115 protein-coding genes and 2 pseudogenes (2 of these 117 cut by a window edge) are annotated in these 112,078 nt (G+C 60.3%); 71 read left to right on the forward strand and 46 right to left on the reverse strand.

What is annotated here, in order from left to right; all coding sequences use genetic code 11:
• On the reverse strand, positions 1–639 hold the 5' portion of the coding sequence (locus U5G49_RS34610; protein WP_193445098.1) for an SfnB family sulfur acquisition oxidoreductase. 579 nt of this gene lie to the left of the window's left edge; only the first 639 of its 1,218 coding nucleotides appear in the window; the start codon lies at positions 637–639; its stop codon lies beyond the left edge, outside the window.
• Positions 640–961: 322 nt separating this feature from the next.
• Here U5G49_RS34610 and U5G49_RS34615 point away from each other — a divergent pair, with 322 nt between their 5' ends.
• Complete coding sequence (locus U5G49_RS34615; protein WP_193445097.1) at positions 962–2,299, forward strand: LLM class flavin-dependent oxidoreductase; 1,338 nt, start codon at positions 962–964, stop codon at positions 2,297–2,299.
• A 41-nt stretch (positions 2,300–2,340) separates the two neighbouring features.
• Here the strand turns inward: U5G49_RS34615 and U5G49_RS34620 are convergent, their stop codons facing one another.
• Positions 2,341–3,384 (reverse strand): substrate-binding domain-containing protein, encoded by a 1,044-nt coding sequence (locus U5G49_RS34620; RefSeq protein WP_193445096.1) that lies wholly within the window; start codon positions 3,382–3,384, stop codon positions 2,341–2,343.
• Positions 3,385–3,518: 134 nt separating this feature from the next.
• On the opposite strand from U5G49_RS34620, the gene U5G49_RS34625 reads away from it, so the two are divergent.
• The 16 genes from U5G49_RS34625 to U5G49_RS34700 all read left to right on the forward strand — a co-directional run bounded on the left by U5G49_RS34625 (position 3,519) and on the right by U5G49_RS34700 (position 19,191).
• Positions 3,519–4,553 (forward strand): Gfo/Idh/MocA family protein, encoded by a 1,035-nt coding sequence (locus U5G49_RS34625; protein ID WP_193445095.1) that lies wholly within the window; start codon positions 3,519–3,521, stop codon positions 4,551–4,553.
• 11 nt (positions 4,554–4,564) lie between these two features.
• Positions 4,565–5,464, forward strand: a complete 900-nt coding sequence (locus U5G49_RS34630) for a sugar phosphate isomerase/epimerase family protein (protein ID WP_168278632.1) — start codon at positions 4,565–4,567, stop codon at positions 5,462–5,464.
• Between the two features lie 104 nt (positions 5,465–5,568).
• Positions 5,569–6,831 carry an ABC transporter substrate-binding protein gene (locus U5G49_RS34635; protein WP_130654171.1) on the forward strand — a complete coding sequence of 421 codons (1,263 nt, stop codon included), beginning with the start codon at positions 5,569–5,571 and terminating at the stop codon, positions 6,829–6,831.
• 66 nt (positions 6,832–6,897) lie between these two features.
• Positions 6,898–7,806, forward strand: coding sequence for a carbohydrate ABC transporter permease (locus U5G49_RS34640; RefSeq protein ID WP_193445094.1), 909 nt, complete (start codon positions 6,898–6,900; stop codon positions 7,804–7,806).
• 3 nt (positions 7,807–7,809) lie between these two features.
• Positions 7,810–8,697, forward strand: coding sequence for a carbohydrate ABC transporter permease (locus U5G49_RS34645; RefSeq protein WP_130654173.1), 888 nt, complete (start codon positions 7,810–7,812; stop codon positions 8,695–8,697).
• Positions 8,698–8,755: 58 nt separating this feature from the next.
• The gene (locus U5G49_RS34650) at positions 8,756–9,832 is read left to right on the forward strand and encodes an ABC transporter ATP-binding protein (RefSeq protein ID WP_131703183.1); all 1,077 of its coding nucleotides are present in this window, start codon (positions 8,756–8,758) and stop codon (positions 9,830–9,832) included.
• A 255-nt stretch (positions 9,833–10,087) separates the two neighbouring features.
• On the forward strand, positions 10,088–11,110 hold the full coding sequence (locus U5G49_RS34655) for a LacI family DNA-binding transcriptional regulator (protein WP_130654175.1): 1,023 nt from the start codon (positions 10,088–10,090) through the stop codon (positions 11,108–11,110).
• Between the two features lie 38 nt (positions 11,111–11,148).
• The gene (locus tag U5G49_RS34660; protein ID WP_130654176.1) at positions 11,149–12,102 is read left to right on the forward strand and encodes an ABC transporter substrate-binding protein; all 954 of its coding nucleotides are present in this window, start codon (positions 11,149–11,151) and stop codon (positions 12,100–12,102) included.
• Entirely contained in the window at positions 12,099–12,920 is an 822-nt protein-coding gene (locus U5G49_RS34665) for an ATP-binding cassette domain-containing protein (protein WP_193445093.1), read from the forward strand. The genes U5G49_RS34660 and U5G49_RS34665 overlap by 4 nt, the downstream gene beginning before the upstream one ends.
• The gene (locus U5G49_RS34670; protein ID WP_130654177.1) at positions 12,917–13,921 is read left to right on the forward strand and encodes an ABC transporter permease; all 1,005 of its coding nucleotides are present in this window, start codon (positions 12,917–12,919) and stop codon (positions 13,919–13,921) included. Before U5G49_RS34665 ends, U5G49_RS34670 begins: the two co-directional genes overlap by 4 nt.
• Positions 13,922–13,925: 4 nt before the next feature.
• Entirely contained in the window at positions 13,926–15,005 is a 1,080-nt protein-coding gene (locus U5G49_RS34675) for a phosphotriesterase family protein (protein WP_193445092.1), read from the forward strand.
• 36 nt (positions 15,006–15,041) lie between these two features.
• Positions 15,042–15,815, forward strand: coding sequence for a glutamine amidotransferase (locus tag U5G49_RS34680; RefSeq protein ID WP_018246971.1), 774 nt, complete (start codon positions 15,042–15,044; stop codon positions 15,813–15,815).
• A gap of 35 nt (positions 15,816–15,850) precedes the next feature.
• Positions 15,851–16,693: a BtpA/SgcQ family protein gene (locus U5G49_RS34685; RefSeq protein WP_018448981.1), complete on the forward strand. Its 843-nt coding sequence runs from the start codon at positions 15,851–15,853 to the stop codon at positions 16,691–16,693.
• 2 nt (positions 16,694–16,695) lie between these two features.
• Positions 16,696–17,343 carry a TenA family protein gene (locus U5G49_RS34690; RefSeq protein ID WP_018246969.1) on the forward strand — a complete coding sequence of 216 codons (648 nt, stop codon included), beginning with the start codon at positions 16,696–16,698 and terminating at the stop codon, positions 17,341–17,343.
• Between the two features lie 24 nt (positions 17,344–17,367).
• On the forward strand, positions 17,368–18,261 hold the full coding sequence (locus U5G49_RS34695) for a ribokinase (protein ID WP_018246968.1): 894 nt from the start codon (positions 17,368–17,370) through the stop codon (positions 18,259–18,261).
• A 96-nt stretch (positions 18,262–18,357) separates the two neighbouring features.
• Positions 18,358–19,191 (forward strand): inositol monophosphatase family protein, encoded by an 834-nt coding sequence (locus tag U5G49_RS34700; protein WP_018246967.1) that lies wholly within the window; start codon positions 18,358–18,360, stop codon positions 19,189–19,191.
• A gap of 19 nt (positions 19,192–19,210) precedes the next feature.
• Here the strand turns inward: U5G49_RS34700 and U5G49_RS34705 are convergent, their stop codons facing one another.
• From U5G49_RS34705 to U5G49_RS34720, 4 genes are read right to left on the reverse strand one after another with little or no spacing between them, the layout of a single operon-like run.
• Entirely contained in the window at positions 19,211–20,290 is a 1,080-nt protein-coding gene (locus tag U5G49_RS34705) for an ABC transporter ATP-binding protein (RefSeq protein WP_130654180.1), read from the reverse strand.
• Positions 20,291–20,324: 34 nt separating this feature from the next.
• Positions 20,325–21,152 (reverse strand): ABC transporter permease, encoded by an 828-nt coding sequence (locus U5G49_RS34710; protein WP_047622145.1) that lies wholly within the window; start codon positions 21,150–21,152, stop codon positions 20,325–20,327.
• The gene (locus U5G49_RS34715; protein WP_193445091.1) at positions 21,149–22,039 is read right to left on the reverse strand and encodes an ABC transporter permease; all 891 of its coding nucleotides are present in this window, start codon (positions 22,037–22,039) and stop codon (positions 21,149–21,151) included. Before U5G49_RS34715 ends, U5G49_RS34710 begins: the two co-directional genes overlap by 4 nt.
• Positions 22,039–23,184 (reverse strand): extracellular solute-binding protein, encoded by a 1,146-nt coding sequence (locus U5G49_RS34720; RefSeq protein WP_130654182.1) that lies wholly within the window; start codon positions 23,182–23,184, stop codon positions 22,039–22,041. Before U5G49_RS34720 ends, U5G49_RS34715 begins: the two co-directional genes overlap by 1 nt.
• A 185-nt stretch (positions 23,185–23,369) precedes the next feature.
• On the opposite strand from U5G49_RS34720, the gene msrA reads away from it, so the two are divergent.
• Positions 23,370–23,879: a peptide-methionine (S)-S-oxide reductase MsrA gene (msrA, locus tag U5G49_RS34725; RefSeq protein WP_018246963.1), complete on the forward strand. Its 510-nt coding sequence runs from the start codon at positions 23,370–23,372 to the stop codon at positions 23,877–23,879.
• A gap of 6 nt (positions 23,880–23,885) precedes the next feature.
• On the opposite strand, the gene U5G49_RS34730 is transcribed toward msrA, so the two are convergent.
• The gene (locus U5G49_RS34730) at positions 23,886–24,758 is read right to left on the reverse strand and encodes a LysR family transcriptional regulator (RefSeq protein WP_193445090.1); all 873 of its coding nucleotides are present in this window, start codon (positions 24,756–24,758) and stop codon (positions 23,886–23,888) included.
• Between the two features lie 93 nt (positions 24,759–24,851).
• Between U5G49_RS34730 and U5G49_RS34735 the strand changes: the two genes are divergently transcribed.
• Positions 24,852–25,637 carry an SDR family oxidoreductase gene (locus U5G49_RS34735; protein WP_130654184.1) on the forward strand — a complete coding sequence of 262 codons (786 nt, stop codon included), beginning with the start codon at positions 24,852–24,854 and terminating at the stop codon, positions 25,635–25,637.
• Positions 25,638–25,664: 27 nt separating this feature from the next.
• Positions 25,665–26,363, forward strand: a complete 699-nt coding sequence (locus U5G49_RS34740) for a ribonuclease activity regulator RraA (protein ID WP_130654185.1) — start codon at positions 25,665–25,667, stop codon at positions 26,361–26,363.
• Between the two features lie 63 nt (positions 26,364–26,426).
• On the opposite strand, the gene U5G49_RS34745 is transcribed toward U5G49_RS34740, so the two are convergent.
• Genes U5G49_RS34745 through U5G49_RS34770 form a run of 6 tightly spaced genes read right to left on the reverse strand, consistent with a single transcriptional unit; the run spans position 26,427 to position 33,658 of the window.
• Positions 26,427–27,716: an amidohydrolase family protein gene (locus tag U5G49_RS34745; protein ID WP_130654186.1), complete on the reverse strand. Its 1,290-nt coding sequence runs from the start codon at positions 27,714–27,716 to the stop codon at positions 26,427–26,429.
• A gap of 25 nt (positions 27,717–27,741) precedes the next feature.
• Positions 27,742–28,686, reverse strand: coding sequence for an ABC transporter permease (locus tag U5G49_RS34750; protein ID WP_028732446.1), 945 nt, complete (start codon positions 28,684–28,686; stop codon positions 27,742–27,744).
• A complete protein-coding gene (locus U5G49_RS34755; RefSeq protein WP_130654187.1) occupies positions 28,683–29,732 on the reverse strand; it encodes an ABC transporter permease in 1,050 nt (349 codons plus the stop codon). The genes U5G49_RS34750 and U5G49_RS34755 overlap by 4 nt, the downstream gene beginning before the upstream one ends.
• Positions 29,722–31,254: an ABC transporter ATP-binding protein gene (locus U5G49_RS34760; protein WP_131703904.1), complete on the reverse strand. Its 1,533-nt coding sequence runs from the start codon at positions 31,252–31,254 to the stop codon at positions 29,722–29,724. The genes U5G49_RS34755 and U5G49_RS34760 overlap by 11 nt, the downstream gene beginning before the upstream one ends.
• Complete coding sequence (locus tag U5G49_RS34765; RefSeq protein ID WP_047622138.1) at positions 31,251–32,663, reverse strand: amidase; 1,413 nt, start codon at positions 32,661–32,663, stop codon at positions 31,251–31,253. The genes U5G49_RS34760 and U5G49_RS34765 overlap by 4 nt, the downstream gene beginning before the upstream one ends.
• 8 nt (positions 32,664–32,671) lie before the next feature.
• Positions 32,672–33,658: a BMP family protein gene (locus tag U5G49_RS34770; protein WP_018448994.1), complete on the reverse strand. Its 987-nt coding sequence runs from the start codon at positions 33,656–33,658 to the stop codon at positions 32,672–32,674.
• A 208-nt stretch (positions 33,659–33,866) separates the two neighbouring features.
• On the opposite strand from U5G49_RS34770, the gene U5G49_RS34775 reads away from it, so the two are divergent.
• From U5G49_RS34775 to U5G49_RS34785, 3 genes are read left to right on the forward strand one after another with little or no spacing between them, the layout of a single operon-like run.
• Positions 33,867–34,496, forward strand: a complete 630-nt coding sequence (locus U5G49_RS34775) for a CDP-alcohol phosphatidyltransferase family protein (RefSeq protein ID WP_193445089.1) — start codon at positions 33,867–33,869, stop codon at positions 34,494–34,496.
• Complete coding sequence (locus U5G49_RS34780; RefSeq protein ID WP_193445088.1) at positions 34,493–35,113, forward strand: lysophospholipid acyltransferase family protein; 621 nt, start codon at positions 34,493–34,495, stop codon at positions 35,111–35,113. The genes U5G49_RS34775 and U5G49_RS34780 overlap by 4 nt, the downstream gene beginning before the upstream one ends.
• Positions 35,110–36,039, forward strand: coding sequence for a phosphatidate cytidylyltransferase (locus U5G49_RS34785; RefSeq protein ID WP_193445087.1), 930 nt, complete (start codon positions 35,110–35,112; stop codon positions 36,037–36,039). The genes U5G49_RS34780 and U5G49_RS34785 overlap by 4 nt, the downstream gene beginning before the upstream one ends.
• Positions 36,040–36,052: 13 nt before the next feature.
• Here U5G49_RS34785 and U5G49_RS34790 read toward each other — a convergent pair whose 3' ends face one another.
• From U5G49_RS34790 to U5G49_RS34800, 3 genes are all read right to left on the reverse strand, one after another.
• A complete protein-coding gene (locus U5G49_RS34790; protein WP_018246950.1) occupies positions 36,053–36,376 on the reverse strand; it encodes a chaperone modulator CbpM in 324 nt (107 codons plus the stop codon).
• A gap of 2 nt (positions 36,377–36,378) precedes the next feature.
• Positions 36,379–37,293 carry a DnaJ C-terminal domain-containing protein gene (locus U5G49_RS34795; RefSeq protein WP_018448997.1) on the reverse strand — a complete coding sequence of 305 codons (915 nt, stop codon included), beginning with the start codon at positions 37,291–37,293 and terminating at the stop codon, positions 36,379–36,381.
• A gap of 120 nt (positions 37,294–37,413) precedes the next feature.
• Positions 37,414–37,881 (reverse strand): universal stress protein, encoded by a 468-nt coding sequence (locus tag U5G49_RS34800; RefSeq protein WP_193445086.1) that lies wholly within the window; start codon positions 37,879–37,881, stop codon positions 37,414–37,416.
• A 160-nt stretch (positions 37,882–38,041) separates the two neighbouring features.
• Between U5G49_RS34800 and U5G49_RS34805 the strand changes: the two genes are divergently transcribed.
• Both U5G49_RS34805 and yghU read left to right on the forward strand, forming a co-directional pair.
• Positions 38,042–38,944 (forward strand): NAD(P)-dependent oxidoreductase, encoded by a 903-nt coding sequence (locus U5G49_RS34805; RefSeq protein WP_193445085.1) that lies wholly within the window; start codon positions 38,042–38,044, stop codon positions 38,942–38,944.
• Between the two features lie 192 nt (positions 38,945–39,136).
• Positions 39,137–40,012, forward strand: a complete 876-nt coding sequence (gene yghU / locus U5G49_RS34810; RefSeq protein ID WP_193445084.1) for a glutathione-dependent disulfide-bond oxidoreductase — start codon at positions 39,137–39,139, stop codon at positions 40,010–40,012.
• An 82-nt stretch (positions 40,013–40,094) separates the two neighbouring features.
• Here the strand turns inward: yghU and U5G49_RS34815 are convergent, their stop codons facing one another.
• The 5 genes from U5G49_RS34815 to U5G49_RS34835 are packed head-to-tail and all read right to left on the reverse strand — an operon-like array spanning position 40,095 to position 46,063.
• Positions 40,095–41,609: an ABC transporter substrate-binding protein gene (locus U5G49_RS34815; RefSeq protein ID WP_193445083.1), complete on the reverse strand. Its 1,515-nt coding sequence runs from the start codon at positions 41,607–41,609 to the stop codon at positions 40,095–40,097.
• Positions 41,610–41,628: 19 nt separating this feature from the next.
• Positions 41,629–43,338: a dipeptide ABC transporter ATP-binding protein gene (locus tag U5G49_RS34820; protein WP_193445082.1), complete on the reverse strand. Its 1,710-nt coding sequence runs from the start codon at positions 43,336–43,338 to the stop codon at positions 41,629–41,631.
• Positions 43,335–44,186, reverse strand: coding sequence for an ABC transporter permease (locus tag U5G49_RS34825; protein WP_018449003.1), 852 nt, complete (start codon positions 44,184–44,186; stop codon positions 43,335–43,337). Before U5G49_RS34825 ends, U5G49_RS34820 begins: the two co-directional genes overlap by 4 nt.
• A complete protein-coding gene (locus tag U5G49_RS34830) occupies positions 44,183–45,121 on the reverse strand; it encodes an ABC transporter permease (protein WP_018246941.1) in 939 nt (312 codons plus the stop codon). Before U5G49_RS34830 ends, U5G49_RS34825 begins: the two co-directional genes overlap by 4 nt.
• Before the next feature lie 51 nt (positions 45,122–45,172).
• Positions 45,173–46,063, reverse strand: a complete 891-nt coding sequence (locus tag U5G49_RS34835) for a proline iminopeptidase-family hydrolase (RefSeq protein ID WP_018449004.1) — start codon at positions 46,061–46,063, stop codon at positions 45,173–45,175.
• Positions 46,064–46,192: 129 nt separating this feature from the next.
• Between U5G49_RS34835 and U5G49_RS34840 the strand changes: the two genes are divergently transcribed.
• Both U5G49_RS34840 and U5G49_RS34845 read left to right on the forward strand, forming a co-directional pair.
• Complete coding sequence (locus U5G49_RS34840) at positions 46,193–47,005, forward strand: helix-turn-helix transcriptional regulator (RefSeq protein ID WP_018246939.1); 813 nt, start codon at positions 46,193–46,195, stop codon at positions 47,003–47,005.
• 63 nt (positions 47,006–47,068) lie between these two features.
• Positions 47,069–47,971 (forward strand): proline iminopeptidase-family hydrolase, encoded by a 903-nt coding sequence (locus U5G49_RS34845; RefSeq protein WP_115157684.1) that lies wholly within the window; start codon positions 47,069–47,071, stop codon positions 47,969–47,971.
• 220 nt (positions 47,972–48,191) lie between these two features.
• On the opposite strand, the gene U5G49_RS34850 is transcribed toward U5G49_RS34845, so the two are convergent.
• Complete coding sequence (locus tag U5G49_RS34850) at positions 48,192–48,545, reverse strand: hypothetical protein (protein WP_162804586.1); 354 nt, start codon at positions 48,543–48,545, stop codon at positions 48,192–48,194.
• 15 nt (positions 48,546–48,560) lie between these two features.
• Here U5G49_RS34850 and U5G49_RS34855 point away from each other — a divergent pair, with 15 nt between their 5' ends.
• The 7 genes from U5G49_RS34855 to U5G49_RS34885 all read left to right on the forward strand — a co-directional run bounded on the left by U5G49_RS34855 (position 48,561) and on the right by U5G49_RS34885 (position 54,516).
• Entirely contained in the window at positions 48,561–49,703 is a 1,143-nt protein-coding gene (locus tag U5G49_RS34855) for a DegT/DnrJ/EryC1/StrS family aminotransferase (protein ID WP_115157928.1), read from the forward strand.
• A 1-nt stretch (position 49,704) separates the two neighbouring features.
• Positions 49,705–50,403, forward strand: a complete 699-nt coding sequence (locus tag U5G49_RS34860; RefSeq protein ID WP_018246935.1) for a WbqC family protein — start codon at positions 49,705–49,707, stop codon at positions 50,401–50,403.
• Positions 50,404–50,464: 61 nt separating this feature from the next.
• Complete coding sequence (locus tag U5G49_RS34865; RefSeq protein ID WP_018246934.1) at positions 50,465–51,433, forward strand: glycoside hydrolase family protein; 969 nt, start codon at positions 50,465–50,467, stop codon at positions 51,431–51,433.
• Positions 51,430–52,401 (forward strand): glycoside hydrolase family protein, encoded by a 972-nt coding sequence (locus tag U5G49_RS34870; RefSeq protein WP_018246933.1) that lies wholly within the window; start codon positions 51,430–51,432, stop codon positions 52,399–52,401. The genes U5G49_RS34865 and U5G49_RS34870 overlap by 4 nt, the downstream gene beginning before the upstream one ends.
• A complete protein-coding gene (locus U5G49_RS34875) occupies positions 52,398–52,850 on the forward strand; it encodes a GNAT family N-acetyltransferase (protein ID WP_018246932.1) in 453 nt (150 codons plus the stop codon). The genes U5G49_RS34870 and U5G49_RS34875 overlap by 4 nt, the downstream gene beginning before the upstream one ends.
• Entirely contained in the window at positions 52,847–53,596 is a 750-nt protein-coding gene (locus U5G49_RS34880) for a class I SAM-dependent methyltransferase (protein ID WP_018246931.1), read from the forward strand. The genes U5G49_RS34875 and U5G49_RS34880 overlap by 4 nt, the downstream gene beginning before the upstream one ends.
• Positions 53,597–53,637: 41 nt before the next feature.
• Positions 53,638–54,516, forward strand: coding sequence for a glycosyltransferase family 2 protein (locus U5G49_RS34885; protein ID WP_115157915.1), 879 nt, complete (start codon positions 53,638–53,640; stop codon positions 54,514–54,516).
• A gap of 253 nt (positions 54,517–54,769) precedes the next feature.
• On the opposite strand, the gene U5G49_RS34890 is transcribed toward U5G49_RS34885, so the two are convergent.
• Positions 54,770–55,681, reverse strand: a complete 912-nt coding sequence (locus U5G49_RS34890; protein ID WP_193445979.1) for an acetamidase/formamidase family protein — start codon at positions 55,679–55,681, stop codon at positions 54,770–54,772.
• Between the two features lie 233 nt (positions 55,682–55,914).
• Complete coding sequence (locus U5G49_RS34895) at positions 55,915–56,532, reverse strand: outer membrane protein (protein ID WP_028732435.1); 618 nt, start codon at positions 56,530–56,532, stop codon at positions 55,915–55,917.
• A 310-nt stretch (positions 56,533–56,842) separates the two neighbouring features.
• On the opposite strand from U5G49_RS34895, the gene U5G49_RS34900 reads away from it, so the two are divergent.
• The 3 genes from U5G49_RS34900 to fhuB are packed head-to-tail and all read left to right on the forward strand — an operon-like array spanning position 56,843 to position 60,511.
• Positions 56,843–57,649, forward strand: coding sequence for an ABC transporter ATP-binding protein (locus U5G49_RS34900; protein ID WP_193445986.1), 807 nt, complete (start codon positions 56,843–56,845; stop codon positions 57,647–57,649).
• 13 nt (positions 57,650–57,662) lie between these two features.
• A complete protein-coding gene (locus tag U5G49_RS34905) occupies positions 57,663–58,541 on the forward strand; it encodes an iron-siderophore ABC transporter substrate-binding protein (RefSeq protein ID WP_115157913.1) in 879 nt (292 codons plus the stop codon).
• On the forward strand, positions 58,541–60,511 hold the full coding sequence (gene fhuB / locus U5G49_RS34910) for a Fe(3+)-hydroxamate ABC transporter permease FhuB (protein ID WP_115157926.1): 1,971 nt from the start codon (positions 58,541–58,543) through the stop codon (positions 60,509–60,511). Before U5G49_RS34905 ends, fhuB begins: the two co-directional genes overlap by 1 nt.
• A gap of 30 nt (positions 60,512–60,541) precedes the next feature.
• On the opposite strand, the gene U5G49_RS34915 is transcribed toward fhuB, so the two are convergent.
• From U5G49_RS34915 to U5G49_RS34925, 3 genes and pseudogenes are all read right to left on the reverse strand, one after another.
• Positions 60,542–61,051, reverse strand: a complete 510-nt coding sequence (locus tag U5G49_RS34915) for a hypothetical protein (protein WP_245498936.1) — start codon at positions 61,049–61,051, stop codon at positions 60,542–60,544.
• A gap of 346 nt (positions 61,052–61,397) precedes the next feature.
• A pseudogene (locus U5G49_RS34920) lies at positions 61,398–61,859 on the reverse strand (TonB-dependent siderophore receptor); the annotation flags it as partial.
• Between the two features lie 683 nt (positions 61,860–62,542).
• The gene (locus tag U5G49_RS34925; protein ID WP_130654240.1) at positions 62,543–63,628 is read right to left on the reverse strand and encodes an ROK family protein; all 1,086 of its coding nucleotides are present in this window, start codon (positions 63,626–63,628) and stop codon (positions 62,543–62,545) included.
• A 124-nt stretch (positions 63,629–63,752) separates the two neighbouring features.
• On the opposite strand from U5G49_RS34925, the gene otsB reads away from it, so the two are divergent.
• The 7 genes from otsB (at position 63,753) to U5G49_RS34960 (ending at position 70,818) form a co-directional block, all read left to right on the forward strand.
• Positions 63,753–64,532 (forward strand): trehalose-phosphatase, encoded by a 780-nt coding sequence (gene otsB / locus U5G49_RS34930; RefSeq protein ID WP_026231083.1) that lies wholly within the window; start codon positions 63,753–63,755, stop codon positions 64,530–64,532.
• Positions 64,533–64,732: 200 nt separating this feature from the next.
• Positions 64,733–65,617, forward strand: coding sequence for a helix-turn-helix domain-containing protein (locus tag U5G49_RS34935; RefSeq protein ID WP_018246919.1), 885 nt, complete (start codon positions 64,733–64,735; stop codon positions 65,615–65,617).
• A 321-nt stretch (positions 65,618–65,938) separates the two neighbouring features.
• Positions 65,939–67,012 (forward strand): ABC transporter substrate-binding protein, encoded by a 1,074-nt coding sequence (locus U5G49_RS34940; RefSeq protein WP_193445978.1) that lies wholly within the window; start codon positions 65,939–65,941, stop codon positions 67,010–67,012.
• 65 nt (positions 67,013–67,077) lie between these two features.
• Positions 67,078–67,899, forward strand: a complete 822-nt coding sequence (locus U5G49_RS34945; protein WP_193445977.1) for an ATP-binding cassette domain-containing protein — start codon at positions 67,078–67,080, stop codon at positions 67,897–67,899.
• Positions 67,896–69,155 (forward strand): sugar ABC transporter permease, encoded by a 1,260-nt coding sequence (locus U5G49_RS34950; protein ID WP_047620556.1) that lies wholly within the window; start codon positions 67,896–67,898, stop codon positions 69,153–69,155. The genes U5G49_RS34945 and U5G49_RS34950 overlap by 4 nt, the downstream gene beginning before the upstream one ends.
• Positions 69,156–69,281: 126 nt before the next feature.
• Positions 69,282–70,010, forward strand: coding sequence for an SDR family oxidoreductase (locus U5G49_RS34955; protein WP_018246914.1), 729 nt, complete (start codon positions 69,282–69,284; stop codon positions 70,008–70,010).
• A gap of 43 nt (positions 70,011–70,053) precedes the next feature.
• Positions 70,054–70,818 (forward strand): SDR family NAD(P)-dependent oxidoreductase, encoded by a 765-nt coding sequence (locus tag U5G49_RS34960; protein WP_115157908.1) that lies wholly within the window; start codon positions 70,054–70,056, stop codon positions 70,816–70,818.
• A 177-nt stretch (positions 70,819–70,995) separates the two neighbouring features.
• On the opposite strand, the gene U5G49_RS34965 is transcribed toward U5G49_RS34960, so the two are convergent.
• Positions 70,996–71,391, reverse strand: a complete 396-nt coding sequence (locus U5G49_RS34965) for a VOC family protein (protein WP_113543016.1) — start codon at positions 71,389–71,391, stop codon at positions 70,996–70,998.
• A gap of 92 nt (positions 71,392–71,483) precedes the next feature.
• Complete coding sequence (locus tag U5G49_RS34970) at positions 71,484–71,912, reverse strand: hypothetical protein (RefSeq protein ID WP_047620554.1); 429 nt, start codon at positions 71,910–71,912, stop codon at positions 71,484–71,486.
• A 119-nt stretch (positions 71,913–72,031) separates the two neighbouring features.
• Here U5G49_RS34970 and U5G49_RS34975 point away from each other — a divergent pair, with 119 nt between their 5' ends.
• Positions 72,032–72,631 carry a TetR/AcrR family transcriptional regulator gene (locus U5G49_RS34975; RefSeq protein ID WP_115157907.1) on the forward strand — a complete coding sequence of 200 codons (600 nt, stop codon included), beginning with the start codon at positions 72,032–72,034 and terminating at the stop codon, positions 72,629–72,631.
• A 68-nt stretch (positions 72,632–72,699) separates the two neighbouring features.
• Here the strand turns inward: U5G49_RS34975 and U5G49_RS34980 are convergent, their stop codons facing one another.
• The 7 genes from U5G49_RS34980 to rapA2 all read right to left on the reverse strand — a co-directional run bounded on the left by U5G49_RS34980 (position 72,700) and on the right by rapA2 (position 78,795).
• The gene (locus U5G49_RS34980; protein WP_115157906.1) at positions 72,700–73,728 is read right to left on the reverse strand and encodes a HAMP domain-containing sensor histidine kinase; all 1,029 of its coding nucleotides are present in this window, start codon (positions 73,726–73,728) and stop codon (positions 72,700–72,702) included.
• Positions 73,728–74,432: a response regulator transcription factor gene (locus U5G49_RS34985; RefSeq protein ID WP_115157905.1), complete on the reverse strand. Its 705-nt coding sequence runs from the start codon at positions 74,430–74,432 to the stop codon at positions 73,728–73,730. The genes U5G49_RS34980 and U5G49_RS34985 overlap by 1 nt, the downstream gene beginning before the upstream one ends.
• Positions 74,433–74,479: 47 nt before the next feature.
• Positions 74,480–75,976, reverse strand: a complete 1,497-nt coding sequence (locus tag U5G49_RS34990; protein WP_193445976.1) for a DUF4153 domain-containing protein — start codon at positions 75,974–75,976, stop codon at positions 74,480–74,482.
• Entirely contained in the window at positions 75,955–76,140 is a 186-nt protein-coding gene (locus tag U5G49_RS34995; protein WP_115157903.1) for a hypothetical protein, read from the reverse strand. Before U5G49_RS34995 ends, U5G49_RS34990 begins: the two co-directional genes overlap by 22 nt.
• Positions 76,141–76,273: 133 nt before the next feature.
• Positions 76,274–77,461 carry a helix-turn-helix transcriptional regulator gene (locus tag U5G49_RS35000; protein ID WP_246289336.1) on the reverse strand — a complete coding sequence of 396 codons (1,188 nt, stop codon included), beginning with the start codon at positions 77,459–77,461 and terminating at the stop codon, positions 76,274–76,276.
• Positions 77,462–77,694: 233 nt separating this feature from the next.
• Positions 77,695–77,883, reverse strand: coding sequence for a hypothetical protein (locus U5G49_RS35005; protein ID WP_112908322.1), 189 nt, complete (start codon positions 77,881–77,883; stop codon positions 77,695–77,697).
• Between the two features lie 198 nt (positions 77,884–78,081).
• Entirely contained in the window at positions 78,082–78,795 is a 714-nt protein-coding gene (gene rapA2, locus U5G49_RS35010; protein ID WP_018246908.1) for a calcium-binding lectin RapA2, read from the reverse strand.
• A 453-nt stretch (positions 78,796–79,248) separates the two neighbouring features.
• Here rapA2 and U5G49_RS35015 point away from each other — a divergent pair, with 453 nt between their 5' ends.
• The 4 genes and pseudogenes from U5G49_RS35015 to U5G49_RS35030 form a co-directional block, all read left to right on the forward strand.
• Positions 79,249–79,401, forward strand: a complete 153-nt coding sequence (locus U5G49_RS35015) for a hypothetical protein (RefSeq protein ID WP_164903068.1) — start codon at positions 79,249–79,251, stop codon at positions 79,399–79,401.
• A 40-nt stretch (positions 79,402–79,441) separates the two neighbouring features.
• The gene (rpsU, locus tag U5G49_RS35020) at positions 79,442–79,678 is read left to right on the forward strand and encodes a 30S ribosomal protein S21 (protein WP_018246906.1); all 237 of its coding nucleotides are present in this window, start codon (positions 79,442–79,444) and stop codon (positions 79,676–79,678) included.
• 57 nt (positions 79,679–79,735) lie between these two features.
• Positions 79,736–79,930, forward strand: coding sequence for a hypothetical protein (locus U5G49_RS35025; protein WP_003538349.1), 195 nt, complete (start codon positions 79,736–79,738; stop codon positions 79,928–79,930).
• 13 nt (positions 79,931–79,943) lie between these two features.
• Positions 79,944–80,045, forward strand: a pseudogene (locus tag U5G49_RS35030) (pyridoxamine 5'-phosphate oxidase family protein); the annotation flags it as partial.
• A 51-nt stretch (positions 80,046–80,096) separates the two neighbouring features.
• Here the strand turns inward: U5G49_RS35030 and U5G49_RS35035 are convergent.
• A complete protein-coding gene (locus U5G49_RS35035) occupies positions 80,097–81,008 on the reverse strand; it encodes a LysR family transcriptional regulator (RefSeq protein WP_115157901.1) in 912 nt (303 codons plus the stop codon).
• A 96-nt stretch (positions 81,009–81,104) separates the two neighbouring features.
• On the opposite strand from U5G49_RS35035, the gene U5G49_RS35040 reads away from it, so the two are divergent.
• Positions 81,105–81,980, forward strand: a complete 876-nt coding sequence (locus U5G49_RS35040; protein WP_193445974.1) for an aldo/keto reductase family oxidoreductase — start codon at positions 81,105–81,107, stop codon at positions 81,978–81,980.
• 116 nt (positions 81,981–82,096) lie between these two features.
• Here U5G49_RS35040 and ppk2 read toward each other — a convergent pair whose 3' ends face one another.
• The 7 genes from ppk2 to U5G49_RS35075 form a co-directional block, all read right to left on the reverse strand.
• Positions 82,097–83,011, reverse strand: coding sequence for a polyphosphate kinase 2 (ppk2, locus tag U5G49_RS35045; protein ID WP_018449041.1), 915 nt, complete (start codon positions 83,009–83,011; stop codon positions 82,097–82,099).
• Between the two features lie 147 nt (positions 83,012–83,158).
• Positions 83,159–84,811, reverse strand: coding sequence for a GMC oxidoreductase (locus tag U5G49_RS35050; RefSeq protein ID WP_193445973.1), 1,653 nt, complete (start codon positions 84,809–84,811; stop codon positions 83,159–83,161).
• 83 nt (positions 84,812–84,894) lie between these two features.
• On the reverse strand, positions 84,895–85,977 hold the full coding sequence (locus tag U5G49_RS35055) for an ABC transporter ATP-binding protein (RefSeq protein WP_113542804.1): 1,083 nt from the start codon (positions 85,975–85,977) through the stop codon (positions 84,895–84,897).
• A gap of 7 nt (positions 85,978–85,984) precedes the next feature.
• Positions 85,985–86,869: a carbohydrate ABC transporter permease gene (locus U5G49_RS35060; protein ID WP_113542805.1), complete on the reverse strand. Its 885-nt coding sequence runs from the start codon at positions 86,867–86,869 to the stop codon at positions 85,985–85,987.
• On the reverse strand, positions 86,869–87,756 hold the full coding sequence (locus U5G49_RS35065; RefSeq protein WP_130654215.1) for a carbohydrate ABC transporter permease: 888 nt from the start codon (positions 87,754–87,756) through the stop codon (positions 86,869–86,871). Before U5G49_RS35065 ends, U5G49_RS35060 begins: the two co-directional genes overlap by 1 nt.
• A 102-nt stretch (positions 87,757–87,858) precedes the next feature.
• Positions 87,859–89,091 (reverse strand): ABC transporter substrate-binding protein, encoded by a 1,233-nt coding sequence (locus U5G49_RS35070; RefSeq protein WP_130654216.1) that lies wholly within the window; start codon positions 89,089–89,091, stop codon positions 87,859–87,861.
• A gap of 58 nt (positions 89,092–89,149) precedes the next feature.
• Positions 89,150–90,103 carry a sugar phosphate isomerase/epimerase family protein gene (locus U5G49_RS35075; protein WP_018246896.1) on the reverse strand — a complete coding sequence of 318 codons (954 nt, stop codon included), beginning with the start codon at positions 90,101–90,103 and terminating at the stop codon, positions 89,150–89,152.
• Positions 90,104–90,325: 222 nt separating this feature from the next.
• On the opposite strand from U5G49_RS35075, the gene U5G49_RS35080 reads away from it, so the two are divergent.
• From U5G49_RS35080 to U5G49_RS35135, 12 genes are all read left to right on the forward strand, one after another.
• Positions 90,326–91,396, forward strand: coding sequence for a LacI family DNA-binding transcriptional regulator (locus tag U5G49_RS35080; RefSeq protein WP_193445972.1), 1,071 nt, complete (start codon positions 90,326–90,328; stop codon positions 91,394–91,396).
• A 236-nt stretch (positions 91,397–91,632) separates the two neighbouring features.
• Entirely contained in the window at positions 91,633–93,507 is a 1,875-nt protein-coding gene (locus U5G49_RS35085) for an adenylate/guanylate cyclase domain-containing protein (RefSeq protein WP_131647215.1), read from the forward strand.
• 115 nt (positions 93,508–93,622) lie between these two features.
• On the forward strand, positions 93,623–94,945 hold the full coding sequence (locus U5G49_RS35090) for a gluzincin family metallopeptidase (protein WP_193445971.1): 1,323 nt from the start codon (positions 93,623–93,625) through the stop codon (positions 94,943–94,945).
• 16 nt (positions 94,946–94,961) lie between these two features.
• Positions 94,962–95,564 (forward strand): hypothetical protein, encoded by a 603-nt coding sequence (locus U5G49_RS35095; RefSeq protein ID WP_131647217.1) that lies wholly within the window; start codon positions 94,962–94,964, stop codon positions 95,562–95,564.
• A 33-nt stretch (positions 95,565–95,597) separates the two neighbouring features.
• Entirely contained in the window at positions 95,598–95,936 is a 339-nt protein-coding gene (locus U5G49_RS35100; protein WP_131647218.1) for a hypothetical protein, read from the forward strand.
• A 382-nt stretch (positions 95,937–96,318) separates the two neighbouring features.
• Positions 96,319–96,762 carry an acetyl-CoA carboxylase biotin carboxyl carrier protein gene (locus U5G49_RS35105; protein ID WP_018246891.1) on the forward strand — a complete coding sequence of 148 codons (444 nt, stop codon included), beginning with the start codon at positions 96,319–96,321 and terminating at the stop codon, positions 96,760–96,762.
• Positions 96,762–98,147: an acetyl-CoA carboxylase biotin carboxylase subunit gene (gene accC, locus U5G49_RS35110; RefSeq protein ID WP_193445970.1), complete on the forward strand. Its 1,386-nt coding sequence runs from the start codon at positions 96,762–96,764 to the stop codon at positions 98,145–98,147. The genes U5G49_RS35105 and accC overlap by 1 nt, the downstream gene beginning before the upstream one ends.
• Positions 98,144–98,578, forward strand: coding sequence for an acetyl-CoA carboxylase biotin carboxyl carrier protein (locus U5G49_RS35115; RefSeq protein ID WP_168300163.1), 435 nt, complete (start codon positions 98,144–98,146; stop codon positions 98,576–98,578). The genes accC and U5G49_RS35115 overlap by 4 nt, the downstream gene beginning before the upstream one ends.
• Positions 98,575–99,282, forward strand: coding sequence for a 5-oxoprolinase subunit PxpB (gene pxpB / locus U5G49_RS35120; protein ID WP_018246888.1), 708 nt, complete (start codon positions 98,575–98,577; stop codon positions 99,280–99,282). The genes U5G49_RS35115 and pxpB overlap by 4 nt, the downstream gene beginning before the upstream one ends.
• A complete protein-coding gene (locus U5G49_RS35125) occupies positions 99,279–100,274 on the forward strand; it encodes a 5-oxoprolinase subunit C family protein (protein ID WP_168279130.1) in 996 nt (331 codons plus the stop codon). The genes pxpB and U5G49_RS35125 overlap by 4 nt, the downstream gene beginning before the upstream one ends.
• A gap of 37 nt (positions 100,275–100,311) precedes the next feature.
• Positions 100,312–101,079, forward strand: a complete 768-nt coding sequence (locus U5G49_RS35130) for a 5-oxoprolinase subunit PxpA (RefSeq protein ID WP_193445969.1) — start codon at positions 100,312–100,314, stop codon at positions 101,077–101,079.
• Positions 101,080–101,140: 61 nt separating this feature from the next.
• Entirely contained in the window at positions 101,141–102,343 is a 1,203-nt protein-coding gene (locus tag U5G49_RS35135; RefSeq protein WP_193445968.1) for a pyridoxal phosphate-dependent aminotransferase, read from the forward strand.
• A 19-nt stretch (positions 102,344–102,362) separates the two neighbouring features.
• On the opposite strand, the gene nac is transcribed toward U5G49_RS35135, so the two are convergent.
• Entirely contained in the window at positions 102,363–103,322 is a 960-nt protein-coding gene (gene nac, locus U5G49_RS35140) for a nitrogen assimilation transcriptional regulator NAC (RefSeq protein ID WP_018246884.1), read from the reverse strand.
• 193 nt (positions 103,323–103,515) lie between these two features.
• Between nac and U5G49_RS35145 the strand changes: the two genes are divergently transcribed.
• The 6 genes from U5G49_RS35145 (at position 103,516) to U5G49_RS35170 (ending at position 108,166) form a co-directional block, all read left to right on the forward strand.
• A complete protein-coding gene (locus U5G49_RS35145) occupies positions 103,516–104,319 on the forward strand; it encodes an SDR family oxidoreductase (protein ID WP_193445967.1) in 804 nt (267 codons plus the stop codon).
• Positions 104,316–105,023 (forward strand): amino acid ABC transporter permease, encoded by a 708-nt coding sequence (locus U5G49_RS35150; RefSeq protein ID WP_193445966.1) that lies wholly within the window; start codon positions 104,316–104,318, stop codon positions 105,021–105,023. The genes U5G49_RS35145 and U5G49_RS35150 overlap by 4 nt, the downstream gene beginning before the upstream one ends.
• Complete coding sequence (locus U5G49_RS35155; RefSeq protein ID WP_018449058.1) at positions 105,020–105,778, forward strand: amino acid ABC transporter permease; 759 nt, start codon at positions 105,020–105,022, stop codon at positions 105,776–105,778. Before U5G49_RS35150 ends, U5G49_RS35155 begins: the two co-directional genes overlap by 4 nt.
• A complete protein-coding gene (locus U5G49_RS35160) occupies positions 105,775–106,539 on the forward strand; it encodes an amino acid ABC transporter ATP-binding protein (RefSeq protein WP_018246881.1) in 765 nt (254 codons plus the stop codon). Before U5G49_RS35155 ends, U5G49_RS35160 begins: the two co-directional genes overlap by 4 nt.
• Before the next feature lie 31 nt (positions 106,540–106,570).
• The gene (locus U5G49_RS35165) at positions 106,571–107,407 is read left to right on the forward strand and encodes an ABC transporter substrate-binding protein (protein WP_047620532.1); all 837 of its coding nucleotides are present in this window, start codon (positions 106,571–106,573) and stop codon (positions 107,405–107,407) included.
• Between the two features lie 84 nt (positions 107,408–107,491).
• On the forward strand, positions 107,492–108,166 hold the full coding sequence (locus tag U5G49_RS35170) for a 4-carboxy-4-hydroxy-2-oxoadipate aldolase/oxaloacetate decarboxylase (protein ID WP_193445965.1): 675 nt from the start codon (positions 107,492–107,494) through the stop codon (positions 108,164–108,166).
• Between the two features lie 84 nt (positions 108,167–108,250).
• Here U5G49_RS35170 and U5G49_RS35175 read toward each other — a convergent pair whose 3' ends face one another.
• Positions 108,251–109,288: a LacI family DNA-binding transcriptional regulator gene (locus tag U5G49_RS35175; protein WP_081295672.1), complete on the reverse strand. Its 1,038-nt coding sequence runs from the start codon at positions 109,286–109,288 to the stop codon at positions 108,251–108,253.
• A gap of 163 nt (positions 109,289–109,451) precedes the next feature.
• On the opposite strand from U5G49_RS35175, the gene U5G49_RS35180 reads away from it, so the two are divergent.
• From U5G49_RS35180 to U5G49_RS35190, 3 genes are all read left to right on the forward strand, one after another.
• Complete coding sequence (locus U5G49_RS35180; RefSeq protein WP_065277264.1) at positions 109,452–110,426, forward strand: substrate-binding domain-containing protein; 975 nt, start codon at positions 109,452–109,454, stop codon at positions 110,424–110,426.
• 112 nt (positions 110,427–110,538) lie between these two features.
• On the forward strand, positions 110,539–111,537 hold the full coding sequence (locus U5G49_RS35185; RefSeq protein WP_018449062.1) for an ABC transporter permease: 999 nt from the start codon (positions 110,539–110,541) through the stop codon (positions 111,535–111,537).
• 10 nt (positions 111,538–111,547) lie between these two features.
• Positions 111,548–112,078, forward strand: partial view of an ATP-binding cassette domain-containing protein gene (locus U5G49_RS35190; protein WP_018449063.1) — the 5' portion only. The gene runs 282 nt beyond the window's last position; only the first 531 of its 813 coding nucleotides appear in the window; it begins with the start codon at positions 111,548–111,550; its stop codon lies beyond the right edge, outside the window.

Consider the following 112,078-nt stretch of genomic DNA (forward strand, 5'->3'; position numbering starts at 1 on the left):
GCTGCCGGTGGTGCGCTGGCCGAAGCCGTCCCAGTCGTCGACGATCTCGACGCCTTCGGTGCCCTTCGGCACGAAGGCCATGGTCAGCCGATCCTCCGGATCGAGTGCGAAGATGGTGATCCAGTCGGCGAAGAGGACGCCGGTCGAATAGAATTTGCGGCCATTGATCCGGTAACCCGGCCCGTCGCGGGTGATGCGCGTATTGTAGTGGCCGACCGTCTTCGTGCCGCGCTCGGAAAGCGCATTGCCGAAACGATCGCCGGCCAGCACCCGGCCGAAGAAATAACGCTGCTGCTCCTCGCCACCGTCGGTTCTAAGCGCCTCGAGAATATAGAAATGGTTCTGCGGGATCTGGCCGATCGAACCGTCCGCCTCAGACAGGATCGCGGTGATCTCGGCAAGCACGGCGTTGGAGACGTCGAGCCCGCCATATTGCGCCGGCACGGTGATCGCCAGAAGGCCGGACTGGGCGAGAAGATCGAGTTCGCTAAACGGCAGGATCCGGTCGGCGTCGCGCTCGGCTGCGCGTGCGGCAAATTGCGCCGCCAGTCTGCGGGCGGTGGCGATCGCCTCGTCATCGCTGCCGATACGGTCGGCCACGGGCCGGATCTGGTCTGCTTGCCTCAGCACTGTGTTCATCGATGTCTCCAATTCTGACGAGCCTATCGGTGAAAGAAATTAAGCGTCGAGATAAGAGCACAAATTCTATAGATGCGATGGAAAATGAAAAGTGTTTGCTTATCAGGCTTAGACCGCGGCGATTACTGTCGCGGTCCGGCACTCGTGCGACGACGTCGCCTGGGAAGCGATAAAAATCCCGCCTGGAACTGGCGTTTCCGGTCTCGATTTGACGACGGCGACCTCCTACGTAATCGATGTCAGGTGCGTCACCGCGCCGGTTGCAGAAAGAACGCCCAATACGGGGCAGGGCGGCCGCCTTGCCCGATCCATGAGGAAAATCATGACCCGTTCACGGCAGTTGCGCCTCGGCGCCTTCATGCGTCCCGTCAGCCTGCATACCGGCGCCTGGCGCTATCCCGGTTCTTATCCCGACGCCAATTTCAATTTCGCCCATCTGAAGTCCTTCGCGCAGGCGCTGGAAAGGGCGAGATTCGACGCCTTCTTCATGGCCGATCATCTTGCCGTGCTCAACATGCCGGTCGAGGCGCTGAGGCGCAGCCACACCGTGACCTCCTTCGAGCCCTTCACATTGCTATCAGCGCTGGCAGCGGTGACGGAGCGCATCGGCCTTGTCGCCACGGCCTCCACCACCTTCGACGAGCCCTATCACATCGCAAGGCGGTTCGCCTCGCTCGACCATATCAGCGGCGGCCGCGCCGGGTGGAACATCGTCACGACCTCGAACCCCGACGCCGCGCTCAATTTCGGCCTCGACGAACATGTGGAGCATGGCGAGCGGTATCATCGCGCCCGGGAATTCTACGATGTCGTGACCGGGCTCTGGGACAGCTTCGCCGACGATGCCTTCATGCGCGACCGGGAAAGCGGCCTGTTCTTCGATCCGGCAAAGATGCATGTGCTGAACCACAAGGGTGACGAACTCAGCGTGCGTGGGCCGCTCAATATCGCCCGGCCGCCGCAGGGTTGGCCCGTCATCGTCCAGGCCGGTCAGTCGGACCCCGGCCGCCAGCTTGCCGCTGAGACCGCCGAGATGGTCTTCTGTTCGCCGCGCGATCTGGCCGCCGGCAAGGCGCTTTATGCCGATATCAAAGGCCGCATGGAAGCCATCGGCCGCAACCGCGACCATCTGAAGATCCTGCCCGCCGCCTTCGTCATCGTCGGCGACAGCATCGAGGAGGCCCGCGCCAAACGCGCCACGCTCGACAGCCTGGTGCATTACGACAGCGCCATCGCCTCGCTTTCGATCGCGCTCGGCCATGACGCTTCCGGCTTCGATCCCGACGCACCGCTACCATCAGATATTCCCGACACCAATGCCAGCAAGACCGGCCGCGCCCAGGTGCTGAAGCTTGCCGCGGAAGAAAATCTGACGGTGCGGCAGCTGGCGCAGCGTTATGGCGGTTATGCCGGCCTTGCCTTCGTCGGCACGCCGGCAAGTATCGCCGACGACATGGAGCGCTGGCTGGACGAGGAAGGCTCGGACGGATTCAACGTCGTCTTTCCCTATCTGCCGCAGGGTCTCCTCGACGTCACCGAACGGTTGGTTCCCGAGCTTCAGCGCCGCGGCCTGTTCCGCAGCGAATACGAAGGCACGACGCTGCGCGAGCATCTCGGATTGCCGCGGCCGGAGAACCGGTTCTTTGCATCAGGTACATGAAGGGGCCTCGCTTCTGCTTTCCGGAAGCAAGCCGACAGCGCTCAGGCTATGACCTCAACCCGAAACGCGTCGCTTTCGCCCGCCATCAGTTCGAGCGGCCAGATAATATTGCGCCCGTCGCCTGGATAAAACTCTCGATAGACCGGCATGTTGGCGAGAAGCATCCGGCCGAGTTCAACGCCGAGATCGTAGAGCGACATGCGGAAGCAGCTGAGCGAGGGCTGCAGGAACCGTGCGCGCGGAGCGTCGCGGAAGCCGATCACCGCAAGGTCGCGGCCGGGCATGACGCCCGATTCCATCAGGCAGCGATAAAGGCCGATCGCCATCAGCTCGTAGATCAGGATCACCGCCGTCGGCCGTTCTTTGAGCAGCAGCAACTCGTGAGCCGCCTGATAGCCGCCCTGTTCACTCGACTTGACGCGGATGACGAGCGAGGGGTCGAAGGGAATGTCGTGCCGCTCAAGCGCGCGGCGATAGCTTTCGACAAAGAGATAGCCGAGGTTGGCCTCGCTCGACGGCGCGGTGATCGCGATCCGGCGATGTCCCAGCGCGATCAACCGCTCGACGGCATGGTCGGCCACGCCCTCGAAATCGAGATCGATCCAGGGAAAATTGCTGGCCGAAAGGCTACGACCGAGCGCGATGAAGGGGATCTTCGCCCGCGACAGAAAGTCGATGCGCCGATCGACGCGCTGGGTGTCCGAGATGATCATCGCATCGACGATGCGGCGCGCCACCATCCGCTTCAGATATTCGTGCGGGTCCTCGTCGCTCGGGCAGGGCAACATGATGAGGTCGAGCTTGTGGCGGGCAAAGACGCTCTGCAGGCCGCTGGTGACGCCGAGGAAGAAGTTGTCGGCGTTCTCGACCGTTTCCTTGCTGGATTCGATCATCAGCCCGATGACCTTCGTCTCCCCCTGCCTCAGGCTCCGCCCAGACTGGTTGGCGACGTAGCCGAGTTCGTCGGCTGCGGCCAGCACCCGCCGGCGGGTTTCCTCATTGACGTCGGGCTTGCCGTTCAGCGCGCGGGACACCGTGCCGATCGAAATGTCCAGGTATTCGGCAAGCTGGCGAATCCCCTTCATCGACTGCGATTTTCCTTCAGTCTGCAATTTCGCATTTCGCCTCTATTGACACGGTAAAATGTTTCCGCATACAGTCGTAAACGTTTACGGAGTGCGTGTCATCAGGAGTTGGCGCCATTCCCTCGGAGGAAATCGTGAAATTCAGTGCCATTCTGTGCGGGTGCGGAGCTATGTCCAAAGGTTGGTTGCGAGCCATCGCTTCCAACCCTCTGCTGGCCGACTCCATCACCATCGTCGGCCTTGTCGACCTGAACCGGGAGACGGCGGAAAAGCTTGCCGCGGAGTTCGGCCTTGATGGCGCCGTCATCGGTTCGGACCTGTCCGACGTTATCACGGCCACGAAGGCCGACCTGGTCTTCGACATCGTCATTCCGGCTGCGCGCTACGACGTCGTTTCGACGGCACTCAAGGCCGGCTGCCATGTGCTCAGCGAAAAGCCGATGGCCGCCTCGCTTGCCGAGGGCGCTGCGCTGGTCAATCTTGCCGCCGAGACCGGCCGCATCCACGCCGTCATCCAGAACCGTCGCTTCATATCAGGCGTCAGGTGCCTGCGTCGTTTCGTCGACAGCGGCGCGATCGGCGACCTCACAGGCATCCATTGCGACTTCTTCCTGGCACCGCATTTCGGCGGCTTCCGCGAAGAGATGGACAACGTCCTGCTTCTCGACATGGCGATCCACACCTTCGATGCGGCGCGCTACGTTGCCGACAGGAAGCCGCTCGCCGTCTATTGTGTCGAGCGCAATCCAAAGGGTTCGTGGTACCGGCACGGCGCCTCGGCCAACGCCATTTTCGAATTTTCCGACGACATCGTGTTCACCTATCGCGGCTCCTGGTGCGCCGAGGGCGAGCGCACCAGCTGGGAGAGCCAGTGGCGTCTCGTCGGTTCGAAGGGAATGCTCACCTGGGATGGCGAAGAGAGTTTCAAGGCGACTGTTGCCGGCGAAGAGCCCGGCCTTTTGCACGGCTCTGTCGCCGTAAACGTTCCCGGTCCGGAACATGACGAGGAAACCCATGGCCACGCCAGCGTCATCGCCGACTTCATCGCGGCGATCGGCACCGGCAAACAGCCCGAGACGGTCAATTCCGACAATATCAGAAGCCTTGCCATGGTCTTCGGCGCAATCGAAAGCGCCAAGACGGGCAGGCGCGTCGAAATTTCAGCATAGGATGAAGTGACGTGAGCAACCCTGCAAAATCCATTCGTATCGGTACTATGGTCAGCGGCAACAAGGGCGATGCCGCAACCCGCATCGGCGAGATCGCCGGCATGGGCTTCGAAAGCTTCGAACCCTTCTTCTGGCAGACGACCAAAGGCCAGGATCTTGCCGAACTCGGCAAGCGCTGCCTCGATGCGATCGGCGACCGCGACATCACCATCTCGACGCTCGGCATGTTCGGCAATCCGCTGGAAGAGACCGCAATCGACCTCGAGACGTTGCAGGGCTGGAAGCACTGCATCGACAATGCCCATCACTTCGGCGCCACCTGCGTTGCCGGCTTCACCGGCCGCGTCCGCGGCAAGCCGCTGACCGACAGCCTGCCTCGCTACAAGCAGATCTGGAGCGAACTCGCCAAGCGTGCCGCCGACAAGGGCGTCAAGATCGCTTTCGAGAATTGCGCCATGGACGGCAACTGGGCGACCGGCGACTGGAACATTGCGCATAATCCCGATGCCTGGGAGCTGATCTTCAACGAGACGCCGGATGACAATATCGGGCTGGAGTGGGAGCCGTGCCATCAGATGGTCTATCTGATCGACCCTTTGCCGCAGATCCGCAAATGGGCGCACAAGTTCTTCCACGTCCACGGCAAGGACGCGACCATTCGCTGGGAGGTCATCAAGGAACACGGTATCTTCGGCAAGGAGAAGTTCGTCTTCATGCGCACGCCGGGCTTCGGCGACAGCAACTGGACCGACATCATTTCCGAGCTGCGCCTTGCCGGCTGGTCCGGCTCGATCGACATCGAAGGCTGGCACGACCCGGTCTATCGCGACGAACTCGAAATGACTGGCCAGGTCCACGGGCTCAACTATCTAAGGAAATGCCGGGGCGGAGATTTCATTGTTGATCCCTGATCAACCGCCTAAGGTGGGCGCCGCCGGGCTGGGAGGCCCGGGGGGGCGCCATGACTGACTAACTTGGTCTTTTCGCGGCGCAGCCGCTTTTTTGGGAGGAAAGCATGAAAAGAATTGCAAGACTTGCGCTAGCACTCGGCACGGCGATGCTGATGACATCGGTCGGCCATGCCGAACAGAAGACCTTCAAGATCTGGTGGTTCGAGGAGCCGACCACGGCTCAGGGCATTGTCTGGAAGAAAGCGCTCGAGGAGTTCAAGGCGAAACATCCGGACATCAACGTCAGCTTCGAGCAGAAGACCTTTCAGCAGTTGCAGGCCTCAGGCGGCATGATCCTCAATTCCGACCAGGCCCCCGACGTGCTCGAGTACAACAAGGGCAATGCGACCGCTGGCTTGGTTGCAAGCCAGGGATTACTGACCAATCTGGATGACTATGTGAAGAAGGAAGGTTGGGACAAGATCCTTAACGAAGGCGATTTTGTCCTTAGCCGTTATGACGAAAAGGGCATCTATGGCTCCGGCCCTGTTTGGGGCGTATCGGTCTTCGGCGAATATGTTTCGTGCTTCTACAATATTGACATGTTCGAAAAGGCAGGCCTCAAGCCGCCGACGACGCTCGAAGAGTGGGTCGCTGACATGGAAGCATTCAAGCAGAAGGGTCTCACGCCCCTCGCGCTCGGCGCCATCGACACCAGTGGCCAGCACTTGCTAGCCTCTCTCGCCTATACCAAGGCCGATGACGCCTGGGTCCAGAATTATCAGGGTTTGAAGGCTCCCCTCGACGGCGCGCCCTACCTCTATGCGGCGCAGACATTGCTCGACTGGGTCACAAAGGGCTATATCAACAAGGACTCCACGGGCATGAAGGACCCGGATGCGGCTCTGCTCTTCACCTCCGGCAAGGCGCCGATGTACGTCTCGGGCACTTGGAATCTCGGTACCTTCGCCTCGACCATCAAGGACTTCAAGTGGGGTCAGTTCGTCATTCCGACGCCGAAATATTCGGTCGGCTCGACAGGCAATCTCTGGGTCGTTCCCAAGGGTAGCAAGAATCCCGATCTCGCCGCCGAGTGGATCAGCCTGACCTTGTCGCCGAAATACCAAGCTGAACTCGGCAATGCCGGCGGCGTGCCGATCGCCGCTGATCTTTCCGTCATCACCAACCCCATTGGTAAGAACGCCGCAGCGGTTTTCAAGCAGATCTCTGACAAAAGCGGCCTCGGTTTCTATCCTGACTGGCCGGTTCCCGGCTACTACGACGTGCTCAACCAGAAAGACACCGGTCTTTTCCAGGGCAGTCTTACTGCGGAGCAGTTCGTCGAACAGATCAAGCAGGTTTACGACGACACGCAGGAAAATCAGTAGCGCGACCTTGAACGATGGGCTGCGCCGAAGGCGCAGCCCAGCATGGGAGGCTGAAGGAAGAATGATATGGCCATATCCAGCCAGCGATCGAGCGACAGTTCACGAGGCTATAGCCTCTATCTCATTCCGGGGACGATCGGCTTCATTCTAATCGTACTCATTCCGCAGCTTGCTAATCTCGGGCTGAGCTTCACGGCATGGAAAGGCGTCGGCACGCCACGACCGGTCGGCCTGCAGAACTATCATCGCCTGCTGACGGATGATCAATTCTGGGGATCGATGTATCACACGCTGCTGTTCATCCTTTCGATGACCGTGATACCGGTGTGCATCGGCCTAGTGCTGGCCGCTCTGCTGTTCGACTATGTCAGGGACGAATTCGGGGAATGGGTCTCGAGCTTTTTCAGGGCCGGTTTTTACTTACCGCAGATTCTTCCCGTAACGGTCGCGGGCGTCCTCTGGGGCTGGATTCTCAATCCCGTAGGTGTCATCAACATCACGCTAAAGGCCATCGGCCTTGAAAATCTCGCACAGAACTGGATCGGTGATGCGACATACGCGCTTGCTGCCGTCTCGCTCGTCATTGTCTGGATACAGGTCGGCTACTGTCTGGTGGTTTTCATGGCCGGTCTTTCGCGCATCGACCCTTCTCTCTACGAGGCTGCCGAGCTCGATGGGGCAAACTGGTGGAGCCGGCTGGTGACGATCACCATTCCACTCCTGGCGCCGGAGATTTTCGTCGTTGTGCTGACCACGCTGATCGCGGCGCTTAAAGTCTTTGCGCCAATCTTTGTCATCACCGCCGGCGGCCCCGACAATGCCACGCTCGTACCATCCTATCTGACTTACTACCACTTCTTCACCACACAGCGCGTCGGCTATGCCGCAGCCATCGCGGTCGTGCAAACGACTCTGACGATCGCTTTGGCTGTCATTTTCCTACGCTTCCAGAGCCAGCAGGAGTCGAAGGAGTAGATCATGGCTTACTCAGTTCTCAGCGATGGTACGACCAAGGCAAAGGCGACGGCGGCAGCCGATCGCGCGCGACGCGATCCGATGCGGTGGGTGGTGCTGGCTATCCTTATTCTACTCCTCGCCTTTACGCTCTTTCCCTTTTTCCTTGCTCTGCTCAACGCCGTCAAGGCGAGTGCCGAATACGCGATCGGCGGACCGCTATCGATTCCCCGGTCGATCGATCTCACGGCGATCGAGAAATTTTGGACGGTGTCTGATTTCAGCCGCAAGCTGCTCAACAGCGTGGTGATCAGTCTCGCTGTGTCGGTGTTGGGGGTACTGATAAGCCTGTTTAACGCCTATGCGATTGGGGTCGGCAAGGTGCCGGGTTCGCGCGTGATTTTGGTGGTCTTTCTTCTGGGCATTATGGTGCCGCAGGAGTCAATCATTTACCCACTATACTACATGGCGAAAGCGAGCGGTCTCTACGATACGCAGCTTTCCGTGATCATCATTTTCGCGGTCCTGCAAAGCGCTTTCGGGACTTACCTGCTCTCGACCGTGCTGAGTACCTTTCCCAAGGAAATCCTCGAAGCGGCCGAGATGGATGGTTCGACCCACTGGAAAACGCTGTGGTTCGTCGTTGTCCCAGTACTGCGGCCGACACTCATGGTCCTGGGAACCTTCTTTTTCATCTGGACTTGGAACGAATTCTTGATCCCGCTCGTCATGCTGGTGTCCAACAACAACCAGACGGTCTCGGTCGCCATGGGCCTCACCCGCGGTCAGAATATGTCGGACCCTGTGCTGCAGGCCTCGGCGGCTTTCCTGGGTATAATACCGACGGTGATCTTCTTCTTGATCTTCCAACGCACGCTAACGCGCGGCATCGCCGCCGGGGCAGTCAAATGATGATTTTAACCCTTGGCCATCCAATCGGTCCCGGTTGGGGACCAGCAAGGTTTTCGGCATGAGCCAGAACATCCAGATCGAACTCTTGGGCATCGAGAAGCACTACGGCGCCTTTCACGCGCTTAAGAATGTCAACCTTTCAATTCCCAAGGGCACGTTTGTCGCGCTGGTCGGTCCGTCCGGATGCGGCAAGTCCACGTTGCTCCGCTCGCTTGCCGGGCTGGAAAAAATTACCGGCGGCACGCTGAAGATTGCCGGCGAGGTGATGAACGACGTGCCGCCGCGGGCGCGCAATATCGCCATGGTTTTTCAGAGTTACGCCCTGTATCCGCATATGACGGTGGAACAGAACCTGACCTATTCGCTGAAGATGCACGGCGTCCCCAAAGCTGAGGCAAAGCAGAAAGCCGAGGAGGTCGCAGTCATCACCGGTCTTTCCCGGCTGCTCGACCGTTATCCGCGCCAGCTTTCGGGAGGCCAACGGCAGCGTGTAGCCATGGGCCGCGCCATTATCCGCAACCCCCAGGCCTTCTTGTTCGACGAGCCGCTTTCCAACCTTGATGCAGCGCTACGTGTCTCGATGCGCAAGGAAATCCGCGCCCTGCACGACCGGCTGGGCGCCACCTCGGTGTATGTTACCCACGACCAGATTGAAGCCATGACGATGGCCGATCACGTGGTGGTGATGCGCGACGGCATCATCGAACAGCAGGGGGCGCCGCTCGACCTCTACGACCGGCCGGCAAACCGGTTTGTTGCCGGTTTCATTGGCTCGCCGGCGATGAATTTCATTCCCGCGATTGCCGCGGAAGACGGCAAGAGCCTGATCCTGGATTTCGGCGCGGTGAAGCAGACGCTTGCGATATCACGCGCCATCGAGCCTGGGCGCAAGCTCATCGCCGGCATCCGGCCGGAGCATATCGGCGTCGTCGAGCCCGGGCATGGCAGCTTCGATGTACCGATCGCCTTCGTCGAATCAACCGGCTCCTCGACCTTCATCGTCGCGGAGACCCAGCCGGAACTGACGATCGTCGAGACGCGCCGCGACAGGGTCAAGGCAGGAGACATGATCGGACTTTCGGTCGATCCGGACCAGATCCATCTCTTCGACGCGTCGACGGACCACGTCATATAAAGGCAGCAGCCTGTCGGCTTGGAATTGTCATAAAATCGAACCGGGTAACGCCGTCGAGCCAGATCTCGAAAGCATCACCGGCGACTGGCTGCGCGACAAGCTCGACCCGACGATCGCCTGAGGGCCTGTCCGGTCGAGCTTTGATCGAATCACAAGAAAAACAAATCCCGCACGATCAACGCTGTTGACAACGGCGAGCAATCGATATTGGCTTGTAAAGCGCTTTACTAAACCGCTTTACAATAGGTCCAGCCAATGGCCAAGGGAACGACACCAAGCTTGAAGGATGTTGCGGCGGCCGCTGGCGTGTCGGTCGCCACCGTGTCGCGTTTCGTCAACGGCAGTCTCGATCTTCCCTTTCAGACCAAGAAGCGCATCGAGGATGCGATCAAGACGCTGAACTACCGGCCGAACCCGCATGCGCGACGGTTAAGCAGGGGGCGGTCGGACACGATCGGCCTCGTCGTGCCCGATATCGCCAATCCCTTCTTCGCGACCCTCGTCGCCGCCGTGGAGCAGGCGGCCGATGAAAAAAAGCTCGCGGTCTCATTGCACGCCACCCTCAACCGGCCGGGGCGCGAGATCGAATATCTGCAGTTGATCGAGCGCAATCACGTAGACGGCCTGATCTTCGTCACCAATCACCCCGATGACGGCGCGCTTGCCACGCTGATCAACGGCAGCGGCAAGGTCATTATTGTTGACGAGGACATTCCCGATTCGAAGGCGCCGAAGCTGTTCTGCGACAACGAGCAGGGCGGTTATCTCGCCGGCCGGCACCTGGCCGAGCAGGGCCATCGGCATGTCCTGTTCATCGGCGGCGACGAGCGTATGATCAGCGCCCGCAGGCGCTATGACGGCCTGCTGAAGGCGCTCAGGGAACAACATGGCGACGAGGCCCGGGCCGATCGTTATGCCGGCGAATATACCATCGAATACGGCCGTGCGGCTGCGCTCGACTATCTCTCCGGCGACCGAAAGGCGACGGCGATCTTCGCCAGCTCCGACGAGATCGCCATCGGGCTGGTCGAGGTCTTCAGAAGCCGAGGCGTCTCGATCCCCGATGACATCTCGGTTATCGGCTTCGACGATGTCGGTCCGCTTCATCTTTTTGCACCGCCGCTGACGGCCATCCGCCAGCCGGTGCGTCAGATCGGAAGGCGGTCGCTTGAGCTGCTTCTGGAAACCAATTGGCACGAGTGGAAACCATCCGCCTCGGAAGAACTCCTGCCTGTCGAAATCGTGGTGCGGAACTCCGTTGCGCCGCCTGCGAAATAATAATCAGCAACGTCAAAAAACCAAAAGAGGATGAGAACATGACACTGAATTTGACAAGACGAACGATGATCGCCGCCGCCGGCTTTACGGCATTGACCTTCATCGGCCTGTCCGGCGCCGCGGCGCAGGAAAAGAAGACTGTCGCGCTAGTCCAGATCAACCAGCAGGCGCTTTTCTTCAATCAGATGAATGAGGGCGCCCAGAAGGCGGCCGATGCCGCCGGCGTCAAACTGGTGATCTTCAACGCTAACAACGAGACGACCGCGCAGAACAGCGCGATCGAAACCTACGTCCAGGAAAAGGTCTCCGGTCTTGCCGTCGTGGCGATCGACGTCAACGGCATCATGCCGGCGGTCAAGCAGGCGGCCGATGCCGGCATTCCTGTCGTCGCCATCGACGCCATCCTGCCTGATGGCCCACAGAAGGCGCAGATCGGCGTGGACAATGCCGCGGCCGGCGCCGATATGGGCAAATACTTCCTCGACTACGTCAAGGCGAACATGGGCGGCAAGGCCAAGCTTGGCGTCGTCGGCGCGCTGAATTCGTTCATCCAGAACATCCGCCAGGAGGGCTTCGAGAAGACCCTGAAAGGCGTCGACGGCATTGAAATAGCCGGCGTCGTCGATGGCCAGAACATCCAGGACAACGCTCTTGCGGCGGCTGAAAACCTGATCACCGCCAATCCTGATCTGACCGCGATCTACGCCACCGGCGAGCCAGCCCTGATGGGGGCGATCGCCGCTGTCCAGAGCCAAGGCAAGCAGGATAAGATCAAGGTGTTCGGCTGGGATCTGACTGCCGAAGCCATTGCCGGCATCGATGCCGGCTTCGTCGTCGCCGTCGTCCAGCAGGATCCGGCTGCAATGGGCGGTGCCGCCGTCGACGCGCTCGTCAAGGCCTCGGCCGGCGAAGCCGTCACCAAGACGATCTCGGTGCCGATCACCATCGTCACCAAGGAGAATGTCGAGCCGTACCGGGCCGTCTTCAAATGATCGAAAGCGGACAGCGTGACATCGCTGCCGCCGGTTCCGGAGGGGTCGCACCCTCCGGAACCGGAACATCCGGCGGCACCCGATCCGACCCGCGCATCTCGCTGCGCGGTATCCGGAAGTCGTTCGGCTCGCACCAGGCCCTGCGCGGCGTCGATCTCGACATCTTCCCCGGCGAATGCCTGGGCCTTGTCGGCGATAACGCCGCCGGCAAATCGACGCTGACGAAAATCATCTCGGGAACCTACATTCCCGATGCCGGCACCATCACCATGGAAGGCGAAGAGGTTCGCTTCTCCGGCCCCGCGGATGCGCGTGGTAGAAACATCGAAATGGTGTTCCAGGATCTCAGCCTCTGCGACCATATCGATGTCGTCGGCAATCTCTTCCTCGGTCGCGAACTCAGCCGCGGGCCATTTCTCGACACCAGGACGATGCTGTCTGAAGCTCGCAGGATGCTGGATTCGCTTGAAATCCGCATCCCGAGACTGACCGGCAAGGTCGCCCAGCTCTCCGGCGGGCAGCGTCAGGCGATCGCCATTGCACGCGCCGCTTCCTTCAAGCCGAAGGTGCTGATCATGGACGAGCCGACGTCAGCACTTGCCGTCGCCGAGGTCGAGGCGGTTCTGGCCCTGATCAACCGCGTCAAGGCGAACGGGGTCTCGGTGATCCTCATTACCCACCGGCTGCAGGATCTCTTCCGGGTCTGCGACCGCATTGCGGTGATGTACGAGGGCACGAAAGTGGCCGAACGGCAGATCGGCAGCACCAACCTCGAGGATCTCGTCCATTTGATCGTCGGTGAAGGAGCCAGGCAATGACGGCTTATACGGAACGCGGCCATGGCTCGCGCATCGCCGATTTCCTCGGCGAACACGCGCAAGTCCTGTCGATCGCCATCTTCTTCCTGGCCTGCATGATCTTCTTCTCGATCGGCAGCGAAACCTTCTTCACGCTTGGCAATATCCTGAACATCGTCCGGCAGGCCGCTCCCATCCTGATCGTTGCCATAGCCATGACCTTCGTCATCATCACCGGCGGCATCGATCTCTCGGTCGGCTCACAGGTCGCGCTCGTCAATGCCGTCGCGGCGATCGTCATGGCGATGGGTGTTCCCTGGCCGTCCGTGGTCATCGGCATGATTGTGCTCGGCGGCTTCATGGGGCTGGTTCAGGGCTGGTTTATCGCCTATCAGGGCATTCCCGCCTTCATCGTCTCGCTTGCCGGCCTCTCGATCCTGCGCGGTCTGGCGCTCTATCTGACCCAGGGCTATTCCATCCCGATCAAGGATGCGCCGGGCTTCTTCGCGCTTGGTCGGGGCGAAATCCTCAGCTTCCCGATCCCTGCGGTCATTGCCGTCGTCATCGCCATTCTCGGTTACGTCGTCATCACCGCGACCAAATATGGCCGGCAGGTCGTGGCGGTCGGCTCCAATGCAGAGGCGGCACGGCGTGTCGGCATGCCTGCCAAATGGATTATCGCATCGGTCTATATCATCTCCGGCATCGCCTGCGCCGTCGCCGGCCTGCTGATTGCCGCTCGTCTCGGCTCCGGCTCGTCCAATGCCGCCGTCGGTTTCGAGCTGCAGGTGATTGCGGCCGTGGTGCTCGGTGGAACGTCGCTGATGGGCGGACGCGGCACCATCCTCGGCACCGTGCTCGGCACGCTGACCATCGCCGTCATCGGCAACGGCCTGATCCTGATGCACATATCGCCTTTCTTCACCCAGATCGTCACCGGTGCCATTATCCTCGTTGCCATCTGGCTGAACACGCGCATCTTCACGGCCAATTTCCATTTCCGGCTGGGCAGGAAAGGATGAAGCGATGAGCGAGCAGACAGCAGAGAGCCTGTCCGAAGCGCATATCCGATCCGGTAAGGTGATGACCGTCACCGGTCCGATTTCGGCGGATGCGCTCGGCGTGACGCTGATGCACGAGCATATCCTCAACGACTGCCGCTGCTGGTGGCATGCGCCGAAGACGCCGGAACGGCAATATCTCGCGGAAAGCTTCGTCTGCATGGAGATCCTCGGCGAACTCAGGCAGGACCCCTTCGTCAACAAGCACAATATCACGCTCGACGACGAACAGCTGGCAATCGCCGAGCTCAAGGACTTCGCCACGGCGGGCGGGCGCACCGTGGTGGAACCGACCTGTAAGGGCATCGGCCGAGATCCGCTGGCGCTCCGGCGTATCTCCGAAGCGTCAGGCCTCAACATCGTGATGGGGGCGGGTTATTACCTCGGCTCCTCACATCCGGAAAGCGTCGCCGCGATGAGCGTCGATGATATCGCACTGGAGATCGTCCGCGAGGCGAAGGAAGGCGTCGACGGCACCGGCGTCAGGATCGGCCTGATCGGCGAGATCGGTGTCTCCTCGGATTTCACCGCCGAGGAGGAGAAATCGCTGCGCGGTGCCGCACGCGCGCAGGTGCTGACCGGACTTCCACTGATGGTGCATCTGCCGGGCTGGTTCCGCCTCGGTCACCGCGTGCTCGACGTGGTGGCGGAGGAGGGGGCCGATCTCCGCCACACCGTGCTTTGCCACATGAACCCGTCGCATAACGACATCGCCTATCAAAGCGAGCTGGCCGCGCGCGGCGCCTTCATCGAATACGACATGATCGGCATGGATTTCTTCTATGCCGACCATCAGGTGCAGTGCCCGAGCGACGAGGAGGCGGCGCGCGCGATCGTGCGTCTCGTCGAGGCCGGCTATCTCGACCGGATTCTCCTGTCGCACGATGTCTTTCTGAAGATGATGCTGACGCGTTACGGCGGCAATGGCTACGCCTATATCCTTCGCCACTTCCTTCCCCGTCTTCAGCGGCACGGCCTCGACAAGACGGTTCTCGACGAAATGATGCGCAGCAATCCGCGCCGCGTCTTTCATGCCGGAGCCTAGCTCCATCCATTCAATCGATCACAGGTACGGCAGACCATGACAAAAAAAATCCTCCTTGTCGGCGAGAGCTGGGTCAGCTCCGCCACGCATTACAAAGGCTTCGACCAGTTCGGCAGCGTCACCTTCCATCTTGGCGCCGAACCGTTGGTGAAGGCGCTCGCCGGCAGCGCCTTCGAGCTCACCTATATGCCGGCGCACGAGGCGGTGGAGAAATTCCCCTTTGAGATGACCGGGCTCGACGCCTACGACGCCATCATTCTCTCCGATATCGGCGCCAATTCGCTGCTGCTGCCCCCGGATGTGTGGCTGCATTCGCGCACCGTGCCGAACCGGCTGAAGCTTCTGAAGGCGTGGGTGGAGAAGGGCGGCGGCCTGCTGATGGTCGGTGGCTACTTCTCCTTCCAGGGCATCGACGGCAAGGCCCGCTGGCGGCGCACCCCCGTCGAAGACACGCTGCCCGTCACGTGCCTGCCCTATGACGACCGCGTCGAAATTCCCGAGGGAACTGTTGCCGAAGTGGTGAAGCCGGAGCATCCGACAATGCAGGGCCTTGAAGGCGCCTGGCCGGTGCTTCTCGGCGTCAACGAGGTCGAAGTGCGAGACCGTGCCGATGTCGAGATCGTCGCGCGCCTGCCTGAGGATCAGGGCGGCCATCCGCTGCTCGTCGTCGGCACGCATGGCACTGGGCGGACGGCGGCCTGGACGTCGGATATCGGCCCGCACTGGCTGTCGCCCGCTTTCTGCGAATGGGAAGGTTATGGCCGGCTCTGGAAGAACATCCTCGGCTGGCTCACGGAAAAGCAGGCGTGATGTCAGCACGCGGCGGGAATTGGAAAGGGAATGACATGCAGGAAATTTCGGACAGGCCGTCCAACGCCATCAGGGACATCTTCGGCAGGGACAAGGTCCTGATCGGCATGATCCATTGCCCGGCCTTTCCGGGCGCGCCGCGCTACCGGGGTGCTGCGATGGATGCGATTTACGACGCGTGCATGCGCGACGCCGAAGCCTGCGTGGAAGGCGGCCTGCATGGGCTGATCATCGAAAATCATGGCGATGTACCGTTCTCGAAGCCCGAGGATATCGGCCCCGAGACGACTGGCTTCATGTCTGTTGTCACCGACCGGATCGCGCGCGCGGCCGGCATTCCGCTCGGCGTCAACGTGCTGGCCAACGCGCCGATCCCGGCCTTCGCCATCGCCACGGCCGGTGGCGCCAAATTCATCCGCGTCAATCAATGGGCCAATGCCTATGTCGCCAATGAAGGCTTCATGGAGGGCAGGGCGGCCGAAGCCATGCGCTACCGCTCGCTGCTCAGGGCCGAGCACATCAAGGTCTTCGCCGACAGCCACGTCAAGCATGGCAGCCACGCCATCGTCGCCGACCGCTCGATCCAGGAGCTGACGCGTGATCTCGCCTTCTTCGATGCCGATGGCGTCATCGCCACCGGCCAGCGGACCGGCAATTCGGCAACGATGGAGGAGATCGAGGAAATCGGCGCGGCGACACACCTGCCGCTGCTCGTCGGCTCCGGCGTCAACAAGGACAATATCGTCGATATTCTGAGCCGCACCAATGGCGTCATCGTCGCTTCCTCGCTGAAGCACGGCGGCGTCTGGTGGAACCCGGTCGACGTCGAGCGCGTGCGCACCTTCCGGGCGGCGGCCGAACCGGGACTGGAGGGTTGAGTATGGCGGCAGAGAGCCTTTCGGCCCGGATCCTGCGCGAGAACGACGCTGTCCTTGGCGCGATGCTGAACCACCGCTTCGTCGAAGATGTGAAAAACGACACGTTGAGCAAGGCGGCCTTCGAGCGTTATCTCGTCTATGAAGGCGCCTTCGTCGACAGCGCCATTTCGATCTTTGCCTATGCGGCGGCGACCGCCAGGACGATGACGCAGAAGCGCTGGCTGATCGCGGTTCTCGACGCGCTTGCCAACGAGCAGATCACCTATTTCGAGCGCACCTTCGCCAGCCGCCGCATCGATCCCTCGTCCTTCGATACCGGCATCGCCGAGGTCGAGGCCTTTCGCGCCGGTATGTTGGAGATCGCCCGCCAGGGCGGCTTCCTCGACACGGTTGCGGCGATGTTTGCTGCCGAGTGGATGTACTGGACCTGGTCGAAGGAAGCGGCTAACCGCCCGATCAGCGATCCCCTGTTGAAGGAATGGGTCGACCTGCATGTCGATCCGAATTTCGCCGCCCAGGCGCAATGGCTGAAGAATGAACTCGACATGGCAGGAGAAACGCTGGAAGAGGATGAAAAAGCGCGGCTCAGCGCGATCTTCGGCCGGGCGATGCAGCTCGAGATCGATTTTCACGATGCGCCTTACCTTTAGCTTCAGCCTTGCGAAAGCAGATGCATGCGCGCCTATATAGTCGGTAACGTCGCCATCGACGAAACCATCGCCGTTTCCGAACTTCCCGTCATCGGCGCCTCCATCCTCGGCAATGCCGGTGGCAGCGATCTCGGCGGCAAGGGCACGAACCAGGCGGTCGTCATGGCCCGCTGCGGCGTTCCGACAACGCTGGTAGCGCCTGTCGGCAGGGATGCGAGGGCCGATACCATTCGCCATTACCTCGCGGACGAACCGCTTCGGAGCGAACTGATCGAAATGGAAAATGCATCGAGCGATGTCTCGATCATCTTCCGACTGCCGGGCGGCGAAAATGCCATCGTCACGACGACGGAATCGGCGCAGAGCCTGTCCCTCTCCGATGTCAGGCGGATCCTCTCGACGGCCGGCACCGGCGATCTCATGATGCTGCAGGGCAATCTGTCCGACCAGACGACCCGCGAGATCCTGGAGCATGCAAGAGCGATCGGCATGGTCACCGCCTTCAATCCCTCGCCGGTGCGCTCCTATTTCTCTGATCTTTGGGGGTTGATCGACATCGCCTTCCTCAACAAGGGCGAGGCGCAGACCCTGACGGGAACGACGGGCAGGGAGGCTGCCGAATATCTGCTCAGCCGGGGCCTGCGAGACGTCGTCCTGACGCTGGGCGGCGATGGCGCGACGCTCGTGAACCGGCACGACAGCATCGAAGTGCCCGCCCAGGTCTGCGATGTTGTGGATACAACGGGCGCAGGCGATACCTTCATGGCCGCAGCACTAGCATCCTGCGCGCTGCGCCGGCAGCGGCTGGACCGGCTAGCCATCGAACACGCAGTCGCGGCCGCGGCTATCACCGTCTCAAGACATGGAACCAGAAAGGCGTTTCCGACCATTTCCGAGCTTGAAGCGATCCTGACATAACCGGCTCGGTGTGACGGGCGTTTCATAAAACCATCATCAGCCTCTGCGAAGGGATGGGCTTCTCGCGATTCCCTCCGTTACATCCGGACTTTCCTCATGACATCACCCTCGATTTCCGCGCGTCTTTCCCCGACCGCCTCGTCCCGCCTCGTCGTGCTTGCAGAAACGGTATTGAAGGCGGGCGAAACCGCCCGTGGCTCGCTGCGGCGACGAACGTCGGCAGAAATGCTCGCCAAGGCGCCGCGCGATTATCAGACCGAAATCGATGTCGCCGTCGAGCGGATCATCGTCGACGAGATGACGAAGGCCTTCCCGGACTATGCCATCCAGGGCGAGGAGGCCGTCGGCAACCGCACGGCCGCGCCGGAAACGCCTGTTATCTACATCGACCCGATCGATGGCACGACCAATTACGCCTGGGGCATTCCGCATTTCGGCATGACCATCTCGATCGTCGAAAGCGGCAGGCTCGTCATGGGCGTCGTCTATGACGCGATGCAGGATGAGCTGTTCAGCGCCGAGATCGGCGGCGGCGCCTATCTCAACGGCGAACGCATCCGCTGCGCCGATGTGGATGACATCGAGAATGTGCTTGTCGGCGCCGGCCTGCCGATCCCCGGCCAGGTCAAGGCGGTTGCGGAAGAGACATATTTCGAAGCCGTCAGACGGCTGATGGCCAATACGGCGGGTGTGCGCCGGCTCGGCTCGGCGGCACTGTCGATCGCCTATGTCGCCTGCGGCCGGCTGGACGGATTCTTCGAGGACGGGCTCGCGATCCATGATTTCGGCGCCTCGGCGCTGCTGGTCGAAGAGGCGGGCGGCATCGTCACCCGGTTTTCTGGGGCCGAAGTCGACGGGCGGGGCGATATCCTTGCCGCCAGCAAGGCGCTGCATCCCTGGCTGCTGGAAGGCTTCGAGAGCAAGGCGTGAATCGGCGCATTCGGAGCGTCTAAACCCGCAGGAGCTCTTCGATCTCCACATCGCCCTTTGCCGGCATCGACTGATGGACGAGTTCGTTGTCGCGGAAGACGAAAAAGCCGGCGAAGCTCGGCTCGACCCTCATCCCGGCCCGGACGCGATCGTCGGGCGCCACCATCGCCTTCAGACGGCTGCCGTCGGCAAGATCGACATCGACCATCTTGTGGGTGCCGAAATCGACGGCGCGATGGACTGTCGCGGCATCCGCCCGATCCGAGGGACGGATCGTCAGCGCTTCCGGGCGGGCGGCCAGCGTCACCGGCCCGTCCTCGACGGGAACGGCAAGCGGAAAGAGCGGATGCTCGCAGACACCGTTTCTAACGCGGCTCTGGACAAAATTCATCGAGCCGATGAAACCGGCGACGAAGGCCGTCTGCGGCTGTCGGTAGATGGTGCTTGGTGGCGCGATCTGTTCGGTGCGTCCGTCGCGCATGACGACGATGCGGTCGGCCAGCGCTAAGGCCTCGTCCTGACCGTGCGTGACGAAGAGCGTGGTGATGCCGAGGCGCTGCTGGATATCGCGCACCTCCTCCCGCAGCCTCTCGCGCAGATGCTGGTCGAGGCTGGCGAAGGGCTCGTCGAGCAGAAGGATCTTCGGCTCGAGCACGAGCGAGCGGGCAAGGGCGACACGCTGCTGCTGGCCGCCCGACAGTTGCGTCGTCATCCGGCGGCCGTAATCGGCAAGACCGACAAGCGCCAGTGCAGCCTCGACACGCTCACGGATTTCCGCTTTCGGCAGCCGGCGGAGCTTCAGGCCAAAAGCGATATTGTTGAAGACGTCCATGTGCGTCCAGAGCGCATGGTTCTGGAACACCATGCCGGTCGGGCGCCGCTCGGGCGGCATCGTCGTCACATCCTTGGCGTCGATGCGGATGGTTCCGCCGCTCGGTCGCTCGAAGCCGCCGATCATTCTGAGAAGCGTCGACTTGCCGGAACCGGATGGGCCGAGCAGACAAACGAGCTCGCCGTCGCCGACTTCGAGCGAGAAGTCGCGAACAGCAAAAGTGGTCCCGAACAGCTTCGAAACGCCTTCGATCGCCAGATGTGCCATTCTCAAACCCTTCCCTGAACTGACACGCAAAGCTTCACGCGCCGAAGCCTCTCGCAAAGGCGCCGGTGCCGATCACGCGGCGTGCAAACATCAGCGCGATGAAGGACGGCACCCACAGCATGACGGAGAGCACGGCGCCGTATTGCACGACGATCTGGTTGTTGATGAAGCTGATCATCAGCACCGGCATGGTGCGAATCTCGGGCGCGCCGATCAGCCAGGCGCCTTCGGTCTCGTAGAAGGTGCCGACGAAGGTCAAGAGCAGCGCGGCTGATATCGTCGGCGCCGCCTGCGGCAGCGTGATCGACCAGAAGACGCGCAGCGGCGTTGCACCGGCATCGCGTGCTGCCTCTTCCATGCGCCGGTCGACATTCTGGAAGGCTGCGACGGGAATCCAGATCATCAGCATCAGCGTGCCGACGAGCTGGATCAGCACGACGCCCCAGAAGGTGCTGATCAGGCCGAGCTGCAGGAAGATGCCGGCAATGGCGACGAGCAGGCCGAATTTCGGAAAGGCATGCGATGCCAGAAACGACAGGAACAGGATGTTTCTGCCGGGAAAGCGCATGCGCGCGAAAGCATAAGCGGCGGGAAGGCAGATGACGGCGGAAAGAATGGTGACCGTCGTCGTCAGCCGTAGGCTGAGGAAGAGTGCGTCCCAGACATCCCCGCGCGCCAGCGTCTGGCCCCAGAAGCGCAGGCCGAACTGCTGCGGGATCACCGAGGGGTAACGCCAGATCTCGGTGAAGGCCCATGTGCCGACGACGATAAGCGGCAGCGCGATGAACAGCGTCAGCAGGCACGCGAAGAGCAGGCCGATCCAGTCGAAGCGCAGGCCGAAGCTCGATCCGCCGGCATTCATGGCTGGGCCTCGCGGTTGCGGGCGATCGACCTGATGTAGAGGATGCCGAAGATCAGGCAGAAGCCGAATGTGATGACGGCCTGGGTCATGGCGTTCAGCGGGTCGTTCATATCGGCGAAAGTGCGCTGCATGAACGGCCCCATCATCTCCGGTGATGCCGAGCCGAGCACATAGGGTAGGGTGAAGGCGGAGAAGATGCCAAGCACCGCAAAGGATGCAGTCACCAGCAGCGAGTTACCCATGCGCGGCAGGATGATCGAGACGAAGACCCGAAGCGGCCTTGCGCCGACATCGCGCGCGGCTTCGATCGCACTGTTCGAAATGGAGGAAAGCCCTGATGTCAGCATCAGCACCGTGAGCGGAAGATTGTCCCAGACGAGACCGATGACCGGTCCCCACGGTGTCAGATAGGGCGTGCGCAGCTTGAGTAGGCCGACGGAATTCAGCAACAGGTCGACGGTGCCGTTCGGGCCGATCGTCCTGATCAGCGCATAAGCGAGGATGATCGATGGGACGAACATTGGAAAGATCGCCATGCCCTGCACATAGGCGGCAAATCGCCCCTGCGAGAACCGAAGGTAAAGCGCGATCGGAAGGCCGATCGCCAGAAGCAGGATACCGCAGACGGCGGTGGTCCAGAGCGTCAGCCACAGATTGCCGAGGCTGTAGCCGTCGGTGAAGAAGAAGCGGTAGGAGGCAAGCGAGAATTCCGTCGCTCCGTTAGGGCCTCGAACAAAGATTGTGCCGACGACCGCCGAAAGGATCGGAAAGACGACCAGCCATGCAACCAGGAAGACCGGCAGAGCAACGAGGAGGAGCCCGATAGAGCTCCCCCTTCTCATGGACCGGTGACGGCGCAGAACCGCCGGCGCAGTGTCAGTGGACATCAGGTGCGGCTGATGCCCGGAGCGACGTTGCGGTACCAGCCGTCGGCGATCGCCTTTTCCCAATCGCCTCCCGGGAAGGTCGGAATGGTTGAGGGAATAACGTCGGCATATTTCTTGCGAAGATCGTCGGAGATGTGATCCCACGAGATGGCGGGGAAGCCGCCGATCTCGGTGATGATCGCTTCCTGCATTTCCTTCGTCAGCATGAATGCGGCAAGCTTCAGCGCCGCATCCTTGTTGGCGCCGTTGGAGAAGACGGTGATGCTGGAGAAACCGCCGCAGAGGGCGAGATCGGTAAGCTGCACGAGGCCGGTCGTATCAGGCAGCACACCCTGGGAGATCGCCTGCAGCACCTGGTCCGACCAGACCGGCACCATGGTGACGACGCCCTGGGCGAGCAACTGGATCGACTGGGTGTTGCCGGCCGTATAGGCGCCCTTGTCGTAAAGCGCCGGGGCGAGGTCGTTGAGGATCTTCCAGGCCGGTGTCAGCGTCTCAGTGGCGAAGTCGGCGGTGAAATTGTCGACCTTGAACTTCTTCGGATCGCGGCCATTGGCCTCATGGATGGCGCGGCGGACGAAGTTTCCGCCCGAACCGCCCTTGTCGGGACGGTTGTAGATGAACTGGCCCGGATTGGCCTTGATCCAGGCGGTGAGCTGATCCCAGCTCTTCGGCGCATCCTTCGGATCGAGCTTGGTCGTGTCATAGGCGAGAAGGACCTGCGAACCGCGATAGGGAAGGGAGTAGGGGGTATCGAAGGCAAGCGGGTTGATATGGTCGTAGCCCTCGATGTTCTCGGCGGAGAACTTCACCCAGAGGCCGGCATCGATGCCGCCGGATGGCAGACGCGGATCGAATTGCTCGAAGAGGTCGGCTTGCGGATCGGTCTTCGTCTTCAGCGCGGCAAGCGCACGGTCGGCGATGGCGCCCAAGCCGTTATTGTCGCCGGCATCGGTCACCTTCAGGGCAACGCCGGGATGCGCCTTTTCGAAGGCCGGGCGGATGACGTTGTTCCAGAGGTCGACGATATTGGCATCCGAACCGCTGTAGAGATCGATCGTGCCGGCTGCGGCCGATGCGAAACGCGGAAGAGCCAGCAGACCGGCTGTAGCTGACGATGTGATCAGAAATTCGCGTCTATTCATAACCCGTCTCCATCAGGTGTCGAGGCTCGGCCTCCGCAGGATTGTCCGAGGCCTTGCTAGCGCCGGCGCGTAACATCGACATGACAGATCGGGCGTATCTGAGGGAAATTGCACAGCTGTGCTCTTTGCACCGTGTGGAAATCGGCGACAGGAGATACTATCTGTTGCGGAAAAGGAGATATCCAATGACCGAAGAACGTGCAGTCCTCGCCGGCGGTTGCTTCTGGGGCATGCAGGACCTCATCCGCCGATACAAGGGCGTGATTTCGACCCGCGTCGGCTATACCGGCGGCGATGTGCCGAATGCCACCTACCGCAACCACGGAACCCATGCCGAGGCGATCGAGATCATCTTCGACCCCACAAGGATCAGCTTTCGGGAAATCCTCGAATTCTTCTTCCAGATCCACGACCCGAGCACGCGCAACCGCCAGGGTAATGATGTTGGCTTGAGCTACCGCTCGGCGATCTTTTACGTCACCCCTGAGCAGGAGCGTGTCGCCAAGGATACGATCGCCGATGTCGACGCATCAGGCCTGTGGCCCGGCAAGGTCGTCACCGAAGTCGTGCCGGTTAGCGATTTCTGGGAGGCAGAACCCGAGCACCAGGATTATCTGGAGCGGATTCCGAACGGCTATACCTGCCATTTCGTTCGGCCCGGCTGGAAACTGCCGGTCCGCCAGAAGATCGCTTGAAATTGATCAGATTCCCATCGCCGCGCGGCTGGTTTCTAGAAGCGCGGCGACGAGATTTGTCCTCGGCGAGGATCGCGTCACCACGATGCCGACGGTGCGAACGGCGGACGAGCGGGGCAGGGGCAGCTTGAGAATATCAAGGCCAGCCGGCCAGGGCGGCGCCCAATCCGGCACGATCGAGATTCCGAGACCGCGGTCTACCATCACCGCGATCGCCTCCAGCGCATCGAGCTCATAGCGCTCGACCGGATGGATGCCGATCTCGCGCAGATATTCATCGGCGATGTGACCACCCCACTGGTTGCGGTCGTAGCGAATGAAGGGCAGGGCCTTCAACAGTTCGAGCGGATCCGCCCCCTCACAGTCCCGCGGAGCGATCAGCACCAGGGGTTCCTGGCGCAGCTTGTTGAAGGTCAGTGTCTTCTGCATCGGAAATCGCGGTTCGATGATGAAGGCCGCATCCAGCGCGCCGTTCAAAACCTCGGCATAGAGGTCCATCGACGCGCCCGGCTTGAGGAAGATCTCGATCAGCGGATAGTCCTGGGCGAGACGGTGGAGAATGTCGGGAACGAGGCCGGTCAGCGCCGTATTGATCGCCCCGATCCGCATCTCGCCCGAAATCGTCGCGGAACCGGCCATCGCCTTCAGGTCGCGTGTATCGCGCACCAGATCCCTGCAACGGTCGAGAATGGCAAAACCCGCCTCCGTCGGCCGCATGACGCGGCCGGAACGCACCAGCAGCCGCGCCCCGAGCTCGGCCTCCAATGCGCGGATGCGCTGGGCGACGGCCGCAGGCGTGAGGTTCAGCCGCTGGGCGGCCTCCGCCAGCGAGTGCCGCTCGGCAACGACAATGAAGGTTTCGAGAAAACGTGTGTCCATCGATAGTTTTTCTATCTCTTGAACGAAGCAGAAGCCATATTTTATTTACGATCCATTGCTCCGAAAGATGGCCCGACCATATGAGGAGATGAAATGGATTTCGGCCTGAAGGACAAGACGGCCCTGGTGCTTGGTGCCGGCGGCGGATTGGGCAGCGCGATTGCCGTCAAGCTTGCGCGCGAAGGCGCCAGAATTGCCGCGGCGGATATCGATCTCGCCGCCGCTGAGAAGACCACGGCGGCGATCGAATCCGAAGGCGGCAAGGCACTGGCTCTGCAATGGGACCTTTCCGATCTCGGTTCGATCGATGCGCATGTCGCTGCAATCGAACAGCAGTTCGGACCGGTCGATATCCTCGTCAACAATACCGGCGGCCCACCGCCGACCACCGTCTCCGGCCAGGATCCGATGCTTTGGAACCAGTATTTCCAGAGCATGGTGCTCTCCGTCATCGCCATTACCGATCGCGTGCTGCCTGAGATGCGAGCGCGCAAATGGGGTCGCATCGTCACCTCGACCTCGTCGGGCGTGGTCGCGCCGATCCCCAATCTCGGCATCTCGAATGCGTTGCGCCTGTCATTGGTCGGCTGGTCGAAAACGCTGGCGCGTGAGGTCGGGCGCGACGGCATCACCGTCAACATCGTCCTGCCGGGCCGGATCGCCACCGGCCGCATCACCTTCCTCGACGAGCAGAAGGCCAAACGCGAAAACCGCTCCGTCGATGACGTCGTCGCAGAAAGCACCGGCAGCATTCCGCTCGGCCGCTATGGCCGGCCGGAAGAATATGGCAATGTCGTCACCTTCCTGGCGAGCGAGCCTGCCTCCTATCTTACCGGATCGGTGATCCGCGTCGATGGCGGCATGATCCAGAGCATCTGACAGAAACCGAATTGGAACCGATACCCGATGGCCCTCAGCGCTGAAGCGATAGCAACCCTCAAGACCGTCTCGACGGCGACCCTGACGACCGTTCTTCTGAAGAAGGGCCTGCGCAACGTCTGGATCCGCGGCGCCGTTCCGCTGAAGCCCGACCAGCCGCGCATCGTCGGCCCGGCCTTCACCCTGCGCTTCGTTCCGGCTCGTGAAGATCTGGCGACGCCGGCATCCTGGGCCTCGCCGATCTCGACCCGCGCCGCGATCGAGGCGATGCCGGAGGGCTGTGTCGCCGTCGTCGATGCGATGGGCGTCACCGATGCCGGCATCTTCGGCGATATCCTCTGCGCCCGCATGCAGAAGCGAGGCGTTGCCGCACTCGTCACCGACGGCGTCGTGCGCGACCTTGCCGGTGTGCTCGATGCCAACCTGCCGGTCTGGTGCCGCGGCGTCGCAGCACCCCCATCGGTCGCCGGCCTCACCTTCGTCGCTTGGCAGCAACCGATCGGCTGCGGCGGCGTGGCTGTCTTCCCTGACGATATTATCGTCGTCGACCAGGACGGCGCTGTGCTGATTCCGGCCGATCTGCTGGAGGCGGTGCTTGATGAAGCGCTGGAACAGGAGCGCATGGAAGCCTGGATCATGACCAGGATCGATGAGGGAGTACCGCTGCCCGGCCTCTACCCGATGAACGCCGAAACAAAGGCGCTCTACGAGGCCTCGAAGAAATAGGCTCCAGGCCAGGCGGATTGAGGAGGGCCGCGGCTTCTCGGCCCTTTTTGCTTTCGCCCTATCTCAATAGCGAGGTACGTAATCCAGGCCGCCGTCGATCCGGGCCGGGCGCCCGTCCAGAAAAAGCTCACCGATGCGTGGCGCCGAGCGGGCGATGACCTTGCCACGGTGGATCACCGCCAGCCGGTTCGGCTTCAGCCGCAGCGCTTCCAGCGTGTCGCTGGCCTGAAGGATGACAAGGTCGGCGTTGCATCCCTTTTCCAGGCCGTAATCTGCAATCCCCATCGTCTTCGCCGAATTGACGGTCAGCGCGTCGAAGATCTTCTTCTTGTCGTCGATGCCGGCCATCTGAGCGACATGGATTGCCATATGGCCGACCTCCAGCATGTCGCCCGACCCCATCGAATACCAGGGGTCCATGACGCAGTCGTGCCCGAAGGAAACATTGAGCCCAGCATCCATCAGCTCCCGCACGCGAGTCATGCCGCGGCGTTTCGGATAGGTGTCGTGCCGGCCCTGCAGCATGATGTTAATCAGTGGATTGGGGATGACGTTGATCTCGGCCTCCGCCATCAGCGGAATGAGCTTGGAGACGTAATAATTGTCCATCGAATGCATCGAGGTCAGATGCGAGCCGGCGACGCGCCCCTGCAGGCCGAAGCGGATGGTTTCCGCAGCCAGCGTCTCGATATGGCGCGAGAGCGGATCGTCGGTTTCGTCGCAATGGATATCGACCGGCAGGCCCCGATCGGCGGCGATGCGGCAGAGCGCCTCGACCGACGCCGTACCTTCACCCATCGTCCGTTCGAAATGCGGAATGCCGCCGACGATATCGACGCCCATGTCGAGAGCGCGGTTGAGCGCGTCGATCGCGCCCGGCGAGCGGTAATAACCATCCTGGGGGAAGGCGACCAGCTGCAGATCGATATAGGGCGCGACCTTCTCGCGAACCTCGATCATCGCCTCGACGGTCACCAGTCTGGGATCACTGGTATCGACATGGCTGCGGATGAAGAGCAGGCCCTGCGTGACCGCCAGATCGCAATAACGCAGCGCGCGATCGACCAGTTCCTCCTTCGTCACGATCGGCCGCAATTCCCCCCAGAGCGCGATGCCCTCGAGCAGCGTGCCGGACACGTTCATACGCGGCAGGCCGAGCGACAGCGTAGCGTCCATATGGAAATGCGGATCGACGAAGGGCGGGGTGGCGAGCCGGCCGGTCGCGTCGATCTCTTCTCCTGCCTGCGCCTGGAGATTAGGCTCGACAGCGATGATCTTGCCGCCCTGGATACCGATATCGATCCCCTTTCGGCCATCGGGGAGATTTGCATTTCTGACGATCAGATCGAACATCGGAGCCTCATTGGACAGAAGTGATTCAGCGTTCGCCGCGCCGATAGGGCTGCATCAGCGCCTGCGGAACGCGGGCGCGGCGGGCCATGACGGCAAGGGCGGCAATGGAAAGGATATAGGGCGTCATCAGAAAGAGCTGATAGGGCACGAGCCCGCTGAGTGCGGTTTGCAGCCGAAGCTGAAAGGCGTCGAAGAAGGCAAAGAGCAGCGCGCCGAACAGCGCTCGGCCGGGCCGCCAGGAGGCGAAGACGACGAGCGCGATGCAGATCCAGCCGCGCCCCTGAACCATGGTCGGAAAGAAGCTGTTGAACGCCGACAAAGTCAGGAAAGCCCCGCCCATTCCCATTAGCGCGCTTCCGGCAATCACCGCGCCGTAACGCACCTTCATCGGATTGACGCCTTGAGCTTCCGCCGCATGCGGGTTCTCGCCGGTCATGCGGATCGCAAGGCCGACGGGCGTGCGGAAGATGATGTAGGCCATCAGCAGGGCGATTACGATCGCAAGATAGGTCGGCGCCGTCTGCGTGAAGAAGGCCGGCCCGATGAAAGGCAGCGTCGACAAGCCGGGAATAGCGATCGGCTGGAACGGCACGATGGTGGGCGGCGTATTGGCAAGCGGCACGATCAGCCGGAAGACATAATAGCTGAAGCTCGAGGCAAACAGCGTCACCCCGAGACCGGAGACATGCTGGGAGAGGCCGAGCGTCACCGTCAGCCCGGCATGCAGCAGGCCGAAGACCCCACCGGCCACGCCAGCAATCAGCAGGCCGGTCCAGAGATCGGCGCCGTGATAGACAGAAAGCCAACCGATCATCGCACCGAAGGTCATGATGCCTTCGATGCCGAGATTGAGCACACCCGCCCGTTCGCAGAGCAGTGCGCCGAGCGTGCCGAAAATCAGCGGCGTGGCGATCCGCAGGATTGCCGCCCAGAGCCCTGATGAAGCGATGATGTCGAACAGCTGCATCATCGCCGGATCCTGTATTGGGTGAAGAACAAGGCAATCAGCATCGTCAGCAGCGACAGCGCCACCGTGACATCGGCGATATATGTGGGTATGCCGAGGCCTCGGCTCATGCCATCCGCGCCCACGAACATGGTGGCGGTGAAAATGGCCGCGAAGACGACGCCGAGAGGATTGAGGTTGGCGAGCATCGCGACAACAATACCGGCATAGCCGAAACCCGGCGACAGATCGGTCGTCACATAACCCTTGACGCCCATGACCTCGATCGCTCCCGCCAACCCTGCAAGCCCGCCGGAGAGACAGGCGACCTTCACCAGCGTTCTGCCGAGCGGGACGCCGGCGAAGACCGCGCCGCCGGGATTGAGACCTGCGGCGCGCGACTGCATGCCGAACACGGTGCGCGACTGGATGAAATGGACGACGACCGCCAGGGCGATCGCGATCACAAAGCCGATATGCAGGCGCGAGCGGGCGATCAGCTTCGGCAGCATGGCGTGATCGCTGACGGATTGCGACTGCGGCCAGCCGAAGGCGAGCGGGTCCTTGAGGATGCCGTCGATCAGCATCGAGACGAAGAGCACAGCGATGAAGTTCAAGAGCAGGCTGGTGACGACTTCATCGACCGAGAAGCGCAACCTGAGCCAGAGGGGGATCAGGATCAACACCATGCCGGCAATGGCGCCGACCAGCAGCAGCAGCGGAATGAGAATGGGGGCGGGAAGATTGCCGAGCAGTTTCGAGCTCGCCGCGGCAACGGCGACAGCGCCGAGATAGAACTGGCCTTCAGCACCGATATTCCAGAGCCGCGCCCGGAAAGCGACGGCGGCGGCAAGCCCCGTCAGCATCAGCGGCGTTGCCCGCGTCAGCGTTTCGGTCGCCGACAGCCGCGAGCCGAAGGCGCCGGTCAGGATGCGCCAATAGGCATCGATAACAGGCGCGCCGGCGATAGATATCAGGATGCCGGCCAGCGCCAGCGCTGCGATGACCGCGATCACAGGGGTGACGATCAGCAGGTAAAGCGGACGGTGCTCGCGGCGCTCAAATCGCATGGCCGGCCTCTGGGGGTTCCTGCCATTCGCCGGCCATCATCAGCCCCAGCTTACGGGCGTCGGCGCTTTCGGCCTCGACGGGCGGAGACAGGCGGCCGCCGACGATTGCCTGTATGCGATCGGCAAGCGCGATCACCTCGTCGAGATCTTCCGAGATCAACAGCACGGCGGTACCTTGCCGGCGGGCTTCGAGCAGGCGCGCGTGGACAGCCGCCACGGCCCCTTCATCGAGACCGCGCGCCGGCTGCGCGGCAATCAGGATGCGCGGCCGCTGATGCAGGTTGCGGCCGAGAATGAGCTTTTGCATATTGCCGCCCGAGAGCAGCCGGGTGCGGATGGCCGGGCCGCCGCCTCGAACATCGAACCCGTCGATAATCTCCCTGGCGAAGGCCATGCCCGCCTTGCGGTTGACGAAACCACGGCGAGAAAAGGCCGGTGATGCGATGCGCTCTAGCACGGTGTTTTCCCAGATCGCCATTTCGCCGATCACGCCCTCCTCGTTGCGGTCCTCGGGAATGCGGCCGATGCCGGCGTCGACGACATCGGTAACACCAAGATTGCCGATGGCTTCGCCAAACAGCAGCAGGTCGCCAGCGCTGCGCGCCAGCATACCGGAGAGAAGATGCGCCAATGTCGCCTGGCCATTGCCCGAAACGCCGATGATGCCGAGGATCTCGCCCTGGTGCAGCCGGAAGCTGATCGACTTCAGCCGATCGATGCCGCCGGTGCGCACCGTCACATCGACCGCTTCGAGGGCAACGGCGCCGGGTGTCGACGGCTCGCGCACAGGCCGCGTCACACGGCGCCCGACCATCAGTTCGGCGAGTTCCGCCTTGCTGGTTTCCGACGCCTTGCGTTCGGCGACCATCTTGCCGCCGCGTAAGACCACGATGCGGTCGGCCGCTGCCATGACCTCGTCGAGCTTGTGCGAGATGAAGATCAGCGACAGGCCCTGGCGGGCCATTTCCTTCAGCGTTGTGAACAGCCGCTCGGCTTCGATGTTGGTCAGTACTGCTGTCGGCTCGTCGAGGATCAGGATACGGGCGTCGTTGTAAAGCGCTTTGACGATCTCGACTCTCTGCTGCTCGCCGACCGACAGGTCGCCAAGGCGGGCATCCGGATCGACCTTGAGGCCGAAGCGCTCGGAAATTGCCAGTAGCTTTGTCCGTGCCGCTGGCGTCCCCGAGCGCCAGGACCAGAGTCTTTCCGTGCCGGTCATGACATTTTCGAGAACGCTCAGATTGGGCGCAAGCGAAAAATGCTGATGGACCATGCCGACGCCAGCACGGATCGCTGCGCGCGGCTTGCCCGGCGGCACCTCCGTGCCCTCGATCAGGATTCGGCCGGCATCCGGCATGTAATGACCGAAAAGGATGCTCATCAGCGTGGTCTTGCCCGCGCCGTTCTCGCCGAGCAGGGCGACGACCTCACCCCCGGCAAGCGTCATGGAAATATCGTCATTGGCGAGATTGGCGCCGAAGCGCTTGCTGACGCCGATAATCTCCAGCACCGGCCCAGTCATGACGGCAGTCCTGCAACGGGAAAACGGTGCTGCCACCGCCCCTCGGCCTCCAGGCGTGCGGCAAGCGACAGGAGCCTCGGCTCGTGACCCATCGGCGCCATGATCTGCACCGGCAGCGGCATGGCATGCTCATCCTGTCCGAAAGGCAGAGTCAAAGCAGGAAAACCCGAAATATTGGCGAGGCAGGCAAGCGGCGCAAATGCCGTCATCCGCTCGATATGAAGATCCGTATCGGCATGATCGGACGGAAAGGAGCCGATCACAAGAGGCGCAGACGAAAGCATCGGCATGAGGATACAATCGATCCTGTCGAATAGCGCCCAGAGCTTATGGCTCACCAGGACGGCCTCGTTCAGCGTGTTCCAGAGCGATGTGACCGAAAGCGCCCGTCCGCGCGCCGCGAAAGCCTGCGTCAGAGGCTCGGCCCGGCTTTCATCAAGCGCCGCAGCCTTCATGAGCGCCGCAAGGTTGACGGAGACAATATCGGCGAAGGCGCGGCCGCTGGCGGCGACGCTCGATTCGAACTCGGCCCAGCTTAGCGGGACGATAACGTGCCCGTCACTCTCGAGGGCACGAGCCGCATCCTCGACGGCCGCGAGCCGATCACCCTCGGTCGGATAGGCCGCTCCGGTATCGATCAACAGGCCGATCCGCAGACGGCCGTTATTGATATCGACAGGGGAGGGATCCGCAAAGGGGCCTCGTGAATTGCCGCTCAGTTCGTCGAAAATCAGCGCCGTATCTCGCACCGAACGGCAAACCGCGAGTTCGCTCGCAATGCCGGCGAGGTGATTGCCGAAAGATGGTCCGCCGGGGATGGCGCCGCGCGTCGGCTTCATTCCAACAAGGCCGCAGCAGGCAGCCGGCACACGGATCGAACCGCCGGCATCGGTGGCATGCGCAATCGCGACGATCCCGGCGGCAACCGCTGCCGCCGCACCGCCGGAGGAACCACCCGCGGTCCGGGCCGGATCAAGCGGATTGCGGCAGATCGGCCCGATTGCCGGTTCGCTGGCAAGCGAAAGGCCGAATTCCGGGCTGGTTGTCAGGCCGAACAGGCAGAAACCGGCGTCGCGGAAACGGGCGGCCAGTTCGGAGTCCGCTTCGCCGCCTTTTCTTTCGAAGAGACGGGAGCCGGCCGTGACCGGCAGCCCGGCGAAGGGGCCGCCAAGATCCTTCGCCAAGATCGGCACGCCGGCAAACGGCCTGTTGGAAAAGCGTTCGGGCTCGCTCCGATTTTCCCGGTCGCGGCCGTCGGCCGAGGCGAGACCCATGGCGGCATCGAGATAGGCGATGGCGCCGAGCGGCTCCTGCCGCTGAGCTGCGGCAAGAGAAGCCTGCATCGCCTCTGCAGCGCTCAGATTGCCATTTCTGATCGCTGCCGCCAGATCCGTCGCATCGTCCTTCATGAGCCGAATTACTTCGGCTCGTCCATCATCTTCGGAACTTCGAAGGTGCCGGCCTTGATCTCAGCCCGCTTGGCTTCCATCGCAGCCTCCGCATCGGCGGGTGCCACGCCCTTGACGAAAACGATATCGCTGCCGCCTTCCTTCATCAGGCCATAGGACGTGTAGTTCCTGCCGACCGGCTTTCCGGCAGCGACATCGGCGATCGCAGCGTCCAGGATCGGCCGGAAATACCACATGGCGTTGGCAAACACCGTATCCGGATAACGTGGCGTATAGTCGATCAGCGAGCCGACCGACTTGATGCCGCGCTCCTTGGCGGCATCGGCGGTGCCGATGCGCTCGCCGAACAGGATGTCGGCGCCGGCGTCGATCTGGGCAAGACCGGCTTCGCGAGCCTTCGGCGGATCGAAGAAGGTGCCGATGAACGAGACGAGGTGCTTCGCGTCCGGATTGACCGCCTTGACGCCGGCCGCGAAGGCATTGATCAGCATGTTGACCTCGGGGATCGGAATGGCGCCGACCGAACCGACGACATTCGACTTGGTCATCTTGCCCGCCAGCATGCCGGCAAGATAGGCGCCGTCATGGTTCCAGGTACCGAAGACGCCGAAATTGTCGCCGGCCTGCTCGCCGCTCGAACCCAGGACAAAAGCGGTATCGGGGTAGTCGGCCGCGACCTGCCGGGCCTCTTTCTCCACCGCATAGGCCTCGCCGATAATCAGCTTGTTGCCCTGTTCTGCATATTCACGCATGGCGCGCGGATAATCGGTGCCGGAGACGCCTTCGGAGAAGACATATTCGATGACGCCTTCCTTGGCCGCGTCCTGCAGCGCCTTGTGCAGACAGGAGTTCCAGGCATTTTCAACCGGCGACGCATGAATGCCGGCAACCTTCAGCGGCGCGGCGGCTCTTGCCAGCGGGGCAAAGCCGCTGACCCCAAGCGCAATGCCGGACGCGATCACTGCCCGGCGTGAAATCAGGATATCTTTGGTCATTGATTGTTCCCCTTTTTTACCATTTGGTTCAAAAATCATAGTAGCGCCTAAAAATGTGTCAAGCAGCGAATGGGCTTAAAAATCAGGCTGTTCAATCTGTTGCGCCTTGTGTTCTGCAGCCGATTTTTCCGAACCTGTGTGTCGTCGCGGCTTGGCGCGACGACATTGGCAGGATATGCAGAGAGGATAGGGGTTGGGGAAAATGAAAATGGGGGAAGATGAGGACGCTTCGCGGCGACCGATCGCGAGCCGATCGTCGTCCTGGGCGATCGGCACCAGCGCATGGCTGGCGCGCGCCGGCGTCACGCCGAACGGCATTTCTCTACTGTCGATCCTATTTGCCGGTATCGGCGCAGCGCTTATCCTGCTTACATCACATCCGATTGCGATGGTCTGTGCGGCGATCTCGGTGCAACTGCGGCTCGTCTGTAATCTGCTGGACGGGATGGTCGCGATCGAAGGCGGCAAGAAAACCAAGAGCGGACCGCTCTATAATGAATTTCCCGATCGGATCGCCGACAGTCTGCTTCTTGTCGCGGCCGGCTATGCCTGCGGCTTTGCCTGGCTCGGCTGGTTAGCTGCGCTGCTTGCTGCACTCACCGCCTATATCAGGGTCTTCGGAGGAGCGGTCGGTCTTCCCCAAGACTTCAGCGGCATCATGGCCAAACAGCGCCGCATGGCGGTACTGACCGCGGGCCTCGTTGCCCAGAGTATCGAGACGCTGATATCCGCCAGCAATTGGTCGCTGATCCTCGCGTCGGCGATCATCGCGGCCGGAAGCCTCATCACCTGCATCACACGCACGATAACGCTTGCCCGTTCGCTGGAGAGACTATGATCGCGCTCGTCCGTCGCCTTCTCGTGCTGTTCGTCCGTATTCTGGTCGGCGCCCGAAGCGAATGGCGAGGCTGCACGCCCGATCCCCGCGGCCGCATCTATTTCGCCAATCACAACAGCCATGTCGATACCGTCGCCGTCATGGCTGCCCTGCCGTGGCCGGTGCGCCGGCTGACCCATCCGGTCGCCGCACGAGATTATTGGGGAACCAATGCCTTTCGCCGGTTCATAGCGGAGAAGTGCCTGCGCGCCGTCCTGATAGACCGCAAACCTCTGCCCGACAGCAATCCGCTGGAACCTCTCGAGCGCCTGCTCGAGGAAGGCCGTTCGATCCTGATTTTTCCTGAGGGAACGAGAAGCGCCACCGATGAGGTCGCCCCGTTCCGCAGCGGCATCTATCGCCTCGCCTGCCGTTTTCCGGATGTCGATCTCGTGCCGATCCATCTCGATAATCTTCAGCGCATCCTGCCGAAGGGGAGCATGCTGATCGTCCCGATCACCTGCACGGCGCGCTTCGGCAAGCCACTCCGCGTTGAACCGGGCGAGGAAAAGACCGAATTCCTGGCTCGCGCCCGTGCCGCGGTCATTGAGCTCGCAGATGGGGGGCATACCGCATGACCAGCCTGTTCTCCCTTGTGCTGGCCGCGATCCTCGGCCTGCTTGCCGTCGCCTCGGCCATCGGTTTCATCCTTCAGCGTCGCGCGACCGAACCCAGCTCCGTCGCCACCGTCCAAAATCTCAACGCCCGTATCCGCTCCTGGTGGATCATGGTCGCAGTGTTCGGCGGCGCAATCCTGCTCGGCGACACGGCGACCGTCATCCTGTTCGCATTCCTATCCTTTATGGCGCTTCGCGAATTCTGGACCCTGACACCATCGCGGCGCGGCGATCATCTGGCGCTTTTCCTGTCCTTCTTCGTCGTCTTGCCGCTGCATTACGTGCTGCTCGGAACGGAGTGGTACGGCCTCTTTGCGATCTTCATCCCGGTCTATGCCTTCCTGATCCTGCCGGCGGTGGCGACCTTGACGGGTGACGTCAACGAATTCCTCGCCCGCAGCGCCAGGGTGCAATGGGGATTGATGCTGACGGTCTATTCGATCAGCCATGCTCCCGCACTTCTCATGCTGGAGACGGGCACGCCGCCGGCGCTCCTTCTCGTCTATCTGGTCGTGGTCGTGCAGCTCAGCGACGTCTTCCAGTATGTCTGGGGCAAGCTCCTCGGAAAGCACCGTTTCTCGCCGAATATCAGCCCGTCGAAGACGATCGAAGGGCTGGTCGGAGGCGGCGCCTCGGCCATCCTTGTGGGAACGTTGCTCTATCGGCTGACGCCGTTCTCTCCGCTGCAAGCCGCAGCGATCAGCACGGTCATCGTCGTCGCCGGCTTCTTCGGCGGCTTCGTGCTCTCGGCCATCAAGCGCGATCTCAATGCCAAGGACTGGGGCTATGTGATCGAGGGCCATGGCGGCGTGCTCGACCGCTCGGATTCCATCACCTTCGCAGCGCCGCTGTTCTTCCACATCGTCCGCTATTGGTTCACCACGTAGAAGCTGGTTTTGGCTAAAGCCGGTCGATCTCCTCGAGGCTCTCGAACAGCCGGTGCTGAACATCCCGCTCCTGCTTGCTGATGGCGGTCATCAGCTTGCCCATCGTTCCCCGCAGGCCGTGCAACTCGTCGACCAGCTCCATGACGATATCGACGCCGGCTTCGTTGACACCCATGTTTCCCATGAGGTCCAGGATGAGCCGGGCGCGTGCGACATCGGCGTCGCGAAATTGCCGTTGGCCGCCTGACGTCTCCGGGATCAGCCAACCCTCTTCGACCCAGAGGTCAAGCTGGACGATGTCGATTTTCAAGTAAAGACGGAATTCGAGATCATCCATGATCAAGCCTCCATGTTCTTTCTCGGATCGTAGGAGTTTGCTGTTGCCCATTCCTTCATGAAGGCCGTCAGCCGTTCATCCGGGGCGTCGGGCAGCACAATCTTCAGCGAAATGTAGACGTCACCATGTTCGCCGCCGCGTTTTGCAACACCCTTGCCCTTGAGACGCAACACCTTGCCGCTGTTCGAATGAGGCGGCAGCGTCAGATTGACTGCTCCGGACGGCGTCGGCACACGAACCTTGCCACCGAGCACGGCCTCGCTGAGGGAGATCGGCAGTTCCAGGCGGATATCGTCACCGTCTCGCGTGAAGAAACGGTGCGGGCGGACACGGATTTCGATCAGGGCATCGCCCGCCGGTCCGCCTCCGATGCCAGGCTCGCCCTTGCCGCGCAGCCGCAAGGTCTGGCCGTCGCGCGTCCCCGGCGGGATCTGCACGTCAAGCGCCGGACCATTCGGCAGCTTGACTTCCGTCCTGGTGCCGTTGGCGGCCTCGAGAAAATCGACCTCCATGGAGAACTGGCGGTCCCGGCCACGACCATGGTTCTGGCCGCCTCCCGCCCGGCGCGAAAAGAAGTTGGCAAAGATATCGTCGGCATCGCCGAAATCGGCAAAGCCGGCACTGTTGTGATAGGGATCGCCAGGGCCGCTCTTTGAAGCATAGTCGCGGTAATAATTGCGCTGCGCCCGCTCGGCGCCTGTTATATCGATCTCGCCGCGATCGAAGCGTCCGCGTTTTTCCTCGTCGCTCAAGATCTCGTAGGCGGTTGAAATTTCCTTGAACCGTTCCTCGGCCTTTTTGTCGCCGGGGTTGAGGTCGGGGTGAAGTTTCTTGGCGAGCTTGCGGAACGCGCTTTGAATATCCTTTTGCGTCGCATCCCGCTTTACGCCCAGAAGCTCATATGGATCCTGGCTCATGCATATCTCCGGTCAGGCAGCGAATACTGCTGGTTGGCTTGGGGATGATATAGGTTGTCGGGCCGCCGCCGGGGAGGGGAGGCCGGTCGCTCTGATCGACTTCATCAATCCGCAGCGGAACTAAAACAACGCCGCGTCTTCCACTTGAGGCGCCGAGCCTTCATGCGCGGGATCGGGTCGCCGGTCGATGAGTACCGAGCACCCGGCGTGGCGCACGACCTTGTCGACGATCGAGGAGAAGACGTAGTCGGTGATATCCGTCACATGGGATGAAAGCAGGATGAGATCGGCCGATTTCTGCCTTGCGCCGGAGACGAGCATGGAGGCGGCAACGCCGATACGAACCTCGATCGTTGCCGGAACTCCCATCTCTTTACAAAGCGATGCAAGTTTCTTTTCGGCGTCGACGATCGCGGTCGTTTCGAATTCTTCGGGAAGCTCAGTCAGGTGACGGTGGGGGATACTCTCGATGACGTGCATGACGACGAGGCTTCCGCCTTCATCCACCAGCGCAGCAGCCCGGCGCAGAAGGCGGCTTGCCGTTTCCCTGGAACCCATGCCGATGCCGCAGATGATCGTTCGATACATTGAAATCCATATCCTCGAATGCGAATGATAACACCGATCATACCGGTGTCGACCATCCCGGCATTGACGAATATCAAGAAAAAGTGCCGCAACGGCAGCGCACATGAAACGACCAGCTGCTTGTGAACGAACCTCCGGCTGAATCGTCGCAGTTGACGGCATGGCCATCAGCAACATTTCTAACCCGATGTCGTCACTGATTGAGGTTCATATGCCGAATTTTGCGATTATCGGATCGGGTGCGATGGGAAGCGCTGTCGCCAAACGGCTGATCGACCACGGCGCCACGGTGCTGACTTACCTCGAGGGCAGGAGCGAGCAAACGATTGCGCGGGCAAAGGCAGCCGGCATGGTGCCGGTCGGCCGCCAGGAGCTGACGAAGGCCGAGCTGATCCTGTCGATCGTTCCGCCATCGGAGGCGATCAAGGTCGCCGACTTCGTCGCGGACATATCGTCGGGGATGCCGGCCCCGCCGCCCTTCGTCGACCTTAACGCAATTGCGCCGAAAACGATGCAGGCGTTGGCGGCACGCTTCGAAAGCAGCGGCGTCGAAGTGCTTGACGGTGCGATCATCGGTGGGCCGCCGGTCCCCGGCAAATCAGGTCCGACCATCTATATCAGCGGCGATACCGCGGAGCGAAGCCGGCTGCTCGAGGATTGCGGCCTGCGGATCCGCAGGCTCGACGGACCGCTCGGCGCCGCCTCGGCCCTGAAGATGTGTTATGCCGGCATCAACAAGGGATTTACCGGCCTCGGCACCGCCATGCTGCTTGCCGCATCGCGTTCGGGTGCTGCCGAAAGCCTGAAAGCCGAACTCTCCGAAAGCCTTCCGGACGTCGATCGCAAGCTGTCGAGATCCATTCCCGACATGTACCCGAAGGCCTATCGATGGGTCGCCGAAATGCAGGAGATTGCCGATTTCCTTGGAGACGATGATCCGGCGGGGACCATCTTCCGCGGCATGGCGGACCTCTTTGCCAGGATGGCTGGCGACGTGGAGGGCAGCCGCGTGCTCGTCGGACAGCTGGACGAGATCATCGCTTCCTCGGGAACCGAAAACTGATCGCAATGGTCAAGCAATCGTCGCAGCAACCGAATATGAGAGATGGAGCCATGGGCTTTCCAACACTCTGACGATTGTGTGAACCTTCTCCGACACCTCTGACAAAACCTCATCGCCTCTGCTATGTCAGGAAAAATGCGGCGGCCCCAACCGGCGTCGCGCTCTGTCCGATCAATGCCAGGAGTTTGAAAGATGAGCGGTTCTCCCGATTATACACCCCCGAAGGTCTGGACCTGGAACAAGGCGAATGGCGGCCAATTCGCCAGTATCAACCGCCCGATATCAGGGCCGACGCATGACAAGGAGCTTCCGGTCGGCCGCCATCCGCTGCAGCTCTATTCGCTCGGCACCCCGAACGGCCAGAAAGTCACTATCATGCTCGAGGAGTTGCTGGCGCTTGGCCATAGCGGTGCCGAATATGACGCCTGGCTGATCAAGATCGGCGATGGCGACCAGTTCGGCAGCGGCTTCGTCGCGGTCAATCCCAATTCCAAGATACCGGCGCTGATGGACCGCAGCGGGCCAAAGCCGATCCGTGTCTTCGAATCCGGCGCCATCCTGACCTATCTCGCTGAAAAGTTTGGCGCCTTCCTGCCGACTGAACCGGCCGCCCGCGCCGAATGCCTGTCATGGCTGTTCTGGCAGATGGGTAGCGCCCCCTATCTCGGCGGCGGCTTCGGCCATTTCTACGCCTATGCGCCGACGAAGATCGAATATGCGATCGACCGATTTGCCATGGAGGTGAAGCGTCAGCTCGACGTGCTCGATCGTCGCCTTGCCGAAAGCGAGTATCTGGCAGGCAGCGATTATACGATCGCCGATATTGCCGTCTGGCCCTGGTATGGTGGGTTGGTGAAAGGCTGGACCTACGGTGCAGCCGAGTTTCTGCAGGTCGAGGACTATACGAACGTGCTGCGCTGGGCCGACACCATCCACAGCCGGCCGGCCGTGCAACGCGGCCGGATGGTCAACCGCCTCTCCGGCGAGCCCTCGAGCCAATTGCACGAGCGCCACGACGCCAGCGACTTCGACACCAGGACGCAGGACAAGCTCGCTGCCGCCGAGTAAGCAAGCGGCCCCAGCCATGTGTCGCAGCACCAAATGATGCTCCGCCGCCTGGAGCGGCGGAGCATCTGCATGCTGTCAGAACTCAGTTCTTGACCGTATCTTCCAGGAAGAACCGGCCGAGCGGGTTCTGGTAGAAGTTCTCGATATTCTTGCGTGAGACGTTGATATAGGGGCTGTAATAGAGGTCGATCCAGTTGACGTCGTCCTTGGCCATCTTCTGCAGATCGACATACATCTGTTCGCGCTTCTTCGGATCGAGCTCGAGACGCGCCTTGGCAACCAGTTCCTTCACCGCCTCGCTCTTGTAATTGGTCGAGTAGTTGTTGTTGGAATCGTGGCCGAGGACGAAGGTGGTCTTCTGGTCCGGATCGAGAATGTCGTTGGTCCAGTAGTTGACCGAGACGTCGTAGTCGCCGGCAACGATCATGTCCCATTCCTGGCTTGGGTCGACCTTCTGCAGATTGGCGGTGATACCGGCCTTCTGCAACTGCTGCTGGACGAGCACAGCCGTCTGTTCGTCGACTTCGTCGCCGGCGCGGACCAGATAACTCAGCGTCAGGTCCGAGGCGCCGGCAGCCGCCAGCAGCTCCTTTGCCTTTGCGGGATCATAAGGCCGCTGCAGATTGTCGGCATAATAATAGAGGGCGCCCTTGGGAATGTAGGAGTTGGCAACCGTGCCCTGGCCGAAGGTGACGGTGTCGACGATCGCCTTCTTGTCGATCGCAAGATCCAGCGCCTGGCGGACTTCCTTTTTGCCGAGCGCGCCATGCGCATGGTTGATCAGCAGATGATCTTCGCGGGTCGAAGCGTCGATATCGACGTTGAGGTTCGGGTCCTTCTTCAACTCCTCGACGCGGGAAAAGGGCACGAAGATCGCCGTATCCAGCTCACCAGCCTGGACGTTCAGCATGCGGGTATTGTCGTCAGGCACCGAGATCCACTCGACGCCGTCGAGCTTCACCCGGTCTGCCTGCCAGAAATTCGGGTTCTTCTTGAGAATGACGCGGTCGCCGCGCCGCCATTCCTCGACCACGAAGGCGCCGGATGCGATCGGCTTTTCGCCATAGGCATCGGGACCAAGCGATTCCATGCCCTTCTTGGAGATGACGGAGGCATTCGGCAGCGCCAGCGTCGAAAGGAACGGTGCGGACGGGTTCTTGAGCTTGATCGTCAGCGTATGGGCGTCGGTTGCGACCGCCGTGTCGATCACCTTGTAGGAATCGCTCCAGAGCGAGGCCGCGTCATCGCGGATGCGCAGCAGGCTGTAGGCTGCGTCTTCCGCCGTCAGCGGCGTACCGTCGGAAAATTTCGCGTCGCGAATCTTGAACGTATAGGTCAGCCCGTCATCCGAGGTGGTCCAGCTTTCGGCAAGGCCCGGCTCCAGTTTCGTGCCTGTCTTGTCGACGCGGATCAGCACGTCGTAGACGTTGGAGAACACCCAGTTGTCGATGTTCTGCGCGGTCTTGATCGGATCGAATGTCGTCGAATCCTCGCGGCGGCCGATGGTGAGTACACCGGCGGCCTCCGCATAGCTTGCACTGAGCGTCAGGCCGGCGAACAAGGCTGCAAGCCCGATTGATTTCCACCTGTTTGTCATGAGTTCGTTCCCTTCGTTGTTATGGCATGCGTTTGATGGGTTGGATCGGCATCGAATGCGGATCGTCCTTGCCGTCGGCGTCTTGAAGCAGCCGTTTGTCAGGATCGATGTCAGGAATGGCGGCAATCAGCGCCGCCGTATAGGGATGTTTCGGCCGCGCGAAGACCTCTTCGGAGCGACCTTCCTCGACGATCTCGCCGCGATACATCACGACGACCCGTTCGCAGAGATTGCGCACGATTGCGAGATCATGGGCGATGAAGATCAGCGTGAGATTCATCTTCGCCGTGAGCTCGCGGAAGAGCTCGATGATCTGCGCCTGGATGGTGACGTCGAGGGCGGCCACGCATTCGTCGGCGATGATCATCTTCGGATCGACGGCGAGGGCTCGGGCGATGCCGGCGCGCTGGCACTGGCCGCCGCTCATGCTGCGCGGTTTGCGGCCGGCGAATTCACGTTCGAGGCCGACGAGATCGAGCAGTTCGCCGATCCGCGCCGGGATATCGGCCCTGGCGACCTTGCCCTGCACCTTCAGTACCTCGGCCAGCATCTGCCCGATCGTCAGCCGCGGATTGAGCGCATTGTAGGGGTCCTGGAAGACCATCGCCGTCTCGCGCCTGAGCTTTGCGAGGCCCGCGCTTTTCTGCAGCGCCAGATCGATACCGTCGAAAGTGACGTGACCCGAGGAAAGCGGGGTGAGGCCGAGCACGGCACGGGCAAGCGTGCTCTTGCCGCTGCCGGATTCGCCGACGATGCCGACCGTCTCGCCCAGCATGATCTGCAGGCTGACGCCGGCAACGGCGCTGACTGTCTTGGCACCCCCCCTGAGCAGGGCGCCGCCCGCTCTGAATCGTACATGGAGATCGTCGATTTCGAGCAACGGCCTCGCCGGGTTGCTGGCTCCGGCAAGCTCGGGTAACGGCGCTGATATCGCGCTCGGCAGGGAAGGGTGGCTGTTGATCAGGTTGATCGTATAGGGATGCTGCGGTCGCGCCAGGATCGTCCGCTTCGGCCCCTCTTCGAGCAGTTTGCCGCCGCGCAGCACGGCAATACGGTCGCAGGTCTGGGCGACAATACCGAGATCGTGGGTGATCAGAATGATCGACAGGCCGCGCCGGTCGCGAATGTCAATCAACAGCCGCAGGATCTGCGCCTGAATGGTCACGTCGAGCGCCGTGGTCGGCTCGTCGGCGATCAGGATCTTCGGATTGCAGGACAGCGCCACGCCGATCATCGCCCGCTGCCGCATGCCGCCGGAAAATTCGTGCGGATAGCTATCATACTGGCGCTTCGGATCGGGGAAGCCGACTTGCGCCAGGATTTCCGTCGCCGCGACGCGAGCCTCCCGGGTGTTGAGGCCCTGGTGATAGCGGATGCCCTCGGCGATCTGATCGCCGATCCGCATCACCGGGTCGAGATGGCTGGTCGGGTTCTGGAAGATCATGCCGATCTCGCCGCCGCGCACTTTCAGCATCTCGCCATCGTCGACCCGCATGAGGTCGCGCCCTTCGAGCAGCACGCTACCGCTTTCGATCTTCAGCAGCGAGGAGGGCAGCAGGCGCACCAGGGAACGGCAGAACAGGCTCTTGCCCGAGCCGCTCTCACCGACGAGACCAAGGATCTCGCCCTTGCCGAGGTCGAGCGAGACCGCATCGAGCAGCGTGCGCGGGCCGGAATCGACATGCGCCCTGACTGTGAGATCACGGACGGACAGCACGGAGCCGCTCATTCGTGCACCCCCAGCAGTTCGCCGAGCGCGTCGCCCAGCATGCTGAAACCGAAGGCGAGGCAAACGATGGAGAGGCCGGGAAACAGCGTGATCCACCATGCGGTCGTGATGAAGCTCTGTCCTTCCGCGACCATGACACCCCATTCGGCGATCGGCGGCTGGACGCCGAGGCCGAGATAGCTGACAGCAGCGCCGCTGAGCAGCACCAGCGTCGCATCCGACATCGAAAAGACAATCGAGCCGGCGATCGCGTTCGGTAGCAGGTGGCGGAACATGATGCGTGGGCGGCTAAAGCCGAGGCTGACGGCAGCAACGGCATAGTCGCTGCCCTTCAGCACCAGCATCTGCGCCCGGATCAGCCGCGCATAGGAGACCCAGCCGACCAGCGCCATGGCGATATAGAAACTGCCGAGGCCTGGGCCGAGGATCGCGATGATCGACAGCATCAGCACGAGGAAGGGGAAGGCGAGGATGATATCGACGAGGCGCATGAACAGCGCATCGACGATCCCACCGAAAAAGCCGGCGATCGTGCCAACTGTTGTGCCGATCACGAAGGGGAAGATGACGCCGATCAGCGCCATCTGCAGGTCGAGGCGCGCGCCCCAGATAACGCGGGAGAGAATATCGCGGCCGAAATTGTCAGTGCCGAAGGGGTGCAACAGTGAAGGCGCCTGCAGGCGCACCTCGGCATTCTGCATGATCGGGTCGTAGGGCGCGATGATGGGCGCACCGATCGCCAGCAGGACGAAGAACAGCAGCAAGCCGGCACCGACGGCAAGCATCAGCCGCCGGCCGAAGAACCGGCGCCAGCCGAGAGATGCGGGGGCACTCGCCTCGATGCTCATAGCTTCACCCTCGGATCGACTGCGACGGTGACGATGTCTGCGATGAAGTTGATAAGCACGGTGGCGCAGGCAAAGACCATGGCGACGCCCTGGACCACCATGTAGTCACGCGAGAATATCGCCCGGACCAGCAACTGCCCCATGCCGGGCAGCGCAAAGACGCTTTCGACCACCACCGTACCGCCGATCAGCCAGCCGATGTTGACGGCGAGCAGGTTGATCGTCGGCACCAGCGAATTCGGCAGTACATGCCGCCAGAAGACGATACCTTCGGGCATGCCGCGGGCGCGCGCCGCCGTCGCAACATCCGATTTCAGCTGGTCGATCATCGCCGCCCTCAGGCTGCGCGTCAGCACGGTCGAAAGCGACAGCGCCACCGTCAGGCTCGGCAGCACGAGATGCGACAGCTTTTCGCCGATCGTCGCACCATAGCCCGAGACCGGCAGCACACCGAGTTCGACGCTGAAGAGGATGATCAGCATCAGCCCCAGCCAGAAGGGGGGGAAACCGATGCCGAAGGTCGAGACGATGCGCACCGCATGATCCGGCGCCCGGCCGGCATTACGTGCGGCGATTGCGGCCATCGGCACCGCGATCAGGACCGAAAGCACGACGCTAGAGACGACGAGCGCGAGTGTCGGCTCGATACGGGTGACGATCAGCTTCAGCACGTCGATCTTGTAGAGGATCGACTTGCCCATCTCGCCGTTGGCGAGGTTCTTGAGGAAATAGACATATTGCAGCCACATCGGCTGGTCGAGGCCGTACTGGGCGCGAATGCTGGCCAGCGCTGCCGGCGTCGCGCGCGTCCCGAGGATATTGCGCGCCGGATCGCCGGGGATTAGCCGGACCAGAATGAAAGTGATGACGCTGATACCGAAGATGACGGGCAGGAACTGCAGCGGTCGCGTCAGAACGAATTTATAGCGATGCATGACGGCGATCGCCCCCTTGTCTTCGTCGGGTTCGGTCCGCTCCCTCTTGCATCAGCCTGCCTCGTGCCGGTCGAGAAAATCGAGAAGCGCCGGATAATAATCCTGCGGGTTCTCATAGAACGGCATATGGCTGGCATTGGCAAATACCTTGAGCTCGGCATTCGGCAGCGCAAGCTTCATCCTGAGCGCACAGGCCGGCGTCAGCTCGTCATGCTCTCCCGTCGTGATGAGCACCGGCAGCGTCAGCCGCGGCAGATCGGGGATGCGGTTCCAGTCCTTGAGGTTGCCGATATAGAGAAACTCGTTCGGCCCCTGCATCGTCTCGTAGGGCGCCATGTTCCAATCGTCGAGCGAGCGGCGCACCGGCGCCGGCCATTCCGGCAGACGGCAGACATGGCGATAGTTGAGGATGGTGACGGCAGCGAGATATTCCGGATGATTGTAGGTGCCCTGCGCCTCGTGCTTCTGCATCATCGAGACCGTTTCGGGGCCGAGCGCTGCGCGCAGCCGTTCCAGTTCCAAGATCAGATGCGGCATGTCGGCGACGGTATCTTCGAGGATCAGTGTCTTGAGGTTCTCGGGATAGGTCAGAGCGTAATCGATCGCCAGCCAGCCGCCCCAGGAATGGCCGAGCATATGGATCTTGCCGAGCCCCAGCGCTTTACGTACCGTCTCGGTCTCCTCGACATAACGGCCGATCGTCCAGAGCGAGAGATCGTCCGGCCGGTCGGAAGCGCCGGTGCCGAGTTGGTCGAAGGCGACGACACGATAGCCCTTGTCGGTGAGACAGGAATGTGCCTCGCGCAGGTAATCGCAGGGCAGACCCGGCCCGCCGTTCAGGCAGAAAACTGTCTCGCTGCCGGTCCCGAAACTATAGGCAACGACGCGATAGCCATCCACATCGATCTCGAATCGCTCGTCTGGCCGTATTTCACGCCACATTGATCGCTCCGGCAGAAGATTTCGCTTGCTCAATATTTGGGCACGGCTAAATTTTTACCTTAAACCGCATTCTGTGCCAGCTATAAGAAGTGATAGGGTGGGCCGAAATGCCGAACCCGGGAGCCGCCCATGCTTGACGACCCCATTCTTGACGACATTGGAACGATCAGACGGCAGTTCACAGCGCATGAGACGCTAGACGGCCGGATCGACCAGGCCTTCGAGGCGATGAAGCAGATCGGCTTCGAGGCGCTGATCTACGACTATACGCCGGTGCCTTACGATCTCGACGGCGCGATCATGATACCATCGCTGCTGAAGCTGCGGAATATCTCCGACGACATGCACGACTACTGGTTCAATCGCGGCTATTTCCGTATCGATCCGGTGCAGCAGGTGGCGCTGCGCACTTCCGCACCCTTCTTCTGGAACTACGACCCGGACGCCGACACGCTGATCAACCGTTTCATGAACGACGACACCGCGCCGGTGACGCGTTATTTAAGCGAACGCGATATGTCGACCGGCGTCACCGTTCCGGTTCACATGCCACGCGGCGACTATGCGACCGTCACCGGTATCCGCTTCGGCCGGAACAAAGATTTCGAACGGCACGCACTGCGCTATATCGCCGACTTTAACCTGCTTGCCCATGTTTTCCATGAGACCGCCTATTCGCTTTTCGACACGCGGGCGAAGAGCGTCGGCACGATCCGCCTGACCGAGCGGGAACGTGAATGCCTGCGCCATTCGGCGGAAGGTTACTCCGCCAAGGAAATTTCCCGCATCATCGACCGTTCCGTACCGACCGTCGTGATGCATCTGAACGCCGCGACAAAGAAACTCGGGGCTCGCAACCGCACCCAGGCCGTGGTTCGCGCCACCCATTACCGCCTGCTCGAAGACCGGCCGACCCATAATTGGCCACCCTATAACTTGTGATAGCTGCCTTCACCGTCGTCGCCGCGTTATGCTTTTTCTCATTGCTAAGAGATGGAGACGCCAGTGGGCGAAGTCACGACCAAAGAAGCCTATCTGCCCTTTCGCGACTATCACACCTGGTATCGCGTCACCGGTTCGCTGGAGAGCGGCAAGCTACCTCTCGTGGTCGCCCACGGCGGGCCCGGCTGCACCCATGATTATGTCGATTCCTTCAAGGATATCGCCACCCTCGACGGCCGTCCGGTCATCCATTACGACCAGCTCGGCAATGGCAACTCCACCCGACTTCCGGAAAAGGGCCCGGATTTCTGGACGGTCGGTCTGTTTCTCGAAGAGTTGGACGCGCTGCTTTCCCATCTCGGCATTCAGCATCGTTATGCCTTCCTCGGTCAGTCCTGGGGAGGCATGCTCGGTGCCGAACATGCGGTGCGCCGGCCACAAGGCCTGAAGGCGCTTGTCATCGCCAACTCGCCGGCCAACATGCACACCTGGGTTTCGGAGGCGAACCGGCTGAGGCAGGAACTGCCGAAAGAGGTGCAGGACACGCTGCTGAAGCATGAACTGGCGGGAAGCCTCACCGATCCGGAATATATCGCCGCCTCGCGCGTCTTCTATGACCGCCATGTCTGCAGGGTGGTGCCGTGGCCGCCTGAAGTGGCGCGGACCTTTGCGATCATGGACGAAGACAACACCGTCTACCGCAACATGAACGGCCCGACCGAATTTCACGTCATCGGCACGATGAAGGACTGGACGATCGAGAACAGGCTCGACCGAATCGAGGCCCCGACGTTGCTGATTTCGGGAAAATACGACGAGGCGACGCCCCTGGTGGTAAGGCCCTATCTCGAACGCGTTCCGGGCTGCGAATGGGTGCTCTTCGAAAATTCCAGCCACATGCCGCATGTCGAGGAAAAGCAGCTTTGCCTGGCGACCGTTTCCGGTTTCCTGTCGCGGCACGATTGAGAAAACTCGCCCGCGCCGGCTACACCGTTTCTTGCTGCGGCAGTGGCGCTTGCGATAGTCTCCTTCCCATTCAAGAGTGAATGGAACGGACCGATGAACGATCATCCGCAAACAGAAAGCGCGAACATTCTCGCAACGAGCAGGGGCCGTACCTGGCGCGGTCTGGAGGCGAGCTTCTGCGCATTCCGCGCGGCCGCACGCATATTTCAGGCACGCCCTATCATCGCCTCGGATTCAATTCGGCCGGCTGGTGCGGGCGCAATGCCGCTGTGACGGGCGGGAGCATCGCCGACTGCAGAAGCATGGCGATATCGACGTGGTGCCGGCCGGCCTTGATGGCGTCTGGGAGGACGACCACGAATGCATGATCCTGCGGCGGAAGATCAGCAAGGATCTTTTCCATCGGGCTGCGATCGACCTCGGCCGCGATCCCGTGGAGGCAATCGTGCTGCATATAATTAGAGTATGATGTCGTCCGAAAACCGCTCACACTTTTCGGCATCATGTTCTGGTCAGCCTGGGAACAGGTTAAGCCGTGATGTTCGTACCAGGCCCATTGCGCGATAATGCCCAACTCCTCGACGGCGTCATGAAAAACGAAAAGATCTATGTAACGAAGCCCAGCCTGCCGCCGCTCGAAGAATTCATTCCGTCGCTGGAAGCAATCTGGAACAATCGCGTCCTGACCAATGGCGGGCCATTCCACCAGCAGCTGGAGCAGGAGCTCTGCAACCATCTCGGCGTGAAGCACATCAGCCTTTTTTCCAACGCCACGGTCGCGCTGCTGACGGCGCTTCAGGCGCTCCGCGTCACGGGCGAAGTCATCACCACGCCTTATTCCTTCGTGGCCACTTCGCATTCGCTTCTCTGGAACGGCTTAAAGCCCGTCTTCGTCGACATCGATCCGGTGACGCTCAATGTCGATCCAGCGAAGATCGAGGCGGCGATCACCCAGCAGACGACGGCGATCATGCCAGTGCATTGCTACGGCCACCCTTGCGACGTCGATGCTATCCAGAAGATCGCCGATCTCTACAATCTGAAGGTCATCTATGACGCCGCCCATTCCTTCGGCGTGGAAGACGAGCGGGGAAGCATTCTCAATCACGGCGACCTTTCCATCCTGAGCTTCCATGCGACGAAGGTTTTCAACACATTCGAAGGCGGGGCCATCATCTGCCCGGATGTCAAGACGAAGACCCGCATCGACCAGCTGAAGAACTTCGGTTACGTCGACGAAGTGACCGTGGTGGCGCCAGGCACGAACGGCAAGATGAGCGAGTTCAACGCTGCGCTCGGCCTGTTGCAGCTGAAATACATCAAGCTCGCGCTCGAAAGGCGTGGTTTGATCGACGGTGCATACCGTGAGCGGCTCCGCGGCGTGGCCGGCATAGAATGCCTGGACCGTTCCGGCGAGACCGTCTCCAACTTCTCTTATTTCCCGATCCTCGTACGCCCTGACTATCCCATTTCACGCGATGGGCTCTATGAACGGCTGAAGGAAAACAGCATTCATCCGCGCCGCTATTTCTATCCGCTGATTTCAAGCTTCTCGATGTACCGCAGCCTGCCTTCCTCGCAGCCCTCGAATCTGCCGGTCGCAACCGAGGCCGCACAACAGGTGCTCTGCCTTCCCATCTATCCGGACATGGAGATGGAGATTGTCGACAAGGTCTGCGCGCTCATTGCTTCATTGAGCACAGGTGCTTTCACCGCTAGTAGGGATATATGAGATGAAACTGGCTATCATGCAGCCATATTTCTTCCCCTATATTGGTTACTTTCAGCTGATCCACGCGGTCGATAAATTTGTTGTCTACGACAACATAAAATATACAAAAAAGGGTTGGATTAATCGAAACCGCATACTGCGGAATGGTGAAGATTATACATTTTCTCTGCCGATTAAGGCCGCGTCGGACAGCCTAGATATATGCGACCGCACACTGTCGACAGAGTTCGACCGCAATAAGCTAGTTAATCAAATTCAAGGCGCCTATCGACGTGCACCATTTTTTTCAAATGCTTTTCCAGTGATAGAACAGGCAATCCGCTTCCAAGACAGCAACCTCTATTCCTATATATTCAATTCAATCACGAAAATTTGCGATTATCTCGGCATCAAGACAGAATTCATCGTCTCGTCCAAAATGAAAATAGATCACGGTCTTAAGGCAGAGACAAAGGTTTTGGCTCTTTGTGAAGAGGCCGGTGCAAGCGTATATATAAACGCAATCGGGGGAGTGGATCTCTATTCGCGCGAAACGTTCAATGCGCGTGACATCGACCTGAAATTCATCAAATCGAAGCCTTTAGAATATCCCCAGTTTGGAGCGGAATTCCTGCCTTGGTTATCGATCATCGACGTGATCATGTTCAACTCCGCCGAGAGCATCCAGGCGAAGATACTCAACGAATATGAGCTTATTTAACCGTAGTCGCTGCCGCACTCGGCAGTCCGGACTCCATCAAGAAATCCAGTCGGTGACGTAGATGTTTAAATGGCAAAAGCTGGGCAAGGTGTTCACGCCGCAAGATGTGACGAATCGCCCGTGGCTCAAGGAGTTTGCTCAGGCGCCAGCAACCCTGATTTTCGATGATTTTGTGCGCGTATATTTTTCCTGCCGACCACCGGCAGACGAATCCGGGCAATATGTGTCGCATTCCGCTTATATCGACGTGGACAGAGCTGATTTGTTCAAAGTCAGGCACATCAGCGAACGTCCCGTTCTGGAATTGGGTAGCCTTGGTGAATTTGACCAATTTGGTACCTATCCGATTTCCGTAGCAAGAGATGGCGATATCGTTCGGGCTTACTATGCCGGCTGGACTCGTTGCGAGTCCGTGCCTTTCAACGTCGGTATCGGCTTGGCACTAAGTACCGATGAAGGTCGAACGTTCGTGAAGGCAGGTCGTGGACCGGTGCTACCATATTCGCCCGATGAGCCGTTTGTTTTGAGCGGTCCCAAAATCCGGCGCTTTAACAATACCTGGTACCTCTTTTACATCGCTGGCTCCAAGTGGAAGATGGCCGACGGGCGCGCTGAGCCTGTCTACAAAATAAGGCTCGCTACCTCGGAAGACGGCATCCGTTGGACAAAGCTAAATAGAAACCTGATCAACAGCATTGTCGAAGATGACGAAGCACAGGCCAGCCCCGATGTGATTTTTGCCGGGGGGAAATACCACATGTTCTTCTGTTACCGGTATAGCACGAATTATAGAGGTAAAGAAAAAGGCTATCGAATCGGCTATGCATCGAGCGTTGATCTGATCAACTGGCATCGCGACGATTCCAAGGCTGGCCTAACTGTATCGGATACGGGATGGGACGATGAGATGGTCAGCTATCCGCACGTCTTTGAGATCGATGGCAAGACCTACATGGCTTATCTCGGCAATCAGGTCGGTCGCAATGGCTTCGGTCTTGCTATTCTCGACGGAAAGTTGGGTGATGTATGACGAAGATGCGCTGGAAGAAGTTAGGTAAGATCTTCGATCCCACTCGCCATCAGCTGCCGGCAGGATGTGTCGAATACGCGCAGTCACCTCAAGCACTCGTTTTCGACGACTTTATCCGAATATACTTCTCAACTCGCGCCGTTGACACGAATGGCAAGTATCTCAGCCATATCGCTTTCGTTGATATGGATAAGACAATGGATCGGATTGTTCGAGTTTCCGACCGGCCCGTTATAGAGCTTGGGAAACTAGGCTGTTTCGACGAGCACGGTATCTTCCCGATGAACGTGATACGACATGAAGGAAAGATCTACGGCTACTCATGCGGTTGGAATCGAAGGGTTGCGGTATCGGTTGATACTGCAATCGGCCTCACCGTCAGTGACGACGACGGGTTGTCGTTCAAGAGGATCGGCGATGGGCCAGTTTTGTCTGCGTCGCTCGGCGAGCCTTGCTTGGTCGGCGATGGCTTCGTACGGTTCATCAACGGCACCTTCCACATGTGGTACATTTTCGGAACTGGATGGAAAGTATATTCCTCCGAAACCGCGCCAGACCGCACCTATAAAATCGGTCACGCAACATCCCGGGATGGCATCAATTGGCAGAAGGAAGAAGCCCGACAGATTATCGCTGATCGGCTTGGTCCAGATGAAAGCCAGGCTTTACCTACGGTCATCGAGATCGAGGGGCGCCATCATATGTTCTTTTGCTACCGGCAATCGTCAGATTTTCGCACGAATAAAAGCCGTGGCTATCAAATCGGCCACGCCTGTTCGGACGACCTGATTAACTGGTCGCGCGATGACGTCGAACTAGCAATCGAAGGAACAAGTGGCGAGTGGGATTCTGACATGCTTTGCTATCCGCATGTATTTGAGTCAGACGGTGCTATTTACCTTTTGTACAACGGAAACCACTTCGGCCGGTATGGATTCGGCGCTGCGATATTGGAGCGGACCGCTTGACCCCAAATTGGAGCCGCAACTTCGCTTCGGTAGACGAAATAGCCCGACACTTAAACGAGTGTGGTGAGAGTTTTGCAACCGAGCTCAGTGCAAGAATCGACATTGGGATCTATGCGCAGAAAATTCTTCTAAATGCCGAGCGCTTCGAGGCATGGTCGAACGGCATGTTAGTCGGATTCTTGGCTATGTATTGCAACGACGACAAGCTGAAGTCGGCATTCATTACGAACGTGAGTGTGCTTGAGGATTGGCGAGGCCGTGGAATAGCGGGGACGTTGCTTGAGCAATGCATCACTCACGCAGACGAAAAAGGCTTCGGCACAATACAGCTTGAAGTAGAGGCTGGGAATATGGCGGCAGTCGCGGTCTACGGAAAATTTGGGTTTGTGCCGTTGGGTGGCGGGCAGTCAACGCTCATTATGAAGCTGGATTTGGGGGCCAAAAAGTGACCGACAAGCGTGATTATAACAATGAAATAAAAGACACCAGTGATCATCGTTATGCTTACAATTTCGATTTCGATGTCATGCATCATTATATGCTGAAGTCCTTTATTCCATTCTTTCGTCGGGGGAGTTTACTTGAGCTTGGAAGTTTTCGAGGCGATTTCACCAAACGAGTGATGCCGTATTTTGACGACATCACCTGCGTCGAAGCATCCGACGAGGCGATAGCCATAGCGAAACGCGATCTAGGCGAAGGGCTGATATTTATCAACGACGTATTTGAAGGCGTGACGTTGCCCAAGCGCTATGACAATATTCTGCTGACGCACGTTCTCGAGCATCTGGATGATCCTGTGGGAGTGCTTAGACGTGTCAACGAGGAATGGTTGTCGGAAGGCGGTAGGCTCTTCTTGGTTTGCCCAAATGCGAACGCTCCCTCACGTCAGATCGCGGTCAAAATGGGTTTGATACGTCACAATTCGGCAGTAACGCCGGCGGAGTTGGAACACGGTCATCGGATCACATACTCGTTGGACACCTTGGAGCGTGATGCTAAATTAGCGGGGCTAAATGTGGTGCATCGCTCAGGCATCTTCTTCAAAGCGTTGGCCAATTTTCAGTGGGATCGGCTGTTGGAGACCGATATTATCTCCAGCGAATATCTCGAGGGATGCTATCACCTGGGGCAAATCTATCCCGATCTTTGCGCCAGTATTTTCCTTATGTGCGAAGCTGGCGGGACGCGGTAATTGCGTCCAATTCCAATCTTTCTTAGGTCCGGAGGGTATCGATGCCGCGTGTATCGATCTGTATTCCTGCATATAATCCCGATTATTTCGAGCTGTGCCTTCGAAGTGCACTGGCCCAGAGCTTTGTCGATGCTGAAATTCTTGTGTCTGACGACTGTCCGACCGATGCAATCAAGGTAATATGTGATAAATATGTTCGGTTTGTTCAATATAGCCGCAATCCGAATCCCGGGCCCGAGAGCAACGTGCGTCGACTGGTTCAGATTGCGAACGGCGAATACATAAAATTCCTGTTCGATGATGACGTTCTTCATCCTTTTTGCGTACAATTCCTGTTGGAGGCACTCGATGCGACAAGGGATAGAAATACGCGCCTTGCGTTTTCTCCACGCCATCTGATCGATGACCGAAATCATACGACTGGTTTCGTCAACCATTTCAACGCTTCCGGAGACGGCTTAAAAATAGTTTCCGGCCGTGATTTCCTAAGGTTGACGGCCCTCAATCATGTGAATCTTGTTGGGGAGTACACAACAGCCTTATTTCGCAAGGCGGACGCATTTGACGGCGATGGACAATTCCGGCTGTATCGCATGGAAGGTGATCTCTTCCGAGGCTTGATTGACCTGTCAGCGTGGGTTGAATTGGCTCAACTCGGCGATTTCGTTATACATCCCAAGCCGCTCTCGTACTTTAGGCGTCATGAGAACGCCACGTCGAACCCGCAGATCAACTGGAAGTTCATCTATGCGATCACCTATTATGAGGATGTGCTTAATTTTGCCTTTGAAAAAGGCTATTTGCCAGCAAGCGATTTACCTGCGTCATATCGCAACCTGGTGAATACCTACCGCTATTGGCAAAATTCATTCCCGCAGCTTAATGCAAGAATTGCACAGATCGAAGATGCATTGACATAGAGCTGGAATGACACGCCCTAGGGGAGTCGAACCCCTTTTCCCCATGGTGCCCTAACCGATAGACGACGGGCGCTTCCTATCTTCCCTCCATTTTTCGGGGTGACCGCTGCGAAGTCATCAGCCGTTGCCATAAACGCGACCTTCGTTCCGTCGACGAGGCGCGCTCCATGGCAGACCTGGTGATCGTCGCGCATCATTTCAGCGTCTGGGCTGGTCCAGAGTCCTGTCGGGGACGGCAGCTCCCGAGAACCCTCTATCGACGAACCAGCCATTTCTTGGCAACACGGCAAGCCATCGTATAGGCGGGATCGAAGACGTTGCCGACATCGTAACGCACTACCTGACCGAGCAGATGGCTGGCTGCCGTCCTGTCCAGGTCATAATCTGATGCCAGCCAATTCAACATTTCGCTGGTCGCATGCTGGAGCGCCTGATCGAGGGGCCGGGCGTTGCCGATAGTGAAGATGTCTTCGGCGGTTTCCCCACGCGGCCAGACCAGTCCGGCCTTCTTTTCCACCGTCAGCCGCACCGTGACTTCGAACGTCGTCTCGACGCCGGTGCCGACGATCTCGCCATCCCCCTGCACGGCATGGCAGTCGCCGAGGAAGAACAGGGCGCCGGGAGCTGCTACCGGGAAGCGGACCGTGGTGCCGGGGCCGAACAGCCGATAATCCATATTGCCGCCATATTCGCCGCTGGTTGCGGTCGATATTGCCTGGCCGAGGCTGGGCGCCACGCCGAAACAGCCGATCATCGGGGCGAGAGGCAGAACGAGGTTTTCGAGGCCGGCGACCGGCTCGGAAAGCCGAACGGTCAATGCCTCGCGGTCGATGACCCAGATGGCCATATCGCGCGCCGGCAGGTCGCGAACCGTCTCGGGATCGACGACATTGGCGGCGACGACGCTGCGGGTAAACCCCGTGGCCCTGGTCGGGATCATGCTGATGATCTCGACCTTCAGCGCATCTCCGGGCACAGCACCTTCCACGAAGATCGGGCCGTTCATCGGATTGGGGCCGGATGTCTGGTTGACGCCGTCCTTGTCATACCCGACGGCGTCGAGCGTCTCAGTGACCACGGTGTCGCCGTCGGCGATACGCAGGGCCGGCGGAAGAGAGCCGATGACATTGTGAAAGATCGTCGGAATGAAGCGGTGAGTGGTCATGAGAATATGGCTCTCGCTCGTTTCGAATATCATGAGCCTGCGGCTGAACTGCCCGGCGGAGAGAGTTCGAGACTAGATCAGAGATTGCCTGCAATGCCAATATCCGCAGCATCGCCCGAAAATGCAGTTCGGCCGCAATGCCGGCGGCCGATAGCAGGTTGTCAAATCAGCCTATCTCCAAGCACCGGGCAGGATTCGCTGCGGATTTCTCATCCCAATAGGAGATCAGACATTCAGAATTTGAAGCTCGTGCCGACCGTCACCTTTTGCTGATTAACCTCGAAATCGCCGAGCGCCGAGCCGAAATCCTTGCGTCCGAAATCGTCATAGCGATATTCAGCGCGCATCATGATATTGTCGGTCAGGGCGCGTTCTACACCGCCACCGGCGGTCCAGCCAATCAGAATGTCGTCCTTCTTGCCAATTCCAGGCACGTCGACTTCTCCGCCCGCGGCCGCCAAACCCCCGGTTCCATAGATCAGCGTACGGTCCAAGGCATATCCCACACGTCCACGCGCCGAGCCATCCCATTTGAGGGAAACGTCACTCCCATCCTTCCAGTTGTAGTTGAAATCATTCTCGATACCGAAGACGAAAGGGCCGTGCTGGAAATTATATCCGCCGTAGATACCCGTCGAACCTCCATCAAGATTCTGCTCGGAACCGTCGAGGTAGCTCGCATGTGTCGAGGTGTATCCGCCTTGAAGCCCGAGATAAAATCCCGACCAGTCGAAGGCGGACTGGGTCTGTCCCTGTTGAACGTAAGCAGGATCCTGAACCACGGCATCGGCGGCAAAGGCCGGCACCGCCGAGAAAGCCACAGCGGCCAGCGCGATTATCTTTGTGTACATTAAAGTGCCTCGTCATTTCGATGATTGGAGAACGCTTCAGCAAACCGGCAAGTCGGCTGGGACCGATTCATTATGCTGCGGTTCGGTGTTGCGGTTTGCACTTCATTGTTGAGATATGTTGCGACCTTGGGCGTCCTTGAGACGGCGCATCGCACTTGGGAAAGTCAACCTGACCAGGTGGCCGAAAGGCCTGCCGCCCGCGTGAGGATGACGAGGCGCTAGGCAGAGATATTGGAACAACGAAAATAGTTGATTGCTAGTCTCATCTTTAGTACCGAGCTATCACCCGGTTAAAGGATGTCACGTGGCTATGCTCCCCCCGACGCACGATCCGCCTCGAACGGCTGAAACTTTTGTCGCCGAAAATATAGGTCTTTTGATAGAGGGGAACGAGATTCTCCGCGATGTAAGTCTCAAATTTCCGGCAGGAGAAGTTGTGGCACTGGTCGGCCACAACGGCTCCGGTAAATCCAGTCTTCTCAAGATGTTGGCTCGCCAGCTTGTGCCGAGCGCTGGATCGATCTCTTACGGCAACCGGGATCTTAGGACGTATGGTGAACGCGTCTTCGCTCGTTCGGTCGCATATCTGCCCCAGGATGTCACGACCGGATCGGAAATGACAGTCCGCGAGCTTGTGGGATGCGGTCGCTATCCGTGGCACGGGGCGCTTGGCCGCTTCACCAAGAACGATGAAGGGAAAGTCGAGGAAGCCCTCCGAGCAACGCATATCGAGAAGTTCGCCCACCGTATCGTCGGAACATTGTCAGGCGGTGAGCGGCAACGTGCCTGGATCGCGATGCTGATCGCTCAGGATGCTCGCTGCCTGTTGCTCGACGAACCGACTGCGGCACTCGATGTTGCGCATCAGATTGAGGTGCTCTCCCTTGTGCGACGCTTGGCGCACGAGCTTGGAAGCAGTGTCGTCATCGTTCTCCACGACATCAACATGGCCGCTCGCTTCTGCGATCGGATCCATGCATTGAAACGCGGTCGCGTTGTTGCGAGCGGAACGCCGAGCGCGATCCTTGCGCCAAACACGCTGCAAGAGATCTATGGGATCGACATGGATGTGATCTCCGCGCCCAACCTGCCTTATCCGCTCGCCTATGTTTGCTGAGGCTAGGCGTGCAATGGGTGTTACGCGGCGCTCCCTTTTGCAGTTCGCGGCGGCCTCGGTCGTTCCAGCTCCGCTGTTTGCGCAGTCGATAGGCCCAAGGATCGTCAGCCTCGACTATGGCCTTGCGTCCACTCTCTTATCCCTCGGATTGCCTCCGGCCGGGATTTCGGACCTCGCCGATTGGGACAGATGGGTTGTCGAGCCGCCGATGCCAAAATCCGTCGTCGATATTGGCAGTTCGTTCGAGGTCAATTTTGAAATTCTCGTCACGCTGAAGCCCGACATTATCTTGACCACACCTTACCTGGATGAGCTGTTGCCCAAGCTACAGTCGGTGGCGAAAGTCGTTCGGCTGGAAGTCTTTACGCCGGGCATTGGATCTATTCTTCCCGCTGCCATCGCGGCGACGCGTAAATTGGCTGGTGAGCTTGGCCGCGAGAATGAAGCAGAGCAGTTCCTCGCGCGCGCCGACGCCTTCTTCGAGCGATGCGGCAGTCGGCTGGCGGGCAAGAACCTGCCGCCAGTCGCCCTCGTGAATTTCATGGATGCCCGCCATGTCCGCATCTACTCGAGTCCTGGGCTGTTCCACAATGTGCTCGAGCGCATCGGTGTCCGCAACGCCTGGACCAGAGAGTCGAACTACTGGGGTTTTGAAACGATCGGTATTGAAGATCTCTCCAAGATCACCGATCCGGACGCGCGTCTGATCGCCTTTGATCCCGTTCCTCCGGACGTTCTTCCGAAACTCGCTCAGAGCCCGCTGTGGAACAGGCTGGCGTTTGCGCGACCGGGCCATCTGTCGATTCTGCCGCCGGCCCTGATGTTTGGCATGGTGAACGAGGCCATGCGCTTCGCGGGCCTTTTGACAGATCTTCTGGAAAAAGAAGCATGATGATATCCCGCCGCGACAATATCGGGCCAGCAATTGTCTTCCTCCTCCTGATTGGCGGTGGAGGCGTGGCATCGTGGTTTCTTGCCGCTCCGGCGCTGTCAGAAATGGCTCGACCGGATTACGATGTCACGCGAATGGTGTTCACCTATTCGACGCTTCCCCGTCTTGCGACGGCGCTGATTGCCGGAGCCGCGCTCGCCTTGTCGGGGGCGCTGTTTCAGCAAGTTTTGCGAAACCCGCTCGCCGATCCGACCACCCTCGGCGTGTCGGCCGGAGCAAACCTGGCGCTGGTGGTAACATCGCTGTTTCTCCCCGACTTGCTTGGCGCCGGCCGTGATCTTGTCGCTCTGATCGGCAGTGCGACCGCTGCCGTGATCGTCGTCAGCCTGGGCGCGCGCCGCGGTTTTTCGCCTTATTCGCTTGTTCTGTCGGGGCTGGTTCTCAGTCTATGGTGTGGTGGCCTCTCTGCCATCCTGACCTATTTGAACCAGCGCTATCTCTCGAGCCTGTTCATCTGGGGCGCCGGCTCGCTGGCACAGCAAAGCTGGGTCATTCCCTTGTCGCTTCTTTGGAAGTTCGGCGCCATCGCCATCGTCTGCGCTTTCGTGATGAGACCGCTTTCGCTGCTCGATCTTGGCGAGAGCAGTTCCACGGCACTCGGCGTCCGATTGGTCCGCCTGCGTTTCGTTGTCGTCGCCCTTGCTGTCGCGCTTGCAGCATTTGTCACGAGCGCCGTTGGGGTCATTGGTTTCATCGGACTGGTCGCGCCGACGATTGCGCGATTGTCCGGAGCACGGCGTCCCGCGCAGCTCATCTTCTGGTCCCCCCTGATCGGCGCCGGGCTGCTTCTCTTCGCCGACTCTGTTCTGCAATTGGTCGCGGGTGGGCTTGGTGATTTTTTGCCGACGGGGGCGGTAACAGCCATCTTCGGTTCGCCGCTGCTTCTCGCGCTCCTGCCGCGTCTGAAGATCCGTCATAGACTGCAGCAATCGCCGGCGTTCAAACGGTCCCGCCGGTGGGATGGAACGGCACCGGTCATCATCGCGGCTGCCGGCCTGCTTGTGCTATTGACGGTCAGCGTTTTTCTCGGACGTGACGTCAATGGCGGCTGGGCTCTCGCTTCCGGCGAGTTCTCGTACGATGTCCTTGCCATCAGGATACCTAAAATCCTCGCCGCCCTGACATCGGGCGCGATGCTTGCGGTCGCGGGCTCTATTCTTCAGCGGCTGACCGGCAACGAAATGGCAAGTCCCGAAGTTCTGGGAATCAGTGCCGGAGCGACCTTCGGAGTTGCGATTGCCCTCTTTGCCGTCGCTCCAGGGTTTTCCGGTCAATTTGCCTTTGCCGTGGCCGGTGCGATCAGTGTGCTTGTCGTCATCTTCGCTAGCTCCCGGCGATCGGCGTTCGCTCCCGAGCGAGTCGTGCTTGCGGGCATTGCCTTAAGCGCGATGGTCGATGCCGTCGTCGGCGTGTTGAGCTCGACGGGAGATCCGAGAGCTGTTCTGCTGATGCGGTGGATGAGCGGGTCCACCTATCTTATCGAGGGATCGACCGCCGCAACGGAGGTGGCGCTCGGCGCCGTGCTGATCGCCGTCTCCCTCGCCGTCCGCCGCTGGCTTGACATACTTCCCCTTGGGCCGTCTCCTTCGGCGGCGGTCGGTGTACCATTGGCGAAATCGCGATTTGCGCTTTTTGGCCTCGCAGGATTGTTGACGGCTGCCGCGACGCTGACGGTTGGCCCATTGTCATTCATTGGCCTCATGGGACCTCACCTTGCGCGGGAGGCGGGATTGGCACGCGCGCTGCCGCAAATGCTTGGTGCCGCTCTGATCGGAGGGGGGCTTATGGTTGCTGCCGATTTCGTCGGCCGCACGATCGTATCGCCCTACCAGATTCCTGCCGGTCTTGTTTCCGCTCTCATCGGCGCACCGTTCTTGATGCTGTTGATGCGGAAGCGCGTTGTCGGCTGAGGGGGTGCCCACGCAACACCATCAATGATCTCACCTTGGCGTCGTCTCATTCGCCCGCAAGTTGGCCCTGCCTCTTGCTCCGAGGCGGGCCAGTACGGGCGGGGAGAACGACCGGCCGGACCACTTCAATACGCTTTCGCGAAAGACCTGTCGCTCCTCCTCGGAGGCAAACAATCTCGCCGGCCACGGATGAGAGACCATCTTGGACATCCAAAAGTGGAAGGTTCCGGCATCCTCTTCGAGCGCATAGAGCGAATCCCAGGTACATGTGACCGTCTGACCCAGGACCGTGTAGCTGATGCCGCTCTGGTCCACGGTAGACTCGACGGGCCTGCCGATCGCTTCCGCCTTCACCAGTCGTCGGCGATACATGGAACGCAGGAATCGCCGGATCGGCCCGAGCAACAGAAAGACCCCGAGCGCGCCAGCAACGATTGTTGCGAGGACATAGATAGCGAATGTCCCGACGTCACCGGCCTGCCATTTGTCGAAATTGGTAATCAGCGCGACGAACAGCGCAACGATTCCCGCTGCCCCCACGGTTGGACCGGTTGGCAGAAGCTGCCGCGATGCATGCTGGATATCACGATGGTCGTCGAGTTCTAAAGCGAAAGTTTCGCGGAAGCCGGGCCGATTCGGGGACGGCCAAATTTTCGGGACTGAGCTCGGGGAACTCTCGGACATGTTCAACCTGCCAAATTGGAGCACGTTCGAAATGAAAACTCGCTCTTAGGTAGAGGCGGCTCCCTCTTGCGTCAATCAAAGCCTCGTCATGGGGTTATCATTTCCGGAATGGACCAAATGCAGTCCACATTGCCGAGAGGGTGATCCCTTGGCGCAGATTGCGAGCGCCGCTTTGATTGGACAAGGCGGCGTCCGCCAACCTTTACCAGGAATACTTCAGGGTGCCGACGACCTTGCGCCGATCGCCGTAATATTCTGTGCCGAAGTAGCTGCTGGCGACATATTTGCGATCGAACAGATTCGTCGCGTTGACGGCAAGCGTCACGTCAGGCGTCACCTTGTAGCTGACGGCTGCGTCGACGAGCGTATAGGCTGCGACCGATACGGTGTTCGCCTCGTCCCCATGGGTCTGGCCGATATAACGCACACCGCCGCCGAGCGTCAGGTCGCCGCGCTTTCCGTCTCCAGGGACCGTGTAGTCGAGCCAGGCCGATGCCAGATGCCGCGGCACGCGCGAGGGCCAGTTGCCGATATTGCCGCCGGTTCCGTCCTCGCGGATTTCGGCATCCCAATAAGAATAGGCAAGTGTGAGATTGACCCGGTCGTTGATGGCGGCTTTGCCTTCCAGCTCGATGCCGCGCACGCCGACCTTGCCGATCTGCTCCAAGCGCAAACAAGACCGTCGTGTTTATGTGGGCTTCTCGACGACGGCGAATGCAATGAAGGACCCGTCAGAGAGAGCGAGCGCCGTTGTGGCCGTGGCGATAGCAAAGCGTTGGTCTTGTCGAAAATCCCAGAGTTTCGTAGCGAGAGAAGAATGCCACGCGACCAGAGCGCCCGCGTCTCTTTCGGAAGTCACGGGAAATTCTTAGCTCAATTGTCAGCTGACAATGGCGGCCGTGTCCGCATCCATCAACCCGACCCTTCGTTACAGCCCATTTGCCAACTCACCGGCGAGCGACCGAGCTTAGCAATCGGTTCTCATTTATAGGCAGACGAACGGCATGAGCTTTCAGCCTCCAGCCCGCGGACGGGTTCATTGCTGGAGGGCTTGTCACTAGCGTCCTCGGTTTCGGCATCGCGGCGTGACGGGGCAAGGCCGAGCATCTGTTCGAGACGGCCGGCATTAAGCGGGGCGCTTATTCCCTTGAAATTCATAGTCCATCTTTCGTCTGCGGATCGATTGCGTGGAGTTGCAGAGATAAGCGCAATTTAAACCTGCCGAGAACCGTCTGTCGGAGTTATCACCATGTATTCCAACGTGGGCAGGAAAGGGGAGGGCTCTCATCTTGAAGCGCACCCCGAAATGCGTCATGGGGCAGCGCCGGACGTCTCGAATTGCTGAGCCTACCGCGCCTTCGTTCCCTCGCGATTGGTAAAATGCGCGTTGCCCAACCCCGTGCCGATGGTCAGCACCGCCCATCTCGACACGTCGTTCATAAAAGGGATCTGCGACAATCCCTGCACGACGGCATCGTTGTGCATCATTACGAATGTGCTGTCGTCGCCGATCTCAGGAATGGCCTTCATCAGTGCGGCAGGAAGGTTGAAGCTGTCGCTCTCCCAGTTTCCGCCGGGCAGGTTCTGTCCGCCGCGTTCGATGGAGCCATCGGCTTTGATGATGCCGGGGCATGCGATCCCGATGATGGGTGCTGGCTTGAGATTGGCCTTCTCGGCCTTGCCGATCAGATCCTGCAACATCGCGGCCAACTTCTCGACGGTCGCAGTGCGGCTTGGCTCGTCGTCGGCATGACGCCAGATGGCCGAATCCCAGACGCTCGCATCCGCAAAATTCGGCACGTCGTCCTTTCCGAATTTAACGACGCCGGCGCGAACATTGGTGCCGCCGATATCGACGGCCAGAATCGCCTCATGGCCTTTGAACATCCAGCGCGGCATCAGATGGACCGCACCGATCAGCCCGGCCTCATCGGGGTGGTGAACGATCGGCACGACCTCGACGGCGATGCCGGCCGCCTTGAGAATAACCATCGTCCTGGCGATCGCCAGTTCGCCAAAATGGCTCCGTCGGAAGCCGCCGCCAACGACGATGCGTTCCGTCTTTCCCCAGCGTTTGTCCTTCAGAAACTTGCCTATCACATCGGCAAAGTCCTGGGCAAAATCCTCCACAGCCCCCATGATCAACGCCGCCGCCGCCAAATCATCGCCCTTCAAAATAGCGTCGATTTTTTTCTTGGAGAGCTTGTCGGTCTCAATCTTGCCGATCGGGTCGTCTCCGACCTTGCGGATGCGTTTTCTCCAATCATCAAGCTTCTGTTGGAAAGTCTTCTTGTTTGCGTTGTCGCCAACGAAACCATTCTTGTCACGCAGTTCGTTGTTGTAATCGTCGATCACCACCAATGGCAGGTTTAAAGCGCCATGTGCCAGCGGGGCATTGACCTCATCACGGGGATCTGAACTGCTTTTGGCCATTAATGTACCTTCTAGGGCGCGAGTGCTCGAACGGGCGGCGAGACACAACGCGGACTAGCCTCAGGATGTTCCGGAGTGTGAAAAGCCACCTTGTCCTTGTCGGCCGGCGACCTAGCTTCAATGATTGCAGAGTTTGGAGAATGCCGTGCAGGACGACGACGCTACTCAGGAAATGCTTTCACTGGTCTTGGAAGAGCCCGACCACTGGGCGATGTTTCTCGATATCGATGGGACGCTGCTCAATCTTGCGCCCACGCCGGATGCGATCGAGGTTCCAGAGGCGCTTCCGGGACAACTTCATCGCCTGTCGAACAAACTTGGCGGTGCCTTGGCACTGGTCACCGGACGATCGCTTGCCTATGCGGACGCGCTGTTCAAACCCTTTGCATTTCCGACAGCAGGCCTGCACGGCGCCGAAATCAGGAACGCCGCGGGCATGCAGACGGTCGAGGCGACAGCTGAGTTTCAGGCGCTGAAGCATGCGCTGACGGCGGAAGCCGAGCACTATCCTGGAGTCTTGATCGAGGATAAGGGTGCGGCCGTTGCCGCCCATTACCGGCTCGCGCCAGAATATGAAAAGGTGCTCGAAGACCGCATGCACCACTATGCTGAGCTCGCCGGGCCGAACTGGGCATTGCAGCTCGGCAAGATGGTATTCGAGCTGCGTCCGGCACGGTCGAGCAAGGGCGATGCGCTGGAACGGTTTTTCCAGTCCGACCCGTTCAAGAACCGCTGCCCGATTACCATCGGCGATGATCTGACCGACGAGTCGATGTTTGCGATCGCCAATGCGCGCGGCGGCGTTTCCGTGCGTGTCGGTGCGATCGGCGCCCCTAGCTGCGCCACAAGCCGGCTGTCCTCTTCTGCGCTGGTCAGAAACGTCATTGCAGCCCTGGCCGCCTGAGGCCGGCCCTTAGACGATCTGAAATGCGGATTGCTGTCGTCTTTACGCCGGCTGCGCAGCGTCTATTGTCAAAAAAGTATCGGTTTTGACCGGGAATCGTGGTGGCGGGCGTGACATGAGCCCATTACACTCCCCTTCAACAATAAAAGCCAAAAAGAATTTGGCTGGCGGGCCTGGAACCGTCCTCGGAGGAGGAGACAATGGAACCTGACTTGGAAGTCATTCAGATCCGGCCCGGCGAATCTTTCGCAACGAAGGCGCATGGCTATCCCTACCATACTGTTCGCTGGCATTTTCACCCGGAATACGAACTTCATCTCGTCGTGGCGACAACGGGACGGTATTTCGTCGGCGACTTCATCGGCGAATTCGAGCCTGGTAATCTCGTTCTTGCTGGTCCCAATCTCCCCCACAACTGGATCAGCGATGTCCCGAAGGGCTCGAGCATTCCGCTTCGATGCCAGCTCATCCAGTTCAGCGAGGGCTTCATCAGCGACACGATGAAGGTGCTGGCCGAGCTCGGCCCGTTCGATCCGGTTCTTGAAGCCTCCCGCCGCGGCGTGCTGTTCGGCGCCGATACCAGCCGGCAGGTTGCTCCCCTGATGAACGAGGTGCAGCAGGCGCATGGTGTGCGTCGCATCGAGCTGTTCATGATGATCGTCGGCCTGCTCAGCCGGGCGCAGGATTCCCAGCTTCTCGCCAGCCCGAGCTATTTGCCCGATCCATCGGGCTACATGTCGGCCGGCATCAACAAGGCGCTCGCCTATATCAGAGAGAACCTCACGAAATCCTTCGACGAAGCTGATCTCGCGGCGATCGCCGAACAGTCGACCGGCGCCTTTTCGCGAGGCTTCCGCCGCCATACCGGCATGTCGCTGGTACAATATGTGAAACGCCTGCGCATCAATCTCGCCTGCCAGATCCTGATGAGCGATGACCATGCATCGATCACCGATATCTGCTTCGAGGTCGGCTTCAACAACCTGTCCAACTTCAACCGGCAGTTTCTCGCGGAAAAAGGCATGACGCCTTCGCGTTTCCGGCGGTTGTTGGGTGACAATATCAATGTGGCAAAGGCGGCCTAGAGCAATTCCAGCAAAAGTGCGCAGCGGTGTTGCGTCCGGAATTGCGTAAAACAAAAGACAGAGCATTTCCGTGACTCGGAGAAAAACGGAAATGCTCTGGAGGAGCCGAACGAGCACGGTCCAAGGGACGAGGGAGGACAAGGAGGAGGAGCGAAAACTGACACTGACTTTGAACGTGGGCGTGCGATGAGCGGCTCGCGATCGGAGATGCTTGTCCTCAAAAACATCAAACGCCGGGACAGGCGCGACCGTTCATTCAGCCGAACGGCCACAGCAGGCAGTGCAATCACGAACCTACACAATTTTTACCAATGGGAGGAGATGGAAATGATGAAATTCTCAACACAGGCGGCAGGCGCCGCGGTATTTGTCCTGTCCTTGCTGGGCGGTACTTCCGCCTTTGCGCAAACGGCCGTTTCGGATGCGACAGTGGCATTCCTCATGCCCGATCAGGGCTCTACCCGCTACGAAGAGCACGATCACCCGGGCTTCGTCGCGGAAATGAAGAAGCTTTGCGCGTCGTGCAAGGTTCTCTATCAGAACGCCGATGCCGATATCGCAAAACAGCAGCAGCAGTTCAATTCGGCGATCACCCAGGGCGCCAAAGTCATCGTGCTGGACCCGGTGGATTCGGCAGCGGCTGCATCGCTCGTCCAGCTCGCACAGAGCCAGGGTGTGAAGGTCATTGCCTATGACCGTCCGATTCCGAAAGGCAAGGCCGATTTCTACGTCTCCTTCGACAACAAGGCGATCGGCAAGGCAATTGCGGAATCGCTCGTCCAGCATCTGAAGGCTGAGAATGTGCCGACCGATGGAGGCGGCATCCTGCAGATCAACGGTTCGCCGACCGATGCGGCTGCCGGGCTGATCAAGGACGGCATTCATGAGGGTCTGGCGAGCGGTGGATACAAGACGCTTGCCGAATTCGATACGCCCAACTGGCAGCCCTCGAACGCCCAGCAATGGGCGGGTGGCCAGATCACCCGTTTCGGCAAACAGATCGTGGGCGTGGTCGCAGCCAATGACGGCACGGGTGGTGGCGCCATCGCAGCCTTCAAGGCCGCGGGTGTCGATCCCGTGCCGCCGGTAACCGGCAATGATGCGACGATCGCGGCACTGCAGCTGATCATCGCGGGGGATCAGTACAATACGATCTCCAAGCCGAGCGAAATCGTCGCCGCCGCCGCTGCCGACGTCGCCGTGAAGCTCCTGGCCGGAGAAACGCCGAAGGCCGAAATGACGCTCTACGACACGCCGGCGCAGCTTTTCGTCCCTGCCGTCGTCACCGCCGAAAACCTCAAGGCCGAGATCATCGACAAGAAGATCAACACCGCCGAGGAGCTGTGCACCGGCCGCTATGCCGACGGGTGCAACAAGCTTGGCATTACGAAGTAATCCGCAAGGAAAGCGCGCCCGGTCGCCGGTCGCGCTTTCCGTTGCTCTTTCCGAAAGGCCAGGCGATGTCTGAAACCTCTCACAATCTTGACCCTTCCCGTCAGCCTGTTCTCAGTCTGCGCGGAATATCGAAGAACTTCGGGGCGGTGTCGGCGCTCACCGATATCGAACTCGACGTGTATGCCGGCGAGGTCGTGGCGCTGGTGGGCGACAATGGCGCCGGCAAATCGACGCTGGTCAAGATCCTGGCCGGCGTGCATCAGCCAAGCTCGGGCACGATCCTGTTCGAAGGCAAGCCGGTAAACCTGCCGAGCCCAAGTGCGGCTCTCGGCCTCGGCATTGCAACAGTCTTCCAGGATTTGGCACTTTGCGAAAATCTCGACGTCGTCGCCAACATCTTCCTCGGCAAGGAGCTCAGCCCCTATCAGCTCGATGAGGTCGCCATGGAGATCCGCGCCTGGCAACTCTTGAATGAGCTTTCGGCCCGCATTCCAAGTGTGCGCGAGCCCGTCGCCTCACTTTCCGGCGGACAGCGCCAGACGGTAGCGATCGCCCGATCGCTGCTGCTCGAGCCGAAACTGATCATGCTCGATGAACCCACAGCAGCGCTCGGCGTTGCCCAGACCGCTGAAGTGCTTGACCTAATCGAGCGCGTGCGGGAACGCGGCCTCGCTGTCATCATGATCAGCCACAACATGGAGGATGTGCGCGCCGTCGCCGATCGCATCGTCGTCCTTCGCCTCGGTCGCAACAATGGCACCATGCTGCCCGACGCGTCCAACGAGCAGCTCGTCAGCGCCATCACCGGTGCATCCAACAATTCCGTCTCCCGCCGCGCGTCGCGCCGCCAGGCGCAAAGGCAACCGAACGAGGAGGGCAGGCCATGATGAAGACCATCGACAATGATCCGGTAGCACCGGCGTTGCTCGACCGGCGTGATGAGAGAGTGCGCCATGACGACAGTTTCGGCGGCTCGATCCAGGCCTTTTGGGATCGCATCCGCTCCGGCGATCTCGGCTCACTGCCGGTCATTGTCGGCCTGGCGATCATCTGGACGGTGTTTCAGGCGCTTAATCCGGTGTTTCTCTCCAGCAGCAACCTCGTCAACATGCTGTTCGACTGCTCGACGGTCGGCGTCATCTCGCTTGGTATCGTCTGTATCCTGATGGTGGGTGAGATCGACCTTTCCGTCGGCTCCGTCAGCGGCTTCGCCTCGGCGTTGGTCGGCGTCTTCTGGGTCAACCAGGGTTGGCCAGTGGTCCTTGCAGTCCTCGCCGCCATGATCGTCGGCGCCCTGATCGGCTCGCTCTACGCGTTTGTCTTCAACCGCTTTGGCATGCCGAGTTTCGTGTCCACCCTGTCCGGACTGCTCGCGGTTCTCGGCCTGCAGCTCTATATCCTCGGAGCGACGGGTTCGATCAATCTTCCCTATGGCTCCTGGCTCGTGAGTTTCGGCCAGATCATGGTCATGCCGGACCCGATCGCCTATCTACTGGTAGCACTTGCCGGCATTGCCTTCTTCTTCTCCAGTTACCGCACGTCGGCGCGCCGGCGGGCGGCCGGCTTGTCGGCAAAATCGGCCCGCGGACTGCTTATCCGCGCTGTCATCATCACACTCGCCCTGGAAGCAGTCGCGTTCTATCTCAACCAGTCGCGCGGCATTCCGTGGATGTTCGGTCTTTTCGTCGGGCTCGCCGTCGCCATGAACTATGCACTGACGCGCACCAAATGGGGACGCTCCATGCACGCCGTCGGCGGCAACAGGGAAGCGGCCCGTCGTTCCGGCATCAACGTCTCGCGGATCTACACGAGCGCCTTCGTCATGTGCGCCCTGCTTGCGGCAACCGGCGGCGTTCTCTCTGCCGCCCGGCTGGCGACGGCAAGTCAGCAGGCCGGCACCGGCGACGTCAATCTCAACGCCATCGCTGCGGCGGTCATCGGCGGCACGAGCCTGTTCGGCGGGCGTGGCAGTGCCTATTCAGCCCTTCTCGGCATCATCGTCATTCAGTCGATCGCCAGCGGGCTGACGCTTCTCGATCTGTCATCGTCGCTTCGATACATGATCACGGGCGCCGTCCTTGCCGTCGCCGTCATCGTCGACTCGCTGGCACGCCGATCGCGGATCTCGCACGGCCGGGCTTAGAGCAATTTCAGCAAAAGTGCGCAGCGGTTTTGCGTCCGGAATTGCGTGAAAACAAAGAGATAGAGCACTTCCGTGATTCGAAGAAAACGGAGATGCTCTAAGCAACCAGGAAACCAGAGGAAGAGAATGGGACAGGATCTGTCTGGAAAAGTTGCGGCCGTCACCGGAGCGGCGTCGGGTATCGGCCTTGAATGCGCCAAGGCTTTGCTTGCCGCGGGCGCTCGGGTCGTGCTGGTTGACCGCAATGAAGAAGCCTTGAAGGAAATCTGCTCGAAACTCGACGCAAACGCCATTCCGTTGGTCATCGATCTCACCGATCCGAAAAGCGTTGAAGGGATGATGCCGCAGATCCTGGAAAAAGCGGGCCAGCTGGATATCTTCCACGCCAATGCCGGCTCTTACATCGGCGGTGAGGTATTGGGTGGCGACCCTGATGCCTGGGACCGCATGCTCAATCTGAACATCAACGCCGCATTCCGCTCGGTGCATGCCGTTCTGCCGCATATGGTCGAGCGCAAGACCGGCGATATCATCCTGACGAGTTCCGTTGCCGGCATGATCCCGGTCGTCTGGGAACCGATCTACACCGCCTCGAAACATGCGGTCCAGGCATTCGTCCATACGCTAAGGCGGCAGGTGGCCAAGCATGGCTTGCGCGTCGGCGCCATCGCTCCCGGTCCGGTCGTCACCGCCCTTCTCAGCGATTGGCCGCAGGAGAAGCTGGATGAGGCGCTCGCCGCGGGCGGCCTGATGGAGGCGAACGAAGTGGCCGAGGCCGTGCTTTTCATGCTGACGCGCCCACGCAACATTACGATTCGCGATCTCGTTATCCTGCCGCAGAGCGCCGACATCTGACGAAAGCGCGATCGCCATCAACAATCGCCGAGAGGAAACGGACATGATCTTCGACAGATTTCGCCTGAACGGACAGGTGGCGCTGGTGACCGGCGGCACGCGCGGCATCGGGCTTGCGATCGCCGAGGCGCTCGGCGAGGCGGGCGCCAAAGTCATCATCACGGGCCGAAGCCGCAATGCAGCGGCAGAAGACCGGCTCTCCAAGGCCGGCGTCGATTGCGATTTCATCGCCGCCGACCTGATGAAGGAAAGCGCTGCCGACGAACTCGTCACTGAAAGCCTTTCACGGGCGGGACGGCTCGACATCCTTGTCAACAATGCCGGCATCGCCATTCATGGCGACAGCGGCGAGTTCTCCGATGCCATCTGGCGCGAGATCATGACCGTCAATGTCGATACCGTCTTCCGCGCCTGCCGGGCGGCACTCGCACCCATGCGGCGTCAGGGCGGCGGCGCCATCCTCAATATCGGCTCGATTTCGGGCATCGTTTCCAACATTCCGCAGAACCAGGTCGCCTATAACGCCTCCAAGGCGGCCGTCCACATGATGACGAAGAGCCTCGCCAGCGAGGTTGCCGCCGAGAATATCCGCGTCAACGCCATCGCCCCCGGCTATATTGAGACCGATCTGTCGCGTGGCGGCATCGACAATCCCGACTGGTTCCCGACCTGGCGCAGCATGACCCCGATGGGACGCGTCGGGCAGCCGGAGGAGGTGGCGGGTGCCGCATTGTTCCTCTGCTCCGCGGCGGCAAGTTATGTCACCGGCGAAGTGCTGGTTATCGACGGCGGCTATACGACGCGGTAAGACGCGGGCACCGGGTAGGGTAGGGCGTTCGCAGCCGCTTGATCGGGGGCGAGTGTCTCCCCTGCGATCCTGCCGATTGTCCTCTGCGCGCGATATTCTGAATGATTACGACACAGACGCCGACACTTAGCGGGTATCGGGGTGTTATCGGCTCACACTCGCGCATAGAGCACGTGCTCACGCCAGGCAATCGAGCATCCACTGGACACCGAAGCGATCCGTGAACTTGCCATAATAGCTTCCCCATGGCTGGACGGCGAGTGGTGTCGTGATCTCTCCGCCCTCGGCCAGCCGTGCGAATAGGCTGTCGGTACTGTCGCGGTCGTCCATGATCAGCATGTGGGCGGAGCCTCGCATCGGCTCCGCATCATGATTGTCCGAGGCGAAGAACAGAACATCAGGTCCTTCGAAACGAGCGTGCATCACCTTGCCCCGCATGGCTTTGCTGGCAACGGGCATCCCGTCCATGCCGTGGCGCTTCAATTGCGTGATCCGGCCAAGCCCGCATTCGGCATAGAAGGCGAGCGCCTCTTCGCAACCGGTGGAAAAGAACAGATAGTTAGCAAGCTGCATGGCTTGGCTCCGTCAAGGCGCCGGACCGCGACGCCTTGGTGTCGCCGGCCCGGCATTGCAAGTCTGAGATTTCCGAGCGTACGCCGCGATCGTTACGAGGCGGCAACCGCACCCTGGATGGCACCGACGAGATCGGCATTGTTGTAGCTGCGGCCGGCGATACCCCAGGCCCCTTCAGGCGCGTAGACGATGTTCGACCATATATGTTCGCGCTTCAGCCGGCCTTCGGCGGCCTGTTCGATGACATCGGCCGCTTTTTCGAAGAAAGCCTGTTTTGCTTCAGCGCTCACCAGCGCGATCTCGGGCAGCTTGAGCTCGACGAAAGCTGCAGCGATCGGCTCTCCCGCCGCAAGCACATGCTCCTGCGGCAGCACATTGATCGTGCCGATGATATTGGCTGTCATGAAGTCATTGCCGGTCAAGCCGGCGGCATCGAGCACCGCGTCCGTCAATCCGGCAAAGGCTTGCGCCTGAGCCTGCTGCGAAAGTAGGCCTTCGGGCACGGTGAGTGTGATAGGCATCGTATATCTCCCTGTTTGAACCGTGACCGCTTCTGATATATACCGATCACTCTTTATGAATACACATCGATCACTCTCTTAGCAAGACATAAAGAGTGATCACTCCAAAAGGGACATAGATGCGATATAGTGCCGTACATAAGCAGGAGACCCGAACGCGCGTCATCGCGGCGGCTGGACAGGTTTTCAGAAAGGAAGGCTATGGCGGTGCTGGCATCGATGCATTGACCAAGGCCGCAGGGGTGACCAACGGTGCCTTCTACGGACACTTCAAGTCCAAGGGTGAAGCCTTTCGCACCGCCGTCCTGACGGGCCTGGAAGAGCTGCGGCAAGGAATTGCGGCGCTGAAGGCCAGGCAACCGAAAGACTGGCTGACGACATTCGTCGGCTACTATCTCGGCTATAAAAGAACTTGCGATCTGGGCGAGAGCTGCGCTCTGCCGAGCCTCTCCCCCGACGTCATGCGCGCAGACGATGAAACACGAAGCGCCTATACGGCAGAACTCAAACGTCTCATCGAGGAAGTTGCGGTCGGCTTGCCGGAGGGTGAGATACCAGGCCAATCCGAAACACGCCGGGAAGATCAGGCGATCTTGCTACTCGCCATGCTCAGTGGCGGTGTAACCCTCGCCCGCGCTGCTTCCGACCCGGCGCTGTCCAAACGCATTGCAGATGTCATCGCGCAGGCGGCATTGACGGCGATAGAACCTGGAAACTGATCCACTCGCTTGATGACATTGCTCAGGACGGGGCAGTGCCGGGATCGCCCTTCCGCGCAATGCCCCTATCAGTCTCTGGAGCGCCAGTTCGGTCCCGGGATGGTGATTTCGAACTCGGTGCCGGCGCCGGTCGTCTGCAGCAGGCGGATCGTCCCGCCATGCGAGCTCAGCATGGCGCGGACGATACCGAGGCCCATGCCGGTGCCGCCCTGTTCGCGGCGGGTGGAGAAGAACGGCTGAAAGATGCGTTGGCGATTTGCCTCGGAAATACCGCTGCCGTCGTCACGAACAAGAATGACGGCTGTTCGGGCGTCGGTTGACACTCTGAGTTCCAACAGTGTGGCGCCGTGCTGAAGAGCGTTTTCGGCAAGGTTGGCAAAGACGATGGCGGCTGCTTCCTGAGGAAGAGCAAGAGATATTTCCGTATCGCCTGAGCCGGAAATATCCAGGGTGGGAAATTGCACGCCCAGTGAGGATATGATGTCGGTGACACTGCTTCTGCCCTCGGCGACAAGGGTTTCCGCCTGCGCAAGTTCCCTCAGCCGCTGCAGCAACGCATCGAGCCGGACTGCGTCGGCGACGATGTTATCGAGAAAGTGCAAACGCTGCGCCTTCGTCATCGGCCTCTCGATGTCATCGTCGCGTAAAAGCTCTGCGGCACCGCGGATGGCCGTCAGCGGCGATTTCAGTTCGTGGGAGACATGGGCGGCAAAGGAGCTGATATATTCGGTGCGATCGACCAGTTTTCCGGCAAGATCGAGGAAGCTTTGCGACAGCAAAGCGATCTCGCGTGTTCCATAGCTTTCAAGCGGTCGGATTGCCGCCTTGCCGCCACGGGCGATCTCGTCCGCGCGGGCAATCAAGGCGTCGATAGGGCCGGTGATGGTGCGCGTCAGCACATAGGCAACGCCGAGCGTCAGCATGAAGACGACGGCGAGGGCGCCGATTTCCGCAGGTGCCATCCGGTTCGAACTCGTCTCCACGGTGCGAAACCAGATGACGATGAGGATCGGCAGCGCCATGACCGCAAGAAGCACGACATAGACGATCAGCGCCAGCGTCGGCCGCCATTTTGTCTTGACCTTGGGCGCCAGCATCAGGCCTTCCTCCCGATTTCACTGCCGAGTTTGAAGCCGATGCCGTGAACGGTTGCGATGACCCCCTGGCCGCCGGCCGCCAGGAACTTGGCCCGGATGTTGCGGATATGGCTGTCGATCGTCCGGTCAGCGACATAGGTACCGGCGCCATAGGCCGCTTCCATCAATTGTTCGCGACTGAAAACCGTATCGGGGCGTGACAACAAAGCATACAGAATTGCGAATTCGAGCGCCGTCATTGTGATCTCACCATCGCAGAAGGTGACTGTCCTGCCGCGACGATCCAGGCTGAGCGCGCCAGCAACAAGTGTGGCGTGGCGTCTCTCAGGTTCTGCCCCATTGCTGCTGCGCTTCAAAATAGCCTTGACCCTAGCCACGAGTTCGCGCGGGCTGAAAGGTTTGGTGACATAATCGTCTCCGCCAATTTCGAGACCCAGTACCCTGTCGATCTCCTCGTCACGCGCCGAAAGAAACAGGATCGGCAATCCCGACGTCTTGCGGATCTGGCGGCAGACCTCCAGGCCATCCATATCTGGCATGCCGATATCGAGAATGATGAGATCGATGTTGCCTCGGCGGAAGGCCGCCATCGCTTCGGTGCCGTTGCGGGCGGCCATCGATGCCAGGCCGGCGCGCTCAAGCGCGAAGCAAATCACGTCGCGGATGTGAGGTTCGTCATCGACGACGAGAATTCGGGGCGCCATCCACCAGTCCTGCGTTGTTTTTCGTGCCTGTTGTCATCGTTCTCTTTCTATCTTGCAATGGCAGCAGGAGATAGAAGATGGGTCTCCAGCCGCGCCGCCCGGAAGGTCCAGTTCCGCCAGTCACGCGGGCGCCGTTCGAAATCCCTGACGAGGTAGTACCGAAATGCCAGCGCTTGATTCCGCTTGTCGACCAGGTAGCCCGGCAACATCTGGAGATAGAGATCGAGCGCCGGAATGACGGAAGGACCGAGCGAGGAGAGATAATCGAGGTCGAGCGGTGGGCCTTCCTGGCTGATCTCCCGGCTGTGGACGACATTGAAACGGGCGATCACAGCCGGGAAATCGATGAAGGCGCTGATGTAGAGCACCGCGATCAGGGAGGCGAGGTTGGCGGCGATCAGCCACTCGTTGGATCGGTTGAGCAGAATGCGCAGCAGGATCAAGACAAGGCCGATAGCGACGAGTCCCATCCAGAGACCGGCAGCGACACGCAATTCCGTCAACGAATAGACCTCGACGTAAAGCCCGAGCCGCAGCATGGACGACAGGCAGAGAAGGATGTTCTGGCCGATCCAGGCGTGAACGAGGCCGCGGATGAGCGAACTATGATCACCGGGGCCACCGCGCCGCATGGCAACGAGGACGAAACCGGCGGCCAGAAGTGCCGTCGCAATCAGCGGATAGGCGCCGCGATGAGCATATTCAGCATGGCTCATGTGATCGGGCAGATCTGCGCCGCCCCAGAGATAGACAAGATCGAGAAGCGTCTGCACGGCAAAGAGCGCGTTGAACAGGAGCAGCGACCGCAACAGCGAGGCATGGCCGAGCGGCGCATTTCTGGTGGGCACGATCATGAAGGCCCTGCCGGCTTGCGACCTCGCAGCGCGACGCTTCAGGCGTGGCCGCAACAGCGCCCAGACCACGATGGCGATCATCATCCAGAAACCCATCCGCCAAAGATCGAGAAACTGCAGCAGAACGGCAAAATCAATACTGCGTAGCGCGATCTCGATAAGCGGGTTCGCAGCCGCAAAGAGGAACACGAAGACTGCGGCGAGAACGAGCGGCATGATCCAGAGGCCGACGCCCTGCCGAAGGACGGTGAAGGAGAAACGTTTGGCCGGCGTCTTAAGATATTTCCTAATATCGTCGGCAAGCCGCAAGGGGATGACAAGAGCAAAACGGAGAAACACTAGCGGCAGACCGGTGAGACTGCGAGGCATAACCCTGGCGCCGACGAGAGCAACCGCTATCAGCGCGCTGAAGCAAAGGCAGGTACCGGCTAATGAGGGCGCTTCCAGCAGAGGCGCCGACGCCAGAACCGAAAAACCAAACAGGAGAGCAGCCATTGACGGCGCCCGGATCTTCCCGGCCGAAAGTAGAATGCCGGCGCAGACGGCGAGCGCAAACAGGAAAAGATTTATCCCGGGCTGCTGGCCGAAGATCAGAAAATCCGCCAGAGCCACGAGCCCAAGCAGCGCGGCTATTCGGCCGCTGCCGCGCCTGAGAGGGATTGGTGGCGTCAATGTCCCGGTTGCGTCCATAGTTGCTCCTCTAAATGGCGCTTTTCGATCACGATGAGCATGATCACGGAAACCTTCTCGGCAGCCTGAGGCCCGTCTGTCTCCGTCAACCACCATCCGTCATTGCGGAGGCGATCCGGCAAAGCGGGCGGAGTGAAGCGGGCCGGGATGTCATTCTTGCTCATGGCGGGAGGATGCCGCGCCGGATTGCAGATTCTGTGCAGAGAGTGAGCAGCAATTCAGGAAAATCGCCCTGACCTATGAAGGTCACGCAGCGGCTTCTTCAAAGCATATTGAATGTGAAGATGGCTTGGGAATTTACGATTGCCGCGGAAGGCTGTTCCCCTTCGCACGGGACGGCGCCGCCGTCCTGTTTCCTGCGATCGGGATCGACGCAATCAACCTGGCGAGAGCCGCCTGGGATCGAGTTCCCGTTTTGCCAAAGCATCGGCTAGTGTGTGTTTTTGCCGTGTTGGACGAAATTCCAAGAACCTCGGCAATCTCGGGCAAATTCATTCCGCTGCCGATCAGCGCAGCGACCCGGGTTTCGGCTTCGGTCAGGCCAAAGATGTGTTGCAGTTGTTGCGCTTGCCGGCGCGTCTTTGCTTCTGGATCGACGATTTGAATGAGGACGCGCGCTCCGCTGTCAACCGCATCCCATATGGAAACCGCTGTCGCTGCAAGCGGCGTGATCATCACCAGATAAGGTGGCAAACCCGATGGCCGAGAGATCGACAAAGCTCCTTCGAACGGCGTGTCTTCGCCATCGGCTATCAGCAACGCCTGGCGAATGGCGTTCACTAGCCGGGTGGATGTCTCTGGAATATGGGCAGCAAGCGAGGGCCTCTCGGATCGGCTGAGGAAAATGCCGTCGGCCTGCTTGAGCAGTGCTTCGGCCGCCGCATTCAATAGAAGGACTGCACCGCGACTATCGATCAGCACGGCCGCATCAGCCATTGCATCGATCAGCCGTTGCGGCAATTCGGGTGCACGGGCGATCCGGTTTACCTGAAAGGAAAGATCGATTGCCCGCGCCATATGCGGACTCAGCAGCTTCAGCCTTTCAGCCGCTTCGACGGCGTGCTCGTCTTGCTGACGAGACAGGAAAAGAGCGACACCGCCGATACCTCCACGCTCGTGCAGGCTGGCATGCGGCAGAAAGAGCTGATTGAAGATGTGCTGAGGCGCGCAGATATCGGCATAAAACGCCGAATGCCGTACGGCCTCTGCATCGATCAACATATTGCCGACTGCAATCTCACCCGGCTTTACCTTCTCGAATGCGCGGGCATAGGGGTTTCCCGTATAATGCTGAAGATAGAGCGCATTCAAATCTTCACGCATGCGGCCGGGGATCAAAAAGCTGCCGCGACCATCGGGCGCCTGATAGACAATATTTCCGGCAACAGCGCCGACGTAATCAACGATCATGCATAGGGTATCCGGCCATAATTCTGAACGGACCGCAGCCTGATAGACAGCATCAATGATATCGACATGATCCATATTAGCGCCGCTCGTTTTCACGATGATGGTTCCGCCAATTGCAACGATCGCACCATTTCGATTACTGCATAAATGTCTAAGGAGAGGCAAGACAGCGAGCGTCGCCCGATCGGGTGATATCTTGCGCAGTCTCGTTCACCGAAGGACCTGCCGGCATTTATGGCAAGATCGTTGAAGAGCGAGAGAGGGGGCCTCATCGGCACATCCGTCCAGGCAACGAGGTGAAGGACCTCTTATCTGAACCTTGGCGCGCGCTTGGCATTGTGAAGCAATTCGGAGGCAGTCGCGAACGGCCCGAAAAGCTTGAGCAGCAGCGATTGTTCCTCGGTATCTATGCGGTGACGCGCGCAGAACTCCGTCACGGACCAGACTTTCGTCAGATCGTCTGTTTCGATTTGCCTGGGTTCGATGTGTTCGGTCAACGGCGTGTCCTCCGAACATGAAGACTACGCCACCCCGGCATTTATAAGAACTAGCTAAAAAGTATTATACCCGCTTTTCAGACCTTCAACCGCACATGATTGAACCCCGCCGGCACCGCGCGTCAAAACAAGCGGACATATGAAGACGCCCGCCGATTGCGCGGCGGGCGTTGTGTCTGACTGATTTACTGCTGCTGATCAAGCAAGATGAGCGTCGGTGCCCGTGATGTTGAGCGTCAGAACGCCAGCATCCGTGTGGCCTTCGCCATCGGAGATCTTGTAGTACTGGACGGTTTCCGTGACGTTCTGGCCGGCAGCCAGGTCTTCCGTCAGCGTGTAGGTGAATTCGCCATTCGGCTTGACGTGGAAGACGCCATGGTCGCCGACGATGTCGGTAACAGCGTCGAGGCCGCTCTTGGCGCTGACGTTCGTGCCGTCGAACTGACGCAGGAAGAGCTTGCCGTTGTCGCCGGCAATGTCGTTGTCCAGAACGTTGCCGCCGATGGCGTCGCCTTCGTTGAAGCTGTAGTGGTCGTCGACCGCGATCGGCTTTACCTGGGTTACGCCCTGGATGTTCAGGGTGAACAGGCCGACATCGGTATGACCGCTGCCGTCGGAGATCTTGTAGGAAACCTTCTCCTGGTACGATTCACCGTTGGCGAAGCCGATCTTGGCCGCGTCGCTCAGGACATAGGTGTAGCTGCCATCGGGCTTGACGAAGAAAGTGCCGTAGTCGCCCTGGATCTCGGTGACCTGGCTGTTGCCGGCCTTGGCGCCAACGCTTGCGCCGTCGAAGGCGCGCAGGAACAGGTGGCCGTTGTCGGATGAATCGTTGGAAAGCAGATTTCCAGAAATAACGTCGGTTTCTTTAAATGTTGCACTATCATCAGTTGCATGTATCGGCGAAGCCATAGCTCTCTCCTAAAATTGTTTATTGGCGGGTCAATTTCGACCTCAGCGAGCGGCTCCTTTAACAACCTATTAATACTACAAGTCAATGGTCTATTTAACAGAAGGTTAATTTCGATGCCAACCTCCGCGTTGCTTCCATTCCGGCGGAATAATGTCACTTTCAAGCCAAATTGAAGAAAATTCGGCGAAAACTATACCCGGATAACTTGAATAAAATGGCGCTGAGTATATCTGAAGGCGATTGGCGATGCCCGCGCCATGCCATCCGGGCCATCCGTTGCAATTGTGTCCGCCGATACCTATGTTGCGGGAATACCCGATCAAGCGGAAATCTAAGCTGTTGCTGGCTCATGATTGAAGCGCTTGTACATCCGTGCGCGCCGTTATGGCTGCGTGACGGGCAACCCCACAAACAATCGATGACGCCGGCCGAGATCGGCAAAGGAATTCTTTTTGAACCACATAAATACAGCCACCGCGGTTGCGGTGGCGAAACCGCGTGAGGATGACGAGGCTGTCCGCCGCATTGCTGGAAGCTGGAAGCCGTTTCCCTGCCTTCTCACCCGCCGCGAATTGCGGGCTCTGATCGCCGAGCAGCTTGGCTGAGCCTGCGATCGTCGCACCACCCAAACAAGGAGAACTTGAAATGCAGGTACTCGTCAGAGACAATAATGTCGATCAAGCGCTCAGGGTCTTGAAAAAGAAAATGCAGCGCGAAGGACTGTTCCGTGAAATGAAGGAACGGCGCGCCTATGAAAAGCCGTCCGAACGGCGTGTCAGAGAAAAGGCGCAGGCGATCAGTCGGCATCGCAAGGCCGCACGCAAGAAGATGCAGCGTGAAGGCCTGCTCGCCGGATCCAAGCGGGTGGCGACCACCCGTTAGCAGCCATTCCCAACTAGCCCCGAGCTTCGGCTGCTACATTCCGTGAAAGGACAGACAATGGACGAACTCAATAGCCTCACCGTTTCCGAAGAACGCCTCGAGGATTGCCGCGATGTCGTGGAGCCGGATCTGCAGGATCTGATCCAACGCGCTCTGACATCGGGTTTTTCCCGGGAAGAAGTTCTCATCGCCGTCAGTGAACTGGTCGCCGAAGACTTCGCAATGGTCATGAAAACCCCAAGCGTCCATTGATCGACTGCGTGGTTGGGACAGCCCAGGCACGATCATCAGCTATATCAAGATGGCGGCCGCCGCGGTCTCGAACAGAAAACCTGATATGGGCGACAGTGCCGAGGTCAAGCTCTAACGCATGGAAGCACTCAACGAAGATCGGAGGCACGTCTCTGGCCGACAAACATCAAGCCTGATTGGCTGATGCCTTGACGAAATCGATGAACGCCCGGAGCGGCGCAGGCACTAGACGCCGTCCGGGATAATAGAGGAATGGCCCGGAGAAGCGCTGCCACCACGGCTCGAGGATGGGCTCGAGCGCACCGCTGTCGAAATGCGGGCGCAGCCAGTCCTCGAAGAGGCAGACGATCCCTGTTCCTGATATCGCTGCATCGACGGCCAGGTCGGTCGCTCCGCCGACCCGCACGATCAGCGGCCCCGTTGGATCGACCCGCACGATCTCGCCATCACGCTCGAATTCCCACGGCGCCGTCATCGCACCGCTATCGAAACGGCCCAATATGCAGGCATGGCCGAGCAGCTGGCTCGGGTGTTGCGGCCGGCCACGGCGATCCAGGTAGTCGGGGGAGGCGGCGATGGCAAAGCGCTGGACGCGTGGCCCGATCGGTATTGCGATCATATCCTGCTCCAACCGCTCGTCATAGCGGATGCCGGCGTCGCAGCCGGCCGCGATCACGTCGACAAAACTCTCGTCGGTTACCACCTCCAGCCGAATATCGGGATAGGCGGCGAGGAACGCTGGGACGATGGCGGGCAGCACCAGCCGCGCCGCGCTGACCGGCACATTAAGGCGCAACGCACCCGCCGGCCTGTCGCGAAATCCGTTGACGACGTCGAGGGCAGACTCTACCTCGCTCAAGGCAGGGCCGAGCCGCTCCAGCAAGCCCTTGCCCGCTTCGGTCGGGACGACGCTGCGTGTCGTGCGGTTGAGCAGCCTGACGCCGAGTTGGGCCTCCAGGCGACGCACCGCTTCGCTGAGGAAAGAGGCGCTGCTGCCGTTTACGCGCGCCCCTTCACGAAAACCCCCGGCGCGCGCCACGGCAACAAAGGCATTGAGATCACCCAGATCTGCTTTCACTGTTCGCTACTCCGCACAGCCCGTGCGGATTATAGCCAATTTTCACACGTGCCGCCAACGCCTATCTTGGTGTCATCTCTTGAAAGGAGTTAGACCATGTCTACTATCGATCAATCCGGCACGTTCAACCTCGGCGGCCGCAGCGTGAAGCGGCTTGGCTATGGCGCCATGCAGCTCGCTGGTCCTGGCGTGTTTGGCCCGCCCAAAGATCATGGCGCGGCCATGGCGGTGCTGCGCGAGGCGGTCGCGAGCGGCGTAAACCACATCGACACCAGCGACTTCTATGGCCCCCACGTCACCAACCAGATCATTCGTGAAGCGCTGCATCCCTATCGCGACGATCTCACCATCGTCACCAAGATCGGCGCACGGCGCGGCGGGGATGGATCATGGATGCCGGCCTTCTCGCGTGAAGAGCTGACCGCGGCAGTGCACGACAATCTCCGCAATCTCGGCCTCGATGTGCTTGATGTCGTCAATCTCAGGATCATGTTCGACGTGCACGGCCCAGCCGAAGGGTCGATCGAAGCGCCTCTGACAGTGCTGGCCGATCTCCAGCGGCAAGGCTTGGTCCGTCACATCGGGCTGAGCAACGTCACATCGAGGCAGATCACCGAGGGGCGTGGGATCACCGAGATCGTCTGCGTGCAGAACCAGTACAATCTGGCGCATCGGGCCGACGACAGGCTGATCGACGACCTCGCGCACGAAGGCACCGCCTATGTGCCGTTCTTTCCGCTCGGCGGGTTCACCCCGCTGCAGTCGTCCACCCTGTCCGACGTCGCCGCACGCCTTGGTGCCACGCCCATGCAGGTAGCGCTCGCCTGGCTGCTGCGTCGTGCGGAAAACATCTTGCTGATCCCCGGCACCTCGTCCGTCGGCCATCTCAGGGAGAACCTCGCCGCCGCCGGGCTCGTGCTGCCGGATGAGGCCGTCTCGGAATTGAACCGCATGGCTGATATCGCCGCCTGACGGTCGCCGGCGATCCGACGCTACGCCACGTCTTGCGCGGCGTAGCGGAGCAATCTCTCAAACGATTCCGAATTGAAGAATTATGCGGAAGCCCGCCGCCCAACGCGGCGATGCTTTCAATAGCGCTCCGGCACAAGCATTTCAGGCGGAACCGGCGCCCTGTTGTAATCGGCGTGACGGATGCGGTCCGGCAACTGGATCTCCGGTTTCGGAACATCCTCGTAAGGGATCTGTTCGAGAAGATGGGCGATGCAGTTCAACCGCGCCCTTTTCTTGTCCACGGCCTGTACCACCCACCAAGGTGCGTCCTCCGTGTGCGTCCGCGCCAGCATCTCTTCCTTGGCTTTGGTGTATTCCTCCCAATGCACACGGCTTTCCATATCCATCGGTGAGAGCTTCCATTGCTTCAGCGGATCGTGGATACGCATCTTGAAGCGGAATTCCTGCTCCTCGTCGGTGATCGAAAACCAGTATTTGATCAGCACGATGCCGGAACGGACCAGCATCCGCTCGAATTCAGGCACCGAGCGGAAGAACTCCTCGAGCTCTTCATCGGTGCAGAACCCCATGACGCGCTCGACACCGGCGCGATTGTACCAGCTTCGGTCGAAGAGCACCATTTCGCCGGCGGTCGGAAGATGCGGGACATAACGCTGGAAATACCATTGATGACGTTCCCGCTCGGTAGGGGCGGGCAGCGCGACCGTCCGGCAGACGCGCGGATTGAGCCGCTGGGTCACGCGTTTGATCGCGCCTCCCTTGCCGGCCGAATCCCGGCCTTCGAACAGCACCACCACCTTCAGCTTCTTATGCTGAACCCAATCCTGCAGCCGCACCAGTTCGTGCTGCAGCCGGAAGAGCTCGCGGAAGTAGGTCTTTCGCTCGAGCGTCTGCTCCGCCGGTTCCGACATTCCTTCGGCGACCAGATCGTCCAGCCGGTCTTCCTCCATCTGCATTTCCAGCTCTTCATCGAAGCTGTCGGCGATCTCGGCCTTAATACGGCTGAGTTGGTCCTGATGTGTTTGAGACATGGGCTTTTCCTTCCTGCTTTTTTGACAGGAGCACGTCACTGCGAAGTTTGTGTGACGGTTCGGCTAAGCCAAAGCCGGAACAGCAACGTCCCGATCTCTTAAGCCGATGATTGCGGCGTCGAATGCGCTTCAGCCGCCGAGGCGCGCCTATAGCTGTCCCGTCCGGTACTGGTCGACAAGATTCCGGCAGGCGCGGATCGTCAGAGCCATGACGGTGAGCGTCGTGCCGGCGATGCCGCTGCCGGGGAAGGCGCTGGCGTCGGTGACGATGAGGTTCGGGACATCCCAGACCTGGTTGTAGGGGTTGAGCACCGAAGCCTCCGGGGTTTCGCCCATGCGCGCGCCGCCCGTCTCATGGATTGCCGCGCCCATGCACATGGTCTTGCGGAACCATTTGCGGAACATGAAGCGGCTGAAGGCATCGGCTTCGGGAAAGGCGCCCTTGCTCATCTCCTTGAGGCCGGTGGGCGAGCCGATGAATTCGAGGTCGCCGCCGACCTCCTTGATCATCGCGATCAGCGTTTCCTCCTGCCTTCTGAGCAGCGCCTGTTCCTCCTGTCGCATGACGCAGCGGATATGCGGCACAGGAATGTTCCAGGCATCCCTACGCCTGGCGTCGAGCGTGATGCGATTGTCTGCATAGGGCAGCATGCGGCCGAAACCGAAGAAGGCGAGACGTGCATCTGCGTCTGCGGAGATCGGCGCACGGCCGACACTTCCCTGGTAGTCGAAATCGCCGCGGGCGGCATCGCCCTCCCCGAAGCGGGGAATGAAGATCCCGCCCGACGGATTGTAGAACGGGTCGGTCGGCGCGGACTCGTCGACCGCCCAACCCTTCGCCTTCGAAAAGGACCCAAAGGCGAGGCACGGAAGCTGGTCCATGAAATAGCGGCCGAGAGCGCCCGAGCTGTTGCCGAGCCCATCAGGATGTTTCGCCGACGCCGAATTCAACAGCAGCCGTACGCTCTCTATCGGCGAGGCCGAAAGCACCACCGTCGCGGCGCGCGCGGTCGATACTTCGCCCGTATTGCGATCGATGAACTCCGCCCCGGCGGCGCGGCCGGTCTTCTCGTCCGTGGTGATGCGGCGAACGACGGCGTCGTAGCGGACGGTCAACTGACCGGTGGCCTGAGCGTCTCGCAGCGGTCGCGGCATGCGGTCCGCGTCCGGCGCAATGTAACGCCAGGAGACGACGTGCCTGTCCGGCCAGCGGTTTTCGACCGCCTGCTTGAAGATCTGTTCGGCGGGCGTCAGGCTTGCCGGCTTCGCATAGATGCCGTCCGGCAAGCTCGGCACGTTATCCCTATTGCCGTAGAGGCCGAGATAAGTCTCCACCTCGTCGTAGAAAGGCACCAGTTCTTCATAGGAGACCGGCCAGTCCACACCCTTTCCGGCGCGCGAGCGGATCTTGAAATCATCGTCGGTCCAGCGCAGCAGCACCCTGCCGAAACTGTGGAGACGCCCGCCGCCCTGGCGGCCGCGGATCCAGAGGAAGGGCTCGCCCTTCGGCGTCGTATAGGGGTTCTTGCGGTCATTGACGAAGAAGTGGCTGAAACGCTCGGTAAAAAACGCCGCGCGGGCCTGGATCGGCTGGCCCTTGAGGGTGGCCCGCGCGCGCTCCCAGATATTGATGCTGCTTGCCGGCGCCTTCTTGCGCGCGGGATCGAAATCCTTCGGCCCGACGGCGGGACCGGCCTCGAGCAGCAGCACCGACAGCCCCTGTGCCGTCAGTTCTTTTACCGCGAAGGAACCCGCCGCGCCGGAGCCGACCACCAGCGCATCATAGACGATCTCAGACATGTCGTTTCAAATCCTGTCCTGGAGCAATCCTCAAAACGGCGCGAAACGCGCCCGGAATTGCGGGAAAACAAAGGGATGGTGCGTCACAGCCGCGATCCGTCAGCGCCGAAGAGGGAGGCCTTGGCGATATCGAGCCCGGGAGCCATGGCGTCACCGGGCTCAAGGGTGACGTCGCCCATCAGCCGGAGCGAGAGGCTTTGGTCCGCCCAGTCGAACCAGACAACGGCGTCCGAACCCATCGGCTCGACGACGGCAACGCGGCCCGGAATGGTGGGCAGGCCGCTCGCCGCCCCATCGAGCACAAGGTGTTCCGGGCGAAAGCCGAGTGTAGCAGGTCCTTCCGCCGCGGCCGCACCAAAGGAATAGCCGGAGAGATCGATGGTCAGCCCGTTGCCCAGAAAGATGGGCGCCCCGTCGCCGCGCTCGATCCGGCCCTCGATGAAATTCATGGCCGGAGCGCCAATGAAACCGGCAACGAAGAGATTGGCCGGGCGGCGGTAGATCTCGGCCGGCGAGGCGAGCTGCTGGATCACACCGTCGCGCATGATGGCGATGCGGTCGGCAAGCGTCAGGGCCTCGACCTGGTCGTGGGTGACGTAGATCATCGTATTGCCGAGGCGCTGGTGCAGCTTCTTGATCTCGACGCGCAATTCGTTGCGCAGTTTGGCATCGAGGTTCGACAGCGGTTCGTCGAACAGGAAGACATCGACTTCGCGCACCAGCGCCCGGCCGATGGCGACGCGCTGGCGCTGGCCGCCCGATAGCTCGGCAGGGCGCCGGTCGAGCAGCTTGTCGAGCTGGAGAAGGGCGGCGGTGCGAGCGACACGGGCCTCGATCTCGGCCTTCGGCAGACGGGCGACGCGAAGTCCAAAGGAGAGGTTCTTGCGGACCGACATGCGGGGATAGAGCGCGTAGGACTGGAAGACCATGCCGATGCCACGGTCCTTCGGCTCCTCCCAGCTGACATTCTTGCCCGAGATCCAGACCTCGCCTGATGTAATGTCCTGGAGACCGGCAATGGCGTTCAAAAGCGTAGACTTGCCGCAGCCGGAAGGGCCGAGCAGCACCAGGAACTCTCGCGGCGCGATATCGATCGACATCTTCTCGATCACCGTATGGTCGCCATAGGCGATCTTCAGGTCCTTGACGGAGACGGCAGATTGCATGGAAGCGTTACCCCTTGACTGCGCCGGCCGCGATGCCGCGCACGAACCAGCGGCCGGACAGGAAATAAATGGCGAGCGGAACGATGGCGGTGAGGATCGTCGCCGCCATGTTCACGTTGTAGGTTCGCTCGCCCATCGTGGTGTTGACGATATTGTTGAGCTGCACGGTCATTGGCAGGTTGTCGCGCCCGGCAAAGACGAGCCCGAGCAGGAAGTCGTTCCAGATGCCGGTGAATTGCAGCATGGAGACCACGACGACCATCGGCACGGCAATCGGCAGCATGATCTCGAAAAAGATGCGCCAGAAGCCCGCGCCGTCGACGCGTGCCGCCTTGCAGAGCTCCTCCGGCACGCTGACGAAATAGTTGCGGAAGAGTAGCGTCACCAGCGGCAGGCCGAAGATGACATGCACGAGAATGATGCCGGCCAGCGAATTGTAGAGATCGATATTCGCCATTGCCCGGACCATCGGATAAAGGAAGATCTGGTAGGGGATCAGGCCACCGGCCATCAGCAGGCCGAAGAGCAGGTTTGCCCCGCGCGGCCGCCAGAGCGACAGCGCATAACCGTTGACGGCGCCGATAAAGACCGACAGCGCGACCGAGGGAAGGGTGATCGCCACCGAATTCCAGAAGCCGCTGCGAATGCCGACGCAGACGGTTCCCATGCAGGCGCCCGACCAGGCGGTAGCCCAGGCAGAGAAATCGAGCGTGGCCGGCAGGGCAAAGATCTGCCCGAGCCGGATTTCGTCCATGGACTTCAGCGAGGTGACGACCATGGTGTAGAGCGGCAAAAGGAAGAAAAGCGCGGCGATGACAAGGAAGGCATAGAGACCGATGCGCCCGGCGGTGATCTGTGCCGGCTTCGGGCCGTTTGGATGAGGACGGGCCATCACGCGGCTCCCTTCGCTCTGTCGCGCATGTGCATGATGTAGCGAAACGGAGCGACTGCGATGATCACGCCGAGGACAAGCACCGTCGCGCCTGCTGTGGCGAGGCCGAGATTCTGGCGCCCGAACAGATTGTCCATGATAAATTTCGCCGGCACCTCCGTCGCATTGCCGGGGCCGCCATTGGTCATGGCGACGACGATGTCATAGGTCTTGATCACGCCCATGGCGAGCAGCATGCCGGCCGCGGCCAGCGCCGGCCCGAGCTGCGGCAGGATGATCGAGACATAGATCCGCCAGACGGGAATGCCGTCGATCCGCGCCGCCTTCCATTGCTCGGCCTCGATGCCGCGCATGCCGGCGAGCGCAATGACCATGACGAGCCCCGCGCCCTGCCATACGCCGGCAAGCACCAGCGCATAGATCGCCATGTCGCGATTGACCACCCAGTCGAGGACGAAGCTTTCCCAGCCGAGCGAACGCACGCTCGCCTGGATGCCGAGCGTCGGATTGAGCATCCATTGCCAGATCAGCCCGGTCACCACGAAGGACATGGCGTAGGGATAGAGGAATATGGTCCTGAAGGCGCTTTCGAAGCGGATCTTGCGGTCCAGCGCCGCGGCGAGAAAGAAGCCGAGCAGCAAACAGCCTGCGACGTATAGGACGCCGAATATCAACACGTTTTGCAGCGAGGCCAGCCACTTGGCGGAAGAGAAGAGCTTCGAATACTGCGCCAAGCCGACATAGGTCGAGGACGGAAAAAGCGTCGAATTGGTGAAGGACAGGCGGATCGACCAAGCCATGGTGCCGATGAAGACCACGACCGCGACGAACCATGTCGGCAGCAAGGCGATGGTCGCGGAAAGATTGGGCTTGCGTTTGATGGACATCGGCCAGCTCGTTGACGGAGTGGAAAGCAGGGCTCGGGCCGCCGCGTGAGGCGGCAGCCGGCAGCCGTGGCGTCGGATCAGGCCGACGCCACGGGTACTATCCTACTCGAAGACGGCGAAGAAGTTTTCGGCTGCGGCGCCTGCATCGTTCGAGCCGCCGCTCCAGTATTCGTCGACGAAGTCGTCGAGCGCGCCGACCTGCTGGGGCGTCAGCACGATCGCCTGGTCCGGCACGATTGCACCGGCGCTCATCAGCTCGACACCCTTCTGCGCGCAGGCGTCCAGCTTCGACTTATCGACGTCGGCGCGCATCGGAACCGAGCCCTTCTTCAGGGCAAATTCGACCTGAACGGCCGGATCCATGACGACTTCGGCGAGAAGTTTCTGCGCCTTGTCGGTCTCGGCCTTGCCGGTCTTGGGGAACCAGAGGGAGTCGGCGATGTAAACCATGCCCTTCGACTCCGGCACGATCATGCAGCCATAATCCTTGCCCGGCTCCTTGCCGGCAACGGTGAATTCGCCCTTGGCCCAGTCGCCCATGAACTGCACGCCGGCCTTGGCGGTGATCAGCATGGCGGTCGCGTCGTTCCAGTTGCGGCCGGCTGCACCGGCATCGACATAGCCGCGCAGCTTGCCGAGGATTTCAAGGGTCTTCTTCACACCCTCGACGGATGCCGGGCTCTTGTCCTTGTCGACATAGATCTTCAGGAACCCGTCGATCCCGACCTGAGAGAGCAGGATCATGTTGAAGACCTTGGTTTGCTGCCAGGGTTGGCCGCCCCAGGCAACCGGAACGATGCCGGCAGCCTTCATCTTGTCGAGATCCGCAAAGAGCTCGTCCCAGGTCTTGGGCTCTTGCGCGATGCCGGCCTTCTCGAAGGCTTCCTTCGAATAGAAGATCCAGCTTTCACCATGGGCGCCGGTCGGCGCAAGATAGACCTTGCCGTCATAGGAGATGAGATCGTGGATCGATTTCGGCAGGGCGTCCGCCCATTTGCCGGAGGAGGCCACGTCGTCGATCGGATTGAACAGGCCCTGGTTGATGAAATCAGCGGCAGCGAGGCCGATGACGCCCTGCTTGGCCCCGGGCGCGTCACCCGCGACGATACGGTTCTGGAAGGCGGCATCGGCCGCACCGAAGCCGGCGATCGAGGAATCCTTCCAGACGCCGCCGCGCTTTTCGAACTCGGTCTTGATGACGTTGAGCGCGGCTGCTTCGCCGCCCGACGTCCAGGACGACATGATCTCGATCGTCGGCTTGTCCTCGGCATGGGCCGAGGCAGACAGGCCGGCGAATGCCACGCCGGCAAGAAAAAGCTTCATCATGGTCTTCATTGTTCCACCTCTTGAAAATGCCCTCTTTGCGGGGCGTTTGTTGTTTTAGGGATGACTGTCAGCGATAGATCGGCAGGAGCGCCTGCCGGACGAGGGTGAGCCCGTTGGCGATGTCGCGGACGGGATCCGGCGCGGCATCGAGTTCGAGGATCGCCCAGCCTTCATAGGCCCGGTCGCGCAGCAGCCGGATCCAGGCCGGCCAGTCGACCCGTCCGAGGCCGAAGCTGCAGAAATAGGGCTGGTGGCGTTCATGGATGTGCTTGTCGATCGGGGTGTCGGCGGGCATCGGGCCGCGCGCATCCTTCCAGTGGGCGATGATCATGCGCTCGTGATGGCGATCGACGAGCTGGACGGGATCGGAGCCGGCCACGATGATGTGGGCGGTATCCGGGCACATGTGCACATAGGCTGGGTCGGTGAGAAGCATCATCAGATCGACGTCGCGCGCGGCGGCAAAGATCGAGTGCGCCTCGGTGTGCAGCGCCAGCCGTACGCCCCTGGCATAGAGGGTCGCGCCGAGCCGGTTCAGAAAATCGGCGATCACCTTGGCGCGATCGAAATCATGGAACTGCACCGGCTGGGCGCCGAGCGTCTGGCGTAGGGGCGCGCCGATCACCATGATGTCGCTGCCGCAGGCTTTCAGGAAGTCGGCATATCGTTCCGCCTTGTCGATCAGCGCGCGCTGGGCCTCGGGCTCGGCGAAGTCGCCGGCCGCCTCAAGTTCCGCGAAGAAGCCGCTGCACAGCGTCAGACCGCGTCTTGCCAGCTCGGCCGCGAAGGCATCGACGGATCCATAGGTCTTGATCGCGTCCTGCCAGTTGAAGGGAGAGAAGGTCAGCTCGACGCCGGTAACGCCGGAGGCCTGGACGCCGTCGAGGATCTTGTCCCAGAAGGCGCGCGGCGCGGCGCGTGCATAGTCGACGATCGCGTCATGGCTATCGACGTCCCAAAAGCCGGGATGGAAGAATGTCACGAGATCGACGCCGAAGCGCAGCCTGTCGTCAGCAGCCATAATCACTCCCTTTTCAAGGCATGACCCTATCCGTTTGCGGAAGGGCCGTTCCGCATTCATAAGTCGTAGAATTTTCAATGCATTAGCGTATGGCAATCGTTTGCCATGATTAGATAATAGCCAAGCTGTTTTTTTACGCAAGCGGTTTTTGGCAAACGTTTGCTATAAGCTGCCACTTGTCTTAGAGTTGCAAACAAAAGCATCCCGGAGAAAGAAAGAACCGTGAACAAAAACAAGGATGTAGTCGGGGAGGATCAATCAGGCGCGTTGATGGCCGATGTCGCGCGGCTCGCCGGCGTTGCGATATCGACAGTGAGCCGGGCGCTCGCCAATCCCGGACGGGTCAACGAAAAGACGCGCGCCAAGATCAATGCCGCAGCCAGGCAACTGGGCTACACCCCGAACGCGATGGCGCGCGGTCTTAGGGTCGGCAAATCCAATATCATCATGATCATTCTGCCGGGATCGCTCTACTATGGCGCTTCCCAGGTCATTCCGCAGGTGCTGCAGAGTATCAATAAATCGCTGATCCAGGGCGGCTACAACCTGATGATCGCCAACCTCGACCGCGACGAGATTTCCGAACGGCACATTCTTGACCTCGCCTTCGGCGGCAGCGTGCGCGGGGCCATCATCCTGTCGTCGAAGCTTCCGGAGGTTGACGGACGCTCGCTGGCCAATTCCGGCCTGCCGATCGTGTCGATGCTGCTCGACATGAGCGATGCCGGCCTGCAGAGCGTCGTTACGAACGACCGCGAGGCCGTGCGCGACGTCACGGCCGAACTGATCCGACTGGGTCATCGACGGTTCCTCTATCTTGCGGGGCCTGAAGGCAACTATCACGATGTCGAGCGTTACGGCGGCGTCCTCGAGGCGCTCGAGGCGGCAGGATTGTCCGAGGATTCGGTGCATCGCTCGGGTGGTCATCTCGATTATCAGCACGGCTTCGACATTGGTGTCCAGGCGGCGGATGATTTCGCCGAGTTGACCGAGAAACCGACAGCCGTCATCGCGACCAGCGATGACATGGCCATTTCATTTGTCAGCCGTATCCAACGGACGGGCCTAAGTATTCCCGGTGATGTGTCCGTCGTCTCCTTCGACGGCTCCCCCGTCTGCGAATTTTGCTCTCCGCCACTCTCGACGATCAAGCAGCCGGTGGAAGAGATGGGGCGCGCCGCGGTGGATCTCCTCTTCGACGCCATTGGCCAGAGGCAGAATACGGCGACGGTTCGTACCGTCATCCGCAGCAGCCTGATCTTGCGGGAGAGCATCGCTGCTCCGAAGAACTGACGGAGCCGGCCGCGGCGAGGGGATTACCCTCGACATCAATCAAAACCCGCCGCTTGATCCTCGGTACTTCGATCTCTTGTAGGTCGACGCCATTACAGCCCTACAGTGTTCAGCGTAAACTGTTGGTTTGGCGACAGAGGGATATTTTAGTTGTCAGTAATACAATCATCCGGCAACATGATCGGCTAACTTCTAGAATTGAGTAATATTGCCACCAGCACGTTGGGGAGACGGGCATGTGTGCAGAGCTTGTCGAGCGCCGATTGGCGGCTATCCTGGCCGCCGATGTGGTAGGCTACAGCCGTCTCCTGGAAGCCAACGAAGAGGAGACGCTTAACGCCCTTCGTCAGCATCGCCGCGAGCTCTTCGATCCCGCTGTCGCGACCCACGGCGGGCGCATAATCAAGGTGATGGGCGACGGCTTCCTGGTCGAGTTCGGCAGCGTGCTCAGTGCTGCACGATGCGCAGTCGAAATCCAGCGCGGCATGCTGGAGCGCAACATGGGGATTCCAGCGGACAGGCACTTTGCGTTTCGAATAGGCTTGAATCTGGGTGACATCGTCTTCGATGCGGATGACTTTCATGGGGACGGCATTAATGTGGCGGTCCGGCTACAAGCCCTTGCAGATCCTGGCGGCATTGCCTGTTCGGCGGCTGTGCGCCACGAAGTCGGAAACAAGCTCGGCCTCGATTTCGCGGACCAGGGCGCCAAGACCGTCAAAAACATTTCCCGCCCGGTCCATGTCTATTTTGCCGATTGGGGCAATGTCGCCTCCGGTGAGGAGGTGCCGCTTGCCGCAAGCGGGCACACGCGCGCACCCGTCAACAAGCCGTCGGTTGCAATCCTGCCATTTGCCAACATCAGCGACGATCCCGCCCAGGAGTTTTTCAGCGACGGCATCACAGAGGACATCATCACTGACCTATCGAATGTTTCAGGCCTATTCGTACTGAGCCGCAACACTGTCTTCACATGCAAAGGCCGGAGCGAGAACCTGCAGCGCATCGCCGGGGAACTCGGGGTTGCCTATGTCGTAGAGGGCAGCGTCCGCAAGGCCGGCAACCATGTGAGGATCAATGCTGAATTGATCGACGCAGCCAGCGATGGCCACGTGTGGGCGGCGCGTTACGACCGCGACCTCACCGACATCTTCGAAGTGCAGGACGAGATCACGAAGGCGATCGTCGAGCAACTGAAGGTCAAGCTACTCCCGGAGGAAAAGAAGGCAATCGAGCTGGCGCCGACAGCAAGCGTTGAAGCTTATACGCACTTCCTCAGGGGCCGCGAATACTATCACATTGCCTCGCGCTCAAACCATCTCATGGCCAGACAGAGCTTCGCGAGAGCTATCGAATTGGATCCGGACTATGCCCGCGCTTATGCGGGCGTCGCGGTTTGCGATGCGCGTCTGCGGTCCCAGTTCGGTGTACAGATCCCGGTGGAGGACATTCTTGCGAACACCGCGAGGGCGCTCGCTATCGATCCCAATCTGGCGGAGGCACACGCGGCCAAGGGGTTTGCGTTGGCGGTGGCCGGCAATCGCGCTGAGGCCGTTTCCGCATTCGAGCAGGCTTTATCGCTCGACGGCGATTGCCACGAGGCGAACCGGTATTATGCCGAATTTTGCGTCACCGACGGTCAGTTCGAGCTGGCGGCCACCTACTTTCAGCGTGCAATGGAAATCAAGCCTGCCGATTATGGTGCGCCGACCATGCTTGTGCACGTCTTTCGTTCACTCGGGCAAACAGACAAGGCCAATAGTTATGCTTGGATCGCGTTGAAAAAGGCGGAGGAAGAATTGCGGCTACATCCGGAGAATGCCAATGTTGCCTGTCTTGGAGCAACCGTGCTCGCCTTTCTCGGTGTCCGCGATCGGGCACTGGAGTGGCTGGCCCGCTCACTGGCGACTGATCCCAACGACATAAACATTCAGTACAACGCCGCCTGCACTTATGCGCTGCTTGGCGAGATTGACCGAGCGATCGAGGTGCTGGAAGCCTGGATGCCTCAGGTCGGCGCCGAGATGCGGCTGTGGTTCAAGAACGATTCCGACCTCGATTCCATTCGCAGTCACCCGCGCTATTCGAGATTGGTTGAACTGTCTGAATAACGCCTCGTACATTTGGCAGGCTGGCGCTAATACTATTTCATTACTTGCTAAAATTCTCGCGAGCGCCGAAGGTCAACTTAAACTTGCACCAGAAAAGTCTTTTGAGGGGAAGCGGATGAGCACCCGGTTCAGACTTTTTGTACAGCCTCCATTTGAAGATGCTTGGTCCAGTCCCGAGATTGTCGAAGTGTCGTCTCCGCTGGGCAGCCTGACGGCTGGTCCGGCCGACGATCGCATGTTCGTTGTGGAGCCGGTCGGCAAGACCAGTCCTTACGGTGTGAACCGCGGGCCGCTCGGAACACCGTACATGTATCTGCCGCCCTGGATCGGGAAAATCCTTCAGCCGGCCACCCCCGACGAGTACGGCAATTTCGACTATCTCCGATCTTCGATGGCTGGCTTCGAAGCCGCGCATGTTTTTGGTTGCGTGCGATTCACACTGGATGTGTGGGAGCGCTATCTCGGCCAGCCGCTCACCTGGCATTTTCGCGATCATTATGACCGTCTGGAAATCTCGATCCTGCCGCGATGGGACAACGCCCAATACGGCTATGGTTTCCTCGAAATTGGGAGCCAGTTCGAAAACAACGGGCGCGTCCTTCCCTTCAGCCTGGATTTTGACGTCATCGCTCATGAGGTGGGGCACGCGATCATCTTCAGCGTACTGGGCGTGCCGCGCCCGGGAACCGAGTATCCGGAATATCTTGGCTTCCAGGAGGCCTTCTCCGACTGCGTGTCGCTGATCGCGGCCATGCATTTTCCGTCCGTGATCGACAATGTTCTCGCGGAGACGCGCGGTAACCTCTACCGTGCAAATCGCCTTGCGCGCTTTTCGGAATTTTCGCCGCATCGCCAGATTCGTTCGGCAAATAACAAAAGGACGATGGCCGACTTCGCTCGTGGGTGGAAGGACGAGCATGAGCTCTCGCAACCGCTCACCGGTGCAATATTCGACATCCTCGTCGACCTCTTTCATGAGAGCCTAGTGGCGCGCGGCTTGATCTCGCCTGCCGTTGAAAATCTCGCAGATATTGCCGAGTTCGATCCTGCTGCCGAGGCACCCGTGCAGCATGCTTTCGACCGCGCTTTCGCCCGCAACTCGGATGGTTTTGTCGAAGCATTGCTCGATGCACGAGACGTCGTCGGGACGTATCTGGCGGAAACCTTGTGGGCTCTCGCTCCCGACTTTCTGGACTACGGCGACGTTGCGAGGACGATGCTTGCGATTGATCGGGATGAAAGTGGCGGCCAATTCGCACGGATCATCAGCAGGAATTTTAGGCAACGTGCCATCGGCGAGTTGCATGCCGGCGCGCATGTGAAGGGTGGCGAGCATCGCAGCCATGTCCACTCTGCGCGAATCTTGCTGCCGATAGACCATCTGGAGCTTCCGAAGATGAGCTATCGCGAGAAATTTCTGCTGTCGAAATTGGCATAGGTCAATAACCAGGTAGATGGAGGCAGACGTGGCAGACAATGAAACCTTACTCGGCGTATCAGCGGTATATTTGTTCGGGCGTGAACTTAGTGATCTTCTTCTGAGAGGCGACGTTTATCAGCCTCTGATCGGAAATCCATCGGGAGCGAATAGTTTTCTGAGGGGTCAGCTCAGCGCGGACGGCGCGACTCTTGCGCGAATTTACGCTTTCTCCTTCGAGGGAACTTTCGTTGAATTAAGCCGGCCGGCTATCTTCATTGTCCACGGCAGCGGCTCGAATCCCGACGATCCACCTCCGAGGAACGTCGATGGCGATATTGAATACGACAGATTGTCTCGGTCCCCAGGTTCGAGTGCACGAACAGGCCTCGGCTCCCAAATCGGAGCTCTCGCCAGGGATATGAAGGTCTGGATCTATGACAAGGGCGATCTCTCGATGAGGCTTGATGCCCAAACGGGAACCCTTGAGCAAATCTTGCTCTCGGCCGAGGCCTCGGCTGATCCTCGGGGAATGGCGAGCGGCGGATTGTCCAGATCGGGCGGTGCCTTGTCCCGCTCCGGCGGCGTGATGTCGAGATCAGGCGGATTCGTCCCTCGCAGATCGGGTGACGGTGATTGATTTTACGGATAGGGATGGACCCGGGAGGCTAACATGTCCGCGAAAACTACTCTCGAAATTGTGCGTTTGGACCCCAAGCCTGTGCAAGCTCCGTTACGAACACGAACGCCGTTTACACTCATAGGCCACGGCTTTCGTGAGGGAATGGAAGTATATGTATCTACTAACAAAGACGGCAGCGACAGAGTTGACGTCAAAGTACTTCGCGATGATTCTGCTACGAGTACGGACAAGGTATGGCCAGTCGTCGCCCTGCCGGCGCTTGGCGCCAAGCCCACCGATACCACCAAAGAGCCGCCCGACCCACCCTTGTGGGTTGTGATAAAACTGAATGGCCAGAAGAGTGCCATACAAGGATTTTTGATCGTCTGACTCTTGAGAGATCACGCTCAATTCGAGCCGATGGTCTACGACTTGGCCAGGCACTGCTTCGCAGTCTGTTTGTAGGTCGCGCCGTCCAATGGATGCGACGGACAGGCAGACTTGCGAGAGAAGCAGGCGCTATGAGGTGTGATACATTCAGAGGGAGGCGCCGCTCCCAAACCGCTTTGCTCTTCGATGGGTTCTATGTCGTCTCGCCGGCCCGGCTGCCATCAAGAACCTCCAGCGACATGTCTCCATAGGGCGCGTATTGCACTCCATCAAAACTTCGTCTGACCCCATCAATCGACGCGTCGTGCTACGAAAATCACAACGCCGGGCGATCTGAAACTTCAGATCTGCGCGGTGGAATTCTGAAATTCAGAGCACGCACATGGACCTCTCGAAGATCAAGACGCTGATCGACTTTGTCGGACGATCGAATATTAGCGAGCTGACCGTGACGGAAAAGGACGTGACGGTTCGGATTTTCCGTACGTCGCAGGGTCAGGAGGCTGCTGCCCAGCCCACGCAAAAGGCAGGATCGACGACGAACTTTGGCCATGATGCCGTCTCCCATGCGTCTTCGAGCGTCGAGAAAACCTCCTATGCGGTGAAGGCGCCCGTCTTCGGCGTTCTGCACCGGACCCCGGCGCCAGGGGAGCCGCCATTCGTCGCAATCGGTGACCAGGTGGAGGAGGGGCAGACTCTTTTCATCATCGAGGCAATGAAGGTCTTCAACACAATCGCCGCGCCGCGGTCAGGGCGCATTACGCACCTCACCAAAATCGACGACGGCGAGGTCGAGACCGGCGATCTGCTGGCGGAGATTGCCTGATGCCGGAAACGCCTGAACAATCCGCGGCCGGCCGCTTCGATACCGTTCTGATCGCCAATCGTGGCGAGATCGCAGTCCGGATCCAGCGCGCCTGCCGCGAGCTCGGCCTGAAGACGATCGCCATTTGCTCCGAGGCCGACAGGCAAGCGCCTTACGGCAAGACCGCAGACAGTTTTCTGTGCATCGGCCCGTCGACCGCCGCCAAGAGCTACCTCAATCAGGATGCCATCCTTCTGGCGGCGCGTCTTGCCGGTGCGGGCGCCATTCATCCCGGTTACGGTTTTCTGTCGGAGAACGCTGCCTTCGCCGACGCTGTTGAAAAGGCGGGGCTGATCTTCATCGGTCCGACCACCTCCTCGATTGCGACCATGGGCGACAAGATCTCGGCAAAGCGAGCGATGATGACGGCCGGCGTGCCCTGCGTTCCCGGTCCGGACACCGCGCTGCCCGACGATCCCGCCACGATCGAGCGCATAGCGCTGGAAATCGGATATCCTGTCATCATCAAGGCGGCCGGCGGCGGCGGCGGACGCGGCATGCGCGTCGTGCCAAAGGCTGATGTGTTGCATGAAGCAATCGCTCTGACACGAGAAGAGGCCCGCAAGGCCTTCGGCTCACCCTCGCTCTACATGGAGAAATTCCTCCAGCATCCGCGTCACATCGAGATCCAGGTTGTTTGCGACGATCACGGCAATGCCGTGTGGCTGGGACACCGGGATTGCTCGATGCAGCGCCGCCATCAGAAAGTGGTGGAGGAGGCGCCGGCGCCGGGAATCGCGCCCGACATCATCCAATCGGTCGGCCTGGCTTGCGTGCAGGCCTGCCTCCACATCGGCTACCGGGGCGTCGGAACCTTCGAATTCCTTTATGAGGACGGCGCTTTCTATTTCATCGAGATGAACACGCGACTTCAGGTCGAGCATCCCGTCACCGAAATGACGAGCGGCGTCGATATCGTCCAGGCGCAGATAAGGGCAGCTCAGGGTCACGTTCTGAATCTCAACCAAGGCGATGTAACATGCGAAGGCCATTCCTTCGAATGCCGTATCAACGCCGAGGATCCGGAAACCTTCCTGCCATCGGCGGGTGTCGTCACCCATCTGGCTTTGCCCGTCGGGCCGGGCATTCGCGTCGATACGCATATTCATGCCGGCTACAAGGTCTCGCCCTATTACGATTCGCTGATCGCCAAGCTGATCGTGCATGCGCCGACGCGGGCGGAAGCAATGACAAGAATGCGCGAAGCGCTTGCCGGCACTGAGGTCGAAGGGATTTCCACCAATATCCCCTTCCTGCGCGCCCTGTTCGAGGACGGCGCATTCGCGCGCGGCGAGACGGACATTCACTATCTCGAACAATGGCTGAAGCTGCGGAGGGCGGCATGAGCGCGATCGATTTCAGCGATCCGGCGACCATCGCATTGCTCACCGAGGCGCTGATGGCCGCCGGCGTGGACGGTCTTGAAATCTCCCGGCCGGACGGACAGCTTCGCATCGTCGTCGCTGGAAAAGACGGTGCCCGGATCAGCCCGCCCGAAGCGACGCCCCATGCTCCTGGTTTGGCTCCCGGCTCCGCATCGGTCGTTGTGAAGGCGCCGATGGCCGGCCGCTTCCATGTCGAGCATCCCGCCTCCGCCGCGCCGCAAGATCTGCCGCGCTCCGTATCCGAAGCGGATATCGTCGGCTTTGTCGGGGTAGGGCACATCCTGCTTCCCCTTCGCGCCAGCCGTTCCGGTGTTTTGACCAGGCTGCTCGCAGAACCCGGCGCACCGGTCGGCTTCGGTGATCCTCTGTTCGAAATCGAGCTCCAGTCATGATCGTCACGACGAACAGACATGCATCGCAACGCGAGATCGTTCCGGTCACCAAAAACCTGGCGCGGGTTTCCTCGATCGGCGCCAGATCCTTCCTGCTCGAGGCGCCAGGCGACTTCGACCTTATCGCGCAGCGGCGGATCTGGGCTCTGTCCCAGACTGTGAAAGGTTGGACGGACCTTGCGGAAAACATCCCGGGCATGACCAATCTGCTGGTGATCTTCAAGGAGACCCCCGAAGATCCCGATGCGGTGGTCGCCCGGCTGCTGGAGGCATGGGAGAATGCCCGTAGCATCGATCTCAAGGGCAAGACCATCGAGATCCCCGTCCAATATGGCGGCGAACATGCGACGGATCTTCCAGCCCTTTGCGATCTCTCAGGCTTGAGCGACCGCGAGGTCGTCCGCATCCATCATGAAGCGACCTACCGTGTGTTCGCCTTGGGCAGCGCTCCCGGTTTCGGTTATCTGCATGGTCTCGATCCGCGCATCTACATGCCGCGAAAGACCGTGCCCTCGCTGAAAATGCCGAAGGGCTGCGTGACCATCGGCGGCATGCAGACCGGCGTCGCCATGCTCACAGGTCCGAATGGCTGGAACTCCATTGGCTTCGCGACGCTTGAGATGTTCGACCCCACGTCACCGACCCCCGCGATGATGGCGCCGGGAGATACGGTGCGGTTCCTGCCGGCAGGGATTGAGCTATGATCGAGATCTTGGAAAGCGGCCCGTTCAATACAGTGCAGGATCTTGGCCGCCCCGGCTATCGCGACATCGGCGTATCGGCGAGCGGCGCGATGGATCCGCTTGCGGTCCGGATCGGCAACATTCTCGTCGGCAATGACGAAGATGCCGCCGCGATAGAGGTGCAGACGTTCCCGTTCAGCCTGCGTTTCGAGCGGCGCGTCGTCTTTGCCGTTACCGGTGCCGACGGCAATCCCGATCTGGATGGATCGGAACTGCTTCCCTGGTGCGCCTATCTCGCGGAGCCCGGACAGGTTCTCGGACTGAAACAGCCCCCGCGGCTTGCACGCTCCTATCTTGCGCTCGGAGGCGGGCTGGATATCCCAGTTGTCATGGGCTCGCAAAGCACATCGCTCCGCGGTGGCTTCGGCGGCAATGCCGGCCGGCCCCTGGCGAAGGGCGATCGGATCGCGGTCGGCGAGGACGCAGAGATGGTCATGTTGCCGGCCTCTGGTCTCGCCGTCGTCGAACCGGCCGTGGCGCTGCGCGATGTCTTCCCGGCCACTGTCGACGGCGTTTTGCCGATCCGCGCCCTGCCGGCCGGCGAGCATGATCTTTTCGCCGGAGATGGCGAAGCCTTCTGGAGCCAGACCTGGAGGATTTCCTCCCGAAGCGACCGGACGGGCTACCGCCTGTCCGGCGAGCCGATCACGCCGACGGCGTCCATCGAAATGCGCTCCCACGGTGTCGTGCCCGGCGTAATCCAGGTTCCGCCCGGCGGCGAACCTATCGTGCAGATGAGCGATGCCAACACCGCCGGCGGATATCCGAAGATCGCCGGCGTGATCGAATGCGATCTCTGGCGGCTCGGCCAAGCCCGCATCGGCGCCCGCCTGAAATTCGTTCGCTCGACGCATGCGGAGGCGCGCACGGTGGAACAGGCTGTCGCCCGCTATGTCGAAGACGTCAGGCAGACATCCCGAATGGTCAAGCGCGCCTTGAAGGCGATGGCCTGATGCGTGTCGCCCAAAAGGCCGTCAAACGGAGGAACTGATGAAGATCGATCTGAATTCCGACATGGGCGAAGGATTTGGTCCCTACCGGCTGTGCGATGACGAAGCGATGATGAAACTCGTCTCGTCGGCCAACATCGCCTGCGGTTTCCATGGCGGCGACCCGGAGATCATGGGGCGAATGGTCCGGCTTGCGAAGCTGAACGGCGTCGGCATCGGCGCGCATCCCGGTTTGCCTGACCGGCCCGGCTTCGGCCGGCGCGAAATACCGTTTCCGGCAGATGAGCTTCGCCAGCAGATGCTCTATCAGTTGGGGGCTCTAATGGCGATCGCCAAAGCCGAGGGTGTCACTGTCTCCCATATCAGCTTCCACGCGGCCATGGGCAATATGGTCAACCGCGATCCTGCGCTGGCCGATCTGATGATGGATGCGATCGCCACGGTGGACGCGGGTCTCGTCGTCTTCGTCACCCATGGCAGCGAGATTCAGCAGGCGGCCAAACGCGCGCGTTTGAAGACGTTGGCGCTTTTCCTTGCCGACCGGGCTTATGACGCCAGCGGAAAACTCGTCGCGCGCGGGCTGCCGGGGGCCGTCATCAAGGACGAAGCTTCGGTGCGTGCACGTGTGCGACAATTCCTGCTCGAAGGAACCGTCGAGACAATCGACGGGGCGGTGATCGCGATGCCGGCCCGCTCCATTCTCGTCCACAGCGACACACCCGGCGCCCTCGAGCTTGCCGGCATCGTGCGCGGTGAGATCGAAGCCACGGGTGCCGCGCTCGCGCCTGCCGCCGAACTCGCCGACTGACGCAATCCCGATCGCCCGCGGGCGATTTCCCGTTCCCATCTCTCATCGAAGGACCATGTCGATGTCCGTCATCGCTGACCGCCTGAAAAACGTCTCCATCTCCGCATCCGCCGCCATGACCCAGCGCGCCAGGGAACTCGCCGCCAAGGGAATCAAGGTCGTCAGCCTCTCGTCCGGCGAGCCGGATTTCCCCACTCCGGCCCACGCGATCGAAGCGGCCCATGCGGCAGCTCTTGCCGGCGACACGAAATATCCTCCGATGGACGGCACACCGGCGCTGAAGGCCGCCGTCATCAGGAAGTTCAAACGGGACAATAATCTCGACTACGATGCCAGCCAGATCGTCGTCTCGGGCGGCGGCAAGCAGGTGATCTTCAACGCCATGCTGGCAACCTGCAATCCGGGCGACGAGGTCGTCATCCCCACACCCTCCTGGGTCAGCTATGCCGATATCGTCAAATTCGCCGGCGGCGTCCCGGTCGCTGTTTCCTGTCACGAGCAGGGCGGCTTCAAGCTGCGTCCGGAAGATCTGGAGGCAGCGATCACGCCGCGCACCAAATGGCTCTTCCTGAATTTCCCGAACAATCCGACCGGAGCCGCCTGCTCCCGGGCGGAGATGGCCGCCATCGCCGCGGTCATGCTGCGACATCCCAACGTCTGGATCATGACCGACGATATCTACGAACACCTGGTCTATGACGACTTCCAATTCTGCACGATCGCCGAAGTCGAGCCCAGGCTCTATGATCGCGTCCTGACGATGAACGGCGTCTCCAAGGCTTACGCAATGACAGGCTGGCGGCTCGGCTTTTGCGCCGGGCCGAAAGACCTGATATCCGCCGTCAGCAACGTCAACGGACAGAATGGCGGCGGCATTGCGACGCTGACCCAGGCTGCGGCGACCGCCGCCTTGGACGGGCCGCAGGATCTCTTGAAGGAACGTGCCGCGATCTACAAGGAAAGACGCGACTTCGTCCTCGACAGATTGTCGGAGGTGGAAGGGCTGCGCTGCCATAGGCCCGAAGGCGCCTTCTACATCTACCCCAACATTTCCGGGCTGATCGGCAAGACCAGCAAGGGCGGGCGAAAGATCGAGACCGACGTCGATTTCGTCATGGCGCTCGTCGACGAGCATCATGTCGCGACCGTGCAAGGGGCGGCTTACGGAATGAGCCCCTTTTTCCGGATTTCCTACGCCACGAGCATGGAAAAGCTCGGCGAAGGATGCGCCCGCATAGCTCAATTCTGCAAGGATATGCGCTGATCGGCGTCGCGCCTCTGGTTTAGCTTTTCAGCCGCGCCGTCAACTCGAGAAGGATGTCTCTGACGGCGAGGGCCGGTTCCGACAAGGGATTCTGGTCGGAAACGCACAGCGACAGTGTTTCTTCGATCCGCGGCGAGACGAGCCGGCAGATCAGCGGCTCACTCGATTCCGATACGATACGGTCGGCGATGGCTTTCGGCATGATCGTGGCGCCGAGACCGCTGCCCACCGCGCGGGCCAGAGTGCGGACGATTTCGACTTCCGCCACGACCTTCAAATTGGTTCGGGTGCGCGTGAAGGCGGTATCGACCGCGCGGCGGACGAAATTGTAGGCCGGCGGCAACAGCAGTGGTATTCCGTCGAGAGCATTGAGCGGAACGGGTTTCGCATCCGCTTCGATCGCAAAGTCCCGATGCGCGACAAGGAAAAACTCTTCGCTCAGGATCGGCTCGAACCGGACGCCCTTGATCGGTCCGGTTCCATGGAGAAGCGCCATCTCCAACCGGCCGTTCATGATCATCTGGCTATAGGTCTGGCCGACGCTTTCGGTCAGGTGCAGCAGAATACCGGGATGTCGTTTGCGGGTCTCCGCCAGGAGGTCGACCGACAGCGTGGCCGCACTGCTGAACGGCACCAGACCGACGGACACACGGCCGGCAAGCGAATTGCCGGCTGCCGATGCATCCGCTTGCGCCTGCTCCATCTGCCGAAGGATAATCTGCGCATGGCGATACACCGCGTGTCCCGCATCGGTCATGCTGACACCCTGCTGGCTGCGGATCAGCAGCTTGTGGCCGAAATGCTCCTCCAGTGCTGCAAGCTGCTGACTGAGGGCCGGCTGGGCGATATGCAGAAGGTCCGCCGCTCGCGTGATGCTGCCGCTGTCGACGATCACGATGAAAGATTTGAGGCGTCTGATGTCCATGAGGATCGGGCTACCGTTCTGATCTGCGCGGCTTACATGTTTGCAGACGCGCATTGCTTTTGCAACGCGATGCGGTCGCTGACAGCCCGAGGCAGGGATACTGCGAGGTGATGCTGAGACCACCTCTTTCTCTTCTTCCAGCAGCCCTCCCGGCTCCATAACCGTTGCTTATTGCTCCAGAGATAATCGGTCTTAGGCAAGGGGTTAAAGCTTCGCTACTGTTTCAATCAACAACAAGGGAACGACAATGCCATTCTCCGACTACAAGACCGCACTGGTGACCGGCGCATCCTCCGGTATCGGCGCAGCCGTGGTTGAGCGGCTCCGCCGGGAGAACATCGAGGTCCATGCCGTTGCCCGCAGTGCCGAAGCGCTGCAGCAGCTGGCTGCGCGGACGGGCTGCGTCGCCCACGTCATCGACGTGACCGACCGTCAGGCCATGGCCGAGCTCGCCCGTCGGGTGGAGTTCGATATTCTCGTCAACAATGCCGGTGTCGACCGGCCGAAGAAGTTCCTGGAAGCCGACGAGGGCGATATCGATCTCATCGTCGACGTCAATCTCCGGGCGGTCCTGCACATCTGCCGGCTGGTCGTGCCCGGTATGGTGGCGCGCGACCGCGGGCATGTCATCAACATCTCGTCGATCGCCGGCGCTTACAATTTCGGCGGCAACTCATCCTATCACGCCACCAAGGCAGGGGTGAGCATGCTGTCCAACCAGCTACGCATCGACGCTTTCGGCAAGCGGGTACGGGTCACGGAAATCTGCCCCGGCCGGGTCGCCACTGATATCTTCAATCACGTCCACGGCGATGACCCCAGCATCCGCGAACGGTTCATCGACGGCTTCGAACTGCCGCAGGCGGCCGATATTGCCGACGCGATTGCCTTCGCCATAGCAGCCCCCGTCGCCGTCAACATAGGGCACATGGAGATCACACCGACGCTGCAGGTCATGGGCGGGCTGCAGACGGCAAAGCCCCAGCCTTCGGCGAAGCCGGATCAATCCGCTGCGGCGAAGACGGATCAATCCGGGGAGCCAAACCCGTGAGCGGTTTCGACCTTTCGGCAATCCTGGGAAATCCGGAATATACCGCCATGCTGCTGCATGGCATCGAGATGACCTTCATCATCTATGCCGGCTCCTGGTCGATGGCGATGGCGCTGGCGCTTCTGCTGCTGGCTTTGCGTTTGTCGCCCTTTCGCTTCGGCGATCCGTTAGTCGCCGCTTACGTCTCCTACCACCGGAACGTCCCCACCCTGGTTCAGCTCATGCTATGGTACTTCGGGATTTTCACCCTGATGCCGAGCGGGGTAGCCGAATGGCTGGCAGTCCATAATGCGGAAGCCATCTTCGCGGTGATCGGGCTCGGGCTCTGCCAGGCGGCTTATTTCAGCGAAGATCTTCGGTCAGGCGTGCGCTCGGTCAGTCCCGGCCAAATGCAGGCAGCGCGTGCGCTTGGCCACGGTTATATCTCCGCGATGCGTTTCGTCATCATGCCGCAAGGCGTGCGCAACGCGCTGCCGCCGCTCATCAATCACAGCGTTTCCCTGTTCAAGAACAGCAGTCTCGCGGTTGTCATCGGAGCCTCGGAGCTGACGCATGCGGTCAAGGAAATCGAGAACCTCAGCTTCCGGACCTTCGAGATCTACCTGGTCGGCACGGTTCTCTATCTTTTTTTCTCGCTCGTGATCATGAGCATCGGCGCCTATCTGTCGATGCGCACCGATCCTGCCAGGAGCGCGCGCGCATGATCCACGACATGATCGCCATCGTTCGAGACTACTGGCTGCTGCTGCTGATCGGCCAATATCCCAATGGGCCGCTTGGCGGGCTCGCCAATACGCTGATCCTTTCGGCGCTCAGCATCGCTCTCGCCTTTCCGGTCAGCATCCTGTTCGCATTGGCGCGGCTCTCCAAGTCTCCACTGCTGCGTTGGCCGGTCACTGCGCTGGTCTATTTCACCAGGGGCGTGCCGCTGCTGATGCTCATCCTGTGGAGCTATTTCCTCGTTCCGCTGCTGACCGGCGCCGATGTACCGAGCTTCGTGACGATGCTGACGACGCTCGTGGTCTATCAGAGCGCGTTCCTGAGCGAAGTCGTCCGTGCCGGCATCGTCGCGCTCGGACCGGGCCAGATGGATGCGGGGCGTGCGCTTGGCCACGGCTATCTCGGTGCGATGCGCTTCATCATCCTGCCGCAGGCGCTCTACAACATGATCCCCAGCATCATCTCCACCTTCGTCTCGACGATCAAGGACACGACGCTCGGCTACGTGATCAACGTGCCGGACCTGACCTTTGCCGCAAGCCAGGTCAACAACCAGCTCCTGACCCAGCCTTTCCAGGTCTTCCTCATTCTGGCGATCGTCTACTTCGCCATCTGCTGGACGCTCACCTACTTCGCAAATCGCCTCGAGCGGAGCATCACGCGGCGGCGTGCGGGACTTTCCAACCTTCCCTCTGCCGCCTTGGTCGCGCCATCGAAAATCATATCGGAGCAGCTATGACCATGTCAGTTTCAGCACAGGAATTGCAGACGATCCGGCTTTCGCAGGTCTGCAAGAGCTACGGCGACTACCCGGTCCTGAAGGACATCGATGCGCAGGTGACACGCGGCGAAGTCGTGGTCATCTGCGGGCCGTCCGGTTCGGGAAAATCGACGCTGATCCGCACGATCAATCGACTCGAGGAGATCAACAGCGGATCGATTACGCTCGACGGGCAAAACATTCACGCCGCCATGCGGGCGAAGGAACTCAATGCACTGCGCAGCCGGATCGGCTTCGTATTTCAGAACTTCAACCTGTTTCCGCACCTTTCGGTGGTCGAAAACGTGTCGATGTCGCCGATCCGGGTGAAGGGCGTGGCGCCTGATGTTGCAAAGGACAAGGCCCTCAAGCTTCTCGATCGGGTCGGTCTCGCCGACAAGGCCCGGGCCTATCCCGGTCAACTCTCCGGCGGCCAGCAGCAGCGGGTGGCAATCGCCCGCGCCCTTGCCATGGAACCGCCGGTGATGTTGTTCGACGAGCCGACCAGCGCGCTCGATCCTGAAATGGTCGGCGAAGTGTTGGCCGTCATGAAGAGCCTGGCGTCGGAAGGCATGACGATGCTCTGCGTCACTCATGAAATGGGCTTCGCGCGCGACGTCGCGGATCGGGTCTGGTTCATCGATGCGGGCCAGATCCTCGAAATGGCAACCCCCGAGGACTTCTTCAACAATCCAAGCCATCCCCGTGCGCAGCGATTCCTCGCTGATCTCAGGCATTGATACCAACCACCAAAAACAAAGGAGAACAGCAATGAACTGGAAATGCCTAACCCTCACCGTCGCATTTGCCGGCATGGCCGCGGCCGTGCCCGCAAAGGCCGATCAGCTCGACAACATCATCTCGGCGAAAACCCTGCGCTGCGCGACGTTCGCCGACGTTCCTCCCTTCGCCTCACCCGATCCGAAGACCCGCGAAATGGCCGGTTTCGACGTCGATCTCTGCGGCGCCATCGCCAAGGAATTGGGCGTCAAGGCCGAAATCAAGCCGGTTTCGGTCGAAGCGCGTGTGCCCGAGGTCAAGCTCGGCCGCGTCGACATCACCGTTGCCAACCTTGCCTATACTCTGAGCCGTGCTGAGCAGATCCAGTTCAGCGACCCCTATTATCTCGCCAAGGAAATGCTGATCGTGCCGGCGGACGATGCCGGCAAGAAGAAGGCCGACTACGCAGGCCAGCGCATTGCTTCGACCAAGGGTTCGACGTCTGAGATGTCGATCAAGCTCAACAAATCCGATCCGCTGACCTTCCAGGATACCGCCTCTGCCTATCTCGCCGTCCAACAGGGCAAGGCCCGCGGCATGGTGGCCAACACCATGACGACGACCAAGTTCGTCAATGAATCGAAGAGCAAGGGCAAGCCAATGCGGATGATCGAGGAGCCGATGCTGTATCAGCCGATCGGCATCGGCATGGCCAAGGATCAGCCGGCGCTGACCGCCAAGATCAACGAGATCCTTCGCAAGCTCGATACATCGGGCGAGATCAACAAGATCTGGGACAAGTGGCTCGGCCCGGATACCGAATACAAGATGACGCGCACCGACAAGGTCGTATCGCTCTCGGAGCTGAAATTCGACCCGATCCCCTAGGACCTCGGTGTCATCCGATAATAATGTCCAAACGAAATCAGACGGCGGGGCATGCCCGCCGTCGGCCAACGATGGGAGGCATCCGTGATCCATATTAAAGATATTGCCGAACGGCCAAGCAAAGCCGATATCGACGCCGTTTCCAAATTTTCACCCGCGACGATCCACGAAGCCCAAGGGCGCCGCGGAGCCCTTTCCTCCCGCCTCAAGCCCGTCGACTACCGCATGAAACTATGCGGCCCGGCCCTTACGGTGAAATGCGCGCCACGTGACAACATCATGCTGCAGCTTGCCATCAACTACGCAAAGCCGGGCGATATCATCGTCGTATCGGCCGGCGAATACGAAGAGGCCGGATCCTTCGGCGATGTCCTCGCCAACGCCTGCCTGGCAAAGGGCATCGGCGGTCTCGTGACCGACACCGGCGTGCGCGACACCCTTCAGCTCAGGGAACTTGGCTTTCCCGTCTTCTCGCTCAGCGTCTGCATCAAGGGGACGGTGAAAGAAACTATTGCGGCGGTGAACGACACGATCATCGTCGGCGGCGAAATCATCCATCCCGGCGACATCATCGCCGGTGATGCCGACGGCTTGGTGGTCGTGCGTCGCCAGGAAGCGCAGGAAGTCGCCAGGCTGTCACAGGCCCGCGAAGATGCCGAGGCCGGCTATATCGCGGCATATAAGCAGGGCAAATCGGTCATCGAGGTCAGCAATCTCGAACCGGTGCTGAAAGCCAAGGGCCTCGTCGTCGACATCTGACGCGACAGCGCAATAGCTATCAGCTCTGCCACTTTATAGGGCGGCTGGCCTTTTCGGCCAGCCGCCTTATGCAAACCGGGCGGTTCAAACGCTTTCGGGCGTAATCGTTTCGAAGGGAACGACGCGCTGAAGGATGGTTGTGCTGTCGCGGTGTTCCAGCGCTGCGATCATCGTGGCGATCAATTCGTCTGATATCTGATCCAGAGGATGGCACAATGCCGCCATGATCAGGCCCTCCGTCAAGCCCTTGCGCGTTTCCGGGCCGATGTCGCGGCAGACAACCCTGACCTTATCCCGCTTTTCCACGGGCGCTTCGCGAAGAGCGCGCAGTACACCGGAAATCCCCCCTCCGACAATGAAAATGCCTCTGAGGTCATCGAGTTCAGAGAGCAGCTGGCTCACGATCCGGTAGGCTTCCTCCGGCTCCTCATGTGTCGGTCTGCTGTCATCCACCTGAAGATGGGGCGCATGCTCGCGCATATAGGATCGAAAGCTCGCGTCGGAGACATCCTGACACTGGTAACGATGATTGCCGATGAACACCGCGATCCGGCCGGGCGTCGGCGTGGTCTGAGCCAGAAACCATGCGGCGGTCCGCCCGAGTTTCCAATTGTCGGTGCCGACGAAGCCGGCGCGATCCCGGGCAGACTGATCGGTTATGTATGCAACGACCGGCTTCCCCCTCTCCTTAAGGGATTGGATGGTCTGCCCGATTAACGGGTGGTCGCCCGCAATGACAGCAACTGCATCACAGCGTTTGCCAAGCGCTTCGAGACGATCTGCAATATTTTGTGGCTCGAGGACATCAACGAAATCGACCACAGCCACGACTTTCTCGTGCTGGCGTCTCGCGGCGGCCTCCGTGATCTTGGAGCCGAACAGCCGGTAGAGCTCACGGCTCGACTGCTGGAGAAGAAAGCCGAAACGATAATTCGGTAGGAGCCGCTGCCTGCGGTCCTCGATCACGCCGCGGCCATAAAATCCAATCTCTTCCGCGGCATTTTGCACCCTCTCGATCGTTTCCGCACGCACTGCGCCGGTACCTCCGAGGATGCGGTTGACCGTGGCGATGCTGACGCCGGACGCCTGGGCAAGATCAGCAATGGTCGGTCTCTTCATGATATGTTTCATTCCATTTTCGGATGAAACGAAATGATATATTAATTTCATTGAAACGCAATAGACATTCCATTTTCAGATGTCAGTTGATACAAATATTCCAGCGAGTTGGGAGCCTTGCTTTGAGGAATTGTTACTCTCGACCGCCTTTTTGGGAGGAAATCACATGAGTTTTTCAATGCGCGCCGTACGCGGGCTGCTGGCTGGCGCTGTTTTCGTTCTTGGCGCTTCTTCTGCCCTGGCCGCGAATATTGCTGTCGTTGGCGGTAAGACCGACGACGAATTCTGGAGCCGCATCAAGAAGGGCGTCGACGACGCCCGCCTCGTCGTCGAGAAGAACGGTGGCTCCGTCAGCTATCTGCAGCTGCAGACCTACGACAATCTCGGGCCTGACGCCGCACAGCTCGTCCGCACGGCTATCAGCCAGGGCGTGACCGGCATCGTGGTGCCCGACTGGGTGCCTGAGGCGGAGGACGAGGCCATCAAGGCTGCAGTCGCCGCGGGCATCAAAGTCATCCTCATGAATGCCGGCAACATCGACAAAGCTCGCGAGCTTGGCGCGATCAACTATGTCGGCTCGGATGAATACACGGCCGGCAAGGCTGGCGGCGAATATTTCGCGTCCAAGGGTGCGAAAAATGTCATTTGCGTCAATACGCTCCCGGGTGCGGCAAACCAGGAGGCCCGTTGCAAGGGTGTCATCGACGGCATCACCGGAAAAGGCGGCACTGGCAAGCAACTGCCGTTGCCGGCGACCAGCTTCGGCGATCAGACGGCAATCGCCGAGGCCGTCAAGGCGACACTGCTCCAGGACGACACCATCGACGGCGTCCTCAATGTTGGGGCTTCCGACGCTGATGCGGCTGCAAGCGGGATCGCTCAGGCGAACAAAGTCGGCAAGGTCGCGCATGGCACCTTCGACCTGAACGCATCGGGGCTTGCCCGCATCAAGGACGGTTCGCAGACCTTTGCGATCGACCAGCAGCCTTACCTGCAGTCGCTGCTGGGGGTTTCGCTTCTCGCCTCGCATATCGACTACGGCACCAACCTGCCGACCGCACCGGTGCTGACCGGCCCGGGCATCGTCGATGCGGCGAACATCGACGCCACCCTGGCCGGCGTCAAGGAAGGCGCTCGCTGATCGTTCGAAACGGGCTCCGGCCCGCGGAAAAATACGCGGGTCGAAGTTTATCGAGCGTGCGGACCACCGCGTCCGCACGCCTGGAGATTCACGCCCAAACTGGGATAGGCATATGAACAATCTTTCATTCGGCAACCTGTTGCGCCGTCCCGAGGCAGGTGCATTCCTCGGACTTGTCGGCGTCCTCCTGTTCTTCGTCGTATTCGGCAGCACCAAGTTCCTGGAGCCCGCCGGCGCCGCAAGCTGGCTCAACGTCGCCGCCAATCTCGGCATTATCGCTCTTCCCATCGGACTTTTGATGATCGCAGGCGATCTCGACATTTCGATTGGCGCGATGATCCCCGCCGGCTCCATGACGGTTGCGGTCCTCTCGGGCTACTACGATCTTCCCATATGGGTCGGAATGCTCGGTGCGCTTGCCTTCGGCCTCATCGTCGGGCTGGTCAACGGCTACCTCGTCGTGCACACGGCCGTGCCTTCGCTGATCGTAACGCTCGGCACCCTCTTTGCGGTACAGGGCCTGATGCTTGGCACCTCGGTTCTCGTAACCGGCACGACGAGTGTGGCGCTGACTGCCGACCCCTGGGCAAAGTTCCTTTTCGGGCAATTCCTGGCCGGGTCGTTTCAGGTGATCATTTTGTGGTGGGTGGCCATCACCGCGATCTTCATCTTCTTCATTCACTTCTCGCCTTACGGGAACTGGATTTTCGCGATGGGCGGAGACAAGGTCAGTGCCCGCAACGCCGGCATTCCGACAACCCGTCTGACGATGGTCCTCTTCGTCCTCTCGGCGATGAGCGCGTCCTTCGTCGGCATGTGTCAGGCCATCCTGTTCAATTCCGCGCAGGTTTCGGGCGGAATGACTTTCATCTTCAACTCGATCATCTCGGTCGTCGTCGGAGGTGTGCTGCTGACCGGAGGGTTCGGGTCGGTGATCGGGATCTTCTTCGGCACGATCACCTTCGCCGTCGTCAACCAAGGCATCTATTTCACGACCTTCGACCGCAATTGGTCGAGCCTGATCATCGGCGTGATGCTGCTCGTGGCCGTCCTCATGAACAATACGTTCCGCCAGATGGCGCTGACCTATTCACCCAAGAAGAAGAAGTGAGAGCTGAGACATGGCTGGCCCAATTCTTGAACTTGAAAACGTCAACAAGTCCTTCGGCCCGATCGATGTGCTCTACGACATCACATTGAGCGTCCATCCCGGTGAAGTGCTTTGCCTGCTGGGTGACAACGGTGCGGGAAAGTCCACGCTGATCAAGACCTTTGCCGGTGTCTACAAGCCGACGAGCGGCGCGGTGAAGTTCGAAGGTCGGCCCATCGTCTTCCAGAATCCGCGCGAAGCTGCAGACCTCGGCATCGCAACGGTTCATCAGTTCGGCGGCACCTTTCCGCTGATGAGCATCGGCCGTTCGTTCTTCGTGGGGCGGGAACTGACCAAGGGCTTCGGCCCGTTCAAAATCTACGACCGCAAAGCCGCGAATGAAATCGCGGTGAAGGCCGTGCGCGAGTTCGGCATCACCCGCATCGACGATGGCGATCGCCTGATCGGCGGTCTGTCGGGCGGGGAGCGGCAATCCCTGGCAATCGCCCGAGCCGTCCACTTCGGCGCCCGGGTGCTGATCCTCGACGAGCCGACCGCCGCT

The sequence above is a fragment of the Rhizobium indigoferae genome, from assembly GCF_034554815.1.
Lineage (GTDB): Bacteria > Pseudomonadota > Alphaproteobacteria > Rhizobiales > Rhizobiaceae > Rhizobium > Rhizobium leguminosarum.

Excerpts from the sequence above, each read along its gene's own strand:
- U5G49_RS34615 (WP_193445097.1), top strand. The coding sequence starts at position 962 with ATGACCCGTTCACGGCAGTTGCGCCTCGGCGCCTTCATGCGTCCCGTC.
- U5G49_RS34620 (WP_193445096.1), bottom strand. The coding sequence starts at position 3,384 with ATGAAGGGGATTCGCCAGCTTGCCGAATACCTGGACATTTCGATCGGC.
- U5G49_RS34635 (WP_130654171.1), top strand. The coding sequence starts at position 5,569 with ATGAAAAGAATTGCAAGACTTGCGCTAGCACTCGGCACGGCGATGCTG.
- U5G49_RS34640 (WP_193445094.1), top strand. The coding sequence starts at position 6,898 with ATGGCCATATCCAGCCAGCGATCGAGCGACAGTTCACGAGGCTATAGC.
- U5G49_RS34645 (WP_130654173.1), top strand. The coding sequence starts at position 7,810 with ATGGCTTACTCAGTTCTCAGCGATGGTACGACCAAGGCAAAGGCGACG.
- U5G49_RS34650 (WP_131703183.1), top strand. The coding sequence starts at position 8,756 with ATGAGCCAGAACATCCAGATCGAACTCTTGGGCATCGAGAAGCACTAC.
- U5G49_RS34655 (WP_130654175.1), top strand. The coding sequence starts at position 10,088 with ATGGCCAAGGGAACGACACCAAGCTTGAAGGATGTTGCGGCGGCCGCT.
- U5G49_RS34660 (WP_130654176.1), top strand. The coding sequence starts at position 11,149 with ATGACACTGAATTTGACAAGACGAACGATGATCGCCGCCGCCGGCTTT.
- U5G49_RS34665 (WP_193445093.1), top strand. The coding sequence starts at position 12,099 with ATGATCGAAAGCGGACAGCGTGACATCGCTGCCGCCGGTTCCGGAGGG.
- U5G49_RS34670 (WP_130654177.1), top strand. The coding sequence starts at position 12,917 with ATGACGGCTTATACGGAACGCGGCCATGGCTCGCGCATCGCCGATTTC.
- U5G49_RS34675 (WP_193445092.1), top strand. The coding sequence starts at position 13,926 with ATGAGCGAGCAGACAGCAGAGAGCCTGTCCGAAGCGCATATCCGATCC.
- U5G49_RS34680 (WP_018246971.1), top strand. The coding sequence starts at position 15,042 with ATGACAAAAAAAATCCTCCTTGTCGGCGAGAGCTGGGTCAGCTCCGCC.
- U5G49_RS34685 (WP_018448981.1), top strand. The coding sequence starts at position 15,851 with ATGCAGGAAATTTCGGACAGGCCGTCCAACGCCATCAGGGACATCTTC.
- U5G49_RS34690 (WP_018246969.1), top strand. The coding sequence starts at position 16,696 with ATGGCGGCAGAGAGCCTTTCGGCCCGGATCCTGCGCGAGAACGACGCT.
- U5G49_RS34695 (WP_018246968.1), top strand. The coding sequence starts at position 17,368 with ATGCGCGCCTATATAGTCGGTAACGTCGCCATCGACGAAACCATCGCC.
- U5G49_RS34700 (WP_018246967.1), top strand. The coding sequence starts at position 18,358 with ATGACATCACCCTCGATTTCCGCGCGTCTTTCCCCGACCGCCTCGTCC.
- U5G49_RS34705 (WP_130654180.1), bottom strand. The coding sequence starts at position 20,290 with ATGGCACATCTGGCGATCGAAGGCGTTTCGAAGCTGTTCGGGACCACT.
- U5G49_RS34710 (WP_047622145.1), bottom strand. The coding sequence starts at position 21,152 with ATGAATGCCGGCGGATCGAGCTTCGGCCTGCGCTTCGACTGGATCGGC.
- U5G49_RS34715 (WP_193445091.1), bottom strand. The coding sequence starts at position 22,039 with ATGTCCACTGACACTGCGCCGGCGGTTCTGCGCCGTCACCGGTCCATG.
- U5G49_RS34720 (WP_130654182.1), bottom strand. The coding sequence starts at position 23,184 with ATGAATAGACGCGAATTTCTGATCACATCGTCAGCTACAGCCGGTCTG.
- msrA (WP_018246963.1), top strand. The coding sequence starts at position 23,370 with ATGACCGAAGAACGTGCAGTCCTCGCCGGCGGTTGCTTCTGGGGCATG.
- U5G49_RS34730 (WP_193445090.1), bottom strand. The coding sequence starts at position 24,758 with ATGGACACACGTTTTCTCGAAACCTTCATTGTCGTTGCCGAGCGGCAC.
- U5G49_RS34735 (WP_130654184.1), top strand. The coding sequence starts at position 24,852 with ATGGATTTCGGCCTGAAGGACAAGACGGCCCTGGTGCTTGGTGCCGGC.
- U5G49_RS34740 (WP_130654185.1), top strand. The coding sequence starts at position 25,665 with ATGGCCCTCAGCGCTGAAGCGATAGCAACCCTCAAGACCGTCTCGACG.
- U5G49_RS34745 (WP_130654186.1), bottom strand. The coding sequence starts at position 27,716 with ATGTTCGATCTGATCGTCAGAAATGCAAATCTCCCCGATGGCCGAAAG.
- U5G49_RS34750 (WP_028732446.1), bottom strand. The coding sequence starts at position 28,686 with ATGATGCAGCTGTTCGACATCATCGCTTCATCAGGGCTCTGGGCGGCA.
- U5G49_RS34755 (WP_130654187.1), bottom strand. The coding sequence starts at position 29,732 with ATGCGATTTGAGCGCCGCGAGCACCGTCCGCTTTACCTGCTGATCGTC.
- U5G49_RS34760 (WP_131703904.1), bottom strand. The coding sequence starts at position 31,254 with ATGACTGGGCCGGTGCTGGAGATTATCGGCGTCAGCAAGCGCTTCGGC.
- U5G49_RS34765 (WP_047622138.1), bottom strand. The coding sequence starts at position 32,663 with ATGAAGGACGATGCGACGGATCTGGCGGCAGCGATCAGAAATGGCAAT.
- U5G49_RS34770 (WP_018448994.1), bottom strand. The coding sequence starts at position 33,658 with ATGACCAAAGATATCCTGATTTCACGCCGGGCAGTGATCGCGTCCGGC.
- U5G49_RS34775 (WP_193445089.1), top strand. The coding sequence starts at position 33,867 with ATGGGGGAAGATGAGGACGCTTCGCGGCGACCGATCGCGAGCCGATCG.
- U5G49_RS34780 (WP_193445088.1), top strand. The coding sequence starts at position 34,493 with ATGATCGCGCTCGTCCGTCGCCTTCTCGTGCTGTTCGTCCGTATTCTG.
- U5G49_RS34785 (WP_193445087.1), top strand. The coding sequence starts at position 35,110 with ATGACCAGCCTGTTCTCCCTTGTGCTGGCCGCGATCCTCGGCCTGCTT.
- U5G49_RS34790 (WP_018246950.1), bottom strand. The coding sequence starts at position 36,376 with ATGGATGATCTCGAATTCCGTCTTTACTTGAAAATCGACATCGTCCAG.
- U5G49_RS34795 (WP_018448997.1), bottom strand. The coding sequence starts at position 37,293 with ATGAGCCAGGATCCATATGAGCTTCTGGGCGTAAAGCGGGATGCGACG.
- U5G49_RS34800 (WP_193445086.1), bottom strand. The coding sequence starts at position 37,881 with ATGTATCGAACGATCATCTGCGGCATCGGCATGGGTTCCAGGGAAACG.
- U5G49_RS34805 (WP_193445085.1), top strand. The coding sequence starts at position 38,042 with ATGGCCATCAGCAACATTTCTAACCCGATGTCGTCACTGATTGAGGTT.
- yghU (WP_193445084.1), top strand. The coding sequence starts at position 39,137 with ATGAGCGGTTCTCCCGATTATACACCCCCGAAGGTCTGGACCTGGAAC.
- U5G49_RS34815 (WP_193445083.1), bottom strand. The coding sequence starts at position 41,609 with ATGACAAACAGGTGGAAATCAATCGGGCTTGCAGCCTTGTTCGCCGGC.
- U5G49_RS34820 (WP_193445082.1), bottom strand. The coding sequence starts at position 43,338 with ATGAGCGGCTCCGTGCTGTCCGTCCGTGATCTCACAGTCAGGGCGCAT.
- U5G49_RS34825 (WP_018449003.1), bottom strand. The coding sequence starts at position 44,186 with ATGAGCATCGAGGCGAGTGCCCCCGCATCTCTCGGCTGGCGCCGGTTC.
- U5G49_RS34830 (WP_018246941.1), bottom strand. The coding sequence starts at position 45,121 with ATGCATCGCTATAAATTCGTTCTGACGCGACCGCTGCAGTTCCTGCCC.
- U5G49_RS34835 (WP_018449004.1), bottom strand. The coding sequence starts at position 46,063 with ATGTGGCGTGAAATACGGCCAGACGAGCGATTCGAGATCGATGTGGAT.
- U5G49_RS34840 (WP_018246939.1), top strand. The coding sequence starts at position 46,193 with ATGCTTGACGACCCCATTCTTGACGACATTGGAACGATCAGACGGCAG.
- U5G49_RS34855 (WP_115157928.1), top strand. The coding sequence starts at position 48,561 with ATGAAAAACGAAAAGATCTATGTAACGAAGCCCAGCCTGCCGCCGCTC.
- U5G49_RS34860 (WP_018246935.1), top strand. The coding sequence starts at position 49,705 with ATGAAACTGGCTATCATGCAGCCATATTTCTTCCCCTATATTGGTTAC.
- U5G49_RS34865 (WP_018246934.1), top strand. The coding sequence starts at position 50,465 with ATGTTTAAATGGCAAAAGCTGGGCAAGGTGTTCACGCCGCAAGATGTG.
- U5G49_RS34870 (WP_018246933.1), top strand. The coding sequence starts at position 51,430 with ATGACGAAGATGCGCTGGAAGAAGTTAGGTAAGATCTTCGATCCCACT.
- U5G49_RS34885 (WP_115157915.1), top strand. The coding sequence starts at position 53,638 with ATGCCGCGTGTATCGATCTGTATTCCTGCATATAATCCCGATTATTTC.
- U5G49_RS34890 (WP_193445979.1), bottom strand. The coding sequence starts at position 55,681 with ATGACCACTCACCGCTTCATTCCGACGATCTTTCACAATGTCATCGGC.
- U5G49_RS34895 (WP_028732435.1), bottom strand. The coding sequence starts at position 56,532 with ATGTACACAAAGATAATCGCGCTGGCCGCTGTGGCTTTCTCGGCGGTG.
- U5G49_RS34900 (WP_193445986.1), top strand. The coding sequence starts at position 56,843 with ATGCTCCCCCCGACGCACGATCCGCCTCGAACGGCTGAAACTTTTGTC.
- U5G49_RS34905 (WP_115157913.1), top strand. The coding sequence starts at position 57,663 with ATGGGTGTTACGCGGCGCTCCCTTTTGCAGTTCGCGGCGGCCTCGGTC.
- fhuB (WP_115157926.1), top strand. The coding sequence starts at position 58,541 with ATGATATCCCGCCGCGACAATATCGGGCCAGCAATTGTCTTCCTCCTC.
- U5G49_RS34925 (WP_130654240.1), bottom strand. The coding sequence starts at position 63,628 with ATGGCCAAAAGCAGTTCAGATCCCCGTGATGAGGTCAATGCCCCGCTG.
- U5G49_RS34935 (WP_018246919.1), top strand. The coding sequence starts at position 64,733 with ATGGAACCTGACTTGGAAGTCATTCAGATCCGGCCCGGCGAATCTTTC.
- U5G49_RS34940 (WP_193445978.1), top strand. The coding sequence starts at position 65,939 with ATGGAAATGATGAAATTCTCAACACAGGCGGCAGGCGCCGCGGTATTT.
- U5G49_RS34945 (WP_193445977.1), top strand. The coding sequence starts at position 67,078 with ATGTCTGAAACCTCTCACAATCTTGACCCTTCCCGTCAGCCTGTTCTC.
- U5G49_RS34950 (WP_047620556.1), top strand. The coding sequence starts at position 67,896 with ATGATGAAGACCATCGACAATGATCCGGTAGCACCGGCGTTGCTCGAC.
- U5G49_RS34955 (WP_018246914.1), top strand. The coding sequence starts at position 69,282 with ATGGGACAGGATCTGTCTGGAAAAGTTGCGGCCGTCACCGGAGCGGCG.
- U5G49_RS34960 (WP_115157908.1), top strand. The coding sequence starts at position 70,054 with ATGATCTTCGACAGATTTCGCCTGAACGGACAGGTGGCGCTGGTGACC.
- U5G49_RS34965 (WP_113543016.1), bottom strand. The coding sequence starts at position 71,391 with ATGCAGCTTGCTAACTATCTGTTCTTTTCCACCGGTTGCGAAGAGGCG.
- U5G49_RS34970 (WP_047620554.1), bottom strand. The coding sequence starts at position 71,912 with ATGCCTATCACACTCACCGTGCCCGAAGGCCTACTTTCGCAGCAGGCT.
- U5G49_RS34975 (WP_115157907.1), top strand. The coding sequence starts at position 72,032 with ATGCGATATAGTGCCGTACATAAGCAGGAGACCCGAACGCGCGTCATC.
- U5G49_RS34980 (WP_115157906.1), bottom strand. The coding sequence starts at position 73,728 with ATGCTGGCGCCCAAGGTCAAGACAAAATGGCGGCCGACGCTGGCGCTG.
- U5G49_RS34985 (WP_115157905.1), bottom strand. The coding sequence starts at position 74,432 with ATGGCGCCCCGAATTCTCGTCGTCGATGACGAACCTCACATCCGCGAC.
- U5G49_RS34990 (WP_193445976.1), bottom strand. The coding sequence starts at position 75,976 with ATGGACGCAACCGGGACATTGACGCCACCAATCCCTCTCAGGCGCGGC.
- U5G49_RS34995 (WP_115157903.1), bottom strand. The coding sequence starts at position 76,140 with ATGAGCAAGAATGACATCCCGGCCCGCTTCACTCCGCCCGCTTTGCCG.
- U5G49_RS35000 (WP_246289336.1), bottom strand. The coding sequence starts at position 77,461 with ATGGATCATGTCGATATCATTGATGCTGTCTATCAGGCTGCGGTCCGT.
- rapA2 (WP_018246908.1), bottom strand. The coding sequence starts at position 78,795 with ATGGCTTCGCCGATACATGCAACTGATGATAGTGCAACATTTAAAGAA.
- rpsU (WP_018246906.1), top strand. The coding sequence starts at position 79,442 with ATGCAGGTACTCGTCAGAGACAATAATGTCGATCAAGCGCTCAGGGTC.
- U5G49_RS35025 (WP_003538349.1), top strand. The coding sequence starts at position 79,736 with ATGGACGAACTCAATAGCCTCACCGTTTCCGAAGAACGCCTCGAGGAT.
- U5G49_RS35040 (WP_193445974.1), top strand. The coding sequence starts at position 81,105 with ATGTCTACTATCGATCAATCCGGCACGTTCAACCTCGGCGGCCGCAGC.
- ppk2 (WP_018449041.1), bottom strand. The coding sequence starts at position 83,011 with ATGTCTCAAACACATCAGGACCAACTCAGCCGTATTAAGGCCGAGATC.
- U5G49_RS35050 (WP_193445973.1), bottom strand. The coding sequence starts at position 84,811 with ATGTCTGAGATCGTCTATGATGCGCTGGTGGTCGGCTCCGGCGCGGCG.
- U5G49_RS35055 (WP_113542804.1), bottom strand. The coding sequence starts at position 85,977 with ATGCAATCTGCCGTCTCCGTCAAGGACCTGAAGATCGCCTATGGCGAC.
- U5G49_RS35060 (WP_113542805.1), bottom strand. The coding sequence starts at position 86,869 with ATGGCCCGTCCTCATCCAAACGGCCCGAAGCCGGCACAGATCACCGCC.
- U5G49_RS35065 (WP_130654215.1), bottom strand. The coding sequence starts at position 87,756 with ATGTCCATCAAACGCAAGCCCAATCTTTCCGCGACCATCGCCTTGCTG.
- U5G49_RS35070 (WP_130654216.1), bottom strand. The coding sequence starts at position 89,091 with ATGAAGACCATGATGAAGCTTTTTCTTGCCGGCGTGGCATTCGCCGGC.
- U5G49_RS35075 (WP_018246896.1), bottom strand. The coding sequence starts at position 90,103 with ATGGCTGCTGACGACAGGCTGCGCTTCGGCGTCGATCTCGTGACATTC.
- U5G49_RS35085 (WP_131647215.1), top strand. The coding sequence starts at position 91,633 with ATGTGTGCAGAGCTTGTCGAGCGCCGATTGGCGGCTATCCTGGCCGCC.
- U5G49_RS35090 (WP_193445971.1), top strand. The coding sequence starts at position 93,623 with ATGAGCACCCGGTTCAGACTTTTTGTACAGCCTCCATTTGAAGATGCT.
- U5G49_RS35095 (WP_131647217.1), top strand. The coding sequence starts at position 94,962 with ATGGAGGCAGACGTGGCAGACAATGAAACCTTACTCGGCGTATCAGCG.
- U5G49_RS35100 (WP_131647218.1), top strand. The coding sequence starts at position 95,598 with ATGTCCGCGAAAACTACTCTCGAAATTGTGCGTTTGGACCCCAAGCCT.
- U5G49_RS35105 (WP_018246891.1), top strand. The coding sequence starts at position 96,319 with ATGGACCTCTCGAAGATCAAGACGCTGATCGACTTTGTCGGACGATCG.
- accC (WP_193445970.1), top strand. The coding sequence starts at position 96,762 with ATGCCGGAAACGCCTGAACAATCCGCGGCCGGCCGCTTCGATACCGTT.
- U5G49_RS35115 (WP_168300163.1), top strand. The coding sequence starts at position 98,144 with ATGAGCGCGATCGATTTCAGCGATCCGGCGACCATCGCATTGCTCACC.
- pxpB (WP_018246888.1), top strand. The coding sequence starts at position 98,575 with ATGATCGTCACGACGAACAGACATGCATCGCAACGCGAGATCGTTCCG.
- U5G49_RS35125 (WP_168279130.1), top strand. The coding sequence starts at position 99,279 with ATGATCGAGATCTTGGAAAGCGGCCCGTTCAATACAGTGCAGGATCTT.
- U5G49_RS35130 (WP_193445969.1), top strand. The coding sequence starts at position 100,312 with ATGAAGATCGATCTGAATTCCGACATGGGCGAAGGATTTGGTCCCTAC.
- U5G49_RS35135 (WP_193445968.1), top strand. The coding sequence starts at position 101,141 with ATGTCCGTCATCGCTGACCGCCTGAAAAACGTCTCCATCTCCGCATCC.
- nac (WP_018246884.1), bottom strand. The coding sequence starts at position 103,322 with ATGCGCGTCTGCAAACATGTAAGCCGCGCAGATCAGAACGGTAGCCCG.
- U5G49_RS35145 (WP_193445967.1), top strand. The coding sequence starts at position 103,516 with ATGCCATTCTCCGACTACAAGACCGCACTGGTGACCGGCGCATCCTCC.
- U5G49_RS35155 (WP_018449058.1), top strand. The coding sequence starts at position 105,020 with ATGATCCACGACATGATCGCCATCGTTCGAGACTACTGGCTGCTGCTG.
- U5G49_RS35160 (WP_018246881.1), top strand. The coding sequence starts at position 105,775 with ATGACCATGTCAGTTTCAGCACAGGAATTGCAGACGATCCGGCTTTCG.
- U5G49_RS35165 (WP_047620532.1), top strand. The coding sequence starts at position 106,571 with ATGAACTGGAAATGCCTAACCCTCACCGTCGCATTTGCCGGCATGGCC.
- U5G49_RS35180 (WP_065277264.1), top strand. The coding sequence starts at position 109,452 with ATGAGTTTTTCAATGCGCGCCGTACGCGGGCTGCTGGCTGGCGCTGTT.
- U5G49_RS35185 (WP_018449062.1), top strand. The coding sequence starts at position 110,539 with ATGAACAATCTTTCATTCGGCAACCTGTTGCGCCGTCCCGAGGCAGGT.